General features: G+C 57.3%; 117 protein-coding genes, 2 tRNA genes and 1 pseudogene (2 of these 120 only partly in view). 56 read left to right on the forward strand and 64 right to left on the reverse strand.

Annotation, left to right across the window (positions count from 1 at the left end):
- A protein-coding gene (locus ID864_RS13635) for an amino acid ABC transporter ATP-binding protein (RefSeq protein WP_048916766.1) crosses the window boundary here: on the forward strand, positions 1–27 show its end. 699 nt of this gene lie to the left of the window's left edge; the window shows 27 of its 726 coding nt (coding positions 700–726); its start codon lies off the left edge, out of view; it ends in the stop codon at positions 25–27.
- Positions 28–86: 59 nt separating this feature from the next.
- Here ID864_RS13635 and ID864_RS13640 read toward each other — a convergent pair whose 3' ends face one another.
- Positions 87–569 (reverse strand): zinc ribbon-containing protein, encoded by a 483-nt coding sequence (locus ID864_RS13640; protein ID WP_048916767.1) that lies wholly within the window; start codon positions 567–569, stop codon positions 87–89.
- A gap of 216 nt (positions 570–785) precedes the next feature.
- Here ID864_RS13640 and leuS point away from each other — a divergent pair, with 216 nt between their 5' ends.
- The 13 genes from leuS (at position 786) to lipA (ending at position 14,526) form a co-directional block, all read left to right on the forward strand.
- Positions 786–3,368 carry a leucine--tRNA ligase gene (leuS, locus tag ID864_RS13645; RefSeq protein ID WP_191149950.1) on the forward strand — a complete coding sequence of 861 codons (2,583 nt, stop codon included), beginning with the start codon at positions 786–788 and terminating at the stop codon, positions 3,366–3,368.
- 14 nt (positions 3,369–3,382) lie between these two features.
- Positions 3,383–3,982: an LPS assembly lipoprotein LptE gene (gene lptE / locus ID864_RS13650; RefSeq protein WP_048916769.1), complete on the forward strand. Its 600-nt coding sequence runs from the start codon at positions 3,383–3,385 to the stop codon at positions 3,980–3,982.
- A complete protein-coding gene (gene holA / locus ID864_RS13655) occupies positions 3,979–5,010 on the forward strand; it encodes a DNA polymerase III subunit delta (RefSeq protein WP_191149951.1) in 1,032 nt (343 codons plus the stop codon). Before lptE ends, holA begins: the two co-directional genes overlap by 4 nt.
- Positions 5,003–5,656 carry a nicotinate-nucleotide adenylyltransferase gene (gene nadD / locus ID864_RS13660; RefSeq protein ID WP_099753572.1) on the forward strand — a complete coding sequence of 218 codons (654 nt, stop codon included), beginning with the start codon at positions 5,003–5,005 and terminating at the stop codon, positions 5,654–5,656. Before holA ends, nadD begins: the two co-directional genes overlap by 8 nt.
- Positions 5,657–5,910: 254 nt before the next feature.
- Positions 5,911–6,228 (forward strand): ribosome silencing factor, encoded by a 318-nt coding sequence (rsfS, locus tag ID864_RS13665; RefSeq protein WP_048916772.1) that lies wholly within the window; start codon positions 5,911–5,913, stop codon positions 6,226–6,228.
- 3 nt (positions 6,229–6,231) lie between these two features.
- Positions 6,232–6,702, forward strand: coding sequence for a 23S rRNA (pseudouridine(1915)-N(3))-methyltransferase RlmH (gene rlmH / locus ID864_RS13670; RefSeq protein ID WP_012442067.1), 471 nt, complete (start codon positions 6,232–6,234; stop codon positions 6,700–6,702).
- Between the two features lie 34 nt (positions 6,703–6,736).
- Positions 6,737–8,641 carry a peptidoglycan DD-transpeptidase MrdA gene (gene mrdA / locus ID864_RS13675; RefSeq protein WP_048916773.1) on the forward strand — a complete coding sequence of 635 codons (1,905 nt, stop codon included), beginning with the start codon at positions 6,737–6,739 and terminating at the stop codon, positions 8,639–8,641.
- Positions 8,642–8,647: 6 nt separating this feature from the next.
- Entirely contained in the window at positions 8,648–9,760 is a 1,113-nt protein-coding gene (mrdB, locus tag ID864_RS13680) for a peptidoglycan glycosyltransferase MrdB (protein WP_048916774.1), read from the forward strand.
- A 13-nt stretch (positions 9,761–9,773) separates the two neighbouring features.
- On the forward strand, positions 9,774–10,886 hold the full coding sequence (gene rlpA, locus ID864_RS13685) for an endolytic peptidoglycan transglycosylase RlpA (RefSeq protein WP_191149952.1): 1,113 nt from the start codon (positions 9,774–9,776) through the stop codon (positions 10,884–10,886).
- A 107-nt stretch (positions 10,887–10,993) separates the two neighbouring features.
- Positions 10,994–12,205, forward strand: a complete 1,212-nt coding sequence (gene dacA / locus ID864_RS13690; RefSeq protein ID WP_048916776.1) for a D-alanyl-D-alanine carboxypeptidase DacA — start codon at positions 10,994–10,996, stop codon at positions 12,203–12,205.
- A gap of 152 nt (positions 12,206–12,357) precedes the next feature.
- Positions 12,358–12,621 (forward strand): DUF493 family protein YbeD, encoded by a 264-nt coding sequence (gene ybeD, locus ID864_RS13695; protein WP_048916777.1) that lies wholly within the window; start codon positions 12,358–12,360, stop codon positions 12,619–12,621.
- Positions 12,622–12,705: 84 nt separating this feature from the next.
- Complete coding sequence (gene lipB / locus ID864_RS13700) at positions 12,706–13,365, forward strand: lipoyl(octanoyl) transferase LipB (protein WP_133624184.1); 660 nt, start codon at positions 12,706–12,708, stop codon at positions 13,363–13,365.
- A 195-nt stretch (positions 13,366–13,560) separates the two neighbouring features.
- Positions 13,561–14,526: a lipoyl synthase gene (gene lipA / locus ID864_RS13705; RefSeq protein ID WP_048916779.1), complete on the forward strand. Its 966-nt coding sequence runs from the start codon at positions 13,561–13,563 to the stop codon at positions 14,524–14,526.
- 120 nt (positions 14,527–14,646) lie between these two features.
- On the opposite strand, the gene tatE is transcribed toward lipA, so the two are convergent.
- The 6 genes from tatE to ID864_RS13735 all read right to left on the reverse strand — a co-directional run bounded on the left by tatE (position 14,647) and on the right by ID864_RS13735 (position 19,327).
- Positions 14,647–14,838 carry a twin-arginine translocase subunit TatE gene (tatE, locus tag ID864_RS13710; protein WP_048916781.1) on the reverse strand — a complete coding sequence of 64 codons (192 nt, stop codon included), beginning with the start codon at positions 14,836–14,838 and terminating at the stop codon, positions 14,647–14,649.
- 117 nt (positions 14,839–14,955) lie between these two features.
- Complete coding sequence (locus tag ID864_RS13715) at positions 14,956–15,726, reverse strand: amino acid ABC transporter ATP-binding protein (protein WP_224750502.1); 771 nt, start codon at positions 15,724–15,726, stop codon at positions 14,956–14,958.
- Positions 15,723–16,676, reverse strand: a complete 954-nt coding sequence (locus ID864_RS13720) for an amino acid ABC transporter permease (protein WP_062818352.1) — start codon at positions 16,674–16,676, stop codon at positions 15,723–15,725. The genes ID864_RS13715 and ID864_RS13720 overlap by 4 nt, the downstream gene beginning before the upstream one ends.
- Entirely contained in the window at positions 16,673–17,560 is an 888-nt protein-coding gene (locus ID864_RS13725) for an ABC transporter substrate-binding protein (RefSeq protein ID WP_048918784.1), read from the reverse strand. The genes ID864_RS13720 and ID864_RS13725 overlap by 4 nt, the downstream gene beginning before the upstream one ends.
- The gene (locus tag ID864_RS13730) at positions 17,553–18,365 is read right to left on the reverse strand and encodes a deaminated glutathione amidase (RefSeq protein WP_191149953.1); all 813 of its coding nucleotides are present in this window, start codon (positions 18,363–18,365) and stop codon (positions 17,553–17,555) included. Before ID864_RS13730 ends, ID864_RS13725 begins: the two co-directional genes overlap by 8 nt.
- A gap of 2 nt (positions 18,366–18,367) precedes the next feature.
- A complete protein-coding gene (locus ID864_RS13735) occupies positions 18,368–19,327 on the reverse strand; it encodes a PhnD/SsuA/transferrin family substrate-binding protein (protein WP_191149954.1) in 960 nt (319 codons plus the stop codon).
- A gap of 129 nt (positions 19,328–19,456) precedes the next feature.
- Between ID864_RS13735 and ID864_RS13740 the strand changes: the two genes are divergently transcribed.
- Positions 19,457–20,815, forward strand: a complete 1,359-nt coding sequence (locus tag ID864_RS13740; protein ID WP_191149955.1) for an aminotransferase class I/II-fold pyridoxal phosphate-dependent enzyme — start codon at positions 19,457–19,459, stop codon at positions 20,813–20,815.
- Here the strand turns inward: ID864_RS13740 and ID864_RS13745 are convergent.
- The 3 genes from ID864_RS13745 to pagP form a co-directional block, all read right to left on the reverse strand.
- Positions 20,799–21,224: a GNAT family N-acetyltransferase gene (locus tag ID864_RS13745; RefSeq protein WP_062818354.1), complete on the reverse strand. Its 426-nt coding sequence runs from the start codon at positions 21,222–21,224 to the stop codon at positions 20,799–20,801. The genes ID864_RS13740 and ID864_RS13745 overlap by 17 nt on opposite strands.
- A 370-nt stretch (positions 21,225–21,594) precedes the next feature.
- Entirely contained in the window at positions 21,595–21,804 is a 210-nt protein-coding gene (gene cspE / locus ID864_RS13750; RefSeq protein ID WP_004156612.1) for a transcription antiterminator/RNA stability regulator CspE, read from the reverse strand.
- Positions 21,805–21,956: 152 nt separating this feature from the next.
- Positions 21,957–22,526: a lipid IV(A) palmitoyltransferase PagP gene (pagP, locus tag ID864_RS13755; protein ID WP_191149956.1), complete on the reverse strand. Its 570-nt coding sequence runs from the start codon at positions 22,524–22,526 to the stop codon at positions 21,957–21,959.
- 1,053 nt (positions 22,527–23,579) lie between these two features.
- Between pagP and ID864_RS13760 the strand changes: the two genes are divergently transcribed.
- From ID864_RS13760 to ID864_RS13775, 4 genes are read left to right on the forward strand one after another with little or no spacing between them, the layout of a single operon-like run.
- Positions 23,580–24,275, forward strand: coding sequence for an MtnX-like HAD-IB family phosphatase (locus ID864_RS13760; RefSeq protein ID WP_048918652.1), 696 nt, complete (start codon positions 23,580–23,582; stop codon positions 24,273–24,275).
- Positions 24,272–25,129 carry an alpha/beta hydrolase gene (locus ID864_RS13765; RefSeq protein ID WP_224750503.1) on the forward strand — a complete coding sequence of 286 codons (858 nt, stop codon included), beginning with the start codon at positions 24,272–24,274 and terminating at the stop codon, positions 25,127–25,129. The genes ID864_RS13760 and ID864_RS13765 overlap by 4 nt, the downstream gene beginning before the upstream one ends.
- Positions 25,126–25,482 carry an EamA family transporter gene (locus ID864_RS13770; RefSeq protein WP_099753370.1) on the forward strand — a complete coding sequence of 119 codons (357 nt, stop codon included), beginning with the start codon at positions 25,126–25,128 and terminating at the stop codon, positions 25,480–25,482. The genes ID864_RS13765 and ID864_RS13770 overlap by 4 nt, the downstream gene beginning before the upstream one ends.
- Positions 25,482–25,862: a DMT family transporter gene (locus tag ID864_RS13775; RefSeq protein WP_048918649.1), complete on the forward strand. Its 381-nt coding sequence runs from the start codon at positions 25,482–25,484 to the stop codon at positions 25,860–25,862. The genes ID864_RS13770 and ID864_RS13775 overlap by 1 nt, the downstream gene beginning before the upstream one ends.
- A 44-nt stretch (positions 25,863–25,906) precedes the next feature.
- Here ID864_RS13775 and ID864_RS13780 read toward each other — a convergent pair whose 3' ends face one another.
- The 7 genes from ID864_RS13780 to ltnD form a co-directional block, all read right to left on the reverse strand.
- Positions 25,907–27,286: an aspartate aminotransferase family protein gene (locus ID864_RS13780; RefSeq protein WP_048918648.1), complete on the reverse strand. Its 1,380-nt coding sequence runs from the start codon at positions 27,284–27,286 to the stop codon at positions 25,907–25,909.
- A gap of 246 nt (positions 27,287–27,532) precedes the next feature.
- Positions 27,533–27,616: a small membrane protein YohP gene (locus tag ID864_RS24000; RefSeq protein ID WP_443112762.1), complete on the reverse strand. Its 84-nt coding sequence runs from the start codon at positions 27,614–27,616 to the stop codon at positions 27,533–27,535.
- A 96-nt stretch (positions 27,617–27,712) separates the two neighbouring features.
- Entirely contained in the window at positions 27,713–29,068 is a 1,356-nt protein-coding gene (locus tag ID864_RS13785; protein ID WP_099753373.1) for a GntP family transporter, read from the reverse strand.
- A 97-nt stretch (positions 29,069–29,165) separates the two neighbouring features.
- A complete protein-coding gene (locus tag ID864_RS13790; protein WP_048916788.1) occupies positions 29,166–29,942 on the reverse strand; it encodes an HPr family phosphocarrier protein in 777 nt (258 codons plus the stop codon).
- A 2-nt stretch (positions 29,943–29,944) separates the two neighbouring features.
- Positions 29,945–30,568 (reverse strand): 3-oxo-tetronate 4-phosphate decarboxylase, encoded by a 624-nt coding sequence (gene otnC / locus ID864_RS13795; RefSeq protein ID WP_048916789.1) that lies wholly within the window; start codon positions 30,566–30,568, stop codon positions 29,945–29,947.
- Positions 30,565–31,827, reverse strand: a complete 1,263-nt coding sequence (otnK, locus tag ID864_RS13800) for a 3-oxo-tetronate kinase (RefSeq protein ID WP_048916790.1) — start codon at positions 31,825–31,827, stop codon at positions 30,565–30,567. Before otnK ends, otnC begins: the two co-directional genes overlap by 4 nt.
- Complete coding sequence (ltnD, locus tag ID864_RS13805; RefSeq protein WP_048916791.1) at positions 31,827–32,741, reverse strand: L-threonate dehydrogenase; 915 nt, start codon at positions 32,739–32,741, stop codon at positions 31,827–31,829. Before ltnD ends, otnK begins: the two co-directional genes overlap by 1 nt.
- 306 nt (positions 32,742–33,047) lie before the next feature.
- Here ltnD and ygbI point away from each other — a divergent pair, with 306 nt between their 5' ends.
- A complete protein-coding gene (ygbI, locus tag ID864_RS13810; protein ID WP_048916792.1) occupies positions 33,048–33,809 on the forward strand; it encodes a DNA-binding transcriptional repressor YgbI in 762 nt (253 codons plus the stop codon).
- 153 nt (positions 33,810–33,962) lie between these two features.
- A complete protein-coding gene (locus ID864_RS13815; RefSeq protein ID WP_099753374.1) occupies positions 33,963–34,208 on the forward strand; it encodes a hypothetical protein in 246 nt (81 codons plus the stop codon).
- Positions 34,209–34,430: 222 nt separating this feature from the next.
- On the opposite strand, the gene ID864_RS13820 is transcribed toward ID864_RS13815, so the two are convergent.
- Positions 34,431–35,534 (reverse strand): hypothetical protein, encoded by a 1,104-nt coding sequence (locus ID864_RS13820; protein WP_048916832.1) that lies wholly within the window; start codon positions 35,532–35,534, stop codon positions 34,431–34,433.
- A gap of 1,037 nt (positions 35,535–36,571) precedes the next feature.
- Between ID864_RS13820 and ID864_RS13825 the strand changes: the two genes are divergently transcribed.
- From ID864_RS13825 to ID864_RS13845, 5 genes are all read left to right on the forward strand, one after another.
- Positions 36,572–37,996, forward strand: coding sequence for a cytochrome ubiquinol oxidase subunit I (locus ID864_RS13825; RefSeq protein ID WP_048916794.1), 1,425 nt, complete (start codon positions 36,572–36,574; stop codon positions 37,994–37,996).
- A gap of 1 nt (position 37,997) precedes the next feature.
- Complete coding sequence (gene cydB, locus ID864_RS13830) at positions 37,998–39,005, forward strand: cytochrome d ubiquinol oxidase subunit II (protein ID WP_048916795.1); 1,008 nt, start codon at positions 37,998–38,000, stop codon at positions 39,003–39,005.
- 149 nt (positions 39,006–39,154) lie between these two features.
- The gene (locus ID864_RS13835; RefSeq protein WP_048916796.1) at positions 39,155–39,409 is read left to right on the forward strand and encodes a CsbD family protein; all 255 of its coding nucleotides are present in this window, start codon (positions 39,155–39,157) and stop codon (positions 39,407–39,409) included.
- A 159-nt stretch (positions 39,410–39,568) separates the two neighbouring features.
- Positions 39,569–39,949, forward strand: coding sequence for a carbohydrate porin (locus tag ID864_RS13840; RefSeq protein ID WP_191149957.1), 381 nt, complete (start codon positions 39,569–39,571; stop codon positions 39,947–39,949).
- Positions 39,950–40,244: 295 nt separating this feature from the next.
- Positions 40,245–41,582 (forward strand): carbohydrate porin, encoded by a 1,338-nt coding sequence (locus ID864_RS13845; RefSeq protein ID WP_191149958.1) that lies wholly within the window; start codon positions 40,245–40,247, stop codon positions 41,580–41,582.
- Positions 41,583–42,088: 506 nt separating this feature from the next.
- On the opposite strand, the gene fetB is transcribed toward ID864_RS13845, so the two are convergent.
- The 14 genes from fetB to ID864_RS13915 all read right to left on the reverse strand — a co-directional run bounded on the left by fetB (position 42,089) and on the right by ID864_RS13915 (position 57,476).
- Positions 42,089–42,847 (reverse strand): iron efflux ABC transporter permease subunit FetB, encoded by a 759-nt coding sequence (gene fetB / locus ID864_RS13850; protein WP_191149959.1) that lies wholly within the window; start codon positions 42,845–42,847, stop codon positions 42,089–42,091.
- Positions 42,834–43,499, reverse strand: a complete 666-nt coding sequence (gene fetA / locus ID864_RS13855; RefSeq protein WP_191149960.1) for an iron efflux ABC transporter ATP-binding subunit FetA — start codon at positions 43,497–43,499, stop codon at positions 42,834–42,836. The genes fetB and fetA overlap by 14 nt, the downstream gene beginning before the upstream one ends.
- A 47-nt stretch (positions 43,500–43,546) precedes the next feature.
- Complete coding sequence (gene arnF / locus ID864_RS13860; protein ID WP_048916801.1) at positions 43,547–43,930, reverse strand: 4-amino-4-deoxy-L-arabinose-phosphoundecaprenol flippase subunit ArnF; 384 nt, start codon at positions 43,928–43,930, stop codon at positions 43,547–43,549.
- Positions 43,930–44,247 carry a 4-amino-4-deoxy-L-arabinose-phosphoundecaprenol flippase subunit ArnE gene (gene arnE / locus ID864_RS13865; protein ID WP_048916802.1) on the reverse strand — a complete coding sequence of 106 codons (318 nt, stop codon included), beginning with the start codon at positions 44,245–44,247 and terminating at the stop codon, positions 43,930–43,932. Before arnE ends, arnF begins: the two co-directional genes overlap by 1 nt.
- Positions 44,244–45,908 carry a lipid IV(A) 4-amino-4-deoxy-L-arabinosyltransferase gene (arnT, locus tag ID864_RS13870; RefSeq protein ID WP_191150006.1) on the reverse strand — a complete coding sequence of 555 codons (1,665 nt, stop codon included), beginning with the start codon at positions 45,906–45,908 and terminating at the stop codon, positions 44,244–44,246. The genes arnE and arnT overlap by 4 nt, the downstream gene beginning before the upstream one ends.
- Positions 45,909–45,924: 16 nt before the next feature.
- Positions 45,925–46,809, reverse strand: coding sequence for a 4-deoxy-4-formamido-L-arabinose-phosphoundecaprenol deformylase (gene arnD / locus ID864_RS13875; RefSeq protein WP_099754944.1), 885 nt, complete (start codon positions 46,807–46,809; stop codon positions 45,925–45,927).
- Positions 46,806–48,788 carry a bifunctional UDP-4-amino-4-deoxy-L-arabinose formyltransferase/UDP-glucuronic acid oxidase ArnA gene (arnA, locus tag ID864_RS13880; protein WP_048916805.1) on the reverse strand — a complete coding sequence of 661 codons (1,983 nt, stop codon included), beginning with the start codon at positions 48,786–48,788 and terminating at the stop codon, positions 46,806–46,808. Before arnA ends, arnD begins: the two co-directional genes overlap by 4 nt.
- The gene (gene arnC / locus ID864_RS13885) at positions 48,785–49,765 is read right to left on the reverse strand and encodes an undecaprenyl-phosphate 4-deoxy-4-formamido-L-arabinose transferase (RefSeq protein WP_048916806.1); all 981 of its coding nucleotides are present in this window, start codon (positions 49,763–49,765) and stop codon (positions 48,785–48,787) included. The genes arnA and arnC overlap by 4 nt, the downstream gene beginning before the upstream one ends.
- A 3-nt stretch (positions 49,766–49,768) precedes the next feature.
- The gene (gene arnB / locus ID864_RS13890) at positions 49,769–50,908 is read right to left on the reverse strand and encodes a UDP-4-amino-4-deoxy-L-arabinose aminotransferase (protein WP_048916807.1); all 1,140 of its coding nucleotides are present in this window, start codon (positions 50,906–50,908) and stop codon (positions 49,769–49,771) included.
- Positions 50,909–51,209: 301 nt separating this feature from the next.
- Positions 51,210–52,202 (reverse strand): substrate-binding domain-containing protein, encoded by a 993-nt coding sequence (locus tag ID864_RS13895; protein ID WP_396018882.1) that lies wholly within the window; start codon positions 52,200–52,202, stop codon positions 51,210–51,212.
- 49 nt (positions 52,203–52,251) lie between these two features.
- Complete coding sequence (locus tag ID864_RS13900; RefSeq protein ID WP_048916809.1) at positions 52,252–53,289, reverse strand: ABC transporter permease; 1,038 nt, start codon at positions 53,287–53,289, stop codon at positions 52,252–52,254.
- Between the two features lie 150 nt (positions 53,290–53,439).
- A complete protein-coding gene (locus ID864_RS13905; RefSeq protein WP_048916810.1) occupies positions 53,440–54,933 on the reverse strand; it encodes a sugar ABC transporter ATP-binding protein in 1,494 nt (497 codons plus the stop codon).
- On the reverse strand, positions 54,930–56,438 hold the full coding sequence (gene xylB / locus ID864_RS13910) for a xylulokinase (RefSeq protein ID WP_191149961.1): 1,509 nt from the start codon (positions 56,436–56,438) through the stop codon (positions 54,930–54,932). Before xylB ends, ID864_RS13905 begins: the two co-directional genes overlap by 4 nt.
- 3 nt (positions 56,439–56,441) lie before the next feature.
- Entirely contained in the window at positions 56,442–57,476 is a 1,035-nt protein-coding gene (locus tag ID864_RS13915) for an NAD(P)-dependent alcohol dehydrogenase (RefSeq protein WP_048916812.1), read from the reverse strand.
- A 220-nt stretch (positions 57,477–57,696) separates the two neighbouring features.
- On the opposite strand from ID864_RS13915, the gene ID864_RS13920 reads away from it, so the two are divergent.
- The 3 genes from ID864_RS13920 (at position 57,697) to ID864_RS13930 (ending at position 59,810) form a co-directional block, all read left to right on the forward strand.
- Entirely contained in the window at positions 57,697–58,227 is a 531-nt protein-coding gene (locus ID864_RS13920; RefSeq protein ID WP_099754131.1) for a D-lyxose/D-mannose family sugar isomerase, read from the forward strand.
- 94 nt (positions 58,228–58,321) lie between these two features.
- Positions 58,322–59,326, forward strand: a complete 1,005-nt coding sequence (locus ID864_RS13925) for a LacI family DNA-binding transcriptional regulator (protein WP_224750504.1) — start codon at positions 58,322–58,324, stop codon at positions 59,324–59,326.
- 19 nt (positions 59,327–59,345) lie between these two features.
- Positions 59,346–59,810, forward strand: a complete 465-nt coding sequence (locus ID864_RS13930) for a hypothetical protein (RefSeq protein WP_048916814.1) — start codon at positions 59,346–59,348, stop codon at positions 59,808–59,810.
- Between the two features lie 117 nt (positions 59,811–59,927).
- On the opposite strand, the gene ID864_RS13935 is transcribed toward ID864_RS13930, so the two are convergent.
- Both ID864_RS13935 and pqqU read right to left on the reverse strand, forming a co-directional pair.
- On the reverse strand, positions 59,928–62,309 hold the full coding sequence (locus ID864_RS13935; RefSeq protein ID WP_048916815.1) for a glucose/quinate/shikimate family membrane-bound PQQ-dependent dehydrogenase: 2,382 nt from the start codon (positions 62,307–62,309) through the stop codon (positions 59,928–59,930).
- Positions 62,310–62,568: 259 nt separating this feature from the next.
- Positions 62,569–64,668 carry a TonB-dependent receptor PqqU gene (pqqU, locus tag ID864_RS13940; protein WP_353939701.1) on the reverse strand — a complete coding sequence of 700 codons (2,100 nt, stop codon included), beginning with the start codon at positions 64,666–64,668 and terminating at the stop codon, positions 62,569–62,571.
- Positions 64,669–65,186: 518 nt separating this feature from the next.
- On the opposite strand from pqqU, the gene ID864_RS13945 reads away from it, so the two are divergent.
- The 4 genes from ID864_RS13945 to ID864_RS13960 all read left to right on the forward strand — a co-directional run bounded on the left by ID864_RS13945 (position 65,187) and on the right by ID864_RS13960 (position 68,121).
- Complete coding sequence (locus tag ID864_RS13945) at positions 65,187–65,549, forward strand: hypothetical protein (RefSeq protein WP_048916816.1); 363 nt, start codon at positions 65,187–65,189, stop codon at positions 65,547–65,549.
- 23 nt (positions 65,550–65,572) lie between these two features.
- Complete coding sequence (locus ID864_RS13950; RefSeq protein ID WP_048916817.1) at positions 65,573–66,718, forward strand: iron-containing alcohol dehydrogenase; 1,146 nt, start codon at positions 65,573–65,575, stop codon at positions 66,716–66,718.
- Positions 66,719–66,788: 70 nt separating this feature from the next.
- Positions 66,789–67,565, forward strand: coding sequence for an SDR family NAD(P)-dependent oxidoreductase (locus ID864_RS13955; RefSeq protein ID WP_048916818.1), 777 nt, complete (start codon positions 66,789–66,791; stop codon positions 67,563–67,565).
- Between the two features lie 157 nt (positions 67,566–67,722).
- On the forward strand, positions 67,723–68,121 hold the full coding sequence (locus tag ID864_RS13960; protein ID WP_099754133.1) for an RcnB family protein: 399 nt from the start codon (positions 67,723–67,725) through the stop codon (positions 68,119–68,121).
- 69 nt (positions 68,122–68,190) lie between these two features.
- Here ID864_RS13960 and ID864_RS13965 read toward each other — a convergent pair whose 3' ends face one another.
- The 9 genes from ID864_RS13965 to ID864_RS14005 form a co-directional block, all read right to left on the reverse strand.
- The gene (locus ID864_RS13965; RefSeq protein ID WP_048916819.1) at positions 68,191–69,846 is read right to left on the reverse strand and encodes a methyl-accepting chemotaxis protein; all 1,656 of its coding nucleotides are present in this window, start codon (positions 69,844–69,846) and stop codon (positions 68,191–68,193) included.
- A gap of 186 nt (positions 69,847–70,032) precedes the next feature.
- Positions 70,033–71,616, reverse strand: a complete 1,584-nt coding sequence (locus ID864_RS13970; RefSeq protein ID WP_048916820.1) for an ABC transporter ATP-binding protein — start codon at positions 71,614–71,616, stop codon at positions 70,033–70,035.
- 3 nt (positions 71,617–71,619) lie between these two features.
- Positions 71,620–72,429, reverse strand: a complete 810-nt coding sequence (locus ID864_RS13975; protein WP_048916821.1) for an ABC transporter permease — start codon at positions 72,427–72,429, stop codon at positions 71,620–71,622.
- Positions 72,430–72,433: 4 nt separating this feature from the next.
- Entirely contained in the window at positions 72,434–73,426 is a 993-nt protein-coding gene (locus ID864_RS13980; RefSeq protein ID WP_191149963.1) for an ABC transporter permease, read from the reverse strand.
- Positions 73,427–73,432: 6 nt separating this feature from the next.
- The gene (locus tag ID864_RS13985) at positions 73,433–74,977 is read right to left on the reverse strand and encodes an ABC transporter substrate-binding protein (RefSeq protein WP_048916836.1); all 1,545 of its coding nucleotides are present in this window, start codon (positions 74,975–74,977) and stop codon (positions 73,433–73,435) included.
- A gap of 62 nt (positions 74,978–75,039) precedes the next feature.
- Entirely contained in the window at positions 75,040–75,942 is a 903-nt protein-coding gene (locus ID864_RS13990) for a homocysteine S-methyltransferase family protein (protein ID WP_048916823.1), read from the reverse strand.
- A gap of 137 nt (positions 75,943–76,079) precedes the next feature.
- Positions 76,080–76,436: a hypothetical protein gene (locus ID864_RS13995; RefSeq protein ID WP_048916824.1), complete on the reverse strand. Its 357-nt coding sequence runs from the start codon at positions 76,434–76,436 to the stop codon at positions 76,080–76,082.
- Positions 76,437–76,688: 252 nt separating this feature from the next.
- Positions 76,689–77,138 carry an RcnB family protein gene (locus tag ID864_RS14000; protein WP_048916825.1) on the reverse strand — a complete coding sequence of 150 codons (450 nt, stop codon included), beginning with the start codon at positions 77,136–77,138 and terminating at the stop codon, positions 76,689–76,691.
- Positions 77,139–77,299: 161 nt separating this feature from the next.
- Positions 77,300–77,728, reverse strand: coding sequence for an OsmC family protein (locus tag ID864_RS14005; protein ID WP_048916826.1), 429 nt, complete (start codon positions 77,726–77,728; stop codon positions 77,300–77,302).
- 310 nt (positions 77,729–78,038) lie between these two features.
- On the opposite strand from ID864_RS14005, the gene ID864_RS23725 reads away from it, so the two are divergent.
- Positions 78,039–78,533 carry a DUF4225 domain-containing protein gene (locus ID864_RS23725; protein WP_191149964.1) on the forward strand — a complete coding sequence of 165 codons (495 nt, stop codon included), beginning with the start codon at positions 78,039–78,041 and terminating at the stop codon, positions 78,531–78,533.
- Positions 78,530–78,667, forward strand: a complete 138-nt coding sequence (locus tag ID864_RS23960; protein WP_191149965.1) for a DUF4225 domain-containing protein — start codon at positions 78,530–78,532, stop codon at positions 78,665–78,667. The genes ID864_RS23725 and ID864_RS23960 overlap by 4 nt, the downstream gene beginning before the upstream one ends.
- Positions 78,668–78,831: 164 nt before the next feature.
- On the opposite strand, the gene ID864_RS14020 is transcribed toward ID864_RS23960, so the two are convergent.
- The 5 genes from ID864_RS14020 to ID864_RS14040 all read right to left on the reverse strand — a co-directional run bounded on the left by ID864_RS14020 (position 78,832) and on the right by ID864_RS14040 (position 84,704).
- The gene (locus tag ID864_RS14020) at positions 78,832–79,143 is read right to left on the reverse strand and encodes a hypothetical protein (protein ID WP_048916828.1); all 312 of its coding nucleotides are present in this window, start codon (positions 79,141–79,143) and stop codon (positions 78,832–78,834) included.
- 157 nt (positions 79,144–79,300) lie between these two features.
- A complete protein-coding gene (locus ID864_RS14025; RefSeq protein ID WP_396018880.1) occupies positions 79,301–80,560 on the reverse strand; it encodes a c-type cytochrome in 1,260 nt (419 codons plus the stop codon).
- A gap of 4 nt (positions 80,561–80,564) precedes the next feature.
- Positions 80,565–82,334, reverse strand: a complete 1,770-nt coding sequence (locus ID864_RS14030; RefSeq protein WP_048916830.1) for a GMC family oxidoreductase — start codon at positions 82,332–82,334, stop codon at positions 80,565–80,567.
- 170 nt (positions 82,335–82,504) lie between these two features.
- Positions 82,505–83,230 carry a gluconate 2-dehydrogenase subunit 3 family protein gene (locus tag ID864_RS14035; protein WP_048916831.1) on the reverse strand — a complete coding sequence of 242 codons (726 nt, stop codon included), beginning with the start codon at positions 83,228–83,230 and terminating at the stop codon, positions 82,505–82,507.
- 448 nt (positions 83,231–83,678) lie between these two features.
- On the reverse strand, positions 83,679–84,704 hold the full coding sequence (locus ID864_RS14040; protein WP_062818356.1) for a LacI family DNA-binding transcriptional regulator: 1,026 nt from the start codon (positions 84,702–84,704) through the stop codon (positions 83,679–83,681).
- A gap of 161 nt (positions 84,705–84,865) precedes the next feature.
- Here ID864_RS14040 and ID864_RS14045 point away from each other — a divergent pair, with 161 nt between their 5' ends.
- The gene (locus ID864_RS14045) at positions 84,866–84,964 is read left to right on the forward strand and encodes a YoaK family small membrane protein (RefSeq protein WP_137268681.1); all 99 of its coding nucleotides are present in this window, start codon (positions 84,866–84,868) and stop codon (positions 84,962–84,964) included.
- Here ID864_RS14045 and ID864_RS14050 read toward each other — a convergent pair whose 3' ends face one another.
- From ID864_RS14050 to ID864_RS14055, 3 genes are all read right to left on the reverse strand, one after another.
- On the reverse strand, positions 84,965–85,609 hold the full coding sequence (locus ID864_RS14050) for an SMI1/KNR4 family protein (protein WP_099754138.1): 645 nt from the start codon (positions 85,607–85,609) through the stop codon (positions 84,965–84,967). It lies immediately after the preceding gene.
- A gap of 141 nt (positions 85,610–85,750) precedes the next feature.
- Complete coding sequence (ymcF, locus tag ID864_RS24005; protein WP_418758172.1) at positions 85,751–86,014, reverse strand: cold shock small protein YmcF; 264 nt, start codon at positions 86,012–86,014, stop codon at positions 85,751–85,753.
- Complete coding sequence (locus ID864_RS14055; protein ID WP_048918062.1) at positions 85,962–86,903, reverse strand: LysR substrate-binding domain-containing protein; 942 nt, start codon at positions 86,901–86,903, stop codon at positions 85,962–85,964. The genes ymcF and ID864_RS14055 overlap by 53 nt, the downstream gene beginning before the upstream one ends.
- A 145-nt stretch (positions 86,904–87,048) precedes the next feature.
- Between ID864_RS14055 and ID864_RS14060 the strand changes: the two genes are divergently transcribed.
- The 8 genes from ID864_RS14060 (at position 87,049) to ID864_RS14095 (ending at position 94,752) form a co-directional block, all read left to right on the forward strand.
- Entirely contained in the window at positions 87,049–87,666 is a 618-nt protein-coding gene (locus ID864_RS14060) for an ankyrin repeat domain-containing protein (protein WP_048918063.1), read from the forward strand.
- Positions 87,659–89,050 carry an amidohydrolase family protein gene (locus ID864_RS14065; RefSeq protein ID WP_224750505.1) on the forward strand — a complete coding sequence of 464 codons (1,392 nt, stop codon included), beginning with the start codon at positions 87,659–87,661 and terminating at the stop codon, positions 89,048–89,050. Before ID864_RS14060 ends, ID864_RS14065 begins: the two co-directional genes overlap by 8 nt.
- Before the next feature lie 87 nt (positions 89,051–89,137).
- A complete protein-coding gene (locus ID864_RS14070; protein WP_048918065.1) occupies positions 89,138–89,497 on the forward strand; it encodes a hypothetical protein in 360 nt (119 codons plus the stop codon).
- Positions 89,498–89,543: 46 nt separating this feature from the next.
- Positions 89,544–91,427, forward strand: a complete 1,884-nt coding sequence (locus ID864_RS14075; protein WP_191149967.1) for a protein-disulfide reductase DsbD family protein — start codon at positions 89,544–89,546, stop codon at positions 91,425–91,427.
- A complete protein-coding gene (locus tag ID864_RS14080; RefSeq protein WP_048918067.1) occupies positions 91,424–92,143 on the forward strand; it encodes a DsbA family protein in 720 nt (239 codons plus the stop codon). The genes ID864_RS14075 and ID864_RS14080 overlap by 4 nt, the downstream gene beginning before the upstream one ends.
- Complete coding sequence (locus ID864_RS14085; RefSeq protein ID WP_048918068.1) at positions 92,140–92,643, forward strand: protein disulfide oxidoreductase; 504 nt, start codon at positions 92,140–92,142, stop codon at positions 92,641–92,643. The genes ID864_RS14080 and ID864_RS14085 overlap by 4 nt, the downstream gene beginning before the upstream one ends.
- Positions 92,644–92,695: 52 nt before the next feature.
- Positions 92,696–93,364 carry an SDR family oxidoreductase gene (locus ID864_RS14090; protein WP_048918069.1) on the forward strand — a complete coding sequence of 223 codons (669 nt, stop codon included), beginning with the start codon at positions 92,696–92,698 and terminating at the stop codon, positions 93,362–93,364.
- A 347-nt stretch (positions 93,365–93,711) separates the two neighbouring features.
- The gene (locus ID864_RS14095; protein ID WP_048918070.1) at positions 93,712–94,752 is read left to right on the forward strand and encodes a sensor domain-containing diguanylate cyclase; all 1,041 of its coding nucleotides are present in this window, start codon (positions 93,712–93,714) and stop codon (positions 94,750–94,752) included.
- A gap of 252 nt (positions 94,753–95,004) precedes the next feature.
- Here the strand turns inward: ID864_RS14095 and ID864_RS14100 are convergent, their stop codons facing one another.
- Positions 95,005–95,427, reverse strand: a complete 423-nt coding sequence (locus ID864_RS14100; RefSeq protein ID WP_191149968.1) for a DUF4186 domain-containing protein — start codon at positions 95,425–95,427, stop codon at positions 95,005–95,007.
- A 3-nt stretch (positions 95,428–95,430) separates the two neighbouring features.
- Entirely contained in the window at positions 95,431–95,718 is a 288-nt protein-coding gene (gene bamE, locus ID864_RS14105) for an outer membrane protein assembly factor BamE domain-containing protein (protein WP_099754186.1), read from the reverse strand.
- A 169-nt stretch (positions 95,719–95,887) separates the two neighbouring features.
- On the opposite strand from bamE, the gene ID864_RS14110 reads away from it, so the two are divergent.
- Positions 95,888–95,961 (forward strand) — tRNA-Gly (locus tag ID864_RS14110).
- A gap of 20 nt (positions 95,962–95,981) precedes the next feature.
- On the opposite strand, the gene ID864_RS14115 is transcribed toward ID864_RS14110, so the two are convergent.
- Complete coding sequence (locus ID864_RS14115; RefSeq protein ID WP_048918073.1) at positions 95,982–96,203, reverse strand: DUF2767 family protein; 222 nt, start codon at positions 96,201–96,203, stop codon at positions 95,982–95,984.
- A gap of 170 nt (positions 96,204–96,373) precedes the next feature.
- Between ID864_RS14115 and ID864_RS23855 the strand changes: the two genes are divergently transcribed.
- Together ID864_RS23855 and ID864_RS14125 are read left to right on the forward strand one after the other, a co-directional pair.
- Entirely contained in the window at positions 96,374–98,284 is a 1,911-nt protein-coding gene (locus tag ID864_RS23855; protein ID WP_099754185.1) for a flagellin N-terminal helical domain-containing protein, read from the forward strand.
- Positions 98,285–98,428: 144 nt separating this feature from the next.
- Entirely contained in the window at positions 98,429–98,635 is a 207-nt protein-coding gene (locus ID864_RS14125; RefSeq protein WP_048918075.1) for a hypothetical protein, read from the forward strand.
- A gap of 154 nt (positions 98,636–98,789) precedes the next feature.
- On the opposite strand, the gene ID864_RS14130 is transcribed toward ID864_RS14125, so the two are convergent.
- The 3 genes from ID864_RS14130 to ID864_RS14140 all read right to left on the reverse strand — a co-directional run bounded on the left by ID864_RS14130 (position 98,790) and on the right by ID864_RS14140 (position 100,791).
- Positions 98,790–99,071, reverse strand: a complete 282-nt coding sequence (locus tag ID864_RS14130) for a hypothetical protein (RefSeq protein ID WP_191149969.1) — start codon at positions 99,069–99,071, stop codon at positions 98,790–98,792.
- Positions 99,037–99,264: a hypothetical protein gene (locus ID864_RS14135; protein ID WP_191149970.1), complete on the reverse strand. Its 228-nt coding sequence runs from the start codon at positions 99,262–99,264 to the stop codon at positions 99,037–99,039. Before ID864_RS14135 ends, ID864_RS14130 begins: the two co-directional genes overlap by 35 nt.
- A 129-nt stretch (positions 99,265–99,393) precedes the next feature.
- On the reverse strand, positions 99,394–100,791 hold the full coding sequence (locus ID864_RS14140; RefSeq protein WP_191149971.1) for a hypothetical protein: 1,398 nt from the start codon (positions 100,789–100,791) through the stop codon (positions 99,394–99,396).
- 181 nt (positions 100,792–100,972) lie between these two features.
- Here ID864_RS14140 and ID864_RS14145 point away from each other — a divergent pair, with 181 nt between their 5' ends.
- Complete coding sequence (locus tag ID864_RS14145; RefSeq protein WP_166643190.1) at positions 100,973–101,131, forward strand: hypothetical protein; 159 nt, start codon at positions 100,973–100,975, stop codon at positions 101,129–101,131.
- Between the two features lie 130 nt (positions 101,132–101,261).
- On the opposite strand, the gene ID864_RS14150 is transcribed toward ID864_RS14145, so the two are convergent.
- On the reverse strand, positions 101,262–102,101 hold the full coding sequence (locus ID864_RS14150; RefSeq protein WP_048916852.1) for a Cof-type HAD-IIB family hydrolase: 840 nt from the start codon (positions 102,099–102,101) through the stop codon (positions 101,262–101,264).
- Between the two features lie 149 nt (positions 102,102–102,250).
- Here ID864_RS14150 and ID864_RS14155 point away from each other — a divergent pair, with 149 nt between their 5' ends.
- Entirely contained in the window at positions 102,251–102,511 is a 261-nt protein-coding gene (locus ID864_RS14155) for a hypothetical protein (protein ID WP_191149972.1), read from the forward strand.
- Positions 102,512–102,787: 276 nt separating this feature from the next.
- Here ID864_RS14155 and ID864_RS14160 read toward each other — a convergent pair whose 3' ends face one another.
- Entirely contained in the window at positions 102,788–103,090 is a 303-nt protein-coding gene (locus ID864_RS14160) for a hypothetical protein (RefSeq protein ID WP_191150012.1), read from the reverse strand.
- A 331-nt stretch (positions 103,091–103,421) separates the two neighbouring features.
- On the opposite strand from ID864_RS14160, the pseudogene ID864_RS14165 reads away from it, so the two are divergent.
- Positions 103,422–103,817, forward strand: a pseudogene (locus tag ID864_RS14165) (type II toxin-antitoxin system HicB family antitoxin); the annotation flags it as partial.
- 124 nt (positions 103,818–103,941) lie between these two features.
- On the opposite strand, the gene ID864_RS14170 reads toward ID864_RS14165, so the two are convergent.
- The 3 genes from ID864_RS14170 to ID864_RS14180 all read right to left on the reverse strand — a co-directional run bounded on the left by ID864_RS14170 (position 103,942) and on the right by ID864_RS14180 (position 104,885).
- Positions 103,942–104,067, reverse strand: coding sequence for a DUF2256 domain-containing protein (locus ID864_RS14170; protein WP_099754181.1), 126 nt, complete (start codon positions 104,065–104,067; stop codon positions 103,942–103,944).
- 251 nt (positions 104,068–104,318) lie between these two features.
- Positions 104,319–104,395 (reverse strand) — tRNA-Arg (locus ID864_RS14175).
- A 172-nt stretch (positions 104,396–104,567) separates the two neighbouring features.
- Entirely contained in the window at positions 104,568–104,885 is a 318-nt protein-coding gene (locus ID864_RS14180; protein ID WP_048916880.1) for a hypothetical protein, read from the reverse strand.
- Between the two features lie 223 nt (positions 104,886–105,108).
- On the opposite strand from ID864_RS14180, the gene folD reads away from it, so the two are divergent.
- Together folD and ybcJ are read left to right on the forward strand one after the other, a co-directional pair.
- The gene (gene folD, locus ID864_RS14185; RefSeq protein WP_048916854.1) at positions 105,109–105,975 is read left to right on the forward strand and encodes a bifunctional methylenetetrahydrofolate dehydrogenase/methenyltetrahydrofolate cyclohydrolase FolD; all 867 of its coding nucleotides are present in this window, start codon (positions 105,109–105,111) and stop codon (positions 105,973–105,975) included.
- Entirely contained in the window at positions 105,975–106,187 is a 213-nt protein-coding gene (gene ybcJ, locus ID864_RS14190; RefSeq protein WP_048916855.1) for a ribosome-associated protein YbcJ, read from the forward strand. Before folD ends, ybcJ begins: the two co-directional genes overlap by 1 nt.
- 152 nt (positions 106,188–106,339) lie before the next feature.
- Here ybcJ and ID864_RS14195 read toward each other — a convergent pair whose 3' ends face one another.
- Together ID864_RS14195 and cysS are read right to left on the reverse strand one after the other, a co-directional pair.
- Positions 106,340–107,431 carry an AAA family ATPase gene (locus ID864_RS14195; protein WP_048916856.1) on the reverse strand — a complete coding sequence of 364 codons (1,092 nt, stop codon included), beginning with the start codon at positions 107,429–107,431 and terminating at the stop codon, positions 106,340–106,342.
- 50 nt (positions 107,432–107,481) lie between these two features.
- Entirely contained in the window at positions 107,482–108,870 is a 1,389-nt protein-coding gene (cysS, locus tag ID864_RS14200) for a cysteine--tRNA ligase (RefSeq protein ID WP_191149973.1), read from the reverse strand.
- Between the two features lie 233 nt (positions 108,871–109,103).
- Between cysS and ppiB the strand changes: the two genes are divergently transcribed.
- The 4 genes from ppiB to purK form a co-directional block, all read left to right on the forward strand.
- On the forward strand, positions 109,104–109,598 hold the full coding sequence (gene ppiB, locus ID864_RS14205) for a peptidylprolyl isomerase B (protein ID WP_048916858.1): 495 nt from the start codon (positions 109,104–109,106) through the stop codon (positions 109,596–109,598).
- The gene (gene lpxH, locus ID864_RS14210) at positions 109,598–110,314 is read left to right on the forward strand and encodes a UDP-2,3-diacylglucosamine diphosphatase (protein WP_191149974.1); all 717 of its coding nucleotides are present in this window, start codon (positions 109,598–109,600) and stop codon (positions 110,312–110,314) included. The genes ppiB and lpxH overlap by 1 nt, the downstream gene beginning before the upstream one ends.
- 150 nt (positions 110,315–110,464) lie before the next feature.
- Positions 110,465–110,974, forward strand: coding sequence for a 5-(carboxyamino)imidazole ribonucleotide mutase (purE, locus tag ID864_RS14215; RefSeq protein WP_048916860.1), 510 nt, complete (start codon positions 110,465–110,467; stop codon positions 110,972–110,974).
- Positions 110,971–111,637, forward strand: the 5' portion of a protein-coding gene (gene purK / locus ID864_RS14220) for a 5-(carboxyamino)imidazole ribonucleotide synthase (protein WP_048916861.1). Its footprint extends 401 nt past the window's final position; only the first 667 of its 1,068 coding nucleotides appear in the window; its start codon is at positions 110,971–110,973; its stop codon lies off the right edge, out of view. Before purE ends, purK begins: the two co-directional genes overlap by 4 nt.

Consider the following 111,637-nt stretch of genomic DNA (forward strand, 5'->3'; position numbering starts at 1 on the left):
GACTTCCTCGCGAAGATCCTGCATTAAGCCGTAGGGGCCAGGTATACCTGGCCCCGGAGTCAGGCATGCCCGACCCGTAGGTTTATTTACGGTTCAAACGGCTGACGCACGAAGTGATCGTGGCCGCACTCCGGGCAGCGGGTCAGCACCTCAGGGGTGTAGATCGCCCGGGTAAACTGGCAGGTCTCACACACCAGATTGCCTAACCCCACGACTTCGCCACTCTGATACACGCCATGATGGTTGAGGTCCTGGAATACTTCACGCCACTCCAGCTGACTTTTGTCGGTAATATCCGCCAGCTCCTTCCAGATGCTTTGCCGGATCACGCGCATAAACACGCTGTCGCCCAGCTCCTGCTGATTTTCGGCATAGCTGCGGGCAAACTCTTCCAGATCGCGGCGTACGGCGCGGCTCACGTCATCAATTTCACTGCGCGTTAACTCTCCACGATTATTCATCCGCTGGCGCGCACTCTCAACCAGCGCATCGATATCGCGTTCTCCGCGTTCCAGACGCGTTGTCAGTGAAGATACCAGCTCACGATAATACTGAGCGACCTTGTTCATAGACTCTCCTTATTGATAACGAAAGCGTTTCCTCTCATTCTAGCGCCTGCTGAAAATTTACCGTGTTTCAGCGATAAATTTTGCCGCCGCGCTTCCAGCTTGCAGAGAAATGCCCACCATCAGGACGCTTACTGTTGTTGCCACAGTTGCTTATCAGCTATGCTATGCGGATCTGAACGAACACAAAAAAATCGATACAAAGGACCACTGGCTACTATGCAAGAGCAATACCGCCCGGAAGAGATAGAATCCCACGTCCAGCAGCACTGGGATGAGAAGCAAACGTTCAAAGTGACCGAAGAGGAAGGTAAAGAGAAGTATTACTGCCTCTCCATGCTGCCCTATCCTTCTGGCCGCCTACACATGGGCCACGTGCGCAACTATACGATTGGTGACGTGATCTCCCGTTACCAGCGCATGCTGGGTAAAAACGTGCTGCAGCCAATCGGCTGGGATGCCTTCGGCCTGCCTGCTGAAGGCGCCGCGGTGAAAAACAAAACCGCACCGGCCCCGTGGACCTACTCCAACATCGACTACATGAAAAACCAGCTGAAACTGCTGGGCTTTGGCTATGACTGGAACCGCGAACTCGCCACCTGCCAGCCAGAGTATTACCGCTGGGAACAGTGGTTCTTCACCAAGCTGTATGAAAAAGGCCTGGTCTACAAAAAGACCTCGGCGGTGAACTGGTGCCCGCACGACATGACCGTGCTGGCTAACGAGCAGGTTATTGACGGCTGCTGCTGGCGCTGCGACACCAAGGTTGAACGCAAAGAGATCCCACAGTGGTTTGTTAAAATCACCGACTATGCCGACGAACTGCTGAATGACCTCGACAAGCTGGAAAGCTGGCCTGAGCAGGTCAAAACTATGCAGCGCAACTGGATTGGCCGCTCCGAAGGGGTGGAAATCGAGTTCAGCGTTATCGACAGCGCAGAGAAGCTGAGCGTCTACACCACGCGCCCGGACACCTTTATGGGTGTGACCTACCTGGCCGTCGCTGCGGGCCACCCGCTGGCCGCTCAGGCGTCCGCAACCAACCCGGCGCTGGCTGACTTCATCGCCGAGTGCCGGAACACCAAGGTGGCCGAAGCTGAAATGGCGACCATGGAGAAGAAAGGCATGGCGACCGGCCTGTTTGCTGAACATCCACTGACCGGTGAGAAATTGCCGGTGTGGGTAGCAAACTTTGTGCTGATGGAATACGGCACCGGTGCCGTAATGGCCGTACCTGGCCACGACCAGCGCGACTGGGAATTCGCCACCAAGTATCACCTGGCCATCAAGCCGGTGATCCTTGCCGCTGACGGCAGCGCGCCAGACCTGAGCGAAGCCGCGATGACCGAAAAAGGCACGCTGTTTAACTCCGGTGAGTTTGACGGTCTGTCCTATGAAGACGGTTTCAACGCCATTGCCAACAAACTGGCCGACAAAGGGGTTGGCGAGCGTAAGGTAAACTACCGCCTGCGCGACTGGGGTGTCTCCCGTCAGCGTTACTGGGGTGCGCCAATTCCAATGGTGACGCTGGAAGATGGCACCGTAATGCCAACGCCTGAAGACCAGCTGCCGGTGATCCTGCCGGAAGATGTGGTGATGGATGGCATTACCAGCCCAATTAAAGCCGACCCCGAGTGGGCGAAAACCACCGTCAACGGTCAGCCTGCGCTGCGCGAAACCGATACCTTTGATACCTTTATGGAGTCTTCCTGGTACTACGCACGCTACACCTGCCCGGACTATGACAAAGGCATGCTGGACCCGGCGGCCGCTAACTACTGGCTGCCGGTCGATCAGTATGTGGGGGGCATTGAGCACGCCATCATGCACCTGCTCTACTTCCGTTTCTTCCACAAGCTGCTGCGTGATGCCGGGCTGGTAAACTCTGACGAGCCGGCTAAACGCCTGCTGTGCCAGGGTATGGTGCTGGCAGATGCCTTCTACTACAGCGGTGCCAACGGCGAGCGTAACTGGGTTTCTCCGGTTGACGTCACCGTTGAGCGCGATGAAAAAGGCCGTATTACTAAAGCAACAGACGAAGCAGGCCACGAGCTGGTTTATGCCGGCATGAGCAAAATGTCGAAGTCAAAAAACAATGGCATCGACCCGCAGGTGATGGTGGAGCGCTACGGTGCTGACACCGTGCGTCTGTTCATGATGTTCGCTTCCCCGGCGGAAATGACGCTGGAGTGGCAGGAGTCCGGTGTGGAAGGGGCCAACCGCTTCCTGAAGCGCGTCTGGAAACTGGCCTTTGAGCACACCGCAAAAGGTGCAACCGTCGCGCTGGACGTTGATGCGCTGGACGACGCTCAGAAATCCCTGCGTCGCGATCTGCATAAAACCATTAAAAAAGTGTCCGATGATATCGGCCGCCGTCAGACCTTCAACACCGCGATTGCCGCGATTATGGAGCTGATGAACAAACTTGCCCGTGCCCCGCAGGAGAGCGAGCAGGATCGTGCGCTGATGCAGGAAGCGCTGCTGGCCGTGGTACGCATGCTCAACCCGTTCACTCCGCACGCCAGCTTCGTGCTGTGGCAGTCGCTGGGTGGCGAGGGCGACATCGACAACGCACCGTGGCCGCAGGCAGACGAAGCGGCAATGGTCGAAGATTCACTGCTGGTTGTGGTACAGGTTAACGGCAAGGTGCGCGGGAAGATTACCGTCGCAGCTGACGCTAACCAGGAACAGGTGCAGGCTCGCGCTGCGCAGGAGCATCTGGTGGCCAAATATCTTGATGGCGTCACCATTCGTAAAGTGATTTACGTACCGGGCAAGCTGCTTAACCTGGTCGTGGGCTGATGTCAGGAGGAATTGTGCGACATCCGATAGTCTCGTTATTACTCGGCATGGCGGTGTTGATCACCGCCGGTTGTGGCTACCATCTGCGCGGCACCACCTCGGTGCCGCCGGAGATGAAAACGCTGGTTCTTGATACCGCTGACCCGTATGGCCCGCTGACGCGTGCCGTGCGCGAACAGCTGCGTCTGAACAACGTCACCATCCTCGATAACGCGGCGGAGCGCACCGATGTGCCTTCGCTGCGTCTGCAGGGTGAGAGGAGCGGCCGCGATACCGCCTCGATCTTCCAGGACGGGAAAACCGCCGAGTACTCGATGGTGATGACCGTGAGCGCCTCGGTGCTGGTGCCAAATAAGGGCATCTATCCGATCAGCGCCACCGTCTACCGTTCATTCTTCGATAACCCGCTGGCCGCGCTGGCAAAAGACTCCGAGCAGCAGATCATTGTGAATGAGATGCGTACTCAGGCGGTTGAGCAGCTGGTGCGTAAGCTGCTGACGGTGCATGCGGCGGAAAAGAACCCGGCCATTAACACGCTCGACAGCACGCCTTCAGCGGTGGATAACCTGCCGGGTGCTGCCAACAGCGTGTCGGACAGCTCTTACACACGATGATCAGGATTTACCCTGAGCAACTGGGCGCGCAACTCCGTGAGGGGCTGCGCGCCTGTTACCTGTTAAGCGGTAATGAACCGCTGCTGCTGCAGGAAGCGCAGGACGAGATCCGCGCCGCCGCCCAGCAGCAGGGATTTACTGAACATTTCAGCGTAGTGCTGGAAGCGGGAACCGACTGGCAGGATATATTTGCCACCTGCCAGGAACTCAGCCTGTTTGCCAGCCGCCAGACGTTGCTGCTTATTTTGCCGGAAAACGGCCCAAATGCCGCCATGAGCGAACAGCTGCTCATGCTCTCCACGCTGCTGCACAGCGATATCCTGCTGGTGCTGCGCGCCAGTAAACTCACCAAAGCTCAGGAAAACAGCGCCTGGTTTAAGGCGCTGAGCGCCCACGGTGTGCTGGTTCCCTGCCAGACGCCGGAACAGGCGCAGCTACCGCGCTGGGTCGCGGCCCGCGCTAAAAAACAGCAGCTGACGCTGGATGATGCCGCCAATCAGCTGCTGTGCTACTGCTATGAAGGCAATCTGCTGGCCTTGTCTCAGGCACTGGAACGGCTGGCTCTGCTGTGGCCGGACGGGAAACTGACGCTGCCGCGCGTTGAGCAGGCGGTCAATGATGCCGCGCATTTCACGCCGTTCCACTGGGTTGATGCCCTGCTGGCCGGGAAAAGTAAGCGCGCACTGCACATCCTGCGCCAGATGCGTTCAGAAGAGAGTGAACCGGTGATCCTGCTGCGCACCCTGCAGCGCGATCTGCTGCTGCTGGTGACGCTGCAGCGCCAGATGGCCAGCACGCCGCTGCGCATGCTGTTTGACCAGCACCGGGTATGGCAGAACCGCCGCACGCTGTTTAGCGATGCGCTGCAGCGCCTGAGCAGCGCGCAGCTGGGCCAGGCCGTGCGCGCACTGACGCATATCGAACTGACGCTGAAGCAGGATTACGGCCAGTCGGTTTGGGCGGAGCTGGAGACGCTGGCGCTGGTGCTGTGCCACCCGGCTTTCCCGCCGAGTTTCTGTGATGTGTGACACCATTAAACTGCACGCGCTGCTCGGCGGCACGTTTGACCCGATCCACTACGGTCACCTGCAGCCGGCTGAAGCGCTGGCCGCACAGGTCGGGTTGCAAAAAGTCACGCTGATGCCAAACAACGTGCCGCCGCATCGCCCGCAGCCGGAGGCCACGCCCGCACAGCGCGTGGAAATGGTCAGGCTAGCGATTGCCGGGAACCCGCTGTTCGAGCTGGACCTGCGCGAAATGCAGCGCAGCACCCCCTCTTACACCCTCGAAACGCTGGAAGAGCTGCGCGCCGAGCGCGGAGCGCGCCAGCCGCTGGCCTTTATCATCGGTCAGGATTCCCTGCTAACCTTACATAAGTGGCACCGCTGGCAGGCGCTGCTGTCATTCTGTCATCTGCTGGTCTGTCAGCGTCCGGGCTATCGCAGCGAGATGGAAACGCCGGAGCTTCAACGGTGGCTGGACCAGCATCTGACGCGCGACGCGCTGCTCCTGCAACAAACGCCCGCCGGTAAGGTGTTTCTCGCCGACACTCCGCTGGTCGACATTTCGGCTACCGAAATCCGCACGCGTCGTCATCAGGGCAAGTCAGATAGCGACCTGTTACCCCCCGCCGTCAGCGATTACATCGATCGCGAGGGGTTATACACAAAATAATTCGAATTGCAGGCAGGCGGCCCACCAGCAAGTCCCGATGAGCTTACTCAAAGTGATTCGGGTGAGCGCGAGCAGCCAACCCATCTGCGGCTCGAATCAGGACGTGTATATCGCAACCTGCCACAGCGTGATATACTTCGCCGCTAATTTTTCGGGGCATTCGCCCGGCTAAAACATCATGTTACGGTTGTCGACAGCGCTTTACGCGTGAATATGCGATAACCCTTCAGACTTAAATCCCAAGGGGGAACCTTTTGCAAGGTCAAGCACTCCAAGACTTCGTCATTGATAAATGTGACGATTTAAAAGCTCAGGACATTGTCGCTATCGACGTTCAGGGCAAATCAAGCATCACCAGCTATATGGTGATTTGCACCGGCACCTCAACCCGCCATCTGGTTTCCATCGCTGAACACGTGGTTCAGGAAGCGAAGCAGATCGGTCTGGATGCTTTTCGCGTTAACAGCCGTGCGCCAAGTGACTGGGTGGTTGTTGACCTCGGTGAAGTGATCCTTCACGTCATGGAAGCAGACAGCCGTCAGCTGTACGAACTGGAAAAGCTCTGGAGTTAAGCCGTGAAGCTGCAACTGGTCGCCGTTGGCACCAAAATGCCGGACTGGGTTCAAACGGGTTTTATGGAATATCTGCGTCGGTTTCCGAAAGATATGCCATTCGAGCTGACTGAGGTCCCGGCCGGAAAGCGCGGCAAGAATGCCGATATCAAACGCATTCTGGAAAAAGAAGGCGAAATGATGCTGGCAGCCACCGGTAAGGGCAACCGCATCGTCACGCTGGATATACCCGGCCAGCCGTGGGAAACCCCACAGCTCGCCAGTCAACTGGAACGCTGGAAGCAGGATGGCCGCGATGTCAGCCTGTTGATTGGCGGACCGGAAGGCCTGTCACCCGCCTGCAAGGCCGCGGCGGAACAAAGCTGGTCACTCTCAGCGCTGACCCTGCCCCATCCGCTGGTTCGCGTGTTGGTTGCAGAGAGTTTGTATCGTGCATGGAGCATTACTGCGAATCATCCTTATCATCGTGAGTAACGGATAAGGCTAACCGGACAGACAAAAGCAGCGGATGAAATTACAACGTAACTCCTTTCGTGACTATACCGCCGAGCAGACGCTGTTTGTTCGTCGGGCGCTAATCGCATTTTTTGGCATTTTGCTGCTTTCCGGTGTGCTGGTGGCGAACCTTTACCACCTGCAAATTACCCGCTTTGACGACTACAGCACGCGCTCCAATGAGAACCGCATCAAACTGGTTCCGGTCGCGCCCAGCCGTGGCATTATCTTCGACCGTAATGGCGTCCCCCTCGCGCTTAACCGCACCATTTACCAGCTCGAGCTGGTGCCTGAAAAAGTCGATAACCTGCAGCAAGTCCTGCAGGAGCTGAAGCCTATCGTCGATCTGACCGATGAAGATATTGAAGCATTTGAAAAAGAGCGCAAACGCTCGCGTCGCTTTACCTCTATTGCGGTGAAAACCAGCCTGAATGACGTTCAGGTAGCGCGTTTTGCCGTCAATCAGTACCGTTTCCCCGGCGTTGAAGTCAAAGGCTATCAGCGCCGCTACTACCCTTACGGCTCCGCCCTGACCCACGTGCTCGGCTACGTGTCGAAAATTAACGACCGTGACGTTGAGCGCCTGGATAAAGAGGGCAAGTGGCCCAACTATGCTGCCACCCACGACATCGGCAAGCTGGGTATTGAGCGCTATTACGAAGATGTACTGCACGGCAAAACGGGGTATGAAGAGGTCGAAGTGAACAACCGCGGCCGCGTTATTCGCCAGCTGCACGAGCAGTCTCCGCAGGCCGGGCGCGATATCTACCTGACGATTGACCTTAAGCTCCAGCAGTATATTGAGACGCTGCTGGCGGGCAGTCGTGCCGCCGTAGTGGTCAGCGATCCGCGTAACGGTGAATTACTGGCGATGGTCTCCATGCCCAGCTATGACCCGAACCTGTTTGTCGACGGTATCTCCAGCAAGGACTATAACCGCCTGCTGCATGATGAAAACCGCCCGTTGATTAACCGCGCGACACAGGGCGCCTATCCTCCAGCGTCCACGGTAAAACCGTATATTGCGGTGTCAGCCCTGACCGCCGGCGTCATCACCCGCAACACCAGCCTGTTTGACCCGGGCTGGTGGCAGCTGCCTGGGTCCGAAAAACGTTTCCGCGACTGGAAACGCTGGGGCCACGGCCGCCTGAACGTCACCAAATCGCTGGAAGAGTCCGCGGATACCTTCTTCTATCAGGTTGCCTATGATATGGGCATCGACCGGCTCGGCGAGTGGATGAGTAAATTCGGCTACGGCCATCTTTCCGGTATCGATCTGATCGAAGAGACCGCCGGCAATATGCCCACCCGTGACTGGAAGATGAAGCGCTTCAAGAAACCCTGGTATCAGGGGGACACCATACCGGTGGGTATCGGCCAGGGGTACTGGACCGCCACGCCGGTACAGATGAACAAAGCGTTGATGATCCTGATTAACGATGGCGTGATTAAAACTCCGCATCTGATGATGGACGCCATGCAGGGCAGCACTAAAGTGCCATGGCGTCAGCCGCCGGAGGCCCCGGTCGCAGACGTCCACTCCGGCTACTGGGAAATTGCCAAAGACGGCATGTATGGCGTGGCGAACCGTCCAAACGGTACTGCGCGTAAGAGCTTTGCGGACGCTTCCTATAAAATCGCCGCCAAGTCAGGTACCGCACAGGTATTTGGCCTGAAAGCGAATGAAACCTATAACGCCCACAAGCTGACGGAACGCCTGCGCGACCACAAGCTGATGACGGCCTTTGCGCCTTACGATCATCCCCGCGTGGCCGTCACTATCATCCTTGAGAACGGCGGCGCAGGTCCGGCCGTCGGGACTATCATGCGCCAGATCCTCGACCACATTATTCTTGGCGATAACAATACTAACCTGCCTGACGCTGCGCCAACGCCGCCAGGCTACGAAGGTGAATAACCGGTTATGAATGATAGCCATCAGAAAAGGACAATCTGGACGCGTATCCATATTGATCCGACATTTTGCCTGATCATCGCCGCGCTGCTGATTTACAGCGCGCTGGTGATGTGGAGTGCCAGCGGCCAGGATCCGGGCATGATGGAGCGCAAGCTCGGTCAGATTGCCATGGGAGTGGTCGTGATGCTGGTGATGGCGCAAATCCCGCCGCGCGTGTATGAAGGCTGGGCGCCCTACCTCTATATAATCTGCGTGATCTTGCTGATCGCGGTGGACGCCTTCGGGCAGATCAGTAAAGGGGCACAGCGCTGGCTGGACCTCGGCGTGGTGCGCTTCCAGCCCTCGGAGATTGCCAAAATCGCCGTACCGCTGATGGTGGCACGCTTTATTAACCGCGATGTCTGCCCGCCGACCTTGAAAAACACCGCCATCGCGCTGGTGCTGATCTTTATGCCAACCCTGCTGGTAGCGGCACAGCCGGATCTCGGTACTGCAATATTGATCGCTGCCTCCGGGCTGTTCGTGCTGTTCCTCTCCGGCATGAGCTGGAAGCTGATCGCCATTGCAGTGCTGCTGGTGGCGGCATTTATTCCGGTGCTGTGGTTCTTCCTGATGCACGACTATCAGCGCGACCGCGTGATGATGCTGCTCGACCCGGAAAGCGACCCACTCGGCGCGGGCTACCATATTATCCAGTCGAAAATCGCCATCGGCTCAGGCGGGCTGCGCGGTAAGGGCTGGCTGCATGGAACCCAGTCACAGCTTGAATTCTTGCCCGAACGCCATACCGACTTTATTTTTGCGGTACTGGCCGAAGAATTAGGATTAGTCGGGGTACTGATTCTGCTGATACTCTACGTGCTGCTGATCATGCGTGGCCTGACGATGGCTGCACGTGCGCAGACCACCTTTGGTCGCGTGATGGCCGGTGGATTAATGCTGATCTTCTTTGTCTATGTTTTTGTTAACATTGGCATGGTAAGCGGTATATTGCCGGTGGTAGGCGTGCCGTTACCGTTAGTCAGCTACGGCGGCTCCGCACTGATCGTCCTGATGGCCGGGTTTGGCATCATAATGTCGATTCACACCCACCGAAAACTGTTGTCGAAGAGCGTTTAAGAGGCATAAACACATGCGTAAGGATTGGCTTTGGGTTGCCCTGGCATCAGCACTGCTGGCAGCCTGTACTACAGACAACGACCAGCAGGCGCCGGTCACGCAGCAGCAGGCCGCCTATAACGGCCCGGTGGTGGAGATTGGCGGTGCAGAGCCGCGTTATGAACCGTTTAATCCCGGCACCCTGCAGGATTACTCGGTTAACGGCAAAAGCTACACGGTAGTGAAAGACCCGTCGAATTTTAGCCAAACCGGTCTGGCTGCGTCGTATGGCGAAGAGATGGGCACCAATCGCACCGCCACGGGTGAAGAGTTTGACCCCAATGCCATGACGGCGGCACACCCGACGCTGCCGCTGCCAAGCTACGTGCGCGTCACGAATCTGGCCAACGGCCGCATGATCGTAGTACGCGTCAACGATCGTGGTCCCTACACGCCTGGCCGTATTATTGACCTGTCGCGTGCCGCCGCAGATCGCCTGAATACCTCTAACAACACCAAAGTGCGCGTTGACTTCATCAGCGTCGCGCCGGACGGTAGCCTTTCCGGCCCCGGCACCATCGGGACCACGGTCGCTAAGCAGAGCTATGCCCTGCCTTCACGCCCGGATATCGGTGGCGGCATGACCATGGGCGCAGGCGCTGCCGTTATGAGCAACTCGCAGCCGCAGCAATACAACAGCCCGCAGCCGCAGGAAGTGCAGCAGCAGCAGTCGCGCCCGGTGGATAACAGCACCCTGAATAGCGAAGACAATATGGGCGCGCCAGTGCGCAGCAGTGGCTTCCTCGGTGCCGCACAGCCATTGCAAAACGGCGTGCTGGAAGTCAGCGAACCGGTTGCCGCCCCTGCTGCAGTGGCCGCTCCGGCCGCCGCAGCGGCTGCTGCCCCAGCTGCAAGCGCCTCCGGCACCTACGTGGTGCAGGTCGGCGCGCTGAGCGACGGCACCCGCGCCCGCGCGCTCGCCAGCAGCCTCGGCAAGCAGTTCGGCGTCCCCGGCTCTGTCGATAGCCGCAACAATGTTTATCGCGTGCAGCTGGGCCAATTCAGCTCGCGTTCGCAGGCCGCCGCTTTGCAGCAGCGACTGGCGAATGAAGCCCAGCAGCAATCGTTTATTACCGTCGCACCTTAAGCAGGTAAATCCCCCCTTTCCCGCCTGAATTAGGCGGGTTGTGGCTGGATGATTTTGCTATAGTGAGTCACTTTTTTAACTTAGCCCATGGATGTTGTAGTCCTTACATGAACACTTTGAACCCATCCCGATTACTGAAACGCCTGACGACAGGCACCCTGATCGCGCTCAGCCTCAACGCTGTCGCTCTTGCCGATGACGTCAACATCAAAACCATGATCCCCGGCGTGCCGGACATTGACGCTGAAGCCTATGTTCTGATCGACTACAACTCAGGTAAGGTACTGGCAGAGAAGAATTCCGACGCGCGTCGCGACCCGGCCAGCCTGACCAAAATGATGACCAGTTACGTTATCGGTCAGGCGGTGAAAGCGGGCAAAATCCATCAGGATGATATCGTCACCGTGGGCAAAGATGCCTGGGCAACCGGTAACCCGGTATTCAAAGGCTCTTCTCTGATGTTCCTGAAGCCGGGCGACCGCGTGCCGGTTTCCCAGCTGACGCGCGGTATCGTGCTGCAGTCCGGTAATGACGCCTGCGTGGCGATGGCCGACTATGTGGCCGGCAGCCAGGACGCCTTCGTCGGGCTGATGAACAACTATGTGAAAGCGCTGGGCCTGCAGAATACTCACTTCCAGACCGTGCACGGTCTCGATGCCGAAGGCCAGTACAGCTCGGCGCGCGACATGGCGCTGATTGGCCGTGCGCTGATCCGCGACGTGCCGGATGAGTACGCGGTTTACCACGAAAAAGAGTTCACCTTTAACAATATCCGCCAGATAAACCGTAACGGCCTGCTGTGGGATACCAGCCTGAACGTTGACGGCATTAAAACCGGGCATACTGATGCGGCGGGTTACAACCTGGTGGCCTCCGCGACAGAAGGGCAGATGCGCCTGATCTCTGCGGTAATGGGCGGTCATACCTACAAAGGGCGCGAAACAGAAAGTAAAAAACTGCTGACCTGGGGCTTCCGTTTCTTTGAAACCGTTGCGCCACTGAAGGCCGGTAAAGAGTTTGCTTCTGAGCCGGTGTGGTTCGGTAACAGCGATCGCGTACAGCTGGGCGTCGAGAAAGATGTCTATCTGACGATTCCACGCGGCCGTATGAAAGACCTGAAAGCCAGCTACACCCTGAGCAATACTGAACTGCACGCGCCGCTGAAGAAAAATCAGGTGGTAGGCAGCATCAACTTCCAGCTGGATGGCAAAACCATTGAACAGCACCCGCTGGTGGTTCTGAACGATATGCCGGAAGGCGGTTTCTTCGGCCGCATCGTTGACTACATTAAGCTGATGTTCCATCACTGGTTTGGTTGATCCCCGCTGTCATTAAGGGTCGATCGCCGTGCACCAGACGGGCCGAGCGCCGATCGGCCCCTACTTGAAATCTTCCTGAAATATCCCCATATTGTTAGTATCTGTGAACTCCCGCTACGGCGGGAGTCCTTATTTGTGTCACCGGAGTCAATATGAAAACCAACCTTAAAGAACTGCTCGAATTCCCCACCTCTTTTACCTATAAAGTGATGGGGCTGGCGCAGCCAGAGCTGGTCGATCAAGTGGTTGAAGTGGTGCAGCGCCATGCGCCGGGTGACTACTCACCGGACGTGAAGCCCAGCAGTAAAGGCAACTACCATTCGGTGTCGATCACCATCACCGCAACGCATATCGAGCAGGTCGAAACCCTGTATGAAGAATTAGGCAAAATCGAAATTGTTCGCATGGTGCTGTAATTCCTGAATGCTGGTGAGGGCATGGTTCTTGCCCTGCACCAGCGTTATACTACTCCCCCTGTTTTGCCAACCGGACCCTTCGCTTTGCCTCCAGAAACTCTGATCGTTCGCCAGCTTGGCCTGCAGCCATGGGCACCCGTTTCCCTCGCTATGCATCAGTTCACTGACCAGCGCGATGATGCGACGCCGGATGAGATCTGGCTGGTCGAGCATCACCCGATATTTACCCAGGGTCAGGCGGGAAAAAGCGAGCACCTGTTAATGCCTGGCGACATTCCAGTCGTGCAGAGCGATCGCGGTGGCCAGGTGACCTATCATGGCCCCGGTCAGCAGGTGATGTACGTGATGGTGAATCTGAAGCGGCGCAAAGTTGGCGTGCGTCAGCTGGTCACCGCCATCGAACAGACGGTGGTGGAGACGCTGGCACAGCTCGGCGTTAGCGCCAGCGCGCGCGCGGATGCCCCCGGGGTCTACGTTGACGGCAAAAAAATCTGTTCGCTTGGTCTGCGCATTCGCAACGGCTGCTCTTTCCATGGCCTGGCGCTCAACGTGGCGATGGATCTCACCCCGTTCCTGCGCATCAACCCCTGCGGTTATGCCGGGCTGGAAATGACCCAGCTGTCGCAGCTTAAGCCGACGGTGCAAATGGCTGATGTAAAGCCGTTGCTGATTGAGAATTTTGCCCGCCAGCTGGCAATTACTGACATTCAGTGGAGCAATAGCGCAGAACTCCCGCTAACATAGCGGATAAAATGGCGATTGATTTACAATTCTGTAACGCTTCTCGCACTGCCAGTGCTGAATCTGCCGCGCGGAGATGATATAATTTTTTGCGCTTTATCAAAAAAAGTTGAAAGTCACCAACTCATTGAGTGTTCGCGGTAATGCAGATTCGGCAACGAATTGACTACCGTAATCCAACCTGGAACCTGCAAGATTATGAGTAAACCGATCGTGATGGAACGCGGTGTCAAATACCGCGATGCAGACAAAATGGCGTTGATCCCGGTGAAAACCGTGGTGACCGAGCGTACGGAAGTGTTACGTAAGCCGGAATGGATGAAAATCAAACTCCCCGCCGATTCCAGCCGTATTCAGGGCATCAAAGCCGCGATGCGCAAAAATGGTCTGCACTCCGTTTGCGAAGAGGCTTCCTGCCCTAACCTTGCCGAGTGTTTCAACCACGGCACCGCGACCTTTATGATCCTCGGGGCTATCTGTACCCGCCGCTGCCCATTCTGCGATGTGGCACACGGCCGCCCAACCCTGCCAGATGCTAACGAGCCGGGTAAACTGGCGCAGACTATCGCCGATATGGCGCTGCGCTACGTGGTGATCACTTCCGTTGACCGCGACGATCTGCGCGACGGCGGTGCTCAGCACTTTGCCGACTGCATTACCGCCATCCGCGAGAAAAGCCCCACGATTAAGATCGAAACGCTGGTGCCGGACTTCCGTGGCCGTATGGATCGCGCCCTGGACATTCTGGTTGCCACTCCGCCAGACGTGTTCAACCATAATCTTGAGAACGTGCCGCGCGTTTACCGTCAGGTTCGCCCGGGTGCTAACTACGACTGGTCGCTGAAGCTGCTGGAACGCTTTAAAGAAGCGCATCCGCACATTCCAACCAAGTCCGGCCTGATGGTCGGTCTGGGTGAAACCAACGCCGAAATCGTTGAAGTAATGCGCGACCTGCGTCGCCACGGTGTGACCATGCTGACGCTGGGGCAGTATCTGCAACCAAGCCGTCACCACCTGCCGGTACAGCGCTACGTTAGCCCGGCTGAGTTTGATGAAATGAAAGAAGCCGCAATGGAAATGGGCTTCACCCACGCGGCCTGCGGCCCGTTTGTGCGCTCTTCTTATCATGCCGATATGCAGGCGAAAGGATTAGAGGTCAAATAAGCCTGAAGGGGTCAGGCATGCCTGACCCGGTTTAAAACGGGAGGGGCATGCCCCTCCCCTACGATTCAGGCATAAAAAAACGGATGACCCAGTCATCCGTTTTTTTATGCCTGAACAGCATCACTCTTTAGGAGCAATCTTCTCGGCGGGCTTTGCTTCAGCCGCAGCAGCATTATCGTCATTCATGGCCTTCTTGAAGCCCTTAATCGCTGAGCCCAAATCGCCACCCAGGGTACGCAATTTCTTAGTGCCGAATAACAGTACGATTAATGCGCCGACGATCAGCAGTTTGGCGAGACTGATACCTTCCATACTTACCTTCTTCTATTTACCTGACCGTCATCACGGTCTTTAACCGACCTGTATTAACGCGCTGAACGTGCGGGAATACAACTGCAATCTGTAACAGAATATGCAGCGGCGATCTTATCAGATAAAACGGCTGAGAAAAGCCTGTGTGCGCGGATGCTGCGGGTTGACCAGCACGGCTTCCGGCGGCCCCTGCTCCACCACATGTCCACCGTCCATAAACACCACCCGGTCAGCCGCTTCGCGCGCAAAGCCAATTTCATGCGTCACCACCACCATGGTCAGCCCGCCATCGGCCAGCGTGCGCATCGTGGCCAGTACCTCTCCGACCAGCTCTGGGTCGAGTGCCGAGGTCGGCTCATCAAACAGTATCAGTTTCGGCTTAATTGCCAGCGCCCGGGCAATCGCTATGCGCTGCTGCTGCCCCCCTGAGAGATGGCGCGGCCAGGCATCGGCCTTATCGCTTAAGCCAACGGTCGCCAGCAGCTCACGCGCCTCACTCATCGCTTCTGCCCGCGGGCGCTTGTGCACACCGACCGGCGCTTCAATAATATTTTGCAGCACCGTCATATGCGGATAGAGATTGAACTGCTGAAACACCATGCCGATCTCCTGGCGCTGGCGGGCAATACGCTTTGGCGACAGGCGATGCAGCAGCCCCTTTTTCAGCTCAAAGCCAACCTGCTGTTCGCCGATCATAATCGAGCCGGCGTTAAGCTCTTCAAGATGATTAATGCAGCGCAGGAAGGTCGACTTACCGGAGCCGGAAGGGCCGAGGATCACCACCACTTCCCCCGGCAGCACGTCGAGGTCGATCCCCTTCAGCACCTGATTATCGCCGTAGCTTTTTTGTACGTTGCGCGCCCGTACCAGCGGTTCAGCTCTGCTCATCGTTCTTCCTTCTGGACCAGGGGACGTACTGCCATCGCTGGCGGGTGCTTTTTACTGCTGGCAACCACCCGACGCGTACCGCGAGCGTAGTAGCGCTCAATCGCCGACTGGCCGACGTTCAGCACCGAGGTGATCAGCAGATACCAGATCACCGCCACCATCAGCATCGGGATAATTTCAAAGGTGCGGTTGTATACCGCCTGCACCGAGTACAGCAGGTCACCCATCGCGATGACGCTAACCAGAGACGTCGCTTTAATCATGCTGATCAGCTGATTGCCGGTCGGAGGAATAATGGCGCGCATCGCCTGCGGAATAATGATGCGCCGCAGCGCCCGCGCCCGGCTCATGCCGAAGGCCTGGGTAGTCTCAACCTGGCCGTTATCCACCGACTGCAGCCCGGCACGAATGATCTCCGCCATATACGCGGCTTCGTTTAACGCCAGCCCGGCAATCGCCGCGGTCAGCGGGGTGATCACATCGTTGGTATTCCAGCTCGCCAGTATCGGCCCACCAAACGGCACCGCCAGCGAGATCTGCGGAAACAGCGTCGAGAGGTTGTACCAAAATATCAGCTGCACCAGCAGCGGCGTGCCGCGAAAGAACCAGATGTACAGACCGGCCAGGCCGCTCATCAGGCGATTATCGGACAGGCGCGCCACCGCCAGCAGCAGGCCAATCGCCACGCCAAGCAGCATGGAGACCACGGTCAGACCGAGCGTCACTTTCAGCCCGGTCAGCACCGACCCCTCCATAAACCACTGGTACACCACGTTCCACTCGAAATTAGGATTGGTGGCGATTATCCAGAGAAAATTCACCGCGACCGCCAGCACCAGCAGCCAGCCGAGCAGTCGTCCGTAGCGGGGAGCGCTGAGAGCCGAGGCCACATCGCGTCGCTGTGCGTCTGTCCGATCCCTGGTTGAAGATTGCGTGGCGGGCTGGGTCATTTTGCTGCCCCCTGCGCAAGGTTACGTCCCGGCGCGCTGATAATGTTGCCGCTCAGCTGCCATTTTTTCATGATCGCTGCATAAGTCCCGTTGGCGAACAGCACTTTATAGGCGTCGAGCACCACTTCCCCGAGCGGAGAGTCTTTCGGCACCACGGTGCCCTGGAAAATATCGCCAAAACCATTTTTCTGGCCGGTGCCGGTCAACTCCAGCTGCCCTTCCGCCTTCTGCACAAAATAGACCAGCGGCGCCTGAGAGGAGAAGAACGCATCGGAACGTTTTGAGCGCACCGCCAGAATCGACGATGGCTGGTCGGTGAACGACTGCACGGTCACCGCCGGTTTGCCTGCGGTGGTACAAACGGTCGACTGCTTGCGGATCACCTGCTCAGCTGAACCGCCCGCCATCACCGCAATGCGCTTTCCGCAGGTATCTTCCAGCCCATTGATGTGAGCCGGGTTGCCTTTCTGTACGGCAAACACCACGAACTCCTGTACAAAATCGATAAAGTCATTTTTCTGCTGACGGTCCGGATAATCGCCAACCGGGCCGATTGCCAGCTGGTAGCGGCCGGATTTTATTCCGGCCAGCAGGCCAGGCAGACCGCTGACGGTGGCGTGCTCAATTTTCACCCCCAGCAGCTGTGCCAGCGCTTCGGTGAGGTCGGCTGAAGCACCGGTCATCGACGTTGGGCCTTCCACTATTTCATACGGCGGGAAGGAGCCGTTGTTAACCGAGGTCATCTTTCCGGCGCTCTTCACCGCGTCCGGCAGGCGATCGTGCAGCGCCGGGTCCATCTTCTGCACCGGAATAGCCTCAGCCGCGTGGCTGGCCGCGCTCAGCGTGGTCAGCATTAGCGCCAGTGCAATGGCGTGTTTATTCATGGTCATTGCGCCTCCCCGGCGTCAAGTCTGGGCGGGCAAAACGGCGATTAGCCAGCACGGGCAAGGCACGGCGCACATCCTGAATACGCTGTGGATCAAGGTCAGCAAACACCAGCGCCGGGCCTTCTGCGGCCCTGGCAATCGCCACGCCGAGCGGATCAACCACCAGACTGTTGCCAATATTACGCGGACCACACTCGCCGACCGCCACAACGTAGCAGGTATTTTCCAGCGCACGGGCCGTCACCAGCACTTCCCAATGCATCTCCTTCAGCGGGCCTTTTACCCAGGCCGCTGGCAGCACCAGCAGGTCCGCACCGTCCAGCACCAGGCGGCGCGCCAGCTCCGGGAAGCGGATGTCATAACAGGTCATCAGCCCAACCTTCATGCCGTCAACTTCCACCAGCGGCGGTACCTCGTTACCGGCGGTCACATTGCGCGACTCCTGCATCGCAAAGGCGTCGTACAGGTGCAGCTTGTCGTAGCGGGCGATAATCTCGCCATTGCGCATCGCCACCAGCACGTTCAGCGCACGGCCATCTGGAGTCGGTACGTGTACCGTCATCATGGTGGTCAGGGTATTTTCCCGGCTTGCCGCCAGCATCTGAGTGAGAAACGGCCCGTCGAGCGGCTGCGCGGCTTTCAGTACCAGATCCGGATCGGTGATATCACGCGCCAGCACCCCTTCCGGCAGCACCAGCAGCCTTGCCCCCTGCTGCTGCGCCTGAGCCATTAAACCGATGCAGATATCGGCGTTTTCCTGCCACTCGCGGCTGACCGCGAACTGTCCTAATGCCACTTTCATCGTTATGCTCCTGGGGTCATTGCCGGAAACAGTGCTTGCGCAGTCAGGCATTCAGCCGTCAGCCCCTGAGCAAACAGCTCCTGGCAGAAATCGTTAATCATCTTCTTATTAGCCTGGAAGCCGTTGGCATTCCAGCCGGCAGGTAAATCCTGCGCGGTGCGCCGCAAATCGTCGAGCAGCCACGGGGTCGTGTCGGCATACTTCTCACGCTTCTGCTGCCAGACGCGGGCAGATTCATCAATCAGGGCACTGAGTTCGCTGGCGATACCCGGGTGGCGCTCTTCCAGCCCGGCTTTCAGCGCCAGCAGATGAATGCCGGGGATATAACCGCAGCGCTGAAAGTACTCCAGCTCGGCCTGGCGAAAGTCGGTTTGCAGCTGACGTAACCCGGAATCCGGCAGGAAAAAGCCCTCCGGCATAAAAGGCGTAAACACCGCATCCAGCTCACCGGCGCGCAGCAGGTCGATCAGCGGGTGCTCTCCCGGCGCGGCCTCTATCCGGCCTGGGCGACCAAAACCATTCAGGCGATCGACGATCGGATGGTCCCCCGTCAGGCGGCCGACAAACCAGTAAGCGTCATCGATTTCGACTCCGGCTTCACGCAGCAGCGTGCGCGTCCAGGTGTTGCCCGAATCCTGCCAGCCGGTGAGACCGATTTTCCTGCCTTTCAGCTGGTCCAGGGAGGTCAGCGGGCTGTCAGCGGTGGTGATAATGCAGCGCTGGCGGAAACCGCGCATCAGGAAATGGGGCACCGCCAGCAGGCTGAAATCCCCGCGCGCACGGGCCTGAGCAAAGCGACTGAAAGAGACCTCCGCCGCGTCGTACTGCTCGCTGTTTGCCAGATCGCCGACCAGCGTCGCAACGCGATGCACCTCCAGCTTAAATCCCTGAGGGCGAATATCCCCCAGCGCCAGCGGCGTAAAATAGTCCCAGTCGCGTACCGCCAGCCTGATGGTCACCATGTGCAATCTCTCCGGTTTAGCGCAGCCCTGCCGCGTTCAAAAAAACACCAATACCTGCTTGAATTTGATACTAGATCGATAATATTATCTGTACAATGCTTTCTTTGTTACTGAACAAATGGATTTCTTATGACCACGCTGCTGGATGTGAACTGGTTGAGTGCCCGCGTTGAAGAGGCTTCGGTGAAAGGGATCACCGCGACGACTGCGCGGCTGATCCGTGAAGGTGAGATCCCGATTGGCACCCAGCTGCCGGCGGTGCGCGATCTGGCAGAGAAGCTCGGCGTCAGTCCGGCGACGGTCTCCGCCGCATGGGGTGAGTTAAAGCGCCATAAGGTCATTGCCGGTAAAGGCCGCAGCGGAGTGTGGGTATGTGGCGATCAGGTCACGCCACGCCCGGTGCGCTTTGAAAAAATTGGTCACTACGGCAGCCAGATCAAAGCCGATCTGGCGATGGCTTCCCCCGACCCTGACCTGCTTCCCGATCTCAGATGCGCCATGCAGCAGGGGATCCTGGCGCCCAATCTCAACAGCTATCAGCGCGAGGCGATCGCCCCGGCCCTGCTGGCCGCCGTGCAGGGCGACTGGCCTTTTGTCGCCGAAGCCTTTCTGGCAACCGACGGGGGCTATGATGCGATGAACTGCATTATGCAGACGCTGTTTTCACCCGGCGATAAAGTGGTGATCGAAGATCCGACTGCCACGCGCCTGTTGGATATGCTGGATAATGTCGGGGCGGAAGTTCTGCCGCTGGCCTGCGATGAGCAAGGGCCGCTGCCCGGCCCGCTAAGCCTGCTGCTGCGCCAGCGCCCGGTAGCCATTATTTACCAGCCGCGCACCCACTCCGCCACCGGCCATACGCTCAGCGAAGCGCGCAGCAATGAGCTGGCAGCGGTGCTGAGCGGCACAACGCCGTGGATTGTTGAAGATGACGGTATCGGCGCACTGTCAGCGCATCCGCTGTGGAGCCTGGGGCGTTTCATCCCCGAGCGCACGCTGCACGTGCGTTCATTCTCTAAAGCGTATGGCCCCGATCTGCGGCTTGGCGTGCTTTCGGGGCCGGAAGCGCTGGTGAAGCGCATTCGGTCATGGCGCAACTTCGGTGCCAGCTGGACCAGCCGCATTCTGCAGCAGAGCCTAGCATGGATGCTGGCTGACGAGGGGGTTCAAAAGAGTATTGCGCAGGCGCGGGAAGTGTATCGTCAGCGGCGGCAGCGCCTGCTCTCCGCCCTGATCCTACGCGGCGTGGCGCTGCCGGATCGGGACGGGTTAAGTATTTATCTGCCGGTGCAGTCGGAGCAGTTTGCGATGATCACCCTGGCCGCCAGGGGCATTGCCGTGCTGCCAGGGGAGCGCTGCCGCAGCGGCAACGGGCAGTTTGTGCGCGTCAGTACCTCCATGCTGCCTGAACATCTGGTAGACGAAGTTGCCGACGCGCTGCTGATTGCCAGCGGTCGCGAGCCGGGGGCGATCAGGTCAGATCTTTGATGTGATAGCGCGGGGACTCTTCATAACCCTCGCGCGCATAAAAAGCATTGGCCTTTTCGCGGCGCTGGTGACAGTGGACTTCCATACGGTCGCAGCCGCGCTCGGCGGCCAGCCGTTCAGCGTGCTGCAACAGCTGCTGCCCGGCCCCTTTGCTACGCTCTCCTTCGGCAATACAGAAGTAGCTGATGCGCGCAAAATCTCCGGCCAGCGCCAGCTGTGGGATAAAATGCAGCGAGAGGAACCCCAGCACCGTATTACCCTGCTCGGCCATTAGCAGCCTCTCTGTATCATCCGCCATCAGTTGGGCAAGACGCCGTTCAATGAACGGCGCGGTATCGGCATATCCCAGTTCCGCTAACAGAGCGCTGAGGGCAAATGCATCTCTCGATTCAGCCAGACGAATATTCATTACTCATTCTCCGAAGTCAGCCAGCAGCAAAGGTTAGCAGTCAACATTTATAGCCTTAGCGCAGCGATCCCTGCAAGGAGACAGATCACACGGTAATGTTACAGAAGCTGATTAATGTAAGATTTAGCTTACTCATTAACGATGAGGGCGAGCGTTAATGTTTCCTTAATACTGTTTCGCCACACTGGTTATCATTCAGCCATCCGAGGGGATAATGATGAACTGGCTTCCGCGCAGTAAAAACGAACTACTTGCCTTCACTCTGGCCTGTGCCGCAACGCTCGTCTGGCTGGTACAGTATCTCAGCTAGCGATCTGCAGGCGAAAAAAAACCCGCCTTCAGGCGGGTTTTAAGAATTCTGTCTGATAACTTAAATAGCGGCAACGTTAGCAGCAGATGGGCCTTTGGCGCCGTTGGTGATTTCGAACTCTACGCGCTGACCTTCTGCCAGAGTTTTGAAACCGTTGCTCTGGATGGCAGAGAAGTGAACGAACACATCTTTGCTACCATCTTCAGGAGTAATGAAACCGAATCCCTTGGACTCATTAAACCACTTAACGCTACCTTTGATCTTAGACATCTATATTACCTTTACATGAAAAATGGACACTAAACTGTGTCGAGGGTTAGTACAGCAATTGCGAAGGCTTTTGTCCAGTAGCCGACGACGAAAAAGTGATAAATATCGACTTTTTTTTACCCTATGTCATTTTGATGACAGGCCTGGCGCCATCAAAACTGCCAGCGCAGCCAGGCGAAATAGACGTTACCGTTATTGTAAGTACCCGGAATATAAGTCATCTGGAAAGTTGCAGGCCCATATCCCACCGAGGCTAATGGCAACACTAATGGGATGGGAATATAGTTCCAGTTGTCACGCATCGTCACCCCGGCGGTATAACCAAGGCCAAGATGAAAATCGCGATCGTTCAGTGGTCGCCAGGTTTTCTCCCAGCCATAGCCACCAATCGGCTCCCACTTATTGAAGGAGTCTTTAAACGCCATCAGATAGATGCCGTTCCAGTTACCCTTTTCATCATAATGGGAGATCCCGCCCCCGGCACCCCACGGGCGTTCGTTGTACTTATCCGTTTTCTCTTTGTCATAAGTCCAGCGGTTATGCCATGTGATAGCCGGGACATAGAGATCGACCGTCTGCGGGTCGTTCCACGTTTCGCTGACGTTATCACTAAATGCCTGCCAGGTATCAGAAATGCCATCTACCAGAGTCGCGGCCTGTGCAGCCTGAAGCCCTATCCCGGCGACCAGCGCGGAAAGGGATATAATCGTTTTGATTTTCATACTAAATTTCACTGCTCCCTGGATGGCGCTATCTTACGGCATCCTGAAAAGGTCAAAAAATGTCGACCGAAAATAATCAATGCTTGTGGAAATGATTATATCAAACTCACCTAAACACTCCATTAATCACTAACTTATTAAGAGAGTGATGAAAATGAATTTTTATTCACTCAGTGAGCAAAACTATTGATATGGTTGAATAAAACAGAATCTTCCCGCAGAGTTATAACTCCAGGAATTTTCGCAATTATCAGGAAACATATTCCGATTATCACGCCAGTACTAGCTTAGCTCTGTCTTTACACTTTGTTTTAAGCATTATGTAAACAAAATTGACTGAAATCATCAAAAGGACATCATAGTTGATAACTTTTATCATTTAACAATCTATAATGTCGAGAAAAATCAGTTTAAATTATTTAATTCAATGAGTTATGCATTTAAGGGATTTTACTAAATCAATTAATTTTATTTATAGATCTCTGCGTTTTTTTTGATAAGATAATTCTTACCAACCACGGGACTGGGAACGGTGAGGTGTCAATAATGCTAAGGTGTGGCAGATGCGGGTGTCGTAAGTTTATTTTTACTACCGCCGGCGATGAATTCGATAAACCCCACGGTGCTATCTGCGCGCTTTGTCACAAGCAGCTAAACGCGCGAGATATACGTATCAATTTTAGGGGAATTTCTTCAACCTGGCCGGCCACCTACGGTGATGACACACCTGTCTACCATCATCCTGATAAAACCTGAAAATTTTCTCACCCCGTAGCGGCTTATGGTGAACGCCTTTCACCATTATTATTCTTTATCTCTTCCTGCTATTCCCTATTATCTCTCATCGCGATTTACCCCCCGTTGATATCCGCTGACTTACTCTGCCCATGCAAACCAAAGAATAACCGCTGCGGACAATTACGGCGTTAAGGATGACAAATGAAGAGGTTATTTTCCTCACCAAACCAGGCCTCCAGGCCAGATGGTCAGTTATCAGGAAACTTACTCCTGATATAGCGTAATCAGTTATCAAATTAAGTTGCGGGTAAATCAATGACGCTTCCCGAAATAATCCTTCCCGACAGCCACGTCTGCTGGACTGTTTTTTGCGATTTTGACGGCACAATTAGCGGCCAGGACGTGACTGACACGCTGATGGCGCAGTTTGGTATGCCGGGATGGCAGCAGCTTGAAGAGCGATGGGTGCAAGGGGAAATTGGCTCCCTCGCCTGTCTGAGTGGGCAAGTCGCCCTGCTGGATGCATCGCGCCAGCAGCTGGAAAGCTGTCTGGATAATATCGAGCTCGATCCTCATTTCGCAGCTTTTGCGCGCTGGTCACGCTTAAACCATGTTCCTCTCTATATTGTCAGTGACGGGTTGGATTATGCCATCGCGTATCTGCTGCGCAGGGAGCGGATTTCCGGGGTGCCCATTTTCGCCAACCGCTTGCAGCAGATTGCGCAGCGGCGCTGGCGGTTAAGCTCACCCTATTCTGACCCACTGTGCAGCCAGGCCAGCGGTACCTGCAAGTGCGCCCTTGTCAGGCGTCTGTCCAGACAGCATCTACTGACGATCGGCGATGGGCGCTCTGATTTCTGCGTCGCCGCTAAGGCCAGCCATGTGCTGGCCAAAAGCAGCCTGATCGCCGAGTGCCAACGAGCCGCTCTTCCCTTCACCCCATTCCATGATTTCAGCGAGGCTCAAACCTATCTTGAGGCTCTGCTCACTCGCCCGCAGGCATCTTCATGAAATATGACTATTGGCTACCCGGGGGCAGCCAGGGGGTATTGTTGATTCATGGCTTAACCGGAACGCCGACCGAAATGCGCGGCGCAGCGAGAGCGTTTAATCGCGCCGGTTTTACCGTCTATGCCCTCCAGCTGGCCGGGCATTGTGGCACGGTTGAAGACCTGGTCGCCACGCGCTGGCAGGACTGGTATCAGAGCGTGATCGACGGGGCGGATCGCTTGCGCCAGCAGGTCAGTACGCTGTTTGTTGCGGGGCTGTCAATGGGCGCATTGCTGGCGCTAAAGTACGCCTCTGACTATCCCAGCCGGGTTGACGGTGTGCTGGTTTATGCCGTTACCTTTCGCGGAGATGGCTGGAGCGTCCCAGCGCTAAAACGTATTGTCGGCCCCTGGCTACTGCAGTTGGCCGCACGACTGAAAATAGGCAGCTGCCGTTGCGTTGATGAACAGCCCCCCTACGGCATTCGTAATGAACGCCTGCGTAAAAAAATTGCGGCAAAGATGTTGAGCGGTAACAGCGCCGCCGCCGGGCTTCGGGGTACCCCGTGGGCATCGCTGAATGAAATGATCGTGCTGTCGCGCACGGTGCGTCTCAGGCTGCACTGCACCACTTCACCCTGCCTGATCCTGCACGCCAGCGAAGATGATATTTCCCACCGGCGCAATGCGGAACTGGTGCGCGACAGCGTGAGTGGCCCTGCAGAACTGGTGCTGCTGGCCAATAGCTACCATATGATCACTATTGATAACGATCGCCATGAGCTTTTTCAGCGTTCCATCGCTTTTATCAATCACTTCACATCTCCTGACGGCACTCCCCGACCTGCGGTAGATGACGACCGCCTGCTGCAATGAGCCGCCTGACGCTGCTGCTGTGGCTACTGACTACCCTGCTCGACTGCTGCGGGCAGCTCGCCTTTAAGACCGCAGCGCTAAGCAGCGCCCACAGTTCAGGCACGCAGCCGTGGCGTTATATGCTGGCCCGCCCCTGGGTCTGGCTGGGCTTTGTCAGTTACGCAGTCCAGTTTCTGCTGTGGCTGGCATTTCTCTCGCGGGTCGCGCTGTCGCAGGCCGTGCTGCTGGCATCGATTAACGTGGTAGCGATCATGCTGGCAGCCCGCTGGTGCTTTAACGAACGTCTTACCCGCTGGCGGCTGGCCGGCATGCTGTTGATTTCACTGGGCGTTATTATCGTAGGGCTCGGCTGATGAAAAAGTTTTACCTGGTCGGTTTTCTGACGCTACTGATGTTCGATACGCTGGCGCAGGTCAGTTTTAAGCTTGCCGCACTTCACGCGGCCCCACTGACGCTGGATGCGGCATGGCTGTTACGCATATTTAGCCAGCTATGGATTTACGCTGCGCTGCTCGGCTATGCCGGGGCATTCTTTACCTGGATGAATTTGCTGAGGTCTGCCCCACTCGGCCCGGCGTTTGCCGCCTCGCACCTTGAGATCCTCAGCGTGACGCTGGTTTCCGTCTGGCTGTTCGATGATGCGTTAACGCTGGTCAAAGCCCTTGGCGGCCTGTTGATTCTCGCCGGCGTACTCTGCCTGGCGAAAGGGGAAACGGTGGCTCAGTCAGCATAAAAAGAGGCGCCAGATGGCACCTCAACAACGGAAATAAAGCAGGATTAGCGCTGCTGTTTGGCGCGGGTCAATGCCTGGTCGAGCAGCGTTATGGCCTGGTCAATCTCCGCCCGACTGATTTCCAGTGAGGGTGCGAAGGTGATGACATTTTTATAGTAGCCGCCGACATCCAGCACCAGTCCGGTTTTCTGCCCCTGGTACTCCAGCGTGCCGGAGAGACCAATATCCACCATTTTGTCGAGCAGCGCTTTATCCGGGGTAAAGCCATCGGCCTGGCACAGCTCGGCGCGCAGGGCCAAGCCAAGACCATCGACATCACCGATCTCTTTATGCTGGCGCTGCAGGGTTTTGAGCCCCTCCAGGAAATAAGCGCCTTTTTCTGATACCTGCTTTTCATAATCCTTCTCGGCCAGCATCTGCATCACTTCCAGCCCCACCGCCGTTCCCAGCGGATTAGAGGCAAAGGTGGAGTGGGTGGAACCCACCGGGAAGATCTGCGGATTGATCATCTCTTCGCGTGCCCAAATTCCGGCGAGCGGGTTCAGTCCGTTGGTCAGCGCTTTGCCGAAGATCAGCACGTCCGGCGTTATACCAAAGTGTTCAACCGACCACAGTTTACCGGTGCGGTAAAAGCCCATCTGGATCTCATCCACCACCAGCAAAATACCGTGCTCATCCAGCACTTTTTTCAGCGCCGGGAAGAAATTGCGCGGTGGAATAACGTAACCGCCCGTGCCCTGAATCGGCTCAATATAAAAAGCCGCAAATTCCGCTTCGCGCACCCTGGGGTCCCAGACGCCGTGATACTCATTTTCAAACAGGCGGGCAAAATCGGCCACCAGCTTCTCGGCATACTCTTCCGCCGTCATCCCTCTTTGACGGCGGAAGGGATAGGGAAAGGGAATAAACTGGGCGCGTTCACCAAAGTGGCCGAAGCGGCGACGGTAACGATAGCTGGAGGTGATGGCAGAAGCGCCGAGCGTACGCCCGTGATAGCCGCCTTCAAAAGCAAACATCCGGCTTTTGCCGTGGGTAAAATTGCGCACCAGCTTCAGCGAATCATCAACGGACTGCGACCCGCCCACGTTAAAATGCACCCGGCCCGGCAGGCCAAATTTGCGCTCCATATCCTGAGCAATTACCTTCGACAGCTCAATTTTTGTCGGGTGCAGATACTGGCTCGCCAGCTGAGGCAGAACATCGATCTGTTTTTTCAGCGCGTTGTCGAGACGGGGATTGGCATAGCCGAAATTGACGGCGGAGTACCACATCTGCAGGTCCAGATAAGGGGTTCCCTGGGCATCAAACAGATAACTGCCCTGGCAGCGTTCAAAGATTTTGGGGGGATTAACATAGTGGACGGTATCACCGTGCGAACAGTACCTGGCTTCATCTGATAACAGCTGCTCTTCATTCATGCTCATAGCATTTCCCGCATTTTCATTTTGAGAAGTGCGAGTATATCTGTTGGGTTTTATATTTAATGTAGTGAAAGGGTGATATTGAAGCGGCATTGATATTATGCGCAGGAATCGTCAAACGACACCTCAGGAAATAACAAACCAATAAAATAAATAATAAATTACATTTCAAAATCGTGGTTATAATTTCAAAACATACAATTACAGGCAGCCCGAATGAGTGACTCTTCAGGCTGCCAGAACGTAATCTTAGAATATCAACTTAAACACGCCCGTCACTGTTAATAAGCCAACGATAAAGATGATCGCAATAATCCAAAGGATAATTTTCATTCCATGCCCTCTAATGTAAAAAAAAGTCACTACGTTGTAGTGACTTGAGTATAGAAGAAGATAACTGATTCGCCTGGTTTGCGATGTTACCCGCTGTTACAGCAGCGCTGACAGCAGCCACACCAGCACAAAACCGGTCAGCCCCATCGCGGTAGTCAGCACGGTCCAGGTTTTCAGACCGTCGGCCACGGACAGGCCGAGATAGCGCGTCACCACCCAGAAGCCGGCATCATTGACGTGCGACAGGCCCAGCGCACCAAAGCAGGCCGAGAGCGTGACAAGCACCAGCTGAATGTCGCTAATGCCCGCTACCGCCTGGGTCAGCAGACCGCTGGTGGTGAGGATCGCCACGGTCGCGGACCCCTGCGAAGCGCGCAGCGCCAGCGACAGAATAAACGCAGCGGGGATCAGCGGCAGATGAATGGTTTCCAGCGACAGCGCCAGCGCTTTACCCACCCCGGACTCCACCAGCACCTTACCGAATGCCCCACCGGCGCCCGCCACCAGGATCACTCCGGCAGAGCTGGGGATCGCGCGGTCCAGCATATCGCTCAGCTTGTCACGGCTCCAGCCACGGCGCAGACCGAGCAGCCAGGCCGATAGCGCCAGCGCAATCAGCAGCGCAATCGCTGGCGTACCGATCAGGGTTAACAGCTGGCGCAGCGTATTGCCTTCCGGCAGCACGGTATGCGCCAGCGTCCCGACCACGATCAGCACAATCGGCACGACAATCAGCGAAGAGATCAGCAGCGCGCCTGGCGGCTTCTCCTGGTTCTGGCGCGGGCTGTTTTCCGGTTTTGCCAGCTGCAGCTGCTCCAGCACGCTGAGCGACAGATGATACTGACGGCGGTTCATCGCTTTCGCCACGAAGTACCCCACTACGCCCACCGGGATCGATATCGCAATCCCCAGCAGCATCAGCCAGCCCATGTCGGTCCCCAGCAGTCCGGCCGCGGCCGCAGCGCCGGGGTGAGTCGGCAGCGCCACATGAACGGTCAGCATCACGCCCGCCATTGGCAGGCCATACTTCAGCGGCGAGACGCGGGCCACTTTGGTAAAACCGTAGATCAGTGGAATAACAATAATAAAGCCGACTTCAAAAAAGACCGGAATACCCAGAATAAACGCTGCCATGGTGAGCGCCGCGACGGTGCGTTTAATCCCCAGCGTATGGGTAAAGCGCTGCGCCAGCGATTCTGCTCCGCCGGAGGCTTCAATAATTGCGCCGAGCATCGCCCCCAGCACAATAATGATGGTGATGGACCCCAGCAGACCGCCCATTCCTGAGACGATCACTTTCATAATATTATCTGCCGGGATGCCGGTAGCCATCGCCACCATCAGGCTGACAACCAGCAGAGCGACAAACGGGTGGATCTTTATTTTAATCACCAGCAGCAGCAGTATCAGCACGCTGGCCACAGCAATGGTTAAGAGCAGGGCGGTGGACATCTTTCAGACCTCATTATCGTTATATTGCCGCCGGATTCAGGCCGCAAGATTTCAGCGCTGCGCGTCATAAACACGCAGCGTTTAGCTAAACGTCCGCTTATTTATAGGCTGAGAACCAGCCCAGTCCTTCCAGCGTGGTGGTTCGTGGGAAATATTCGCAGCCGATCCAGCCCTGATACCCGCTGCTGTCCAGCAGATCGAACAGCCAGGGATAATTGATCTCGCCTTCATCCGGCTCGTGACGATCCGGGGCAGAGGCGATCTGAATATGCTGATACTGCCCGGCAAACGCGGTGATCAGGTGGCTTAAATTGCCGTCCACCCGCTGCGCGTGGAACAGATCGAGCTGGCTGTACACGCCAGGCCGGTCGATGCGCTTCACCATCTCCAGCACCTGATACTGGCTTGAGTAGAGATAGCCCGGCTTGGTTTGGGGATTTAACGCTTCCAGCAGAATGCGCACGCCGTGCGGGGCAAACTTATCGGCGGCATAGCGCACGTTGTCGATAAAGGTGCGGCAGTACGCCTGGCGATCGGCCCCCTCCGGCACCACTGCCGCCATGATATGCACCTGGCGACAGTCAAGCGCCAGCGCGTACTCCAGCGCGTTATCGATATCGCGACGCGCATCTTCTTCACGCCCCGGGATGGCGGAAACGCCCCACTCCCCGGCGGCAGTGTTGCCCGGTGCGGTATTAAACAGCACCAGCTCAAGCTGATTGCGCGATAACGCCTGCTTCAGCTGCGCAGCGTCATACTCATAGGGAAACAGAAACTCCACCCCACGAAAACCGGCCTGCGCCGCGGCGTCGAAGCGCTCCATAAAGGGAACTTCGTTAAACAGGGTCGAGAGGTTAGCAGCAAACTTAGGCATGTTCAGCTCCGTAATTCAGCCACTTCGGCATCGTTGAGATATCGAATCGGGCGGTCACCCAGGGTAAAGATCAGCCGGGCAGTCTCTTCCAGCTCTTCGGTATTATCTGCCGCTTCGCGCAGGGTTTTCCCCACCACCACCGGGCCGTGGTTAGCCAGCAGGAATGCCTTATAGTGCGGAGCCAGTTTCGCGAGATCCTCTCCCAGCCGTGCATCGCCCGGACGGTAATAGGGCACCACCGGCACATCGCCGACGCGCATCACCACATACGGCGTGAACGGGCGAATGCAGTTCTGGGTATCCAACCCTTCCAGGCAGGAGAGCGCGGTCAGGTAGAGGCAGTGCAGATGCACAATCGCCCCGGCTTGCGGGTTGTTGAGGTAGATAGCCCGGTGGAAGCTGATCTCTTTCGAGGGTTTATCCCCACCTATCCACTCCCCTTCCGGCGTCACTTTTGATAAGCGATCGGCGACCAGTTCGCCAAGACAGGACCCGGTCGGCGTCGCCAGCAGGGTGCCATCTTCCAGACGCATCGATAAATTACCTGCCGAGCCGGTGGCATAACCGCGTTGGAAAAACGAGGCGCCTAATCGCACCATCTCTTCACGTGCCTGTTGCTCTGTCATACTGTGAACTCCGTCTGTGCGCGGGCAAAAAAGTTTTCATCGCCGAAATTACCGGATTTGAGCGCCAGCGAAACCGGCTGCCCGACGCCGCGCACCCAGGGAACGCCAGGAGAGATGGCCGGGCCAATATGGAAGGCATGAATGCCCAGCGTCTGTGCCACCACGCCGGAGGTCTCGCCCCCTGCGACGATAAAGCGCTGCCAGCCTCGCTGCTGCAGTTCGCGCACCACGGCAGCAAACAGCTGTTCAATCGCTTCGCTGCTGTGCTGGGCGCCGTACTGCTGCTGAATACGCTGCAGCACTTGCGGTTCGGCGGTGGCAAACAGCAGCGGGGCCAGCGCGTCAGTTTCATGCTCAGCCACCCAGTCGCATAGCGCGATGGCATACTCATCCCGCTGGTTGAGCGCACGTTCAACATCCACCGCCTGCGCCGCAGCCTGCTGGCGATAGCGCGCTACCTGGCGGTTAGTCATGGTTGAGCAGGAGCCAGAGAGCACCACGGCACGCTCGCCCTGCGGCGCACCAGCGGCCTGAGCCTGAGCGCTGTCGTGCGCTGCGTTGGCCCACTGACGCGCCAGGCCGATTGCCAGCCCGGAACCGCCGGTGACCAGCCGCATGTCGCGCAGCGCTTCGCCCTGGGTCAGCAGATGCTGTTCATTCAGCGCATCCAGCACCACGTAGCGCACACCCTGCTCTTGCAGCGCGCTCAGCGCTGCGCGCACGGCAGCGGCCCCGCGATCCAGCGTCGGGCTGGCAACCAGTCCTGCCTTACCGCGACTCTGCGCTTCCATCAGGCGCAGCAGATTACTGTCGGTCATCGGCGTTACCGGATGGTGGCGCATGCCGGAATCGGACAGCAGCTGGTCCATCACGAAAAGATGCCCCTGATACACCGTGCGGCCATTGACCGGCAGCGACGGGGAGATAATGGTTTGCGATTCACCCAGCGCATCCAGCAGCGCATCGGTCACCGGGCCAATATTGCCCTGGGCGGTGCTGTCGAAGGTGGAGCAGTATTTAAAATAGAAGCGCTCGCAGCCCTGCTGCTGTAGCCACTGCAACGCCTGGAGAGAATCTGCCACCGCTTTTTCAGGCGCACAGGAGCGCGACTTCAGGCTGACCACAATCGCATCGGCGTTCAGCTCCAGCGCCTCAGCAGGCACGCCATTCACCTGTACGGTGGACATGCCGTTCTGCACCAGGAAGCTGGCGATATCGGTCGCCCCGGTAAAATCATCTGCAATCACACCAAGACGCATTATTCCTGCTCCTTTTTACCCGGCAACGTAATGCCGCTGAAAATTTTGATCACCGCGCTGTCATCTTCACGGCCATAGCCTGCGTTGCTGGCGGAGGTGAACATATTAAAAGCGGTGGAGGCCAGCGGCAGCGGGAAGTGCAGTGCTTTGGCGGTATCGGCAACCAGGCCAAGATCTTTCACAAAGATGTCGACCGCCGATTTTGGCGAGTAGTCGCCATCAACCACGTGGCGCATGCGGTTTTCAAACATCCAGGAGTTACCCGCCGCGTTAGTCACCACGTCATACATGGTATCGAGCGGGATACCGGCCCGGGCGGCGAGCGCCATCGCTTCAGCCCCGGCAGCGATATGCACGCCTGCCAGCAGCTGATGGATAATTTTCACGGTCGAGCCGAGGCCGATTTCCGCGCCGATGCGATATACTTTGCCCGCCACCGCATCCAGCACCGGTTGCAGCAGTGTAAACGCCTGCTCGCTACCGGAGGCCATCACCGTCATCTCACCGCTAGCTGCCTTAGCCGCTCCGCCGGAAACCGGCGCATCCAGCATGATCAGCTGATGGGCCGCCAGCTGCTGTTCAATCGCCAGCGCATCCTGAGAAGAGATGGTCGAGGAGACCATGACCGCCGTTCCCGGCTTCAGCTTTGCTGCCAGCCCGCTCTCGCTAAACAGGATCTGCTTCACCTGTGCGGCATTCACCACCAGCAGCACGACGGCGTCCAGCTGCGCGGCAAAGCTATCGGCGCGGGGTTCGGCAGCCACGGCACCGCTGTCGCGCAGGGTTTGCAGCGCGGTCGGGTTGAGATCGACGCCGTAAGTTTTCAGGCCAGCTTTAATACAGGATTGCGCCGCACCCATCCCCATAGAACCGAGGCCAACGACACAGACCGACATAGATGTTGCGTTTGACATACGCTCTCCGTGTTAATTTTGGTGATTATTTGTTTTGTTGTGTGAAGTATAGGCGCTTTATGGTGATAATTTGGTGACCACGCTCACATTAATTAACAAGAGAAAGCGCATATTTCACAACGCTTAACATCTTTAACTCATCCGCTCACGCTGGCAAATAGAATTAATTTCAATGACTTATCTAAAGGGTAATGCGAATAGCATCATGCTCAGCAGGGAATAACGTGATAATTTGATAAAAATTGTGGTGCAGAGCCGCGCTGCGCTCCGTTACACTCTGATAAACCGTTAATTTCAGGAGCTGCGATGATCCCGGTTGAACGTCATCAACAAATTCTCACGCTGGTACAGGAGCGCGGTGTGGTCAGCATCGCCGAGCTGACCGAGCGCCTTGCCGTCTCGCATATGACCATCCGCCGCGACCTGCAAAAGCTGGAGGAACAGGGTGCCGTGCTGCTGGTCTCCGGCGGCGTACGTTCCACCGAGCGCCTGTCGAGCGAGCCTTCGCACCTTGATAAAACCAGCATGTTCAGCCAGGAGAAACAGGCTATCGGTGCCGCCGCTGCGCGCCATATTCCCCGCAACAGCTGCATCTACCTGGATGCCGGGACCACGACGCTGGCGCTGGCGCGGGAGCTGGGCGCGCGTGACGACCTGCTGGTGATCACCAACGATTTTGTCATCGCCAATTTCCTTATCGATACCAGCCAGTGCCGTATGATCCATACCGGCGGCACGCTGTGCCGCGATAACCGCTCCTGCGTCGGCGATGCGGCTGCGCAGTCTCTGCGCGGGCTGTCGGTTGATATCGCCTTTATCTCGGCTTCCTGCTGGGGACCGCGCGGCATCTTCACGCCTGACGAAGAGAAAATTGCCGTCAAGCGGGCGGTGAACGAGGTCAGCAGCAAACGCGTCCTGCTGGCGGACAGTTCGAAATACAACAAGATTGCCACGTTTCTCGCGCTGCCGCTGACGCGTTTTGACAGCATCATCACCGATCCACATCTTGCCAGCGCGGCCCGTCAGGAACTGAATACGCTGGACGTCGGTGTGATCATTGCGGAGTGATCCTGCCGCCCTATTTTCGCGATCGCGATCACGGCCTTTCACTTCTTTACGCTGGCGCCAGGGAGAAGTCGCAGGCGGGTGGCTAAACTTATCCAGGCTGTTTTATGGACTCACTTGCCACCCTTTTCCTTGAAAATGCGATGAGGTGACCTTATGAGCACTATCAGTACCAGTATGGGACGTTACAGTCTGACCGCGCAGAATTCTGGTGGCCATATTAAAGGCGCGATTGCGATTAATGATGAGGGCGGAGCACAGCTCACCCGGCAGGAATTTAACGAACATGATGTCGATGACGTGGTCAATAACGTGATTTATCCGGTCACTGGCGGTAACCGGGTGATCGCCAGCGCCATGCGTGAAAAGATGATTGAAGCGGGATTTGAGCAGCCGCACTGAATGGGTTAACAGAGAAAATAGCTGGGGTGCTTCGCACGATTAGCAGGTTATCCAACCAATCGGATTATTAGATCGATAATCTGCTATCGATCGGTATAAACGCTTATAATTTCTAGTTAAATAGTGCCATTATTTTAGTGCGACAACTCATCGCAAAGCCACAATCAAAGCATTATTGCCCGCATAACCTGCGGGCTTTTTTTGGCCGCAAAAGCGCAAGCGTTACGATCGAACCGAGGGAGGCACCTCCCCACTTTTGATCTCCTCATTGACGCCCTCTTCATCCTCCTCTCTGCGGCGGCTGCGTAAGCGCTGGCTGACCAGGAAAACCGGCGCGGCGAGAAACAGCAGCAGGCTGCCCGACATGCCACAAATCACCAGGCTCACCAGCCCTAACCCGCCGCTGCCGGCGGTCACGCCCGCCGCCACCAGCGACAGCAGGAAAAAGAACATCAGCGTCATGCTGACCGGCCAGATATTGACAATGTCCATATCGCTGAGCGCCATTTTCACCGGTCTGGCGGCCTGCAGCTGTGCCTGCTTCTCCGCCTCTAGCTTCTCTTGCAGCGCCTGAAGGTCGACGCAGGGGGCAACAAAATCTTCTGCAGGCTGCGGATCGTACAGGGCTTCAAACACCGAATCGGGCGCTGGAAAGGTGTGTGGCCATGTTGCGCTGTGCACCCCATAGGTGCTGAGTGCAGGCAGCGTAATACGCGGCCACTGAATCGCCTGCAGATAGCGGTCGTTGAGCACTACCCAGCTCTGACGGATTTTGCCTTTATTCATATGATAGATCTTCAGGCGGTCTGCCGGCGGGTAAGAGAGATAAGTCACTCTGGCGGCAATCAGCGGAATATGGCGCATGCGGCAGTAGTTCACCCGGCTCTGACCCTGCACGGCTAACAGTAGCGCCAGCGCCGAGATAAAGTACCAGGAGGTGCTTTCCGCAGCGGCTGGGCTGGCAAGGTGCTCACGCAGCTTCTCTTCGCTATTGCCGCTCAGATGCTCCGGCCACCAGCGCCAGCTGCGGCCAATCACCCGTTCGGTCGGCACCTGAAACACGCCCAGCGGTTCGGTTTCCGACGGCAAAATGGCAAAGGGGAAAATTTTACTGAAAAAGGTCAGCGCATCATCCGGCCCGTTCCACTCCCCGCTCGCCTCCAGGCCGTGCAGATTAGCGGTCAGCTCACCCCAGCCTTTTTTCCCCAGCATATCAATCTGATATTTGGTATCGGCCAGTCGCTTACCCAGCAGCATGATATCGCGCGGGATCGCCGCAAGATCCAGTAATGGAATGCTGCTGGGCTCTGTCTGTTCATTTTCCATACTGCTGTTTACCCCAAAGGCTGCTTCATATACCATAAAAAATTTGGCTTTAGTAAAAAAACCAATAAATATCAATGAACTAGTATATGTAGCAAGCGGCCCGGTTAGCAATACACCGCATCTGATTTGCCGCTAATTTAAACGCGTAAGAGCGCTATTTCTGTGCGGTCTTCAGGGGAAAACACCCATTAATCGTTTAAAAATAAGCAGTAACCTTCGGCTTAAAGGTGATGGCCGCCCAGGCGATGGTGGCGTATTAGCCGTAGGTTTATGGCATGCCTGGATCGGGCGGGGCATGCCCCGCCCCTGCGATATTGCCTAACGGGAAAACAGAGCAAAAGCACCCTGCACGTTCATGGGTTACCGTTTTTGATTTCCAACAAACATTTGCCAGTAAACTGCCTTAAAAGTGTTACAAAATGATTCAATATGAATATTTGTATGTATTACAACCTTAACATTTGCCGGTCAAAAGTCGCGGGAAAGTGACGTGACGATATTATTAAGCGGGAGCGATTTAAGCCTGACGGCGCAGGAATATAATAATTAGCTAACTAATAACATTTTTACAACACCAGGGTCATAATAAGTGATAAAGCAGAGGGTTATTGTGCTGAACTGATACTTAAGGGCGGTCCATCAGGCTTAATCGTTATATAAAATCCACTTGTTTATAAGCAATCTATTCGCTGCCCCGTCATAGTTTCGCGGCGAAAACATGCATCCTGCGAGGGTAAAAAGTGCTTCCCCGCCATAAAGTTACAGTTTCTTCACATATTGGGATCATCCCGCCATCTTGCCTTAACATTCCAGCGCCCTGATTTAACCTGTTAACGAAACAATTTCTCGTAATATCCATTACTGTTATACGTCAGATCAATATTACTGTTGCTACTCCTTCACCTGATTTGGTCTTACGATCAAACCTTCGATGAGAAGTCCCCAATTGGCACCGCTACATTTTTATCAAATGTAGTCTATTTGTTAATAGTGGGTAAAAAAAATAAAAGGCAGTTTATGTTAGATCGAGGTAAGCAATGTTCGGATTAGATGCGTTCCATCTGGCAAGGATACAGTTCGGTTTCACCGTAGCCTTCCACATTCTCTTCCCGGCCATCACCATCGGGCTGGCCAGCTTTCTGGCGGTGCTCGAAGGACTGTGGCTGAAAAGCAAAAATGAGGTTTATCGCGACCTCTATCACTTCTGGTCGAAAATCTTCGCCGTTAACTTCGGTATGGGCGTGGTTTCCGGTCTGGTTATGGCCTATCAGTTTGGTACTAACTGGGCAGGGTTTTCTCAGTTTGCCGGCAGCATTACCGGCCCGCTGCTGACCTACGAAGTGCTTACCGCGTTCTTCCTTGAAGCTGGCTTCCTCGGCGTGATGCTGTTCGGCTGGAACCGTGTCAGCCGTGGCCTGCACTTCTTTGCTACCTGCATGGTCGCGCTGGGTACGATTATCTCAACCTTCTGGATCCTCGCGTCCAACAGCTGGATGCAGACGCCGCAGGGTTATGCGCTGCAAAATGGCATAGTGGTGCCGGTGGACTGGTTGAAAATTGTCTTCAACCCCTCCTTCCCATACCGCCTGCTGCACATGTCCGTCGCGGCATTCCTGGTAACGGCGTTCTTCGTCGGCGCTTCTGCGGCTTACCACCTGCTGCGCAAAAACGACACGCCAGCAGTGCGCAAAATGCTGTCAATGGCTCTGTGGATGGCGCTGATTGTCTCCCCTATTCAGGCAATGATTGGTGATGCCCACGGCCTGAACACTCTGGAACATCAGCCGGCGAAAATCGCGGCGATTGAAGGGCACTGGGAAAACCCACCGGGAGAAGCGACCCCGCTGATCCTGTTCGGTATCCCGGATATGAAAGAAGAGCGCACCAAATACGCGGTGGAAATTCCGTATCTGGGCAGCCTGATCCTGACGCACAGCCTGGATAAACAGGTTCCGGCGCTGAAAAGCTTCCCGAAAGAAGACCGCCCGAACTCCACCGTGGTGTTCTGGTCATTCCGCGTGATGGTGGCGCTGGGCATGCTGATGATCCTGTTGGGCGTAGTCAGCCTGTGGATGCGTCGCGGACAGCGTCTGTATACCTCGCGTGCATTCCTGTGGTTTGTGCTGCTGATGGGGCCATCAGGTCTGATTGCGCTGGTCGCAGGCTGGATCACCACCGAAATGGGTCGTCAGCCGTGGGTCATCTACGGCCTGCTGCGCACTCGTGATGCCGTGTCGCTACACAGCACGCTACAGATGAGCATCAGCCTGATTGCTTTCCTGCTGGTCTATTTTGCCGTATTCGGCGTTGGCTACAGCTATCTGGCCAATCTGATCAAGAAAGGCCCAGAGACGGGCGAAGGCGACCATACGCCAGATGGCGGTCCGGGCACCTCCCACACCCCTTCACGCCCGCTGTCCGCCGTGAAAGAAAAACTTAATTCATCGGAAGAGGGAAAATAAGATGGGAATCGATCTCTCCATTATCTGGTTTGTGATCATCATTTTCTCCACCCTGATGTACATCATCATGGATGGTTTCGACCTTGGCATCGGTATCCTGTTCCCGTTCAATAAAGATCCGGTTGAGCGCGACATGATGGTTAACACCGTCGCGCCCGTCTGGGACGGCAACGAAACCTGGCTGATCCTCGGAGGCGCTGCTCTGTATGGCGCCTTCCCACTGGCTTACTCGGTCATCACCTCCGCTCTGGCCGCTCCGCTGACCATCATGCTGATTGGACTGATTTTCCGCGGCGTGGCGTTTGAGTTCCGCTTTAAGGCCACTGAAGAGCACCGTCCATTCTGGGATAAAGCCTTTATCGGTGGGTCATTCCTGGCGACCTTCAGCCAGGGTGTGGTACTCGGCGCGTTCATCAACGGCTTTGAAGTGACCAATCGTACTTATAGCGGCCCGGAGCTGGCGTGGCTGACGCCGTTTTCTCTGTTCTGCGGCGTGGGCCTGGTTCTGGCCTATGCGCTGCTGGGCAGCACCTGGCTGATTATGAAGACCGAGAATGAGCTGCACCGCAAGATGACCGCGCTGACCAGGCCACTGCTGCTGGGTCTGCTGGTGGTGATAGCCATTGTCAGTATCTGGACGCCGCTGCAGCATGCGGACATCATGCACCGCTGGTTCACCCTGCCAAACCTGTTCTGGTTCCTGCCGGTTCCGGTGCTGGTACTGGTGGCAAGCTGGGGCCTGTTGCGTGCGCTGAAGCGCCATGCGCACTATACGCCGTTCCTGCTGACGCTGGCGCTGGTGTTCCTCGGCTTTACCGGGCTGGGCATCAGCGTCTGGCCGAATATTATTCCGCCAACCATCACTATCTGGGATGCCGCATCGCCACCGCAGAGCCAGGGCTTTATGCTGGTCGGTGGTCTGCTGATTATCCCGGTGATTCTGGTGTACACCTTCTGGAGCTACTACGTGTTCCGCGGCAAAATCAAGCCGGATGAAGGGTATCACTGACAGTCAGGGCGGACCGCAGAGTCCGCTTTTTTTTGTCAATCTTTCGCTCATACAGTCATATTTTTACATACAACCGCAGCGGCAAACTCCGGGTGATGGTCTACGCTTAATGTTCTGATTGAGGAAATCATGCCATCAAAGGAGGCAGTATGAGTCTGTTTGATAAAGCGAACGATAAAGCACAAGAAGCTGTTGGAAAAGGCCAGGAAGAGTTTGGCAAAGCCGTAGATTCGCCTGAGCATGAATTCAAGGGCAAAGCGCGCCAGCAGGCGGCAAGAGCCTCTTACGCTATCGATGATGCGCTGGACTGTGTGAAGAGTAAAACTCAGGATTCACCGCTGGTTTCACTGGTAATTGCTGCAGGTGTCGGTTTCCTGGCTGCCAAGATCTTCGGCCGCCGTTAACCCCATCGCGTTGTGAAACAAACGCCCCTTCGCGGGCGTTTTTTTATGGGCGCTATCCTGAAAACCTCGCGCGGCGCATTAAACAGAGTAATGCGCGCAGGCTGTTGTGCTGTACTGGTGGCGGACCCTGTATTCGCTAAACACACCAAGAGGTGAATCATGGAAAGAACATCACGTCTAATAAAGGGTATTGCCATTATCGCGGTAGCCACAGCGCTGATCGGCCCCCAGGCCGCTGCAGCGCCAGAGCATGTATTACATGACGCACTGCGATATCAGGTTATGCCAACAGCACCTTATCTCATCCAGGCGCCAAATAGCGCGAGCAAACAGCCCAGCGCACCGCCGGAAGATTATCGCGCCGCCAAACCACAACCGTTAATGCGCGGCGAAGGCTTCAACTATCATCTGTATTACAACTACCGTTTAACACCGCACATCATCCTGCGCCCTAATCTGCAACAGAGCACTAAGCCCGGTGCAGTCAGTGACCATTCACAGCGTTTTGTCGGTGGTATCGGCGCTGGCATTAACTTCTGACCAGACTACCGCTCGTTCTTCCGAACGGGCGGGCTATTCCGTTACTCTACAAACTCACACCTGATACATCCCCTCACACATTAAATCATTCGCATACACAATAAGTTTTTTCACTTATGGAACTTAGCACAAATCTATAATCGGGATAATTCCCTGACATGCTGTTATATACAACGCCGCGTTACTTTGTGCGGTAATACCCTATTAAGCATTTAGCACCCAACATTCCGCACGGTTTCTCACTTTCAGGATGATTGTACGCGTAGCGGATTTGATAATTTAAAAGGCATGAATAATGAAAAGAAAAGCGTGTTGCCAGCAGCATCTAAAAAAATCCGTATTAATCAGTTCCCTGCTGATGGCGTCTGCTGCGGCCTGCGCCGATATGGCTCCGCTGAGCGTTGACTCACAATATATGTTTGGTGACTGGGACGGTTATCGCAGCCAGTTAAAAGAGGACGGGGTGGATTTCCAGGTGAATTACACCATGGAGTCGGCCGCCAATCTCGCCGGCGGCTACAATACCTCCACGACTGCACGCTACACCGACCAGTGGGCATTTGGCACCACGCTCGACCTGGAAAAGCTGCTTAACTGGGACGATACCCAGTTCCAGACCACTATCACCAGCCGTAACGGTCGCGACCTGACCCAGCATATCAACGATCCGCGCACTGGCGGCCTCTCTTCCGTAGAAGAGGTCTGGGGGCGTGGGCAGACCTGGCGTCTGACTCAGTTCTGGATCAACAAAGGCTTGTTTAATCATCTGGTGGAGGTTAAAGCGGGGCGCCTGACGGTCGGGGAAGATTTTGGCTCTTTCGACAGCAAATTTGAAAACCTGGCATTCGGCAGCGGCCAGGCCGGTAACTGGCGCGGTGACCGCTGGTTTAACTGGCCGGTTTCGCAATGGGGCGGCCGCATTAAATTAAACCTGCCGGACGATATGTTCTTCCAGGTCGGCTTCTATAATCAGAACCGTAATAACTACGATCGCGGCAACGGTTTCTATCTGGATGGCAGCCCAAGCCTGGGGAATCTGGTGCCGTTCGAATTTGGTTGGAAACCTCTGCTGGGCGCTGACAAGCTGCCGGGTAACTATCGCATCGGCGGTTACTACTCCTCGGTTAACGGGGATAAATACGCCAGCTATCACAACGGCAGCTACGGTAATCAGGCCAAAGCTTACGGCGGCTACGTGCTGTTACAGCAGCAGTTGACGGCAACGGATGGCGATGTCAATCGTGGCCTGGGCGTGACGGTTCAGGCGGTCATGAATGACCACAAAACGTCGAAAACCGACAATTATCAGGCCGTTTCATTTACCTGGAAAGGGCCGTTTGCTACGCGCGCGCAGGATGAAATTGGCCTGGGCGCTGCGCGTATTCACGTCAACAGTGACTACAGCAAAATGCAGAAAGAGAGCAACGAATTCAACGGTGAATACGACTATAACAGCCCAACCTATCTGCCGATCCAGCACGGTTCCGAATGGAACTACGAGGTGTATTACAACGTGCATGCCACTAACTGGCTAAATCTGCGCCCAAGCCTGCAGTACGTTGCCTCTCCAGGTGGCGTCAGCGGCGTGAAAGATGCATTTATTGGTGGTCTGAGCGCCAATGTGAACTTCTGATGTAGCGAAAATTCGCAGGCAGCAGGCGGACCGAAAAAGAGGGTCCGCCGTTATGACTACGTAAAGGGGGCGACCTCTGAGGTATTCCCAGAAATGACTTCCCTCGCTAAACGTCCGCTAACCGGTCTGAGCTCAGCCTGAGCACGCCGGAACGGCAAAAGACGCTCCCTGCGGGCCTCGGCACGCGGCATCCCTGCCGCGTGACGTCCGGCTTACCTCAGGCCAAGCTCATCCCCCACTCGCATCGTGCTCGCTGTAGGTTTTAAACCGCGACGCTGCGGCTTTGGGTGCAAGGAGGGAGGGCTGATTGCAGCAGGCCCACGGCCAGGGATGGCCGTGAGCCAGGCTACAGGGATGTATTCATGCCGGTGCGGAAAGCAGCCCTCCCTCCTGAAACCGGGCATCTGTCATCCCGCGATAATATTCAAATCAGTGTTTGTGGGGATACTTCAGGGGTCGACCTTGTTTCCGGTCGCCCCTCCGCATTCAGTCATCAATCCAGTGGATTATTTCAACTGCACGCGCGCGGTATAGAATCGGCGGGCGGCCAGATATCCGGCAACAATGGTCGACAGGCTGGCCGTTCCCAGCAGCATGAACGTCACCATGATCTGATATTTAATCGCCTTCACTGGATCAATCCCGGCAAAAATCAACCCGGACATCATTCCCGGCAGGCTGACCAGCCCCACCGTTTTTGCGGCGTCCACGGTGGGGATCATCGCGGCGCGAATGCTGTCACGCACGATACTCCCTGAAGCCAGTTTGGCACTTGCTCCCAGGCTGAGCATCTCCTCCACTTTCTGCCGGTTATCGCTGAAGCGCTGATTGAGATTGCTAAAGCACAGCCCCACCGCCACCATCGCGTTACCGGCAATCATCCCGCTAATCGGGATCACTTGCATCGGCATAAACTCAATCGCGCCGCTGAGCAGCAGAATCGCCAGCGTCAGCGTGGTGCCCAGCGTAATCGCAATAAATGAGATAACAAACCCGTGGTCGAGCGCCCGGCTGCGTTTCTTGGCATTAAGCGCGGCATTCACGCAGATAAACAGCACCATCAGGATGGTGAGCCAGCGGTTGTTCAGGTCGAAGATATATTTCAGCACGTAGCCGACAATCACCAGCTGGACGATGGCACGCGCCACGCTCCAGACGATATCTTTCTCCAGCCCCAGCCGCTCTTTCTTACTCACCAGCAGGGCAATCAGCACCAGTACCAGCGCCAGAGCGAGCGACTCATTGGTAATATTATGCTGGTTCATGCTGCTCTCCTTTTACTGCTGGCTCCAGCCGCAGCACCCGCCGCTCGCCGCCGATTTCATGGGGATCGTGGCTGATCCAGATCGCCGCACAGCCCTGCTCTACCTGCCGATCAATCAACTGCTGCACCCGCTGCTTATTCTCTTCATCCAGCGCGCTGGTAATCTCATCCAGCAGCAGGATATCCGGTGGAAACTGCAGATTGCGCAGCAGCGCCACGCGCTGTTTTTCACCGCCCGATAGCTGGTCAATTGGCTTGTCCAGCAGCTCTGCCTTCAGATTGACCCTGGATAGCCACTCGATCATGCGTGCACGATCGGCAGAGCGCTGACGAATCTGGTAAGGCAGCGCCAGATTGTCATAGACCGTGCTGCCAAACAGCTGCGGCGTCTGGAACACGTATGAAACACGCTGGCGGTAGCTTTCCACCTTCAGGTCCGCAAGCGGCTTACCGTTGAAGCGCACTTCCCCGGCGCTCGGTTCCAGCAGCGAGGCAATAATTTTTAACAGCGTACTTTTTCCGGCGCCCGACGGCCCGGTTAGCCAGAGAAACTCGCCGCTGTGCAGCTCAAATGAAAGCGGCGCCAGCAGCATTTTTTCCTGCAGCGCAAAAGAGACCTCCCTGACCTGCAGGAGAGGAGATGTGGTGGTCATAGATTATTGAAACTCTGAAAAAATGAATGGAGAGAATAATAGCATCGTCAGCGCGTTTTTTTCTGCGGCCAGCAGATCAATAGCAGCCCGGCGAGGATTAAACCGCCGCCCGCCAGCTTGCCCCAGACAAACTCCTCGTTTAGCCCCGGCAGCCACAGCGCGGCGGCCCACACCAGCAGATAGCTCAGGCTGAGTAGCGGATAGGCGCGGCTCAGTGCTATGCGCTGCAAAGCCAGCAGCCAGCACAGCATCGACAGTGCATAAGCCAGCAATCCGGCGAGCAGCGCCTGCACCGCCGGGACCAGACTAAACAGCACCGTGAAAAATGCCGACGGCTCGCCGATCGCCGGCAGCCGCACCATCGCCCACTTCAGCAATAGCTGCGCCGCGCTGACCAGCAGCACGCTACAATACGCCAGCAGCCAGCCCATCAGGTATAGCTCCCCATCACCGCAACCCCGGCAACAATCAGGATAATCCCCAGCGCATGACGCAGCGGAATGGCCTCATGCCACAGCCAGCGGGCGGCAAGGGTCACAAAGATAAAATTCAGGCTCAGCATCGGGTAAGCGACGCCAAGCGGCGTGGTTTGCAGCACGCGCAGCCACACCAGCATCGCCAGGCCCAGCAGCAGCACGCTTAATGCCAGCCAGCGCCAGAGTGCGGCGCGCTGCACCGTCGCCTGCTTCTGGCATAACTGCCCGCCACAGCTGAGCAGGCTGGCAAGGAGGATCAGCAGCATATTCATGGCTGCTGCAGATACAGGTAATAGAGCATTCTGCCGTGCTGAAAGCTGCGATCGGGCTGCGGGATACGATCGTCCGTCGGGCGTTTATCGTCCGACAGCTTCATCACCAGCGACACCTCGCCCTGGCGACGATGCTCACTCAGCCACTGGGCAAACTGCGCTGCGGTGACCAGGCGCTGACGACTGTCAGCATAGCTCACCCCGTACGCCAGCTCGCCCGGCTGGTCGAAGAGCAGAATATCGCTGCGCTTAAGCTGCCACGCCAGCGCCGAGGCCATGCCAACATTATTCGCCAGGATAAAGCGACTGTGCGTCAGTTCAGGCATCAGGCTGGCAATAAACGGCTGAGGCTGCTTGGAGTAGATTACCTTGTCCGGTATCGCCGCGCCGACCACCAGTGCCAGCATCAGCGGGCACAGCGCCGCCAGCTTCCAGAATTTCGCCCCGCCAAGCAGGGTGATCATCCCCATCACCGCCCAGAACAGGAACGCCAGCGTGGCCAGCTGAGCCTTGAACAGTTCGGCATAAGGATAGAGCGGATGATGCATCAACCCCCACGGCGCCAGCACCAGCAGCACCGTCAGCGTCAGCAGCGCGCCGAACGTCAGATTGATGATGCCATTGGCTTTCAGGCCGCGCCCCCCCTCGGAAACCAGCCGCACGCCGTGGTGCGCCAGCAGGATCGCCAGCGGCGCGAAGCACGGCAGAATATAGGTTGGCAGCTTCCCTTTGGCGAGACTGAAAAACAGCAGCGGCATCACCACCCAGCACAGCAGATAGAGCGATCCCTGATGGCTGTTTCTTTCGCGCCATGCCCGGGCTAAAGCCCCCGGCAGCAGCCCGAGCCACGGCAGCGTACCGGCGATCAGCACCGGAATGTAGTACCAGAACGGTGCCTTATGCTGCGCATCCTCCTCGGCAAAGCGCTGAATATGCTCCACCCAGAAGAAGTAGTGCCAGAAATCCGGCTGCTGGCGCGCAATGCTGACTGCCCAGGGTGCGGAGATCAGTGCCGCACTGACCAGCGCCAGCGGCCCGTACAGCAGCAGCTCCTTAAACCGCCGCTGCCAGATCGCCCACGGCACAATCGCCACTACCGGCACTGCCAGCGCCAGAAAGCCTTTGGTCATAAAACCCATGCCGCAGGCCAGCCCGAGCAGCAGCCAACCCAGTACCTTTTGCCGCGTGCTGCTGCCTGCTTCCGCCGCCAGCCAAAAGCTGCACATCGCTGCCGCCAGCCACAAGGTGATCATCGGGTCAAGCACCGCATAAGTGCCAATGGCATACACCAGAAAACAGGTAAGAAAAATCACCGCAGCCAGCAGCGCCGTGCCGCGCCGTTGCCCTATTCGCCGCGCCAGCCAGTAGACCAGCAGCGCGCTGAGCGTGATAGATACCACCGAACCGAAACGCACTGAGAAATTACTGCCGCCAAATACCCATTGACTGAGATTGTTGACCCAGTACCCGGCTATCGGTTTTTCGAAATAGCGCAAACCAAGGAAGTGCGGCACGCTCCAGTTACCGCTGGCCAGCATTTCACGGCTGATTTCCGCGTAGCGCAGCTCATCGGGCTGCCACAGCGCGCGCAGCTCTAATGGAATGAGATAATACAAGGCATAGCAAAACAGTAGCGGCAGCGCATAACGCAGATATTTCATGCCGGGGTCACTCTGATTATTGCTGGCATCCCAGCCAACCTTCACGACCGGGGAGACTACCCCGCACCAGATTACCCGTCGGCAGCTGCGACAAATCCGCAGGCAGCAGCTCGCTTAACGGGCAGAAACGGATCCCACGTCGCCGCGCCATCACCAGCAGTTCGGCAAACATTTCGCTCAGCACGATCCCTTCCACTTCCGCATGGATGGTGTAGACCGGCACCCCCGGCTGGCTGGCGATTAAATCGAGGATCCAGGCATTGTAACCTTCACGCGTGACCCCGCTACCGATCACCTCATCCCAGGTAGGAAGCGTGACGGGGATCTGTACCGTGCCCACGCTGCCGTCGGGCAGCAGTGGGCGAAAGGGCGCCGTGCCGCGACAGTCGCTGTTGTAGGCAAAATCAAACGGCTGCTTGGCAACCAGCACGCGCTCATCCGCGCGCCAGCCCGCCACCGCTGAGCAGCGGATCGGCTGGCCGACAATCTCGCTCAGACACTCCACGCCGCGCTGGATCTCCTGCGTCAGCTTCTGCGCAGGCCACACCCCAGCCCACGTCTGCCACGCAAAATGGTCCCAGGCGTGCAGGCCAATCTCGTGCTGACGCGCGGCGGCGCGGATCGTTTTTTCCAGCCCTCGCCCGATGCGGCGCCCCGGCCAGGCCGTCCCCGCCAGCAGGATGTCCCAGCCGTACAGCGATGCCGCATTCGAGCGCAGCATTTTCCACAGGAAGCGCGGTTTCAACAGCCGCCAGAGGTGGCGGCCCATATTATCCGGCCCGACGCTGAAGAAAAAACTGGCCTGAGTATGCTGGCGGTCGAGGATCTCAAGCAGGCGCGGCACGCCGTCGCGGGTGCCGCGCCAGGTATCAACATCGATGCGCAGCCCGACGTCGATCATGCTTCGTTTTCTCCCGGCTCCACGGTTTGCAGGAAGAAGTCCAGGGTCGCATCAATGGTCTGGGTCATTGCCACCGTTGGTTGCCAGCCCAGCAGGCGCTGCGCGTTGCGAATCGACGGCTTGCGGTGCTCCACGTCCTGATAACCCTTGCCATAGTAGCTGCTACTTTCCACTTCGCGGAAACCGGCAAACGGTGGGAACTGCTGACGCAGCGGATGGCGTTCAAAGCTCTCCAGCAGCTGCTGCGCCAGCTCTTTGATGCTGGCCTCATTCACCGGATTACCGATGTTAATGATCTGGCCATCACAGTTGTGGTGCTTGTTCTCAATAATCAGGAACAGCGCTTCGATGCCGTCGCTGATATCGGTGAAGCAGCGCTTCTGACGACCGCCGTCGATCAGCTTGATCGGTGAACCCTCCACCAGATTAAGGATCAGCTGAGTGATGGCGCGCGAACTGCCGATGCGTGCCGCATTCAGGTTATCCAGGCGCGGCCCCATCCAGTTGAACGGGCGGAACAGCGTGAAGCGCAGCCCCTCTTTCTCGCCATAAGCCCAGATAACCCGGTCCAGCAGCTGCTTGGAAACCGAATAGATCCAGCGCTGCTTGTTGATCGGCCCGACTACCAGATTGGAATTGTCTTCATCGAAGGTGGTATCGGTGCACATGCCGTACACTTCGGAGGTCGACGGGAAGATAATGCGCTTTTTGTACTTCACGCAGTCGCGGATAATCTTCAGGTTCTCTTCGAAGTCCAGCTCAAACACCCGCAGCGGATTACGGGTATATTCAATCGGCGTGGCAATGGCCACCAGCGGCAGCACCACGTCACACTTCTTAATATGATACTCAATCCACTCGGAGTGAATGCTGATATCCCCTTCGACAAAGTGGAAGCGCGGATGGCCAAGGAAACGGCTGATGGCGTCGGAACCAATATCCAGACCGAACACCTCGAAGTTATCGTCCAGCAGCAGGCGCTCGGTCAGGTGATTGCCGATAAAACCGTTCACTCCGAGGATCAGCACGCGGGTACGGCGCTTCACCGCCGCCACCGGCTGGCTGTGTAGCAGTGCGCCCTCGACCAGGCCCAGCGTCTGCGCCAGCTGGCTGCCCTGCATGTAGACGCCGTTTTCGCTCTGCCCGGTGACAATCTCCAGCGCCCCGCTACCGCAGGCGACAACAAACGGCGCCACGGAGAGCACGGTTCCCGCTTTGGCGCCAGGCAGATCGCTGCGCACCTTTGACTGCCAGACGATAAATCTCCCCGCGCCAACATAGCTGAATGCACCAGGCCACGGATCGGTTACCGCCCGCACCAGATTGTGGGCGGTCTGCGCCGGCTGCTGCCAGTCAATACGCCCATCTTCCGGCGTGCGGCGGCCAACATAAGTGGCCTGAGTCTCGTCCTGCGCCTGCTCGACAAAATCATTGCGCTGGATCCCCGGCAGCGCGCTTTCCAGCAGCTGTTTCGCCGCCTCGCACACCTTGTGATGCAGCGTCAGCGCATTGTCTTCCGCGGCAATAACCACTTTTTGCTGGGCAATAATCGCACCGGCATCGGCGCGTTTCACCATGCGGTGCAGCGTCACGCCGGTTTCCTGTTCGCCGTTGACCAGCACCCAGTTTAACGGTGCGCGCCCGCGATATTTCGGCAGCAGTGAAGCATGCAGATTAAACGCCCCCTTCTCAGCACAGTGAAGAATTTCATCATTCAGCATGTGGCGATAGTGGAATGAGAAAATAGCCTGCGGCTTCATGCCCTTAATGCGGTCCACCCACAGCGGGTGATTCACATCTTCCGGCGCATACACCGGAATACCCAGCTGAGCCGCCGTGCGCGCAACCGAGCCAAAAAAATGATTCTCTGCGGCGTTGTCCGCGTGAGTGAAAATCGCTTCAATTGCGAATCCGGCTTCAGCCAGCGCACGGATCCCCGTGCAGCCAATGTCATGGTAGGCAAATACGACGGCTTTCATGATTTCTCATCCTGTGAAGAGTTGGCGTCATCATGGCTGACAACGCGCTGAATAAAGTAGCGGGGACGGGCACGTACATCGTTATAAATACGCCCGATGTATTCACCCAGCAGTCCCATGCCAACAAACTGCGCGCCGATAAAGATAAACAGCACGGCAAACAGCATAAATACCCCCTCTGCCGCCCACTGCGGCCCGAGGAACAGGCGCAGCAGGATCAGCAGCAGGGAGAGAGCAAAACCTGACAGCGCAATCACGCTACCGAAGACGCTCAGCAGGCGCAGCGGCGTGGTGGTCAGGCAGGTGATCAGGTCGTACATCAGGTTAATCAGCCGCATCAGGCTGTATTTGGAATCACCAAATTCGCGTTCAGCGTGCAGCACCGGGATCTCGGTGGCACGGCGGGCAAAGGTATTCGCCAGAATGGGGATAAAGGTGCTGCGTTCGTGGCAGTGCAGCATGGCATCGACAATGTGGCGGCGATAGGCGCGCAGCATACAGCCGTAATCGCCCATCGCTTTGCCGGTGGTGCGCTGGATCAGATGGTTAATCAGGCGCGAGGCGCGCTTGCGGAACCAGCTATCCTGCCGGTTCTGGCGCACCGTTCCCACCACGTCATAGCCCTGCTGTGCCGTCGCCACAAGGCGCGGGATCTCCTCCGGCGGGTTCTGCAAATCGGCATCCAGCGTGATGACCAGGTCGCCGCTGACGTGGCTGAAGCCCGCCATAATTGCCGAATGCTGGCCGTAATTACGATTGAGCAGCACCGCCACAATATGGCTGCCCGGCGCCTGCGCCGCCGCGCTGAGCATCTCCGCCGAGCTATCGCTGCTACCATCATCCACCAGCAAAATTTCATACTGCAGCCCCAGCTGGGCGCAGGCGGCATCGGTGCGGCGGATAAGCTCGGGCAGGCTATCCTGTTCGTTATAGACCGGGATCACTATCGAGACTTTGTTAATTTCTTGTTCTTTCACGGATTATTTACCTGCCAGCTTACGCAGCGCCGCAATCACGCGGCCGCAGTCGTCATCAGTCATGCCGGGAAACAGCGGGATAGAGCAGATACGATCGGAGTTCCACTCGGTGTGCGGCAGCGACAGCTGCGGAAAACGCTCGCGGTAATATTTCTGCGTGTGCGCGGCGCGGAAATGCAGCCCGCTACCGATGCCCTGCTGTTTCAGCGCCTGCATCAGCGAGTCACGATCGATGCCGCAGCGCGCAGGGTCGACACGCAGAATGAACAGGTGCCAGGCGTGCTGATGCGGCCATACAGGCCGGCTCAGCGGCAGGAAAGGCGTGTCCGCCAGCTCTGCCAGATAACGCGCCGCAATCTGCCCGCGGCGCGCATTGTTCGCCGCCAGCTTGTCGAGCTGCACCAGCGCAATCGCCGCATTGATATCCGCCAGGTTGTATTTAAAGCCCGGCATAATCACCTCAGCCTGCGGCGCGCGCCCGTGGGTCTGACGGTCAAAAGCATCCACGCCCAGCCCGTGAAACTTCAGGCTGCGCACGCGCTCAGCCAGCGCATCATCATCGGTGACCACCAGCCCCCCCTCGGCGCAGCTGATGTTTTTGATGGCATGGAAGGAGAAGATGGCGGTACCGCTGTGGCCGACGTGGCGTTGGTGATAGTAAGTGCCCGCAGCGTGCGCGGCGTCGTCGATCACCGCGATGCCGTGGCGTTTGCCCAGCGCGTGAATAGCGGCAATATCAGCGGGTGCGCCAGCATAATGCACCGGCACAATCGCTTTGGTACGCGGCGTGATAGCGGCTTCGATCAGCGCTGGGGTCACCATCAGCGTATCGCGATCGACATCAATCATCACCGGGGTCGCCCCCAGCAGCACAATCATATTCAGCGTGGAAACCCAGGTCAGCGACGGCGTGATCACCTCATCCCCCGGCCCGATGCCCAGCGCCATCAGCGTAACGTGCATACCGGCGGTGGCCGAACTCACGGCAATCGCATGGCGGTTGCCGGTTAGCTGGCAAAAAGCCTGCTCAAGCTGCTGATTTTTCGGCCCGGTGGTGATCCAGCCCGATCGCAGCACCTCTTCAACGGCGCTCAGCTCTTCATTGCCCATAGACGGGCGCGAGAAAGGGAGAAATTCGGACATTATTTCAATCCATTCAAAGAATCATTACGCAAAATTAGCGCTACCGAGAGTAGCAACGCCTGGGTATATAAAGCGTAAATGAAATTCCTTAGGGGAAGATTAAGAGCCGGCTAATCGGGGAATTAAATCAGTTTGGTTGATGGCGGGTTTAACTAGAAAATGCAGCGGCGCTCATTTCGCCAGGAAAAACTCAAACTTAATTAAAAGTTATTATTATTGTCACAGTTTATGTGCAGAAAAATCGGGTAGCCTGAATAAGCATTCAGGCCATGCCGGTTGGGACATGGCCTTTATTGAAAACTTACTGACGCGCTTTCAGCAGCTGCGCAGCATTGTCCACCGTCACTTCGGTCCACGGCACCGAGTAGCGCTTCGCTTTGCCATCATCCCACGCCATTTTGCCTTCGTACTGCTTCCAGATATCTGACTGGGGTTGATAGCTGTCCCCCTTCACGGCCCGCAGGGCGACGTCAATCGAGCCCTGCATCTGCGCGTGTGCGTCCTGCAGGATCGACACCATTTCACCCGCCTGCACGGCGCGAATGGCGTCTGAAACTCCGTCCACCCCGGCGATGGCAAAATCTTTGACGTTCAGGTTGGCGCCTTTAATTGCCTCAATCGCCCCCAGCGCCATTTCATCATTTTGCGCAATCACGCCATTGATCTGCCCGCGATGCTTCTGCAGCCAGTTTTCCATCAGCGGCAGCGCTTCGGCGCGAGACCAGTTAGCGGTTTTACGCTCCAGCACGTTAATGTTGCCTGCGCCGCACTCGGCAATCGCTTTATCATTGCCCTGCCCACGCTGTATTTCGCCGCTGCCTCCCTTTGGCCCCTCAATAATGACCACGTTGCCCTTGCAGTTCATTTTCTTCAGCACCGACTTCGCTTCCAGATAGCCGCCCAGCACGTCATCGGAGACCACTTCAGCGGTCATTTTGTCGGTATTTAACCGCGCATTGGTGACGATAACCGGGATTTTTGCCTCATTGGCCATGGTCACCACATCAATATTGGCTTCATAGTCCATCGGGTTAATAATAATGGCATCAGCATGAGTCTGAATGGCGGTCTCCGCCTGGTTGTTCTGCACCATTGGGTCATAGCGCCCGTCATAGACGGTCAGCTGCACATCGCCACTCTTCACAGCAGGGTGTTCTTTACCGGCTTTTTCCATCAGCTGCACAAATTCCGCTTTCATCCCATACATCAGCACGGCGATTTTTACCGGCGCAGCCTGGGCGGCCATGCTGCCCGCCATTAACATGCCCGAGGTTAATAAGGCAATTTTGGTCATCTTATTCATGGTGACTCCTGGTTTGTAGAGTGAGGTTTTATTATTTAATTTAATCGCGCTGTTGCTTACGCGATGGGTCAAGCAGTACTGCCACGACAATTAATGCCCCTTTTATGATCTGCTGGTAATAGGACTGCACGCCCAGCAGGTCGAGGCCGTTATTCATTACGCCAATAATCAGTACACCAAACAGGGTGCCGACCAGCGTGCCCACGCCTCCGGCCATGCTGGTGCCGCCGATCACCACCGCAGCAATCGCGTCCAGTTCGTAGGCGGCCCCGGCACTGGTCTGGGCCGAGCCGGTTCGGGCGGTGAGGATCAGCCCGGCAATCCCGGCCAGCGCACCGCACAGGGTGTAGACCAGCACTTTAATTTTCACCACGCTGATGCCCGAGGTGCGCGCGCTCTTCTGGTTGCCGCCCACCGCATAGACGTAGCGGCCAAACAGGGTGCGGTTAAGCAGCACCCAGGCCAGCGCAAACAGCAGCACAAAAATCAGCACCGGTACCGGAATGCCCAGCACATAGCCATTCCCCAGCCAGCGGAAGTCCGGGTTGAGCTGCGACACCGGGTTACCGTCGGTGGTCAGCAGCGCTAGGCCGCGCGCGGCGGAGAGCATTCCCATGGTGACAATAAACGGCTGCAGGCGATAGCGCGCCAGAATGGTGCCGTTGAGCAGCCCGCAGACGATGCCAATACCGAGCGCAATAATCATCGGCACGATCAGCGCATGGGCGGTATCACCTATCGCCAGCCCGCTGTTGGTGGTGGCAAAACGCGCCGCGACAATCCCGCTGAGCGCCAGCACCGAACCGACCGAGAGATCGACCCCGGCGGTAATAATGACAAAGGTCATACCGACGGCAAGAATGCCGTTAATCGAGATCTGGCGTAACACAATCAGCATATTTTCGTTACTGAGAAAATAGTTGCTGCTCCACGCCCCGTTTGCCACCTGCACTTCACCAATCACAGTGACGATCAGGCACAGCACGAAGAAGGCGATAATAATGCCGTATTTATGCAGACGGCTTTTATTACGCGTAAGGAAAGACGGCCCTGGTTTCAGAGAAGGAATTGCACTCATAAATTTATCTCTCTACTCGTCATACTTCAAACCGCAGGTGCGTTGGCTTCATCCCTTCACCGCAGTCACATAGTTAACTATGCTCCTGCGGACTCATGGATTTGCCGCCTTCCTGCGATTAGAATTATTTAGAGTCAATATTGTTGAAGATTACACCGCCAGCTTCATTAATTCTGCCTGGGTGACATTTTCAGCCGATAATTCACCGGCCAGCGCGCCATCTTTAAACACTAATATCCGGTCGCTCATACCAATAATTTCCGACAGCTCAGAGGAGACCATAATGATGCCGCGATCTTTCAATGCAAATTCCGACATAAAGCGGTAGATCTCTTTTTTTGCTCCGACGTCGATACCGCGCGTTGGCTCATCCAGCAGCATCACCTGCGGGTCCAGCAGCGCCCAGCGGCCGAGTACCACCTTCTGCTGATTGCCGCCGCTGAGATTGCCCACCAGCTGCTCGCCATCCGGCGTTTTAACGTTAAAGCGCTGGATCATCGCGCGGGTGCGCTCCTGCTCCATCCGGTCGCTGATAAAGCCCGCACGGCTAATGGCCGGGAAAGAGGCGATGTTGATGTTCTCATTGACCGAGCGGCACAGCACCAGCCCGGTCTCTTTACGATCTTCCGTCACATAGGCAATGCCGCTGTCGATCGCCTGGCGCGGCGAGTGGCGTGCCAGCGTCCTGTCGCCCATCCGAATAGTGCCGCTCTGCGCATGTTCAATGCCAAAAATCAGGTCGAGAAACTCGCTGCGCCCGGAACCGACCAGGCCATAAATGCCGAGGATCTCACCGCGCCGCAGCGTCAGGCTGATATTGCGCACCTTTCTGCCCCAGCACAGGCTGTCCACTTCCATCATCACTTCCGTGCCCGGCTGGTTAAACTTGGCGAACTCGCTGTCGAACTCGCCGCCGATGATATGTTCGATCAGCTGCTCGCGGGTGATATCGGCCAGCAGCCCTTCGTGGATATAGCTGCCGTCGCGGAAAATGGTGTAGCTGTCGGCGATCTGGAAAATCTCCGCCAGGCGGTGCGAGACGTAAATAATGCCTTTGCCCTTTTCCGCCAGCCGCTTGATCGCCTGGAAGATTTTCTGCACGTCCTCCTCGCCGATCGCCGAGGTGGGTTCATCCATAATGATGATGTCGGCGTTGGCGTGCGACAGCGCTTTGGCAATCTCCACCAGCTGCTGCTCGGCCACGCTGAGGTTGCGCATAATCGCCGTCGGCGACAGCGTAAAGTGCAGGTCGGCCAGCAGGTCGGCGGTCTGCTGATTCATCCGTTTAAAATCGACGAAGCCAAAGTGACGCGGCTCGCGTCCCAGCCAGATATTCTCTGCCACGCTCAGGTCGGCAATGGTGCTCAGCTCCTGCTGCACGATGGCAATCCCGGCCGCCAGCGCCTCTTTAGGGTGGGAGAACTCGCAGCGCTGGCCGTTGATAAAAATGTCTCCGCTGTCGGGCTGGATAAAGCCCATCAGAATGCTGAGAAAGGTGGATTTTCCGGCGCCGTTGCCGCCGCACAGCGCGTGGATTGAGCCGCGACGCAGGCAGAACTCGGCATTCTTTAAGGCCACCACCGGGCCGAAACTCTTCTTCAGGCCGCTGACTTCCAGCAGATAAGCCGCTGCTGTGTCGCTCATAGCGTTACCCCATATTCTTTTTGCAGCAGATGCAAATAGCGTTGATAAAGGTCGGCGTAGCGGCGCTGACGAGCCTCATCCGGCAGCGCGCGGCTGCGCTCATCCAGCAGCACAAAACGCTGACACAGCAAATCCAGGCTGTCGGCCGCTTGCGGGCTGTCTACCTGCTGATGGCACCACGCGGCCTGGATTGCGGCTCCGAGCGCCGCCGACTCCTTCTCCTGCGGGCAGACCACCGGGCAGCCCATCACATCGGCGACGATTTGCCGCCAGCGCAGGCTGTTGGCGCCGCCGCCGGTCAGGCGGATCTCATCCAGCCTGATGCCCTGCTGGCGGAACAGATCCAGCCCGTAGCGCAGCCCGTAGGTTGCCCCCTCGACCACCGCCAGGCAGAGATTGGCGGCGGTGAAATTATCGCTGTTGAGGTTATGCAGGCTGGCACGCGCATTCGGCAGCGGCGGTACGCGCTCACCGTTGAAAAATGGCAGCAGCAGCATGCCGCCCGCGCCCGGCTCGGCTTGCTCCAGCGCCTGATTAAACCCGGCAACATCCTGCTGCAGCAGTCCCTGGACCGCGCTACTGGCCGAGGTGACATTCATGGTACAGACCAGCGGCAGCCAGCCGTTGCTGCTGGAACAGAATCCAGCGATGGCCGCGGAATCGGCCACCACCGGGCTGTCGGCGCAGGCAAACAGCGTGCCGGAGGTGCCGAGGCTCATGGTCAGCACCCCTGGGCGGATATTGCCGCTGCCAATTGCCGCCATCATATTGTCGCCGCCGCCGCTGGCGACCAGCGTATCGGGGCGCAGGCCCAGCGCATCGATAGCCCGCTGGCACACTGTACCGACCGGTTTTTCCGCCGCAATCAGCGGCGGCAGTGCATTCCACAGGCGGCCACTGTCGTCGATCAGCGCCACGGTATGACGGTCCCAGCAGCGCTGGCGAATATCGAACAGGCCGCTGCCGGAAGCGTCACCGTACTCCGCCACGCGCTCGCCGGTCAGCCAGAAATTGAGATAGTCATGCGGCAGCAGCACGCAGGCAAGGCGCTGCCAAAGCTGCGGATGCTGACGCTTAAACCAGATGATTTTCGAGGCGGTGTAGCCCGTCGCCGGCACCAGACCAAGACGTTGCAGCGCCGCCGCTTCACCGCCGAGCTGTTCCAGCAGCCAGCTATTCTCGGCAGAAGTGGAGGTATCGCACCACAGCTTGACCGGGTGCAGCACGTCACCCGCCGCATCCAGCGCGACAAAGCCGTGCTGCTGGCCGGAAACCGCCAGCGCCGCGATCTGCTGCGGTGCAACGCCAGCGTCTGCCGTTGCCGCAGCAAAGGCGGCGATCAGCGCAGTGATCCACCATTCGGCGTGCTGCTCGCGTTTGCCCTGCCCGTCGCTAAGCATGGCGTGGGGCGCGCTGCCGCTGCCGAGAATAGTGCCCTGCTGGGCATCAATAATCACCACCTTGGTGCCCTGCGTTCCGCAGTCAATGCCCGCATACAGCGCCATGACCTACTCCATTTCCAGCATGATTTTGATGTCGGTCGGGTTGCCCGCCGCCGCGCGTTCAAAGGCGGTCACGCTGTCGCTGAATTTGTAGGTATGGGAGATCAGCGGCTGCACGCGCAGCTTGCCGGCGCTCAGCAGGCGCAGGGTGCGCGGGTACATGTTGGCGTAGCGGAAAATGGTTTTAAAGGTGACTTCTTTAGCCTGGGCCGCCACGATATCCACCGGCGCGGCATCAATCGGCATTCCCACCAGCACCGCCGTGCCGCCGGGGGCGATATGGTCGCAGATGCTAAGGATTGCGGCTTTGGCACCGCTGCACTCGAACACCACGTCAACGCCGTTACCGCTGGTGAGCTGGGCGACTTTCTGCGCCACGCCTTCCCCGCAGCTGTTCACCGCGTGCAGGCCTTCATAGTTGGCCGCCACCCTCAGCTTGTCATCGAACAGATCGCAGATGATCACGTCGGAACAGCCCCCGGCCAGCGCCGCCAGCGCGGTGACGACCCCAATTGGACCGGCACCGATCACCAGCGCGATATCCCCTGGCTTGATGCCGGCTTTGGTCGAAGCATGCATGCCAATCGCCAGCGGTTCCACCATTGCACCTTCGGCAAAACTGACGTTGTCCGGCAGTTTGAAGGTAAACGCGCCGGGATGGATCACCGTCTCGCGCAGGCAGCCATGCACCGGCGGCGTGGCCCAGAACTGCACCGCCGGGTCAAGGTTGTAGATCCCGGCGCGCGACTGGGGTGACTGCATATCCGGAATGCCCGGCTCCATGCAGACGCGGTCACCGATGCTCAGGTGCTTCACGTTTTTGCCCAGCGCCAGCACCACGCCGGAGGCTTCGTGCCCCAGCACCATCGGCGCTTTCACCACAAACGGTCCGATGCGGCCGTGCTGGTAGTAGTGAACGTCGCTGCCGCAAATCCCGACGGAGTGGATCTTAATCTGCACATCGTCATCGCCCAGCGTCTCGCTGAACTCACGATCCTCAATGGCAATCTTACCGGCTTGTTCAAGCACCAGAGCTTTCATAATCCTCTCCCCTGTGATGTTTTAGATGGTATCGATATCATTTCAATAGCAGCAAGAGTAAAAGAGTCGGCGTTAAAAATATGTGAACCTGGTTAAATTTTTAGCAAAAAGCACATTCACGGCAGAAAAAACGCGGCAATAATGGCTAACGGCACAATAAATAGTGCGCTAACGCGGTTATTAACGATGATATCGATAACATCAGATAAGGAGAATTACCATGCCCAGTCTCCACCAGGCCTGCGAGCAGACGCGCCATTTCCTCGCAACAGCGGCGATTGAACTGACCCCGGATGAGCAGCAGCAGATTGAGATTGCCACCTTCGGCCTGCCGGATTATCCGCTCTCCGGGCTGCAGCTGCTGACGTACGTCAATACCCCGCGCTACTGTGCGAAGGAGCTGGTGCTGTTCCCGCGCCAGACCTGCCCTGAGCACCTGCATCCGCCGTTTAACGGCACCCCGGGCAAACAGGAGACCTTTCGCTGCCGCTGGGGGGAGGTCTACCTGTTTGTCGACGATGACAGCCTGACCCCGAATAATGGCGCGTGTCAGCCGCCGGAGGGCGCAGAGCAGTGGTACAGCGCCACACGCTATATCCTGCTGCGCCCCGGCGAGCAGTACACCATTGCCCCGAATACCCGCCACTGGTTCCAGGCAGGCGATTACGGTGCGGTGGTGTCGGAGTTCTCGTCAGAGAGCCGTGACGATCTGGATATTTTCACCGATCCCCGGGTGAAAAGAGCGGGATAGCCGCGACAACATTCGCAACCTGTCAGGCAATCTGTCATGATGCGCAAATGGTACAAAATGATGACTTTTTAACGTCGCGAATCGGGAGCATAAATTGACGCCAGGCAGGAAAGTGAAGGCCACGCTGGAGAGTGTGGCCATGCAGTCAAACGTCAGTAAAATCACCGTATCCCGCGCATTTTCACACCCGGATAAGGTGCATCCTGAAACGCTGAAGCGCGTGCTGGAGACCGCCGCCGAAATGGGCTATGTGGTGAACACCGCCGCGCGCAATCTTCGCGCGCGCGACAGCAAAACCATCGGTATCGTCAACCCGGATATGAATAATCCGTTTTTTGGCGGGCTGACGCGCCTGATGACCGAGGAAGCCGAGAAAGCCGGCTACGATACGCTGGTATTTGACTCCAGAGAGTCGGTGGAGCTGGAGAACCGCATCATTGATAAGCTGATCGGTTATAACGTCGATGCCATTGTGCTGTCGGTGCTCTCCTCCGACTGCAACTATCATCCAGCCTATCTGCAACGCCTTGAGGCGCTAAACATTCCGGTGATCCTCGTTGACCGTGAGCTGGATATCAGCTCGTGCAGCGGCGTCTATATCGACAACCTCGACTGCGGCCTGCAGGCCGGGCGCTATCTGCTGGAGCAGCAGGCGCAGCGCGTGGTAGTGGTCTCCGGGCCAGAGGACTCCAACGTCGCGCGCGAGCGGGTCACCGGGCTGAGCGCCGCGCTGCAGGGGAAAGTTGCCAGCCTTGAGGTCCTTTACGCCGATTTCTATATGGATGTTGCGGCGCAGGTGACGGGTCACTACCTCGATAATCATGCCCCGCCGGACGTGTTTGTCGGCTGCAATAACCAGATCTCACTCGGGATTATCAAATCGTGCATCGACCGCCAGCTGGTGCCGATGCGCGACGTCAGCCTGTTTAGCATTGATGAGATCTCGCACGCGGCAATCTACGGCTTCCACTTTCCGTGCATCGCGCACGATCTGCATGAAATTGCCTGGCAGGCGATCAATCTGGCGATCCGCCGCGCCACCGAGAGTGCGATCAAGCCGGGCAAAGTGATTGTTCGTGGTAAAATAGTCCTCCCTTAATCGCCAGAAGGAACGAACGGTGAACAGTATTACTCTGCCCCCTGCGCTGCTGACGCTGCTTGACGGTTCGCTGCCCGCCAGCCATCGCTTTCAGGCGATCCGCCTGTCGAGCGTCGGTGAAAACGGCTGGCCGTATGCCGCGCAGCTTAGCCTCGGTGAAATCATTGCCACCTCCCCCACGGAGCTGCTGTTCGCCATCTGGCCGCACTCCACCACCACGCAGAACCTGAGGCGCGATGGCAAGATCACCCTGGCGCTGGTGCTGAACGATGCGGTGATCGAGATCCAGGCGCTGGCAGTCGCGCGCCCGGAAACGCTGACGGATTTGGCGCTGGCGGTGTTTCGCGCTGAGGTGAAGCAGGTGATCGCCCACCGCGCACCGTATGCCACCGTGGTCAGCGGCCTGACGTTCAGCCTGAAGGATGAAGCCGCCGCGCTGGCGCGCTGGCGCGAGCAAATCGCCGGGCTGAAAGCGCTGGCATAAAAAAAGGCGACCTGTGAAGGTCGCCTTTTTGAAAACTGGGATAAAGCGGGTCGGGCATGCCCGACCCCTACCGATTTTAGTAGGGGCGAGGCATGCCTCGCCCGTTATTCGATCCCGTTATTTGCTGTCCGGCAGTGCATAGGCTTTCACGTAGTCGCCCAGCTTGGTGCCGAACGAACCGTGACCACCGGCAACAATCAGTACGTACTGTTTGCCGTTCACTTCATAGGTCATTGGCGTAGCCTGACCGCCCGCTGGCAGACGCGCTTCCCACAGCTGTTTGCCGTTAGAAACGTTGAAGGCACGCAGGTAGTTATCGGCGGTTGCCGCGATGAAGAACACGTTACCGGCCGTGGTGACCGGTGCGCCCAGCATCGGCATACCCATTTTAAACGGCAGCGGAACCGGTGAGCTGTCGCGCACGGTACCGATACGTTTTTTCCACACGATATCGTTAGTCTTCAGATCAACCGCAGAGATGTAGCCCCATGAAGGCTGCTTGCATGGGAAGCCCAGCGGAGAGAGGAACGGGTTCAGCGTCACGCCGTACGGCAGGCCGTACTGTGGCTGCACGCCAGACTCGGTACCGGTACCGCCTTTGTCATTCTCATCCGGCTCGATGGGATTGCCCGGGCCGCGTGGGATCAGGCGGGACACAAACGGCAGCGCCATTGGGTTAGTCACCGCGACCTGACGATCGGTATCGACGGCAATACCGCCCCACTCGAACATCCCCAGGTTACCCGGGAACACCAGGGTGCCCTGCTCGGATGGCGGGGTGAACGGACCTTCGTAACGCAGCTGATGGAACATCACACGACAGATCAGCTGATCGTAGATGGTCGCGCCCCACATATCCTTACCGGCCAGCTGGGCCTTAGGACGGAAGCTCAGTTCAGAGTAAGGCTGGGTTGGGGAGACATGGTCGCCCTTCGCCGCACCACCCGGTACTTTCATTTCCGGTGCCGGAACCACGGGCTTACCGTTGGTCCGGTTCAGCACAAAGATGTCGCCGGTTTTGGTCGGAATGTAGATAACCGGAACTTTGTTGCCATCTTTATCGTTGATGTCAGCCAGCGTCGGCTGTGCCGGAACGTCCATATCCCACAGGTCGTGGTGCACGGTCTGGTAGAACCAGGCCAGCTTACCGGTGGTGGCGTTCAGTGCCAGCATACCGGTGGCGAAGCGCTCCATTTCCGGGGTACGGTGACCGCCCCAGATATCCGGCGTCGAGACACCAATCGGCAGGTAAACCAGGTCCAGCTTGGCATCGTAAGCAGCAGGTGCCCACGAGTTCGGCGAGTTCGGCGTGTAGTGCTGAGCGCCTTCTGCAATCAGATTCGGATCTTTCGCGCCGGTATCAAACGCCCACAGCAGCTTACCGCTGTTAACATCAAAGCCACGGATTACTCCGGATGGCTCTTTGGTCGAGTAGTTATCGGTGACTGCCCCGGCCATCACGATAGTTTTATCGGTCACGATCGGCGGTGAAGTTGGCTCGTAAGAACCGACTTTGTTATACGGCAGGTTGCTCTGCAGATTCAGTTTGCCGTTTTCGCCAAACTCCGGGCACAGCGCACCGGTTTCCGCGTCCAGCGCGTACATGCTGCCATCGTTCACCGGCAGCAGGATACGGCGTGAGCACAGCGCAGGCTTGCTGCCCGCAGGCGTGGCCGCCGCTTCCGGCGTCTGCACGTAAGACACACCGCGACAGGTCACATGCTGGAACGTCGGGTCGGTCTTCATTTTCGGATCGAACATCCACTTCTGCTTACCGGTCGCGGCATCCAGAGCAAACAGCTTCTGGTGCGCAGTACACAGGTAGAGAGCGTCGCCGATCTTAATCGGGGTCACTTCGTTAGTGATTTCACCCGGATCGCTGGCGGTTTTCAGGTCGCCCGTCTGGAAGGTCCAGGCTTCCTGCAGCTTATCAACGTTGCCGTCGTTGATCTGCTTCAGAGGCGAGTAGCGCGTACCGCCCTGGGTACGGCCATAGGCAGGCCAGTCACCGGCAGGAATACCATCGTCAGCCGGCGCGGCAGCAGCCTGATCGTGGCTAAGCGTGCCGTTGATCTCCTGCGGGTCGTTAAACACCGAGTAAGCCAGCACCGCCACCACGAACACCAGCACGGCAGAGAGCGCCACGCGCGGGAACGCGCCTTTAGAGCCCAGGCCACGCCAGATGAACGGCAGCACCAGCCACAGGCCAAGGAAGAAGGTGACGTCGAGGCGCGGAGTCAGCGCCCAGAAGTCAGAGCCCACTTCCCACAGCGACCAGATTGTGGTGGCCAGCAGGAACAGTGCGTACAGCAGCAGGGCTGCACCCCGGCGTCGATACAGCAGGAAAGCGGTAATCAGCAGAACCACACCCGCGATGATGTAGTAGAGCGAACCGCCCAATTTAGCCAACCAGATACCACCGATTAACAGGTATAAACCACTCAGCGTGGCGAAAATAGCCGTTAACAGGATCAGTATTCTTGATGCTTTACTTTGCATAGTTTGAACCTTACCAAAATTTAAAGTCGTCGATTGAGCATAAGCCCAATCTTTTAAAACACCCTTTTACCCGTCATATTTCAAGCTGCCTCTGCGTTGGCTGCTCTCACTCACCCGAATCACTGACTCATGTAAGCTCATCGGGATTCGTTCTCTTGCCGACTTGATGCAACTCGAACTATTTAAGGTAAGTACTGCCCTATCCATCGGGTGTTTTTTACCCGCGAACGTTCGCAGGCTGTTGCTGGATTCTTTGCTATCAGAACTGATAAGCGAGCGTCGCGCCGCCACCCCAGTTGCGCCCCGGCGCCGGTTCGAAGTAGCGCCCGTTGCCTTCATTAACAATCACTGAGCCAACGTACTGGCGGTCGAACAGGTTGTCGACGCGGCCAAACAGATCAAGGGACCACTGGCTCCAGTTGAAGCGATAGCCGCTGTTGAGGCTGGCGACGGTATAGGTCGCTGCCTGCGCGTCATTGGCGTCATTGGCCTGAATGCTGCTCATAAAGCGAATATCGGCCCCGGCATGCCAGCCGCTTTCCGGTGCATACTCCAGCGAAGCGTAGCCCATATTGCGCGCGATGCCCGGCAGGCGATTGCCCGCAGGGGTGCAGCTGCCGCTGGCAGAGCAGGTTTCGTTACGGTAGGTGGCATCCAGCAGCGTCCACGCCATTTTCAGGCGCCAGTCCATCGCAAACTGCTGATCAAAGCCCAGCTCGACGCCGCGACGGCGGGTCTCACCGGCGTTTTTATATACCGCACGTCCGCCGGAACTGCTGTCGACCACCAGCTCGTTATCGGTGTTGGTCTGGAACACGGCGGCAGTCAGCAGGCCATAGCCGATACGGGTTTTGCTGCCCAGCTCAAAAGTATCGCTGGTGGCCGGCTTCAGCCCGAGGTTCAGCCCGGTCTGCGTGCCGGAAGTGGAGCGATATGAAAGCTCATTGATGGTCGGGGTTTCAAAACCGCGCCCGGCGGAGAAGTAGACATTCCACGCGTCGCTGACGGCATAGTTGATCGAGCCCATCGGCAGCAGCTTGTGGTAGCGCGCGCTGCCGCTGTCGTCACCGTTGCCGGTGGTAATGTAGTAGTCGGTGGAGTCAAAGCTGACGGTGCTGTAGCGCAGGCCGGCATCCAGCGTCCACTTTGGCGTTAGCTGCCAGCTGGTTTGCAGATAAGGGTCGAGGTTCCACATGGTGTTCTTCTCGTTGCGCCGCTGCGCCCCTTTCTCGCCAAACTCCGGCACGCCACCCACCAGATTAAAGTTCTGGAAGCCCTGGCGGCGCTCGGTCATGGTTTCATAGTCGATGCCGCCGGTCAGCGTTACCGGCATTGCCCCGAGCAGGCCATCGTGCTTCCAGCGGGTATCGACGCCCTGATATTTACGCTCCAGCACGATTACGCCACCCGGATAGGCCGGATTGTTCTGCGGTCCCTGGGGGATCGACTGGTACTGAGTGGTATGGCGCTCGCCGTGCCAGGTGGTGAGCGTCAGCAGGTCGTTGTCGCTCATCTCGCGCTGATAGCGCAGGCCGAGCTGGGTCTGGTCGAGGCTCTTACGGGTGTTAAAGTTATCGCCACGCGGCGACTGGCGCGGGTTGGCTTTGTATTCGTCTTCGGTCAGGCCACCAGGATCGTTGGCATCCACCGATACGCTGTTGAACATCAGCGTCAGGGTACTGACGTCATCGAGGCGCACGCCAAACTTGCCGTTGCCGAGGCTTTTCTGCGTGCCGCTATGGTCACGAAAGCCGTGGGTGGTGAAGCGCGAGCCGGACAGAGTGTAATTCACATCCCCGGCGTGAGTGCCGTCACCGGTGGCGCCGCTGGCTTTGACGCTGTTACGCCAGCTGCCAAAACTGCCGAAGTAAGTACCCGCTTCGAGCGTGGTGGGCTGAGTCCCGGTGGTGGTATCGATATTCACCACGCCGCCGGAGGCGTTACCGTACAGCGCAGAGTACGGGCCGCGCAGCACTTCAACTTTGCCAATCGAATTAATGTCGATGTTTGAGGTCTGGCCCTGACCGTCCGGCATGGTGGCCGGAATACCGTCAACGTACATGCGCACGCCGCGCACGCCGTACATCGAACGGCTGCCGAAACCGCGCACCGACAGCTGTAAATCCTGGGCGTAGTTCTGACGGTTCTGGATCTGTAACCCCGGCACGCTGCCAAGGCTTTCGGAAAGATTGACCTGAGCGCTGGCGTGGCGCATATCATCGCCATCAATCACGCTGACGGCGGCAGGCGTATCCAGCTCGGAGAGGCCGGTACGCTGTTTAATCACCATCAGGGAAGGTTCCTGCTCCTGAGTGGCGGCGGCAGAGGATTGCGCATAGCTGATGGCGACCGGCGTCATCAGAAATAGCGGCGTCAAAAAGAGAGCAGAGGTTTTTTTATTCACTGGAATTATTCGATAAGTAAAATTACCAAAAGGCCTGCCCGGCTCCGCCGGATAGGCGCCCGTCACTCCCTGACGTCCAACTGTTATGTATCAGCGAGGCAACCTGCCAAAAGTATATAACCCCTTGACCAGTTTGCCTGGAAATTACACAAGTCAGTGATTCCTGCGATAGGTTGTATCGCCTGTTGTGCCCGCCGCAATCGGGTTGCTTCGCCGCACTAATGTGATCCAAGTCTCAAAACGGAGGCGATTGTAGCACTCATTAATTTGCTTGCGAACTATTGTTAACGATTTAGCTGAATTGATTCAGTTTAATGTTACAAAACGCAGGGTTATTGCCGCAGGCACAGCACAATGAAAGTGAATGCTAACTATTTCTCAGAGCATTCTGCCGCAATGACTGCGCCGCTTCGCCGGGCTATACTAAGCCGATTCTCATAAACTGAGTGGCCCTTCAACCAACAGGATGTGCTATGCAGTCTTCAGGAACCCGGCAAATATCCTCATTACTCTTCCCACTGCCTGTTGCGCTGGCTCTGCTGCTTAGCGCCTGCTCCTCCGACTATCAGGGGGAAACGTGCGCTGCGACAGTCTCGACGCTCAGCGGCCAGTCGCTGGGTACGACTCAGGGCAAAGTTATTGACCGCTTTAGTTCTTTCTCAGTCACTCTGCCGGATTTACAGGTGGAGAGCGGCGCACTGCTCTCTTCCGATCGCCAGCTCTACGTCCCTTCGGCCACCACGCCGGACGGCTGGCTGGCCCAGCGTATTTCTGAGCACCGGTTCAGTATTATCAACGCGCCAAAAGATCGGAACATCACTTTTACCTGCCCTTAACTTTGCGAAGAGATGCCCTGCCGATGAACACCAGCCTACTGATTAGCAACCGACAGACCTTTTTTGGCGCTGGCAGCCTGCAACAGCTGCTGCCGCTGCTCAACGCCGAGCCGCTGGCGACCGTGCTGTTCTGCGGCCGCTCGTTTCTTAATGGCCCCGCCTGGCAACGGCTACAGGCCGGGGTGGAACCGCTGCTGTGCGGCATCGAAGTGGTCAGCCACGAGGCTTCGCCCGCGGAAATAGACGGCTGGGTAGCACGCTGGCGCGGCAAGGCGCAGCGCGTGGTCGCCATTGGTGGCGGCAGCGTGATAGACGCCGCGAAAGCGGTCGCCGCCCTCAGCCAGCACCCGCTCAACACCCTGCGCTACCTGGAAAAGGTTGGCGATACGCCGGTCAGCGGCGCGACCCTGCCGCTGATCGCCATTCCGACCACCGCCGGAACCGGCAGCGAAGTGACGCAGAATGCAGTGATCACCGATAAAGCGGCGATCAAAGTCAAAGCCTCGCTGCGCCACGCTAACTTTGTGCCGCAGATAGCGATCCTCGACCCGCACCTGCTGCGCGGCGCGTCCGACCACGTGCTGGCGTGCTGCGGTATTGATGCCTTTACCCACCTGTTCGAGGCGTATCTCTCTGCAAAAGGCAACGCCTTTAGCCGCCAGACGGCCATCGCCGGGATGCAGGCGTTTATTCGCGGCTGGTCGGCGCTTAATCGTGACGATGCCAGCGGGGATGAAGCCCGCGAACAGATGATGCTGGCCTCCTGGCTGGGCGGACAGAGCCTGAGCATGGCCGGGCTGGGGGTGATCCACGGCATTGCCGGGGAGCTTGGCGCCATCAAAGATTATCATCACGGCGAAGTGTGTGGCCGCCTGCTGCTGCCGTTCCTCAGCCTGCTGGAGCAGAGCGAAAATGCGCAGCAGGTCAGACTGATGCAGCAGCTGGCCGCGCTGCTTTTCCCGCAGGCCTCACCCGATGCCCCGGCCCGTCAGCTGAGTGAGTGGTTACGCACTAACGCCATTACCCCGTTCTGGCACTCCCCGCCCGCGCTGAGCGCCGCGGAAGTTGACTGGATCCTGGCGCGTTCCAACAGCAAAAATTCGCTGGTCAGCTACAGCCGTGAGCAGCAGAACCGGCTGCTGAGCGAGGCGTATTCCATTAGCGATTAATGCCGCGGGCGGCAAAAGCGGCTTAATCGTGTCTACACTTACCCCCTGGCTCTATAAACGGGAGAACGTGATGAAGATTGATTTAAGCGGCAAAACCGCCATTGTCACCGGGTCCACTAAAGGTATTGGTAAAGGTATCGCTCAGGGTCTGGCTGCAGCAGGTGCCACGGTGGTCGTCACCGGGCGCACCCAGCCGCAGGTTGATGCGCTGGTCAAAGCGCTGGGCCACGGCGCACGCGGACATGCGGTTGACCTCGGTACGGCGGAAGGCTGCAAAGCCCTGCTGAAAGCCGAACCGCGCTGCGATGTGCTGGTGAATAATGTCGGCATCTTCCCCGGCGGTGACTTCTTTGAAACCGACGACGAACTGTGGCAGAGCATCTGGGACATTAATGTCATGTCGGCCGTGCGCCTCAGCCGCGCCTATATGCCGCAGATGATCGACTCCGGCTGGGGGCGAGTGGTGTTCCTCTCGTCCGAGTCCGCCATCAATATTCCTGCTGATATGATCCACTACGGCGTGAGTAAAACCGCGCTGCTGGCGCTGTCACGCGGGCTGGCAAAAGCCGCAGCCGGGACCGGCGTGACGGTCAACGCCGTACTGCCCGGGCCTACGCTGTCCGACGGCTTTGCCGACTTCTTTAAACAGGAGCTGGCTGACGGTGCGGATCTGGAAGAGCTGGGCGTGAAATTCGTCAAGGCCAATCGTCCGACCTCGGTGATCCAGCGCGCCGCCAGCGTTGAAGAGGTCAGCAATATGGTGGTGTACGTCTGCTCCCCGCTGTCGTCCGCAACATCCGGCGCGGCGCTGCGCGTCGATGGGGGCGTGGTCGAAACCCCGTTCTGAACAGCAGGCACCGCGCCGTGCGGTGCCTGTTTTTCGTTAGTGAAGATTAAAGATTTCGTTAAACCCTGCCGTCTCAGACTTTTACCCTTGTTCGCCCCGCCGCCAGACGCCACATTCCTTCTGTCTGAACATTGATTCAACCGCAAGGAATAACAAGATGAAAAAAAGCCGCACTATTGCCCTGTCAGCAATGATATTCAGCAGCCTGAGCCTGAGCGCGTTTGCTCAGGGTCCTGACGAGGGGCCCGGCCAGCAGCCGGTTAAGCACCCGCAGCAAAATCAGCCCCATCAGCCCCATCAGCAGAATCAGGGTGGAATACCGCAGCGCGGCGCTGAGCACCAGGCCAACAACCACCCACAGCAGCGCCAGCCCGATTTTCGTCGCGGTCGCCCGCTGCCGCAGCAGTATCGTGGTGAGGGATATCAGGTTAACGACTGGCACAAACGCGGCCTGAAAGCACCGCCGTCCGGCCACCGCTGGGTGAATGTGAAGGGTAATTACGTGTTAATTGCCGTCGCCACCGGGGTGATTGCCTCGGTGATTGCGCATCATTAAATTCGCCCTTTGCCGTCGCAACATACCGGCTACTGTAGGGGTCGGGCACGCCCGACCCGAAATGTTAAATCAGAATGAACTCCAGTTATCGTCCACCGATGCCAGCGCGGGTTTCGCCAGGCGTGGTGCCGGGGCGATCGCCGGAACTTTGCCCGCGCTGGCCGCAGCCACCACCGGGCGGCCAGACTGCAGGCGGAAGGCCGCCACCAGCTGGTTCATATTCACCGCCTGCTCCTGCAGCGACTGCGAAGCTGCGGAAGCCTCCTCCACCAGCGCGGCGTTCTGCTGGGTCACGGTATCCATCTGTCCAATCGCCAGGTGCACCTGCTCAATCCCCTGGCTCTGCTCCGAGGTTGCTGCCGCCATTTCGCCCACGATATCAGCCACCTGACGAATCGATCCCTGCACCTTCGCCATATTGTCACCGACGTCAGCGGCCTGAACAGAACCGCTTTCGACCAGCTGTGCTGAAGTCACAATCAGATCTTTGATCTCTTTTGCTGCAGTGGAGGAGCGCTGCGCCAGGCTGCGCACTTCGCTTGCCACTACCGCAAATCCGCGCCCCTGCTCACCGGCACGCGCCGCTTCCACCGCCGCGTTCAGCGCCAGAATATTGGTCTGGAAGGCGATGCCCTCAATCAGCCCGGTAATATCAGAGATCTTGCTGGAGCTGGTTTTAATTTTTTCCATGGTGCCGACCATCGCCGCCACGGCGTTGCCGCTGTGGACCGACAGATCGTTGGCGGTGCTGGCCAGCGTGCTGGCCTGGCGGGCGTTTTCGGCGTTCTGTTTCACCGTGTCGTTCAGGGTGCTGATGCTGGCCGAAGTCTGCTCCAGCGAAGCCGCCTGCTCTTCGGTGCGCGCCGAGAGATCTTCGTTACCGGCGGCGATCTGGGTGGACGCCGAGCTGACCGACTGCGCCGACGAGGTCACGGAGGTCAGCACCCCGGAAACGCGCGCCATCAGGCTGTTAAACGCCAGAGCGGTTTTACCGATCTCATCGTTGCGCGACGCATCAACCTGCTGGGTCAGGTCAAGGGATTCACTGACCGATTCCATCACGCTCTGCATGCCGTTCAGGCTGTTGCGCACGCTAAGAATAGTTTTCACCGCCAGCAGCCCCATCACAATAATGATGACGCTGGCGAAAATCAGCGTACCCCAGAACACTTTGCTATAGATTTCAGCATTCTGACGGCGCAGGTCGTTACCAATATCGATGTTAACCTGAATCTGGGCCTGCAGACCGGCAACCAGTTTACGCACAATTGCACCCACACCGTTTTCGCCCTGAATCATTGGCAAGGACTGTGCATCATCATGCGCACGGGATGCGGTAATAAATGCCGGCATCGCCCCCTGAATAGCGGTGATGGTGTTCAGCGCGTCATTCGTCATCTCGCGATCCTGATCGCTGGAGATATCATTCGCCATGTAGTAGTCGGTCAGCGTTTTCAGCCGTGCGACAATTTGCTCAATTTTGTTTTCAATCCCGGGTTGCTTGCTGTTGTCGTTTTCACTCTGATGCTCATACAGCGCAACCAGTAATCCGTTGCTGGCACTGATGGCTTTATCCAGGTCTTTAATACTGGGGATGGCATTCACCTGCACATATTCAAAGCGCGACTGGAAGCCGCTGATGGCGTACAGGGAGTAAGCGGAAAGCGCAATCAGAGAAAGCGCCAGGAGGGAAAAGATTAAAAACAGCCTTTTGGTGATGGTCATACTAAATCCCCTGCGTGTGGTGTGCCAGTAATCAGGCAATTAAGCTGGCTGTTATTGGTCAGCCATCATTATTGCCCCCGGTGGTTCCGGGGGCTTCAACACAGGGTTATCGGAAGTTTAGCGGGGTAACTTTACCCGCGGGGAACAACATTCAGGAATATATTTTCCATTTGCCTTACGGCAGCATCAGCACGCTGCCGTCACCTCTGCCAGCCAGCCGGGGCGCATTTCCGGCACCGCGCGCAGCAGCTCGGCAGTGTAGTCATCCAGCGGGGCGCTGAATACTTCACCGAGCGCCCCCTGGCGTACCACTTTTCCGTAGCGCAGTACCATCACCTCATCCGCCACCGCGCGCACCACGTGCAGGTCATGGGTGATAAACAGCAGCGAGACGCCGGTTTCCTGCTGCAGGGTTTTCAGCAGCGCCAGCACCTCACGCCCGACCAGCGGATCGAGCGCTGAGGTGGGCTCATCGCAGACGATCAGCTCCGGCTCTACCGCCAGCGCGCGGGCGATGCAGACGCGCTGCTTCTGGCCACCGGACAGCGCATGGGGATAACGCTCTGCCAGCTGCGGCGACAGGCCAACTTTCTCCAGCAGTTCATTCACCCGTGCCTTACGCTGCAGTGCGGTCCGCTCACTCAGGCAGACCATCGTCCGCTCAATCTGCAGGCCGATCGTTAGCCGTGGATTCAGGGCAGTGTCAGGGTGCTGATGAATGAGCTGCACGCGCTGCAGCTGCTGGCGCGTGCGCTGGCGCAGCGTGGCAGGCAGCAGCTGGCCGTTGAAACGGATTTCGCCCCGGGACGGCGCGACCAGACCACACACCGCGCGGCCCAGCGTCGATTTACCCGCGCCGGATTCACCGATCAGCGCCAGCGTGCGGCCGCGGCCGATTGCCAGCGACACCGCATGCAGCACCGCCTCCCCGTGGTAATCCACGCTGACTTCCGTCGCGGTCAGCAGCGGCAGCGTGCTGCTGCGCGGCGGGTGCGGCTCGCCGTGGCTGTGCAGCAGCTGGCGAGTATAGGCCTGCTGCGGATGGCTCAGCAGCGCCGCCGTCTCGCCACTTTCCACTTCGCGACCGTGACGCAGAACCATAATTCGCTGGCTGAGCTGCGCCACCACCGCCAGGTCGTGGCTGATATAGAGCGCTGCCACGCCGGTCAGTCGGATAATTTGCTGGATCGATTTCAGCACTTCCAGCTGGGTGGTCACGTCCAGCGCGGTAGTCGGCTCATCAAAGACAATCAGCTGCGGTCCGGCACAGATCGCCATGGCAATCATCGCACGCTGCAGCTGACCGCCAGAAACCTGATGCGGATAGCGATGGAAGAACTGTTCCGGCTGCGGCAACTGTAGCTGACTGAAGATCTCAAGCGCACGACGGATCGCCGCCTGGCGATCCAGTACGCGGTGGCGAATCGCGCTTTCAATTACCTGCTCGCCGATCTTCTGCGCCGGGTTAAACGCCGCGCTGGCCGACTGGGCAACGTAGGCGATTTTCGCGCCGCGCACCTTGCGCCACTGGCGTTCCGATAGCGCAGTCAGATCGCTACCGTCGAAGAGGATCTGCCCGCCGCTAAGCCGCATGCCGTGACGGAAGTGGCCGAGGATAGCCTGGCCGATGGTCGACTTGCCCGCGCCGGACTCGCCGATCAGCCCCAGCACTTCCCCCTTGCGCAGGGTAAAGGAGATCTCTTCCACCAGGGTAGCCGCGCCTGCGGTCACCCGCAGCTGTTTAACCTGTAATAACGCCTGTTCGCTCATGCTCTACTCCTGCCAGCTGCGGGTGTGCTGGCTTAACAGCCAGTCGGCCACGCTGTTTAATGCCAGTGCCAGTAGCGCAATCGCCGCGCCGGGGATCAGCGCCGCCCAAACGCCAAACAGAATGCCATCTTTATTATCGCGCGCCAGTCCGCCCCAGTCGGCGGTCGGCGGCTGAATGCCCAGCCCTAAGAACGACAGCGCTGAAAGAAATAGCAGGATAAAGATAAAGCGCAGGGCAAATTCGGCCACCAGCGTGGTAAAGGCATTCGGCAGAATTTCGCGCCACAGCACCCAGCCAAGGCGCTCACCGCGCAGCCGCGCTACCTCAATAAACTCCTGCGCGGCAATCTCCAGCGCCAGCGCACGCGCCACGCGCAGCACGCGGGTCGACTCCAGAATGCCGAGCACCAGCACGATCACCGGGATGGTCTTCGGCAGCATGGCTAACACCACCAGTGCCAGAATCAGCGTCGGGATGGCCATCAGAATATCGTTGAGGCGCGAGATCAGCTGGTCCACCCAACCGCCGAAGTAACCGGCCAGAAAGCCGAGGAAGGTGCCAATGGCAAAAGCCAGCAGCGTGGCCACCGCGCTGACGCTGAGCGAGGTGCGCGTGCCCCAGATCAGGCGGGACAGCAGGTCGCGCCCGAGGTTATCAGTGCCCAGCCAGCTGTCCGGCGACACGCCCGCCCAGGCGCTGCCGACCACCTGGTCCGGCGCAAACGGCGCCAGCCACGGCGCCAGCAGCGCCACCAGCACAAACAGGCTCAGCCCGATAACGCCGGGCAGTACGGAAAGTTTCAGCCTGAACATCAGATCAATTCCTTGTAAAACGCAGACGCGGGTTAGCCAGCAGCGTGATGATATCCGCCAGCAGATTAAGCAGAATGTAGATCCCCGCCAGCAGCAGCGCGCAGTCCTGGATCACCGGGATATCGCGCTTGCTGATGCTGTCGACCATATATTGTCCGAGGCCCGGATAGACAAACACGTTCTCGACGATCACCACGCCGACCATCAGCCACGCCAGGTTAATCACGATCACGTTAACGATCGGCCCCCAGGCGTTGGGCAGCACGTGACGAAACAGGATAGCCGAGGGTGACAGCCCCTTCATTAGCGCAGTATCAACATACGCCGCGTTTTGCGCGCTGACTAACGCTGCCCGGGTCATATTGCTCATATGGCCGAGGATAGCGAAGATCAACGTCATGCACGGCAGCGCGACGGCCAGCAGGCGATCCCCCAGCGGCATGCCGTCGGAGATGCTGCTATTGCTCGGCAGCCAGAACAGAGTGATCGAGAAGATCAGGATCAGCAGATAGCCGGAGAAGAACTCCGGCAGCGAGACGGCGGCGCGGGTGAAGAAGTTGAGCAGGCGATCGATCCAGCTGCCCTGAAAGCGCGCCGAGACAAAGCCAATCACCAGCGCCAGCGGCACGGCAACGATGGCGGTGAAAAACGCCAGCGACAGCGTATTTGCCAGCCTGTCGAGCAGCACCGGGCCGATAGCTTCGCGGCTGGTAAAGCTGTGGCCAAAATCACCCTGCAGCACGCCGCCCAGCCAGGCAAGATAGCGCCCGGCAGCGGGCTGATCCAGCCCCAGCTGTTGATTAAGCACCGCCACCGCCTGCGGCGTGGCGGTCTGGCCGAGGATAGCCGTCGCAGCATTGCCCGGCAGCAGCTGGATACCGACGAAAATCAGCACAGAGACCACCACCAGCATCGCTACACCCGCCAGCAGGCGCTGGCCAATCAGTTTTAACAGAGGAAGGTGGCCCTTCCCCCGGCGTTCAGATAAATGACTCATTAGCTGTTATGCAAACCACACTTTTTCCGCTGCACGGTTACCGCTCATGGTGAAGCCCGGGATCGCCACGAAGCCGTTAATTTTGCTGCTGGCGGCGTCCAGCGCATCGGCATACAGCGGAATAATTTCGCTGCCTTTTTCCACCAGCATCAGCTGGATATCGTGGTAAATCTGGCGGCGTTTCTGCTCGTCCTGCTCCCCGCGCGCGGCGGTCACCAGTTGGTCAAACGCTGGCTCTTTCCACTGCGACTCATTCCACGGCGCACTGCTGGTGAACACCAGCGACAGCAGCGCATCCGCCGTCGGGCGCAGCGACCAGTTAGAGGAGACAAACGGCTTTTTCATCCAGACGTTGTCCCAGAAGGCATCATCCGGTACGCGCTCTACCTTCAGCGGGATACCGGCCTTTTCTGCCGAGTTCTGATACAGCTGCCCGGCATCCACCGCGCCAGGGAATCCGGCCTCTGCCACCGACAGCACCAGCGGGCCGCTGAAGCCGCTTTTCTGCCAGTGATATTTGGCTTTTTCCGGGTCATACGGGCGCTGCGGGATATCTTTGGCGAAATAGGGGCTGGACGGGAAGATTGGGTTGTCATTCGCCACGGTGCCGAAGCCGCCGAGCACGGTTTTGATAATCTGCTCGCGATCGATGGCGTATTTCAGCGCCAGGCGACCGTCCAGGGTATTAAACGGCGCGGCCGTCGCCAGGCCGGGGAACGTGAAGATCTGGCTGTCGCGCGAACGCAGCAGCTGGATATTCGGCATGTGCTTAAGGCGCTCAACAATGCGCGGATTAACGCGGTTGATCAAATGTGCTGAGCCGCTGGCCAGCGCCGCGACGCGGGCAGTAGAGTCATTCATCGCCAGCGTTTCTACCGAGTCGACGTGGCCGCGCGCCGGGTTCCAGTGGTTCGGATTACGCTTCACCAGCGTGCGCACGCCCGGCTTGAAGCTTTCAAGAATGAACGCCCCGGTGCCAATACCTTTGTCGAAGTTTTCATTTTCGGCAGTGATGGCAAAGTGAACATCGCTCAGCAGCGCGATAAACTCGACGTTCGGCTCCTTCAGCTTGATGGTCACCTGATTGGGTGCCGTCGCCTCCAGCGACACCACCGGATCGAGGTAGCCTTTCACCGAAGAACTGGATTTCTCAGCGCGGTGATGGTTCAGCGAGTAAACCACGTCTTTTGCCGTCAGGGTGCGGCCGTCGTGGAACTGCACCCCTTTGCGGATGTTCAGCACCCAGGTTTTGCTACCGTCGCGGGTTTCCCAGCTCTCCGCCAGCGACGGTGTGATCTTACCGTGCTCATCCACTTCCGCCAGGCAGTTAAACAGCTGCGAGCCGACGAAGTACATATAGGATTCAAACCAGAACGCCGGATCAAGGCGGTCAGTGCTTGAGGCATTGTCCATGCCGACCTTCAGATGGCCGCCCTTTTTCGGCGTGGCCGCAGCGGTATCCGCTGCCCACACCGACTGGAATGGCAGGCCGGAACAGGCTGCCGCCACGGAGAGCGCGCCGGTAGTTTTGATAAAATCGCGACGATTCATCATGGTGTATTCCCTGTTTTTTTATCGTTGTTATGGCGCATGGCGCGGTGAAAATAAGGCGTTTACTTCAGCGCGGCGGCCAGCCGCGCAATATGCTGCGGCCCGATACCGCAGCAGCCGCCGACCAGCGTGGCCCCGGCAGCAACCCACTCCTGCGCCCAGCGCAGATACCCTTCCGGATGCGTGTCTTTACGCAGGCCGCTCAGCCCTTCGTTGGCCCCGCCGCCGTTGCTGCCGTGCTCGAATGCGTTGGCATAAACGCCAATCCCGGCAGCCGACCCGAGACGCTGCAGCGTGGCCTGCGCCTGCTGAACCGCAGAGAGCATCACTTCAGGATGGCTACAGTTGAACAGAATATTTTCTGCCCCCAGCTCAAGCGCTTTCTCCACAGCGGCCGTCACGCTCTCGCCCGAGCGCAGCGTGCTGGCAGCTTTCGGCTGGTCCGGGTCATCGTGCAGGCTGAACGACAGCCACAGCGGCTGCGGCTGATTGGCAACCGCCTGATGGATCGCCACGGCTTCAGCAATGGAGCTGATGGTTTCACCCAGCCAGACGTCAACGTAAGGTGCCTGAGCAGCCACCAGCACCCGGTGGATTGCGATGGCCTGCTCAGCGACAAACAGATCGGGGCGATAGGAACCGGCGGCGGGCGGCAAGCTGCCCGCGACTCTTACCGGATGTGCGGCAGCATCGGCTGCCTGGCGCGCCAGCTGACCGGCCAGCGCAGCAAGGCGCTCACCGTCTGCGGCAAAACGCGCTGCGCCGATATGGAAGGGAACCACGGCATAGCTGTTGGTGGTCAGGGTACCTGCGCCAGCCTCGACAAAGCTGTCGTGGACCGCACGCACCTGTTTAGGTGCCTCATACAGCGCCAGTGCCGACCACTCCGGCTGGCGGAAGGGCGCCCCCACCCTCGCCAGCTCACGCCCCATCCCACCGTCCAGAATCTCGATATGCTGCGTCATTGGCCTGTTCCCATTGAGAAATTTCTAATGGTGGCCATGCTACCGAAATTGATGGCTACATGTCCAGACGTCTATATGGGAAAGTTCGGGATAGTTTACTCACCCAGGGTTTAAAGAGGGTAAAGCGCCCGCAGGCGCTAGAAGATCAGTTTGGCAATGGCAAGACCAAAGCCTAAGACCGCGAACTGTGAAGTGACGATCCAGCGGGTTTGCGCAGCCAGGCACTGATGCAGTTCGACACGTAAACCGTTCACATCGCTTTGGGTGGCATAATTCGATTTGATAATCCCGACATCAATTTTCAGGGTGCTGACGTCCTCCTTTAATTCCTTAACATCACTCTTAAGCACGCCGACGTCATCTTTCAACCTGTCGACATCGACTTTCAAGATGCCAACATCCTTTTGCAGAACGCCCACATCTATTTTTAAGATACTGACGTCACCCTGCAAAATACCCACGTGCCCTTCCAGCCTGTCCATGCGATTGTCCATTTTCTCGTCCTTTGTATGTGCGCGTCTGATTAAACCTTGCTCAAACCGGAGACGATCTTATAACCGTTTCTTAGCCTGCAGCAAGTGCTGAGGGCACGGTTTTTTGCGGCGCAGGCCGAAAAATCACCCTGTAATGCAGTGCAACTAAGGAAAATAAAGTACTGATAAGTTAACGAGTTAGGTGTTCAGGTAAGAGGATTTTCTGCGCGGAGACGAAGATGCCGGTGGCGAGTGCCACCGGCAGAGAAGCGGTTAATGGTTGCCGACAATATTGCCGAGAATGATCGAAGTGATTATCCCGGTGGCCGCAGCAATCAGCACATAATTGCCGTCAACATAGGCCCAGTGCTCACCGCGCGGTGGCTCATCCAGGCCGCGATCGCGCCAGTCGTCAACCCGATAATCGTCGCCACGGAAGCGGTCCGGTGCCGGGTGGCCGCGACGGAAGTCATGGCCCTGCCACGCAAAATGGTCACGCTCGCCTGGACCACCGCGACCGCGATGGTCGTCGCCGCGCTCATTGTGCCCACGATCGTCATGGCGATCGTCGTGACGCTCATCGCCACCGTGATTATCGTGACCGCCCTGCTGATGCCACTCGCGGTCCGGGCCATTACCCGGACCGTCTGCGTAAGAGAGGGTGGTGAAAAGGCTGCTTGCTGTGAAAACGCTAATAATCAGTGCCAGTGTTGTTTTTTTCATGGGTGTATCCTCGATTTGCTCACGGCCTGCTGACTGCCGTGGCTTAAATATCGGGGATAACGCAACACTTCCCTATCTCACGAACTCCTAAAACCGAATGATTAGCGTCTTATTTTCACCTTCTTAACGCAATCCTTACTTAACCGTATGACAAGCCGCCGTTAATTCAGCTGGTAGTCAAGGGTGATCTCAGCGTTAAGCACCTGCGAGACCGGGCAGCCCGCTTTGGCCTTCTGGATGATGCTGTCGAACTTATCTTTATCAATGCCCGGCAGTACTACCTTGCTCTGCAGCTCAATTTTAGTGATGGCGAACCCATCCCCTTTTTTATCCAGTGACACATCGGCAACGGTATCGATGCTTTCAGGGGTGTAGCCTTCGTTGCCCAGCATCAGCGACAGCGCCATGGAGAAGCAGGCGGAGTGTGCCGCGCCAATCAGCTCTTCCGGATTGGTGCCTGGTTTGCCTTCAAAGCGGGTATTGAAACCGTAGGGCTGCTGGCTTAGCGCACCACTTTCGGTAGTGATGGTGCCTTTACCTTTTTTGATGTCGCCTTCCCAGTGTGCCTGTCCTTTCTTATGAATGGTCATTGTTTTCCTCCGGTTGTTTAGTCAGCTACCAGTATAGACACTGTCGGCGACAGCGCAGGTTGTTTACTGAGCAGACGAAAAAAAACCCGCCGGGCGGCGCCTGCCCGTGATGCGTTCGGCGGACCTCCGCTTCTCCGCGAACTTAACAATGAAAATAATAAGCTTCGTCAATGCATAATTGTCATATCGTTGTTTAACGATTAACTTTTTTGCACCCTGTCCATAAACCCTCTCAGGTCTTTTTTTCTGGAGCTGACAGGCTATAGACTGCTTAAGCCCAATCCGGGCGGAGCAGACTTAAGGACGAGAAATGGATAATTACCTGGATAAAAACCGCTTTATAAGCCTTTACTACGCTAACGCTCAGAAAGATGCTGTCATCCTGAGGAAAACCGCTGACCACGCAGGCTTTAGGTATTTAAGAAGTCCTGTAGTCCGCGACGGCTTCATGAAGAACATTGATACATTCATACAATCTCAACTGAATGGCATCAGTAAAAGCAAAAATGAGAGTGAGTGCAGAGAATGCATATTCAACCTCAGAAAGCAAAAAGAGCATATCGATAACCAGACATTTAGCCTTATGAACGGACGAGCTAAAATAATAGCATCAGGTCAGGTTGTTAAAGAGCTGGACACCTGGGGTTATATTATTAATGGCGTTGGGGTGGTTATTGGTGGAATTCAGTTTGTAGCTGGAGTGGGAATAGCAATTTCATCTGCCTTAACAGGAAACATTATAGGTGTGGGAGCAGGGGCCTTTTTGGTAGTACATGGGTTGAACTCTTTGCAAGAAGGGGGGTGAATTTATGGAAAGGTAAGGATGATACAGTCGGATTCATGAGAGAAAGATACATTGAAACGGCAATATTTCTTGGATTCGATAAACGAACAGGAAGCATTGCGTATAGTTCCGTAGATCTCTTACTATCCGGCTAGGGATTAGGTCGTTTAGTGTTAAAGCCAGACGAATTTTGCTTATTTAGGCATATCCCTACTGATTTTGTCAGGGGTTATAAAGTTGCCAGCGCCCCCTCATTAACGATAGAGGCCACAGGCGACACCCTTTCAATTTATAACGCGGTCACAGCCAAAAAACAACCCTACCCCTTATATTTAAAGTATATCTTCGCCCCTAATTTCATAGGGGCCATAACAAAAACAACAATGACTCCAAAAATGCAGCCAGACAGCATAATATAAAACCCCACATCATTACCCAATCTAAAAAACTCACTCACTGATAACAAAGCCAACATTATCAACATCATTATCGCAACAACAAAAACGCGTTTTATTCTCTTAATCACTTCACTGTGTGTGACACCATCTCTTTCCGACCAAAACTTGATAGAAGCAATTTCCTTAGACGTAAAGCCATATTTAATCAGCTTCTGTTCAGTATCATCAATCATCTTCATCCCTTAATTTTAACGTCATCCTATTGATAATAACTTTTTTACTTATCGTAATGTGCCGATTTTCAATATTATCGCGTTATTAGATTAAAAAACAGATTCGGGGTGATGTAGAGCAATAAAAAACCCGCCGGGCGGCGGGTTTGACAGGGGACTATTTTTTCAGGTTTGCCCTGACCTCTTGCACCTGGTCGGCGCTCACCGCAGCGGCTTTATTACTCCAGCCTTGGCGGATAAAGGTCGCCAGCTGCGCCACCTCGTCGTCGCTCAGGCGGTTGGCAAAGCCCGGCATCGCCAGCGTCGACGGTGCTTTAGCGGTGGAGGGCTGCTGCGCACCGGCCAGAATGGTATGGATAAGCCCGGTCGGATCGCCGGCATTAACAATCGTCGCCTGGTCCAGCTGCGGGAAGATGCGCGGCGCGCCCTTACCGGTAACGAAGTGGCAGGCACCACAGTTATCGAGGTACAGGCGCTCGCCGGTGGTCAGATTTTTCGCCGCCGTCAGTTTAGCTTCGGTCGGGCTCACGCTGTGGGTTGCCGCCGCCGGAGCAGGCGGGTTGCCGCCGATAAACTTCAGGTAGGCAGTGATTGCCTTGAGGTCCGCTTCCGTCATCCACGAGGTACTGTGCTCGATAACCGAGGTCATCTCCCCCCCCACCGCCGCTTTATCGTTACGCCCGGTCGCCAGGTAATCCACGGTTTCCTGCCCGGTCCAGCTCGGCAGGCCGCGCAGCGAGGGGACTTCCCAGCCGTTTAGTGACCCGCCGGAGAGGAACTTGCTGTCGCTGCTGTCGAGGGCTTTCTCGTTCATACCTATGCCGCGTGGCGTATGGCAGCTGCCGCAGTGGCCGAGGCTCTCCACCAGGTAGGCACCGCGATTGACTTCCGCCGTTGCCCCGCCAATGGGCTGGAACGGTTTATCGCTGGTAAAGGCCCAGTTCCAAAAACGCATGCCCCAGCGCTGGCTGAACGGGAAGCTGAGATCGGTTTCCGGCGGCTGCTCGGTGCTCGGCTTCACGCCCTGCATAAAGTAAGCGTAGAGCGCGTGCATATCGGCATCGCTGATTTTGGCGTAATCCGGATACGGCATCGCCGGGTAGAGGCGCGTGCCGTCAGGCAGCACGCCTTTGCGCACCGCGTCCGAGAACTGCTGCTCGCTGTACTTGCCAATGCCGTGCTGTTTATCCGGCGTGATATTGGTCGAGTAAATGGTGCCGAGATTAGACTCGATCGCCAGCCCGCCGGAGAATGCCGGTTTGCCCGGAAGAGTGTGGCACGCGCCGCAGTCGCCAAGGCGGGAAATGTACTCCCCCTGCTTTACCAGGCTGTCATCGGCCTGAGCCGAAGCCGCAAAAGTCGCCGCCAGCAGCACGGCATTGGCAAGCAGTAAACGTTTGAAGTTCATCATCGTCATCTCCTTATGCCTGAACCATCGGGCCGGGGTTTTTCAGGTAAATATCTTTAATCGCCTGGGCCGCCATCAGGGTGATAGCACCGATGGTGTCAGTCGGGTTCGCCTGGAAGTTCTGCGGGAAGGCGTTACCGCCCGGCACAAAGACGTTATGCACATCCCAGCTCTGCAGATACTTGTTCAGCGCGGAGGTCTGCGGGTTGTCGCCCATCACCGCGCCGCCGACGTTGTGCGTCGAGACGTATTTGGTCAGGTCGAAGTGCGCGTCCATTGGCAGGAAGCTTTCGCTGAAGCTGTCCGGGTTCAGCTCTTTAGTGATGTTGCTGACGATACCCTTCAGGTGCTGCTGCAGTTTCAGTTCGTTCTGCTTCCAGTCGAAGGTCATGCGCAGCAGCGGGTAGCCGTAATCATCGGTGTAGTTCGGATCGAGATCGAGATAGATATCGCGATACGACATGCAGGTGGTGGTGATGCTGATCTTCATCGAATGGCCGTACCACTCTTCCATCCCCTCTTTCCAGCCGGCGCCCCAGCTCGGAGTGCCTTTCGGCAGTGCGGTGCTGATGGGCGTACCGGTAGCCTGCGAGCTGTGGATCTTCGCGCCGCCGATAAAACCGAGGCCAGGACCGTCGAAGTTACCCGGAGAGATATCGTTAAACATCTGCCCGGTCGCACCGGCGGTGGCAAACGGGTTGAAGTTCTGATCTTTAAAGAACAGCGTCGCGCCGCCGTTACTGAGGAAAGCGTAGTTGCGCCCGACCACACCGTCTTCAGTGATCGGGTTATACGGCTTGCCGATGCCGGACAGCAGCATCAGGCGCACGTTGCAGAACTGGAAGCTGCTCAGCACCACGATTTTCGCCGGCTGGAAGCATTCGTTGCCGTCTTTATCAATATAGATCACGCCTTTGGCGGTCTTCTTATCGTCGTGCAGCACCACTTTCATCACGTTGGCATGCACTTCATAGGAGAAGTTATCCATGCGCTTCAGCGCGTCCATCACGGCGGTCTGCGGTGAGGCTTTTGAATAGTTAAGGCACGGATACTTACTGCAGTAGCCACAGTAGTTACAGGGGGCGATCTGGTTGCCGTACGGGTTGGTCCAGGCGCGAGATACGCAGGCCGACGGGTTCGGGAACGGATGGTAGCCGAGCTTCTTTGCCGCTTTCACAAACAGGGTGTTGTTCAGCGTGTCTTCCAGCGCCGGTAGCGGCATGGGGTTAGCACGCGGGCCTTCAAAAGGGTCGCCGCCTTCCAGTATCTGGCCGCGCAGGTTGCCGGTAGTGCCGGACTGGCCGCAGATCATCTCAAATTTTTCGTAATAGGGTTCGATCTCTTCCCAACTGAACGGGAAGTCCATAATACGCATATCGTCCTGCAGCACCCCCGGGCCGTAAGCCTGGTCAGCATAGGTTTTCAGCTTCAGGTCGGTTGGCGTTGGGCGGATCAGCACCGCCGTCCAGTGCAGGCCGGAACCCCCGACGCCGTTACCCGGGCAGAATGCGCCCCATTTGCGCGTCGGCAGCGCGGTCTGGCTCATGTTGTAACGTACGGTGACGGCCGCTTCGGCGGTGGTCGCCATCACTTTGTTACGCACCGCGTAGGCGTACTCATCCGCCGGTTTCGGGTAAGCGAACTCTTCATAGCCGCGATCGGCACCGCGCTCCAGCGCCCGCACCTTCAGGCCAGCCATCGCCAGCTCAATGCTCATCAGCGAGCCAGCCCATCCCAGGCCGACGACAACGACGTCGACTTCTTCTTTATTGATTTGAGACATAATTAACCCTATCAACCCTTCATCTATCGCGTTGCAGCCGTGTGGGCTGCCTTTATTCACCCTGTTCACTGACTTCTGTAAGCTTCAGGGGGTTGGTTAAGTTGCCGCCTTGCCGCAACGCGAAATCTTTTGGCTGTCATTGACAAAAAACGAAAAAAGTAACAGCGGACTCAGGCGCGCTCGCCCTTGATGCTGATCGGGCCGAGTGGATACGGGACGTTATGCTGCTTCACCCATTCCAGATAGCTGGCGCGCGCGCCGGGGAAGCCGATGGCGATCCACGCCTTCATCCCTTTATTACCCCCGTACATCGGATCGGAGAGATAACCGTGCTTGGTATCGGCCAGCAGCCCGCTGAAGAACTGTGACGCCTTCAGGTCCGGCTCACCAAGGTCGGCAAACTTAATATCGTTTTTTTGCAGTTGGGTCAGGACGCTGTCTTTATCCTGCGCAGACAGCTGATGGAAGGGTTTCTGGTGGTTCTGCTGGCACCACTGATTTGCCAGTTTGATGCCGGTTTTGTAGATCTGCTGAGGACGAAACGGGATCTGATACCCCATGGTGGCCGGGGCGTGCGCATCAAACGGCCCTTTCATATAGATTTCATCGCCAGAATCGCCGTGGATCTGCTGATCGATAAAGATCGGGACGTTGGTTTCCAGCGCGCCGGGTGCTTTGCCCTTGCCGCCGGCGGGGATCAGGCTGTCGCAGGCGGCGAGAATAAACTGCCACTCGTCGCTGCTGAAGAAGATCGGCTGGTACTCCGTCAGTTCTGGCGCGGCCATTTCTGCCGCCTGGGCTGCGGTCAGCCCTTTAAACACCATCTCCCCTAACGGTAATGCCAACAGCGACCCGATTAAAAACTTACGGCGGGTGGTTTCTTTTTGAAGAAGCATAGCGTTACGACTCTCACTTGCATGAAAAGTACACCCCCGTAAAGCAGGTGTAATTAAGGTTAAATAACTGTTTTTATCTGTTTACATTGGGGCAATGTTAACCATACAGATATTTCTAAATGTAAAAATAAAATACATTTTGTTTTAAAGTTAACATTAATAATGGCTCTAACATTTCATAACAATGTCACCATTAATTACGGGGATTAAAGCGTGGGACTTAGCGGAAATTTATGCACGCCTGCCGTAAAAACGGGCAAGAAATGCGCGCATTTGATTAACTACCGAGATAATAACCCACAGTAATAAAGTCAAAGAATTCTTCATTCCCCCTGATGTCACTATGCCATTAGCCTGCACCATGGCATGCCAGAGATTTTTCCAGGCGATAAGCACAACAACAGGGAAAACATTGTGGCTGCGGAGAAGTTGCTAAGGCTGCTTCCCCTCAGCCGGAGTCGCGCTCAACCAGCTGAAATCCAAGGTCAACCACCGCATCCTGCGGGCTGCGGCCTTCAATTTTGTCGGCCAGCCGCGTTGCCGCATCCTCACCCATTTTCACCCGGTCGATCGCCACCGTGGTAATGGCGGGCTGGTTAAAGGCAGCAAAGCTGAGGTCGCCAAAGCCAATCACCGCCAGCTGCTGCGGCACGGACAGCCCGCGTGCGCAGGCCTCCATAATGACGCCCTGCGCCAGGGTATCCGAGCTGCAGATAATCGCGTCGAAGCGCTCTCCCTGCGCCAGCAGCTGTTTCAGCCCCTGCCGCCCGGCCGCGAGCGAGGTCGGTACCGGGGCATTAACGCCGCGAATTCGGCTGCCAGCCTGGCCCTGCATTGCATCAACCAGCCCTTTGCGCCGCTGCTGAGCGCGGCGGTCGCCTGCCCACACCAGCCCGAGATTCAGGTAGCCGCGCTGCAGGCAGTATTGACCAATGCAGGTGCCGATTTTTTCGTGCGAAAAACCGACCAGCATATCGAGCGGCGTCGGCGTCATATCCCAGATTTCCACCACCGGTAGCCCGGCGTTGAGGATGGTCTTGCGCAGCTCAGGGCTGTGATGAATGCCGGTCAGCACCATGCCATCAGGACGGCGTGAGAGGATGGTCGCGACGATCTCCGCTTCCCGGTCATACGAATAGCCCGTTACGCACAGCAGCATATGGTAGCCGCGCTGCGCCAGCCGATCGCTGATGGCCTGAACGGTATCAACAAACATGCTGTTGTTGATCTGCGGCACCACCACGGCGATCAGACGGCTGCGCTTTGAAGCCAGCCCACCCGCCAGCATATTGGGAATATAGCCGGTCGCCTGGATCGCCTCCATCACCCTTGCCACCGTCGCCGGGCGCACCACCTGCGGCTTATTAATTGCCCGGCTGACGGTCATCGGTGACAGCCCCGCCACGCGCGCGACATCTTCCAGCGTGGGGGTTTTACTGACGGCGGGTGCGAACGCATCGTTACGGTTTTTCATCGGCTTCCTGTCGGCTAAATGATTGCGCAATCATTTTTTCATAAATTGTCCAGGTGTAACAGGGTTTAACGGCATGTCGGGACAAGGGGGATTATGCTAAACTCGCCGCCGCCGGGGAGCGGGCGCTCCCCAACCGTTAAACAACCGAAAGGTGTAAAGCCGTGAATAAAAGAGCGATTGCCCCCACCCTGATCTTTATTGCCGCGATGGCATTTCTGGTGTGGTTTATTGCTTCCGGCGCCGCAATGCCGGGCAGCTGATTATCCGGCGGGCTGGTCCGCGCCGATCTCTACCTGCTGGCCGTCGGGCATATGGCGAATTTGCAGCGCAAACTGCGCACGGTGGCGCATCGCCTGGATACTGCGTACCGCCTGAAGATTCTCAGGGACAAATTCGCCCCCGGCAACAAACGGCAGCTTTGGCATCAGGCGGCAGCCTGAGGGTAATGCGCCATGCTGTTCCTGCCAGTCCTGCGCCAGCGGGTAGCCGGTCAGCACCGAATACTCTTCAAGGATCAGCGCGCACCAGTGCTCAAGGCTGGCGGCCAGCCAGCTGAATTCACCGGTTTCCGGCTCAAAGCTGCACACCGCATCCCCGCGCAGGCAGAACTGTACGCCGAAAATGTCTTCCGCAAAGAACAGCGCATCGCGCGCCATATCTTCATAGGCATCAATCCACAGCTCCGGCTGGTTCCACTGCTGAATACCCATCTCTTCGCCACTGCTCTGCCACGGAAAGATATGCAGCGCAGAGACAAACCCATAGCAGCCGTTTTTGCTGCTCAGCAGCTGGCGCAACTCATCCACCAGCGCGGGATGAGCGGAAGTGTCGAACTGCATTTCTTCCGGCGCGGGCGCCAGACTGTCGCTGCAGAGTGAGAGGAGTTTTGCCATTGAGGGGGTCATGTTCGGGTCCTGAAACGTGGAATTCGATAAATAGCCGTTAAGGGTAACACTGATTGGGTCAGTGAAAACAGCCTTGGGGTTATCTCAGGACATCGCAGAACAGGACGGGAAAGCGAGGGCGTTAACGGTCAGCGGGAACGATTAGCTAGCGTAGATTTTGTAGCTCACCTGCATCTGCGCTTTGCAGAAGATGCAGTTTGCACCGTGCGGATTTTTTGCGCTGATACTGAACGGGGAAAAACGATACTGACAACCGTGACATGACGGGCACTGATATTTGATATTTTGAATAGGTAACTGCCTTTTTTGATTTACGATTCTTATTGTAAGAAACGCTACCTTAACACGTTCGTTACATAATGTCTGTATTTTTATCCAGGTGTAGTAAATCCTGGTACAGCCCACTTAGCACGCCGCCTGCGGCAAACTGCTCTCTGATCCACTGTGTCACCTGCCCGCTGGCCGCATGCTGCGTCGCCAGCAGCATCGGAGAGTCCTGGCGCGGGTTCTGTACTGCCAGCGTCACCAGCCGCTGACCCGCCTCGCGCACCAGATAATCCGGCAGAAAACCAATCCCCTGCCCCAGCATCTGGCAGTGGTACTTGGTGGCAAAGTCCGGTACAACCAGCGATTGCTGACCGTGCAGTAACCAGCCCACTTTTTTATTCAGCGTTTCAGCGGTGTCCTCCACCATGATGGTGGTCCACTGGCGCAGCTGACTTTCGCCCAGCGGCTGCGCCAGGCGAGCCAGCGGATGATCGGGAGCGATAGCGAACTGCCAGCGCACGCTGCCAATCGCCAGATAATCAATGCCGCCGCCATCCGGCAGCGTATCCGGGGCACCTATCGCCACGTTAACCTGCTGATTGACCAACGCATCCCACACGCCGTTATAGACCGCCGTGGTGATCACCACCTGGCAGCCTGGAAACTGTTTATCCAACAGCTGGAGTAAGCGCGCGGTGTGATGCGGCGTGTACAGCAGCTGGTTGATGCAGATGCGTACGCGCGGCTCAATACCCTGAGCAATGGTGTCCACCCCGCGTTTAATGCGCTGAATGTCGTTGAGCAATTCGCCACACTTGCGCCAGAAATAGTGCCCGGCCTCGGTCAGCTCCACGCTGCGGGTGCTGCGGGTAAATAGCGCCACGCCCAGCCCGGTCTCGATGCGTTTTATCGCATAGCTGACGGCCGAAGTGGTGATGCCAAGCTCCTGCGCGGCTCTGCTGAAGCTACCGCAGCGCACCACGCTGATCAGTACCTGGAGATTTTCTTCATTAAAGATCGAGTTCATTGTCGCCCGCGCCCGCTAGCCAATAATATTGAACAGTATTCAACAATCTCAGCGTAAACGGTGAATTAATTTCAAGCGTATTCTCCTGATTATCAGTCGCTGTTATTGTCGATGAATTGCTCACCTTCGGTTTAAAGGGAATCTTATGTCATCAGCTAGCGATCAGACTACCCGCTTCCTCAGCGCCGCGCAGGCGGGAGAGCTGGCAACGTTACAACAGTGCCTGGCGGCGGGCGTTGACCTGAACAGCGTTAATCGTCAGGGCACCAGCGCCATCACCCTCGCAGCACAACATCAGCACTATGCCTGCGTTGAGTGGCTGATCGAGGCCGGCGCCGACATCAATCAGCAGGACAATACCTGCCTGAATCCGTTTCTGCTTAGCTGCCTCGGCGGCGATCTGACTCTGCTGCGCCTGCTGTTACCCGCCACGCCTGACCTGACGCGCCTGACGCGCTTTGGCGGGGTCGGCCTGACGCCCGCCTGTGAAAAAGGCCATGTGGAGATCGTGCGTGAGCTGCTGACCTCAACCGCGATCAACGTCAACCACACCAACTTTTTAGGCTGGACACCGCTGCTGGAAGCCATCGTGCTTAACGACGGCGGCGCGCGCCAGCAGGAGATCGTGCGGCTGCTGCTGGCGCACGGTGCCAGCCCGCATATGACCGATAAATACGGTAAAACGCCGCTGCAGCTGGCGCGCTCGCTCGGCTTCACGGCCATTGCGACTCTGTTAATGGATGCAGGAGCAGACGATGAATAATACCGACCCTAACCGCCGCGAATTTCTCAGCCACGGCGGAAAAATGCTTGCCGCCTGCGCGATGATCGGCGCGGGCAGCGCCCCCGCCTTTGCAGCGGGCAATTCCGCCCGCTGCGCCCAACCGGAGAGCAGGATGACCACCATTAACAGCAACCACTATTATCTGGATAACGTGCTGCTGGAGACCGGCTTCCGCTATCAGGATGAGGTGGTGGTTGCCACCGAAACGGCGCTGCATAGCCTTGAGATCAATAACGGCAAGATCGTTGCCATCGCGGCTAATCACTCGTTTGCCGATGCCAGCCTGCCGCGCTTTAACGCCGGGGGGAAACTGCTGCTGCCCGCCATGCGCGACATGCACATTCACCTCGACAAGACCTTTTACGGCGGCCCGTGGCGCGTTCAGTCGCGCCCGGAAGGCACCACCATTAAAGATATGATCGCCCTTGAGCATCGCCTGCTGCCGGAGCTGCAACCCTATACTCAGGAGCGCGCGGGCAAGCTGATTGACCTGCTGCAGTCGAAAGGCTCTACCGTGGCACGCAGCCACTGCAATATCGAGCCGGTCTCCGGGCTGAAGAATCTGGAGAATCTGCAGGCGGTGCTGGAACGCCGCAAGTCGGGCTTTAGCTGCGAGATCGTCGCGTTTCCGCAGCACGGCCTGCTGCTGTCAAAAAGTGAACCTCTGATGCGCGAAGCGATGCAGGCCGGGGCGCACTACGTCGGCGGGCTGGACCCGACCAACGTCGACGGCGATATGCAGCGCTCGCTGAATACGATGTTCCAGATCGCGCTCGACTACGACAAAGGTGTGGATATCCACCTGCACGAAACCAGCCCGGCGGGCGTGGCCGCCATCGACTACATGTTGACCACCGTCGAGAAAACCCCGCAGCTGAAGGGGAAACTGACCATCAGCCACGCGTTCGCCCTCGCCACGCTGACCCCGCAGCAGGTAGCGGAAACCGCAGCGCGCATGGCCGCGCAGCAGGTCACCATCGCCTCCACCGTGCCGATTGGTACACTGCATATGCCGCTGAAGCAGCTGCAGGAGAGCGGCGTATTTGTCATGACCGGGACCGACAGCGTGATTGATCACTGGTCCCCGTTTGGCCTTGGCGACATGCTGGAAAAAGCCAATCTGTATGCCCAGCTGTACACTCGCCCCGGCGAGTTTGCGCTGTCGCGCTCGCTGGCGATTGCTACCGGAAACCGCCTGCCGCTGGATGACATAGGCCAGCGCGCCTGGCCGCAGGTGCAGGATGAAGCCAGCTTCGTGCTGGTTGACGCCTCCTGCTCCGCGGAAGCGGTGGCGCGCATCTCTCCTCGCACCGCCACCTTCCATCAGGGGCGCATGGTGTGGGGCGCGGTCAGCGCCGCATAACCGACGGGTGACAAAAGTTTACAAGAGTGACTATTGCCAAACGGTGTACTGCCGTTAAGATAGTCGCTCTTTCTACTTGGGCAGATTATGCAAAAACGTCAGCGCATCGCGACAGGATTTCTCTTCCTGACATGCCTGGTCATACTGGTTTGTATGGCTCAGCGCGTGGCGAACCTGCACGCCCTGCAAATTTTGCCGCAGACGGTCAGCGCCCAGGGTGCCGACAGCTCCCGCAGCGCAAAAGAGAGCCCGGTAACCCCGTGTGAACTGAGTGCGAAAGCGCTGTGCGCCACCCCACTCCTGTTCGACAGTGCCTTACCGCTGCTCGGTCTGCTGCTGATAGTGCTGGCCCTGCTGCGCCCGCGCCCGCTGTTTTACCCTCCGGCACATGAGTTCCGTGCCCCGCTGCTGCGAATACACCTCCTGCACTGCAACTTCCGCGAATGATCGACCGCTCACCCCGGTTCTGAAACATCATTCACGGAGAAAAACTATGTTTACCCTATTCAGGAGCGCTGTGCTCCTGCTGCTGTGCTGGCTGCCTGTCGTTCAGGCGGCCGATATCAGCCTGCAAAACCCGCAAAACACCCATGCTGAAGTGCGCCTGCGCGCTGACTCCAGCGGCAAAGAAGGCACGCGCCTGCTGCTGGATGTGCAGCTGCAAAACGGCTGGAAAACCTACTGGCGCTCGCCGGGTGAAGGTGGCATTGCGCCGCAGATCCGCTGGCAGGATCCGGCGCTAAAAGCCCGCTGGTTCTGGCCAACGCCGCAGCGCTTTGAGGTAGCCGGTATCAGCACTCAGGGCTATCACCAACACGTCAGCCTGCCGATCGTCATTGACGGCAAGGCCCCACGCACGCTGGCCGGTACGCTGACGCTGTCAACCTGTAGCAACGTCTGCATTCTGACCGATTACCCGTTCAGCCTCGACCTGAGCGAGTCCAACGCACAGAGCTTTAACTTCGATTTCGCCAACGCGATGGGCAAAGTGCCGATTGCCAGCGGCCTGAGCGAGACGCTAAGCGCCGGATATCAGCCGGGGGAACTGCAGATTGTCGCCGAACGCGCCGCCGGCTGGCAGCAGCCTGAGCTGTTCTTCGATACCCTAAGCGGCGCCAGCATCGGCAAGCCGGTGGTGAAAATTGACGGCTCGCGCCTGGAGGCGCGCGTGACGGTCAGCGATGAATGGGGCGACAGCGCGCCCGATCTGCGCGGAAAAATCCTCTCGCTGGTGATTGCCGATAGCGGTCTGGCACAGCAGAGCAGCGTCACCCTCGGCAGCGCACAGCCGCTCAGCAGCGACTCATCGCTGCCGCTGTGGCAGATGCTGCTGATGGCGCTGGCGGGCGGTTTTATCCTTAATCTGATGCCGTGCGTACTGCCAGTGCTGGGCATGAAGCTCGGCAGCATTATCAGCGTGGAGCAGCGCGACCGCCGCAGCGTGCGCCTGCAGTTTATCGCCTCCAGCGCCGGGATTATCACCTCGTTTATGGCGCTGGCGCTGCTGATGACGGTGCTGCGCCTTGGTAATCATGCGCTGGGCTGGGGCATTCAGTTCCAGAACCCGTGGTTTATTGGCGTGATGGCGCTGGTGACGCTGCTGTTCAGCGCCAACCTGTTTGGCCTGTTCCACCTGCGGCTGCCTTCCGCGCTGAACACGCGGCTGGCAACCAGCGGCGGACACGGGCTGGGCGGCCACTTCTGTCAGGGGGCCTTTGCCACCCTGCTGGCCACGCCGTGCTCCGCGCCCTTCCTCGGCACCGCCGTGGCCTTTGCGCTGGCGGCCTCCCTGCCGCTGCTGTGGGTAATGTTTATTGCACTCGGCATTGGCATGAGCCTGCCGTGGCTGCTGATCGCTGCCTGGCCCGCGCTGGCGTTGAAGCTACCGCGACCCGGCCGCTGGATGAACGCCGTACGCATCGCGCTGGGCCTGCTTATGCTGGCTTCCTGCCTGTGGCTGCTCAGCCTGCTGGCCAGCCGCGTCGGGCTGGTCAACAACAGCCTGAAATTGCCGGATGAGATCCACTGGCAGCCGCTGAGCGAGCAGGCTATTCAGCAGGCGCTGCACGATAAAAAACGCGTATTTATCGACGTGACCGCCGACTGGTGCGTGACCTGCAAAGCAAACAAAATCAACGTGATGCTGCGCGATGACGTGCAGCAAGCGTTACAGGCTGATGATGTTGTTGCCCTGCGCGGCGACTGGAGCCAGCCTTCTGCCGCCATCACCGACTTTTTAAAGCAGCGCGGCAGCGTGGCTATCCCCTTCAATCAAATCTACGGGCCAGGCCTGCCGCAGGGTGAAGTCCTCTCCCCCCTGCTTGACCGTGCCACCCTGTTAAAAACCCTGGCCGAAGCCAAAGGAACTGAACAATGAAAAAACTGACTCTCGCACTGCTGTTTGTCGCCACGCCACTCTGGGCCGCGGCCCCGTTTACCCCGGAGCAGGAAGTGCGCATTAAAGAACTGATCAAAGAGACGCTGGTGCAGAATCCGCAGATCCTCGCGGAAGCGGCGGATGCTTATGACAAGCAGGCGCAAAAACAGCAGGCTGACGTGGTAGGCCAGGTGATTGAGCAGAACAAAGATGCGCTGTTCAACGATGCCGGTTCACCGCGCATCGGGGCGAAAACGGCGAAGTTGACCCTGGTGTCATTCACCGACTACAACTGCCCGTACTGTAAGCAGTTCGATCCGCTGCTGGAGAAACTCGTTAAGCAGTACCCGGACGTGGCGGTGGTGATTAAGCCGCTGCCTTATCGCTCGGAAAGCTCGCTGACCTCGGCGCGCGCCGTGCTGACCACCTGGCAGCAGCACCCGGACCAGTGGCTGGCGCTGCACCAGCGTATGATGGCGAAGAAGGGCTACCACGATGACGCCAGCATTCTCAGCGCCGAGCAGAAGAGCGGCGTCACGCTGAAAGAGCCGAACAAGCAGAGCCTCGATACCATCAACAACAATCTGAAGCTGGCGCAGCATCTCGGTATTGAAGGCACCCCTGCGACGCTGATTGGCACCACGCTGCTGCCGGGCGCGGTGAGCTATGAGCAGCTGGAAGCGATGGTCAAGCAGCAGCTGGCCGCGGTTAAATGACGCGGCTGAAACGCTGGGGGCGCGAGCTACTGCTGTTTGTCGTCCTGCTGGCCGGCGTGCTGTGGGCGATGGATCTGTGGCGTGCGCCCCACGCTCCCCTCGCCTTCGCCGACCAGCCGTTGCAGACCCTTGATGGCCGCGACGTCACGCTGGCCGCGCTGAGTGCAGAGCGCCCGCTGCTGGTCTATTTCTGGGCCAGCTGGTGCGGCGTATGCCGCTTCGTCACCCCGCAGGTGGCGGAATTAGCCAGCAGCGGCCAGAATGTGATCTCGGTGGCGCTGCGTTCCGGCGAAGATGAAAAAGTGCAGCGCTATTTGCAGGCAAAGCGCTATCCGCTGGCCACCATCAATGACCCGCAGGGTAGCCTGTCGGGCAGCTGGCAGATTGGCGTGACGCCAACGCTGGTGGTGATCGACAAAGGCGCTATCGTCAGTACCACTACCGGCTGGACCAGCAGTTGGGGCATCAAGTTACGACTGTGGTGGGCCGGACGCCGTTAACAACAGGGGCGGGACGCCGCCCCTGAACATTCACAACAAGGCAGGTAAGGCAATGACAACCCCTCAGGCTCTGATTATTGGTGCTTCACGCGGTATTGGCCTTGGGCTGGCGAACACGCTGGCCGAGCGTGGCTGGCAGGTCACCGCCACCGCGCGCGGCGACGCGCCGCAGGCACAAGCCTCTATCCGCTGGCTGACGCTGGATATCAATCTGGCGCCGCAGCGTGAGGCGCTGGCCACCCAGCTGGCCGACAGCCAGTTTGACGTCATCTTTATCAATGCCGGCATTTACGGGCCGGATCACCAGCAGCTGGCGCGCACCAGCGACGACCAGCTGATGGCGCTGTTTATGACGAATACCTTCTCCCCGGTGCGCTGCGCCGAGCTGCTGCTGCCGCGGGTGAAGCCCGGCGGAATTATGGCGCTGATGACCTCACAGCTCGCCAGCCTGAACGAAAACCCGGACGCCACTTACCCGCTCTACTCCGCCAGTAAAGGTGCGTTGAATATGCTGGTGCGCGGGCTGCTGCCGCAGGCTGATAAAGCGCAGCAGACCCTGCTGTGCGTGCATCCCGGCTGGGTGCAGACTGATATGGGCGGAGCCAGTGCGCCACTGACGGTGGCACAAAGCGCCGGGGGCATTGCCGATCGGCTGATCGCCTGGCGCGGCAAAGGCGGCCATCACTTTATTGACTACGCGGGTAAAGAGCTGACGTGGTAGCAGGATTGACAGCAAACCTGGCCGCGACTCAGTCTCTGTCGCGGTCTGGCCTGTGAAGCCCGATCCCCCCCTGGATGCTGAAGGAGTACCCGCGCCAGCCATACTGAACTGAGCAGGCGAAACCTGTCACAACGATTCACTGTCAGCCCTCATCATCCCTCGCCAATTTGCCCTGTTTCCTCAATTTTTTTCGTCCTTGTCCGATGATAAAGTGAAACGCCCGCGACTAAAGTGTCGTTATCACTGCAGGATATCTAAATAAAATTTCCATTATTTTAAGCAGTTATTTTAATCGGGCGCTGCGATTGCCCGCATTCGCTGTACACCAACACCAGGAAATCGGACCTATGCAGGACAACGTAATTGAGCGCATCTCAACGGCGCTGGCTTCAGAAAAAACGCTTGAGGGCTTTGTGCGCCAGCTACTGGAGATGCTGGAGCTGGTGACCGGGATGGAGTCCACCTATCTGACGCATCTCGACCCGGAGGGCATCCGCCAGCATATTCTCTATGCGCGCAACAGCCAGCAGATGCAGATCCCTGAAGGGCTGTCGGTGCCGTGGCAGGACACGCTGTGCAAACGTGCTCTGGATGAGGGCCGCCCCTATACCTGCGATGTACCCGAGGTCTGGGGTGATTCGGCGGCGGCCAAAGAGCTGGGCATCATGACCTACGTCAGCACCCCGGTGATGACCGGCAGCGGCGAACTGTACGGCACGCTATGTGCCACCAGCGCCCAGAGCCGTGAGATGAGCGAGCACGCCACGCAGATCCTCTCGCTGTTTGCCGAGCTGATTGCCCAGTACATCCGTAAAGAGCAGCTGCTGCAGGAGTTGCAGGAGGCTAATGCGGCGCTGACGGCGGTGAGCTATACCGATGAACTGACTCGCCTGCCCAACCGTCGCGCCGTCTTCGAACGCCTGCCCGCGCTGTTCAGCCGCGCGCGCGGCGCTGAGCAGCAGCTGCTGATGGCTTTTATTGACCTCGACGGTTTTAAGCAGATTAATGACCAGTACGGTCATGAAACCGGAGATGAGTTTCTGAAGCTGGTCGGCCAGCGCCTGCTCGGCGGCACTCGCCAGGGCGAGGTATTCGGCCGCCTGGGCGGGGACGAATTTATGGTTGCCGCCCTCCTGCCCGACGCGGCTGCGCCGAACGCGGCGGCAGCTTTCAGGCAGCGCCTGAGCCAGCTGCTGGCCGGGCGCTACGCGATGCCAGCCTGCGCGCTGGATTATCAGGGCGCCAGCGTGGGGGTGATCGCGGTGAATCCGCTGTTCAGCACCCCGGAAAGCGCGGTGCGCGATGCGGATAGCGCGATGTATGAAGAGAAGAAACGCCGTAAGCAGGCATCGGCTGAGGCCGCCAGCCCACTGGCGCGGGTCAGGTAAAAGACTAAAGTTTCCGGAAAAGTGACCGATGGTATTAGCACTCATCCTGAACAGACCGGAAACATCATGTACCTGATTAAGCCTGCAGAGCTAATTCTGCTATCAGTGACCATCGCTTACTGCCTGGCAACCTATATGTGGTTTTAGTCCTCAAGGGATGAGGCGTGAACAAGCTGATTGACTCATGAAAAGTTAGCCGACAAACCTGTCGGCTTTTTTATTGCGCCAGGGCGGGATGCCCCTCACGGCTTTTTACCACAGTTCCAGCTGACCGCCACTGCCGGCACCGGTCTTGTTAACGCGCTTTTCCGGCGGTTGCGGGCGCAGCATTTCGCTTTTCAGCCATCTGATTATCACCGCGTTGACCCACTCCTGCTGCTGCACGCTCATGGGCTGATGCGCCGCAATATTGTGCCATTTGCTGAGACATCCGCGACAGCAGGTGGCGGTGGCGTGCTGGGCAATAAACACCGGATGGCCGCGCATCGGGGTCTGTTTACCGTCATTAACCGGTTCTGCCGGCGCCAGGCGGGCGCGGATAAACGCCTCCGCATGCTGGCCGATCACCTCTTCACCTTTCCCGAGGAAATAGCGATATTCCTCGCTGCCCAGATGAAAACGCTGGCGGAACGGAGATTGTGAGAGTCGCTGAAAGAGATCGTCGAGAGAAGGCATAGGTCAGGTTTTACTCACCGTATAGCTTTTCACTTTGCCGTTCATCAGGCGGATTGTCAGGGTTCTGCCTTCGGTAGTACTCATCGCTTTCGCCTGGCTGTAGGTCCACATCAGGATGCTTTGCCCTTCCGGGAACGGTGTTTCCGTTGAGGGCTGACCAAACAGTGCAATCAGCTGCTGCCGGGTAGTTTGGTCAGTTTTGATCTGCGCCAGCTTGCTGTCATCAAAGTTGTTCCCCACCGAAGCGGTACACCCCACCAGCATCAGACACAGCAGAATTGTTTTAAGCATGTTTAACCGTACCGTCAGAATTTTGGCTATTCTGGCACAGTTCATGGCGGGCGCATAAAAATGCGCAGGGTCTCCGCGCCACGTTCATTCAGGACAGGTCAGCATTCAGGGCAAGATTTATGAAATATATCAACTTTATCAAGGCCTCTGTGTTAACATCCTGCATCAGGCGGCCATCGTATAATGGTATTACCTCAGCTTCCCAAGCTGATGACACGGGTTCGATTCCCGTTGGCCGCTCCACTGTTTCTCGCATCACGGACTTATCCCTTTTTCTCCTCGGGCTTCACCAGCCGGATTGCGTGCTCCAGCACCTTCTGCTCTTCCCGATCCGCATCCATACGGTCATGGCGGGTCCTTTTCAGCAGCTCCGCTAACGTTTCGCGCCGCGTATCCATGCCAGCCTCCACCAGGACGATCGCCGCATCCCCTATCACCCGGCACACTTCGTCGTAATACTCTTCGCTCAGTACATCGCGCTTCATCTGCTTATTTCTCCTTTATTCTACTGACCATCACCTTTAAGCGTAGAATGCTGACCAGCAGTTTCCAGTTTGTTGCCCGGAGCAAAGGCAACCTAAGCGAAATTTTTGGTAAAATTTTGCTTACGCTTGCCGATAACCTTCAGCAGTGAAATTGATTGGTATGCAGAATAATGCTCACTCTTAAAACCAATGTTCCGGCCCTGATGGTTCAGCAGCAGTCGTTGAAAAACAGCTCGGCACTCGACGAGTCTATTCGCCGCCTCTCCTCCGGGATGAGGATCAACAGCGCCAGTGATGACTCTGCCGGGCAAGCGATCGCTAACCGTTTTACCAGCCAGCAGAAAGGACTGGCACAGGCGCAGCGTAATGCAGCCGATGGCCTGTCGCTGGCCAATACGGCAGAGGGAGCGCTGAGCGAAATCAACGACCGCCTGCAGCGCATCCGCGAACTGGCAGTTCAGGGGCTGAGCGAAACCTATTCACAGACCGACAGCGACGCCATTCAGGCCGAGATCAACCTCAACCTGAAAGAGATCGACCGGCTGAACAGTACCGCCAGCTTTAATGGCATCAGCCTGCTGAGCGGTAGTGCAGGTAGAGTGGGCCTGCAGGTCGGCGCGAACGATAATCAAAAAATTGACCTCGATTTATCGCGCGGTTTCAGTGTGGAACAGCTGGGTTTAAAAGATCTGATTATTCGCGGCATCAGCGGCTCCGTCACACCGGTTAACACGATTATCGGCAGCGCCAGCAATATCTCACTCAGCAGCGCCTCGGTGGCGGTGAGCTACAGCACGCCGACTAATCTGACCTCCGCGCAGCTGGTCAGAAGCAGCAATGGCAATATGCTCTACATCCAGGGAAACGACGCCAACGGCAACCCGGCCTACTACCCTGCTTCTTACGACGCCACCTGGTATACCGCGACGGCGAGCGGCACGGTAGATATCGGCGCTCTCGGCAGCAGCACGCTCTATAGCGATGTCAGTCGCGTTCCGGCCCGCACGATTCCCTCTGTAAGCTATCTGGATGACAGTGGTAACGCGCTCAACAACAGCCCGCCGCCGACGCTAACTGAAAGCAATGGTCAGTATTACATTGCACAAAATGATATCTATTACGCTGCCGATATCCGCTTTGGCACCTCCGGCGCGGTCACGGCGCAGATATCCAATGCCAGCGGCCAGCCCGACACCGATTTCAACCCGCTGCCCACCCAGTTAACGACCACGCCGGTGATTGATCCGGGTACTGCCACCGTCACATTTACCGATGCCAACGGCAATGCCGTGGCCAACAGCGATGCGCGGCTGGTAAAAAATGGCAGCCAGTACATGATGGAAGTCGCCGATGGCAGCGGTTACTTTCACTATTACAATGCCACCCTCAGCGCCAGCAGCGACGGCAGCACGACCTCGCTCAATGTCAGCGCCAACAGCATCAGTAGCCAGAACAGCTTTACGGCGGTGACTACTGTTAACGGCACCTCAGTGGTCACGCTCGACCCGGGAAATGTAGAAACCCGCTACGTTGATGCTAACGGTGCAAGCTACAGCGACGTACTGCGGCTGGATGCAGACGGCAACTATTATATGGATGTGCATAATGGCAACGGCACAGTCGATAAGACGGCCACGCTGGTCGAGCAGAAGGACGGCACCATCCTGCTAAAAACTCTGCAGGGGATTGGCGATGTGCAGATCTACTTTGCCACCACCCTGGGCGCCAGTACCGATGCCGCAACCAACTATACCCAGATGAGCATTGCGGAAGTCGGCTCAGAGATCCGCCTGCGCAATCCTGATGATCCGCTGGCCACCCTCGACAGGGCGATCGGCCGCGTTGACAGCCAGCGCTCACAGCTGGGTGCTACGGCCAACCGCCTGACCTCTGTTCAGAGTGTACAAAGCGCCACCGCCACTAACCTCGCGATGGCGCGCTCGCGCATAGAGGATGCCGATTATGCGCTGGAGGTTTCGGCGTTGACGCGTGCACAGATCCTGCAACAATCGGGCAGCACGCTATTATCGAAGGTGATGACGATGACGCCGCAAATGGTGCTTTCTCTACTTGAGGGGTGATTCAAAGGTTCTGTGTTGATTGTTTTTTACGCTGAATCATTGCCAGATGAACGCACAAAAATGTCAAGATTTGTGCCCGCAATTAAGCTTTGGCGAGATATATGCTATAAAGATGGGCTACTTTGAGACCGAAAAGGAATAATTATGGATGATGCAGATTTAGCTCAGGAACGCGAACAGGCTATTATCACGGCGGCGCTGTCAGCCCGTGAAACGTCGCTGAAAAGCCCGGATGGCCTGTGCCTGTGGTGCCGCGATGAGCCAATTGTCGCCAACTCTGCGTTCTGCTCCGCCGACTGCGGTGAGGATTACTCCAAGCACAAGCGCGAGATGAAACAACGCATTGAGTGAGGATCTTCGCGACGCGATTATCCGAAACGAAAAGGGCCCTGCACGGTATCCGGCAGCGGCCCTGATTTTATGACCTGAAACGTTTTATCTTTTATTTTACTTCATAGAAGTATGAAGATCCTGGCCTTTTATTCACCCAGCGTTTTGGCCTTAACTATCGCGCTTCAGGCGGTGTTAATGATAGAGGAATATGTTCCTGCCCGGCTAATGTTATCGGCTCAATGGCAGTATTTTCAGGTTGCTGGGTTTTACGATAATCCTGAAGTTTTGTGAGCAAGGGGCCTTTATTACTCATCAGATATTGTAAGCAGCGCTCGCGACTGAGAATAAGTCTCACTGGTGTTGGTAATATTTCATAAACTTTATTGAACAGGTTATTAATAAACTCATCGTCATTAAGTTTATCTTCTGCAATTCCAAGCAGCCCATTGAACACGACGTTTTCTACAATCGCACGGTACTTTTCCGGTACTAAATTTTTTTTTAGCGACAGTGAGCTGCTCAGCCTCCTGCAACTCACTGGAAAATTCAGCATCGGCTGGAATTAACTTGTCTTCCTGTGTCTGATGACCGCTAAGAGGCAATTTTTCTTTCAGACGCGCAAGGCGCCCGGTTAGCAGTGGCGACATGTATACTCCTGTAATGACATAACGTTTGCCGGGTGCAAGCTTACAATAAGGTTATAGCGGCTTGCCGATATCAATACTTATCGGCTTACTCGCAACAAACTTTACCCTTCCAGCCTGGGGTTCTCCTGCTCAATACTTCACCACCACATCCTCAAACGTAAAGCGTCTCTTCTGCCGCTGCTCCTGATAGCCGATGCGGATAAAGATGCGCAGCCGCTCCAGGTAGGCATAATCACTGCTCGCGCTCTTACCGTCACCGCGATCGTCAATGCAGTTAAACTCCAGATAACGGCCGGGGAAGGCCGGATTAATGGTGCTGGCCTGCTTCCAGTCGGCGGCGGTGCGGCACTGCTGGCCGAGCGATTTTCCGTCGCTTTGCTGGCTACTCCAGGCATATTTCATCCCCGCTCTCGGCGGCAGGCGGAACTCATTCTCCAGCGTGCGGGCGATAGACGGTTGTTTCGCAAGAGAGTCCCATTTTTTCAGGCTCACCAGATTAAACAGGCGCACCGACTGGGTGTTAAACGTCACCTGCCCCAGCGTCAGCTTCTCCAGCGTTAAGGTGGTGCCATCCGGCATTTTGTCGATAGTGACGCTGTACGCCCCGCCGATCTCTTTATCCTGCTTCTGGCTGAAGCTCAGGTGACGAAAGCCCGGCTGCTGCTGCGGAGAATTAAGCGCGATAGCCATATGCTCCTTAACCTCGTCAGGTAACGGATAGGGCTGCAGTATCGCCGCATCGTTGCGGGAAAAATCCGGCAGGGTTAACTGATGGTCTGCCGGGGCTTTCTGCTGCCAGAGCAGAGTCTGGCCGCTGCCCTGATAGTCACGTAATGTTTTTATCGCGCAGAGCTGCTGCTTCAGCGGCGCGGCGAGCTCTGTGCTGCTGTTCGCGGCAAGGCGGTAATCGGTCAGGTTACCTGCACTGTCGAGGGAGTATTCCGCGCGGGCAGTGGCCTGCTGTGTATCGCAGTGCAGCGTCCAGTCCGTGACTTTCACCGCGTAAGGGGCGGCATAGGTGCTGTCGCGATACTCGAGGGCAAAATCTTTCGCCAGCCGCAGGTGCAGAACGTCCGCACTGCGCTCGCTGCGGCTGACGTCGAGATACATCTGATTGCCCTGCTCATCAGCAGGCGCCAGCGCACGCCACTGCGGCACGGCGACCTGCTGCCGGCAGACATTCAGGTCTGGCTGGGTCGCTAACAGACTGTCGGCATCCGGCTCGATCACCACGCCCGGAGCGTAGCGGGAAATCGCATCGCTGCCGTAAACGCGCACCGCTTTGCCCGCCGGAGAGCTGACCTCGGCAAACAGCTGCGTTTTGACGCCGCTCTGGCAATCAACCTTCAGCCACAGATCGGTGGTTTGCCCGGTGGTGGTCCAGATGCGGTAGAGGGAATTAATGCTGTTGCCGACGCGCAAAGCGCTGGCTGGCTGCCACTCCATTTTTTCAATCCCGGCAGCAGGCTGGGCAAAAGCAGGAAAAGTAAAAATGCAGCTCAGTGCAAGCAGCGATAACCCTTTCATGAATAGTCCTTTAATTAAACGATATGGCCTTTGGGCGTCAGAATATTGCATAATAGCACGCGGTTTTTCCTGCTCGGGATCTCAATTATCCCCGTACGCTATTCATTCAGAGCCTGAATTGAGTTTCTGGTTTATCATTGACCAGACACTTAACGGAATAAATTTCAGATAAGGATGCCGTATGTCAACATTCACCCTCATCGCATTTCCCTTTATAGCGACAGGCCTGGCACTGATAGCGCTGTTCTATAAAAAGAAAGAGAAGAATTACCTTATTCCCGGCTTTGTTCTGCTTATCGCAGGTTTTGTCAATGCGGTAATCGGCATCAGCCTGGGCTGAAACGCTTATCCGGCTGCGGGCGAAATAATTTCGTCACGAAGTCAATCGCAGCGGAATAATAACGCGGGGTCAGTAAACAGAGAGCTTTTGCTCTCTGCCAGTTATGGGTGCGATGGGCCTGACGGCTCTGTTATTGCCCGCCTGCTTTATCAAACGGCGGTTTACCTGCCAGCATCTGCTCAATCACCTGCAGCACCCCCTCTTCGTTATTATTTGGCGCCTGATAGCGCGCGACATCCTTGACCTTTTGCGGCGCATTGGCCATCGCGAAGCTGAAGCCCGACTGTTGCAGCATCTCGATATCGTTACCGCCATCGCCAAACACCAGGATCTCGCTGCGATCGATACCCCAGCGCTTGCCGAGCAGATCCAGCCCGTGGCCTTTATGGTTGCCGGGCACGATTAAATCCACCGAGCCGTGGCCGCTGGAGGTGGCGGCAGCGGCATCCTTGTGCAGGCGGGCGATATCCGCCATTAGCGGCTCGACGTAATCATCCGACAGGTTGAGCGCGAACTTGAACAGCTTATCGTCACCCACGTCGTCGAGGCTGCGGATCGCCTTCAGGCGGTGGCAGTAGTGGCGCATTTTCACCAGCCAGCTCTCGGGGATGCCCTCAAAGTAGTACGCACTTTCACGCCCGCACAGGATGTAGCGCAGGTCGGGATAGTTGCCGTTATGCAGGGTGTCGAGCACCGCATCAATATCGGCACGCGAGAACGAGCCGCAGAACAGCTCTTCGTCACGGTCGATGATCCACGCGCCGTTCTCTGCCACAAAGGCGATCTCGCTGGCGATGTCGGGGAAGAAGGATTTCAGCTGGTAATACTGGTTGCCGCTGGCGACGACGAACTTAATGTCGCGCTGCTTCATTTGCTGATAGCAGGCCTGGAAACGCGCCCGGTTGTACTGTTTATTGTCGTCGAGGAAGGTGCCGTCTTTATCTACCGCCACCATTTTTACCACGGTCATCATGACTCCTTAACGTTTTGCAGGGGAAAAGGGTTACAGAGAGGATAACCTGGTGGGTGGAGAAAGCGCAGAGAAAGTCAGCAGCGGCGCAGAGACAACAAAACGGCAGCCTGTTATAATTTGACCATAAATCTGAGAGGGGATTGACGATGAGAACAAGCGAAATCAGCGTTGCTAACCGGGTTCGCAGGCTGGCTCAGTCGCACAACGTGGCCACTGAACCAGACGATATCAGCCGCATGGCCGTGGCGATTACGCGCCTTGCCGGTGACGAAGTACAGTTGGACAACATCCAGCAGCTGTTGGTTAATCTCAAAAGAAAAGGCGTGCTGAGCAAGTCTGAAGCCCTGACCATCCAGGGTGAATATCTTCAGGAGAAAAGGCACCTTAACAAAGAATTCTCCGTATGAGCTTTGATCCTTTCGGGGATTTCGATACTGCCGGATATCTTCATATATCCACAAAAACTCAAAACCTTCTTCAAACGATAATGTCACCCCAACGAATTAATAATTAAGTGCCACTCAAATAAGCGGCACCCTTTACTACGCGACTTTCAGGCCACGGCACAGATCTTTTCGGATCGTTAACGGGGAATCGCGTGCTGAGTAAAGCCGCAGGCAGTTCAGCCTGATCGACCTTACCCCGGGCGTTATTCCCCCACCGCCTTTGCCGCCAGCCCCTGGTTACGCATCCGCAACCTCCCGCATAATCTCCAGCCGTTCCATTAACAGCCAGGTGAGACAGTCGCGGGCGGTGGAGTTGGTCAGCTCGGTGATGGCGTACACCAGCGCACGACACTGGTCGAGCAATTCCGGTTCAGTCACGGCGGTGGCGGTAAACATACCGTCCATTTCGTGGGCAGAAAGCACGGCGTAGGAGGTGTCTTCAGTGGTCATATTGATGTTCTCGCTTTGAGGTAATCCATACCTCACCACTCCGCTGTCAAACGGGGTGGCGAGACGTAGCAGGATTGACAGACCGGTCAAAGCGGAACCCGGCGAGCGCAAGCGCTCCCCCACTACGCCTCACCATTATTTTGGCGTGCGTGTTCTTAACGGAAATTAAAAACCGCTGAAGTATAGCGGTTTATTGCCGCGCTTCGAAACAGGCTGTCAAACCCGGCTGCCCATTGTGGGGCAGCGCAGGGATCATATTGTCTGATGCTGACCCGCGACAAGGATTTATTTGGCTGAATTTTGAGCTTTAGCATTTTTGGTTGTGTGGGAACTCTGACAGAACGAAGGACATTGCAAGCCTCTTTATCCTTGGGTGGAACGATAAAAACACTTATTTTAAACTCGGAGTCAGGAGGTAAATATGTTTTTCTCTGTCGGGGTTGAGACAACCAAAGGTGAAAATACCGCGTATGGCATGATTGTTCCGGCTTTTTCAGCTTACGATTATGGCTGCTTTTCAGCCGCTGATACGCAGGGCGAGATTGCTGAAATGGTGCGGGATGCAGTACTGCTCACTGTGGAAGATATGATATTGAGTGGGAAATTTTCAGTCGAGCAAATTACTGATGCCGGATACCTCACCTATTCACGCGATCGTGAATATGCTGATTATGATTCCTGGTTTGTCATTGACGTGGATTTGTCGCGCTTTGAAGGTAAGCCAGCGGATTAATATCGATCTACCCGATATGCTGATAAACCGCATTGATATCCGGATAAAGACCGGCAAGGAATATATCGCGATCGTAGCTATTTTTGGCTAAAGCAGCAACGCGGTCGGTTTGTGCCATCTGAACTCATGCTCGCGGTCATGTGCTTTGGAAATGGCTCGATGATGGTGGGGCTTGCTCCCCTGTCGGCCTTTTATGAGGACTAAACCCTTACTTTCGACGGCAACGCTCTGAGCATTTGCGCACCTCATCCCAGCACTTTTCCCACTTTTTGCGCCATGTAAAAGGGCGCCCGCACACGCTGCAGATTTTCGTAGGGAGTTCTGACTTCTTCATCAACAGCAGCCTCCGGTAGGTGTTATCACATTATTTTAGCCTGATTCAGAACAGCCTGTCAGTGGATGAGGGATCGTGGATTGGCAAACAACCGCCATGCCGTTCTCTCCGGAAAGCAAACTGAACAGCCAAATGCTGGAAATGCCGTGGAGCAATCGTGGTGTGATATTCCGTAGCAGCCAGGCAAGCTACTCTACATGCATGGAGACATTCGGGAGGGATTAAGAATTGCGTAACTTATTGAAAAGTATTGGTACGCCCTACAGGATTCGAACCTGTGACCTACGGCTTAGAAGGCCGGTGCTCTATCCAACTGAGCTAAGGGCGCATGGTGATTGGGTCGGATTATACGGTGCGATCCCGCTGAGTCAACGATTTTACTGCCGCCGGGCATCTAATGCTGAACTAATGAACAGTCGTGAGGCAACCCGCTGGCCGTCAGCCATAAAAAAACCCACCGGGTGCGGTGGGTTGATCTTTGGCGCGGTGAACAGAGTGCCTTAGTTGGTCACTTTGTTTTTCAGCTCTTCGGCGCCCTGCTTGGTTTTATCCCAGCCTTTCTCGGTGCCTTCTTTGGTTTTGTCCCAGCCCTTTTGGGTGCCTTCGGAGATTTTGCTGCTGGTAGAGTTGCTCTCACCTTCCGCGGCGTGCTTCGCCTTCAGCTTCATCTCAGAACCCTCGTGCTGGGTTTTGTGCAGCTTCTCTTTGGCGGTATCGGCGCCTTTGTGCGCTTCCGCAACGGTGTTATCAGTCACGGTTGCCGCGAAAACCGGGGAAGCCAACAGTAAAGCAGACAGTGCAATAATGGTATTTTTCATCATTCCCTCTTTATCTTTTCGATGAGTTGCTGTGTTACGAATCAATCCTGGCACAGCCTGAGAGGAAATGAATTAGGAATTAACCGGGAATTGTAAGCACGGATTAATCCGATGCTGCACGATTGCACGCCAACTGGCGAATCTGTGCCTGACAGCAGCGTCCGCTTCTGACAAAATAGGCGTAATCCCCGATTTAACTCAACACAGATGGATCCCCTCTCTGATGGTAGCAAAAATTATTGACGGTAAAACGATTGCGCAGCAGGTGCGACAAGAGGTTGCAGAGCTGGTACAGCAGCGTCTGGCGGCCGGTAAGCGCGCCCCTGGCCTGGCGGTTGTGCTGGTCGGTGAGAACCCGGCCTCGCAGATTTATGTCGGCAGCAAGCGTCGTGCCTGCGAAGAGGTCGGTTTCCTCTCGCGCTCTTACGATATGCCCGCCACCACCAGCGAAGCAGAGCTGCTTGACCTGATCACCACCTTAAACAACGATCCGGAGATCGACGGTATCCTGGTGCAGCTGCCGCTGCCTGCGGGCATCGACAACGTGAAGGTGCTGGAACATATTGCCCCGCATAAAGATGTGGATGGCTTCCACCCTTACAACGTCGGTCGCCTGTGCCAGCGTGCGCCAAAGCTGCGCCCGTGTACGCCGCGCGGCATCGTCACGCTGCTGGAGCGCTACAATATTGACACTTACGGCCTGAACGCCGTGGTCGTGGGCGCCTCCAATATCGTCGGCCGCCCGATGAGCATGGAGCTGCTGCTGGCCGGCTGTACCACCACCGTCACTCACCGCTTTACCAAAGATCTGCGTCATCACGTTGAGCACGCCGATCTGCTGGTGGTCGCGGTGGGCAAGCCGGGCTTTATTCCCGGCGAGTGGATTAAGCCCGGCGCGATCGTGATCGATGTCGGGATTAACCGTCTGGAGAGCGGCAAAGTGGTCGGCGATGTGGAGTTTGATGCGGCCTCCGAGCGCGCGGCTTACATCACTCCGGTGCCGGGCGGCGTCGGTCCGATGACCGTGGCAACCCTGATCCAGAATACCCTGCAGGCCTGTGAAAATAACGACGATGGAGCATCAGCATAATGGCAACTTTCTCTCTGGGCGATCATCCCCATGTCGATCTCTGTGACCTGCTGAAGCTGGAAGGCTGGGTTGAGAGCGGCGCGATGGCAAAAATAATGATCTCTGGCGGTCACGTCACGGTGAATGGCGTGAAAGAGACCCGCAAGCGCTGCAAAATTGTCGCGGGTCAGACGGTTGAGTTTGACGGCGAAAGCGTCACGGTCACCGACTGATTAAACGCGCAACCTGAAAGGCTGCCTGCGGGCGGCCTTTTTTGATCGTGGTCCCGGCGGGAAAGCAAAACACGGGCCGACCGAAAAAGAGGGTCGGCCCCTACATGTGAGGGTGCGCGGGACACGGGCCGACCGAATAAGAAGGTCGGCCCCTACGAGGTGACGACCTGCGTGGCGCCGTCGACCTGGTGCAGCTGGTAGTGGCGGATCTCGCTATGTTCGGCGATCAGCTGCGCCAGCAGCGGAGAGTGGCTGGTGACCCACAGCTGGCTGTAGCGGCTGGCTTCGGCAATCAGCTGGGCCAGCGCCGGGAGCAGGTCCGGGTGCAGGCTGTTTTCCGGCTCGTTGAGCGCCATAAATGCCGGCGGGCGCGGGCTGAGCAGCGCCACCACCAGGCAGAGAAAACGCAGCGTGCCGTCGGACAGCTCAACCGCGTCCAGCGGGCGCAGGATCCCCTGGCGATGCATCCGCATCTGGAAGCGTCCGCTGGCGGCTTCTACCTCGAAGTGACTGTCGGGGAAGGCCTGCTCCAGAATGGAGAACAGTAATTCGCTGTGTCCGCGCTCGCGGATCGTCTCAAACGCGGCGGCGAGGTTGCTGCCGTCATGCGCCAGGATCGGCGAACGGATGCCGACCTGCGGCATGCGTATCGCGCTGCCTGGCCACACCGCAAACTCGTGGTAAAAGCGCCAGCCGCGCAGGTTCTCACGCACCTGCGACACCTCCGGATAGAGATGCGGGTCGGCCAGCTGACCAAACACCGACTCCTCCACATGCAGCGATGCCGGATAGGCCACGCGCTCGCCGTTGATGTTTTGCAGGAAGGCGGTCTGATTGCTGCGGTCCAGCAGCAGCGCAGCGCGGCGGCGCTGATGTCCGCTGAGCCAGATCTGCTCTTTCTTCACCACCGGGTCGAGATTGAACAGGCTCAGCAGCGGCTCCGGAAAGCCAATCTCCAGCTGATAGTCAAAGTCGTCCAGCTCCGCCGACAGCACCATGCGCTTCAGCTCGCTGTTGCGCTCGCCGCGCCGCGCGCCCCCTGCCCACATCGCTTTCTGGATGCCGCCATCCTGCGCCAGCGCCGGCGACAGCCGTTCGCAGGCCGCTTCATGCAGCAGGCGCACCGCTTTATACAGGTTGGATTTGCCGCAGCCGTTGGGGCCGGTGATAACGTTGAGCTGCCCGAGTTCCATTTCGAGGAAACGGATGGAGCGGTAGTTGGTGAGGGAGAGTTGTTTGATCATGTTGGCAGGGTCCAAAAAGCAGGGGGCGCGTTATCACGCGCCCCCTGGGGTTACTTACGGCGCCAGCTAGTGCCGCCCGCGCCGTCTTCCAGCACGATGCCCATCTCGTTGAGTTTGTCGCGCGCCACGTCGGCCTGCGCCCAGTCTTTCGCTTTACGCGCATCAATACGCATCTGGATCAGCGCTTCAATCTGCGCCACCTCTTCGTCATTGATATTGGCGCCATTTTGCAGGAACTGTTCCGGGTCCTGCTCCAGCAGGCCGAGCACGCCCGCCAGGACGCGCAGGCGCGCCGCCAGCCCGTTCGCGGCCGCTTTGTCGGTATCCTTCAGGCGGTTGACTTCACGCGCCAGGTCGAACAGCGCCGAGTAGGCTTCAGGGGTGTTGAAGTCGTCGTCCATCGCTTCGCGGAAGCGGGTTTCAAACTCTTCGCCACCGGCCACTTCAGCATGGGCGTCGGTGTTACGGATAGCGATATACAAGCGCTCCAGCGCGGAGCGTGCCTGATTGAGATTATCTTCGCCGTAGTTCAGCTGGCTGCGATAGTGGCCGGACATCAGGAAGTAGCGCACGGTCTCGGCGTCGTAGTGCTCCAGCACGTCGCGCACGGTAAAGAAGTTGTTCAGCGATTTCGACATCTTTTCGCGGTCCACCATCACCATGCCGGAATGCATCCAGTAGTTCACATACGGGCCGTCGTGGGCGCAGGTGGACTGGGCAATCTCGTTTTCATGGTGCGGGAACATCAGGTCAGAGCCGCCGCCGTGGATATCAAAGTGCTCACCCAGCTGCTTGCAGTTCATCGCCGAGCACTCAATGTGCCAGCCAGGGCGGCCCATGCCCCATGGAGATTCCCAGCCCGGCTCATCAGCTTTCGACATCTTCCACAGTACGAAGTCCATCGGGTTACGCTTAACGTTCTCGGCCACTTCAACGCGAGCGCCGGCCTGCAGCTGCTCCAGATCCTGGCGCGACAGGGAGCCGTAGTTCGGGTCGCTGTCGACGGAGAACATCACGTCGCCGTTGCTGGCAACGTAGGCGTGTTCGCGGGCGATCAGCTTTTCTACCAGCTCGATAATCTCGCCGATATGGCGCGTGGCGCGTGGCTCCAGGTCCGGCGGCAGAATGTTCAGCGCGGCGAAGTCCTTGTGCATCTCGGCGATCATACGGTTGGTCAGCTGTTCGATGGTCACACCGTTTTCGTGAGCGCGTTTGATGATCTTGTCATCTATATCGGTGATATTACGCACATAGTTCAGCTGATAACCGCTGTAGCGCAGGTAGCGGGCCACCACGTCGAACGCGGCAAAAGTTCTGCCGTGGCCGATGTGGCAGAGGTCGTAAACGGTAATGCCGCACACGTACATGCCAATCTTTCCGGCATGAATAGGTTTGAATTCCTCTTTTTGACGACTCAGGGTGTTGAAGATCTTTAGCATTGAGACATTCCGTTTAAGCGTGTGCGGGATTACGATAAAAAGTGAATCGAACATTCTGACGTATTTTTACCCCCAGCGCTATGTAAAGCAAGGGTATTGCCGCTTCCTTTATGCAGCGGGGCTGACGAGCCATCACTTTTTGTGATATAAGAGCCGTCTGTCGCACGGGGAAGACTTACGTCTCCGCCCCCGGCGCTCAATGTTAAATACTCCAACCCTGACAGGATGAGAAAATGGTTACTTTCCAGACTAATCATGGCGATATCGTCATCAAAACTTTCGACGATAAAGCACCGGCTACCGTTGCGAACTTCCTGGAGTACTGCCGCGAAGGTTTCTACGACAACACCATCTTCCACCGCGTGATCAACGGCTTTATGATCCAGGGCGGCGGCTTTGAGCCGGGCATGAAGCAGAAAGAGACCAAAGCTGAGATCCAGAACGAAGCCAGCAACGGTCTGAAAAACACCAAAGGCACGCTGGCAATGGCGCGTACTCAGGCTCCTCACTCGGCTACCGCGCAGTTCTTTATTAACGTGGCAGACAACGACTTCCTGAACTTCCGTGACGAAAGCCTGCAGGGCTGGGGTTACTGCGTGTTTGCTGAAGTGGTTGAAGGTATGGACGTAGTTGAGAAAATCAAAGCCGTGTCTACCGGCCGCAGCGGCATGCACCAGGATGTACCAAAAGACGACGTGATTATCCAGAAAGTCACCGTCAGCGAATAATGTCGCACACGCTGTTTATCGCAGATCTGCATCTGTGTACTGAAGAACCGGCAATCACTGCCGGTTTTCTGCATTTTTTACGCCGTGAAGCGCAGCACGCCGACGCGCTGTATATTCTCGGCGATCTGTTTGAAGCCTGGATCGGTGACGACGACCCGAACCCGCTGCACGCCGAAGTGGCGACCGCGCTGCGCCAGCTCAACATCCCCTGCTATTTTATCCACGGCAACCGCGATTTCCTGGTCGGGAAACGCTTCGCGCGCGCGGCGGGGATGACGCTGCTGCCGCAAGAGCAGGTGCTGGAGCTGTACGGCAGGCGCGTGCTGATTATGCACGGCGACACGCTGTGTACCGACGACGAGGGCTATCAGCGCTATCGCCAGAAGGTGCAACAGCGCTGGCTGCAACGCGTTTTCCTTGCCCTGCCGCTGTTCGTGCGCCAGCGCATCGCGCGCAAGATGCGCAACGGCAGCAAGCAGGCCAACCGCAATAAAGATCTCGCGATTATGGATGTCAATCCGCAGGCGGTGGTCGACGCCATGAGCCGCCATCAGGTGCCCTGTCTGATCCACGGGCATACTCATCGCCCGGCCGTGCATGCGCTGAGCATTAACGGTCTGCCCGCCGAACGCCTGGTGCTCGGCGCCTGGCACGAAGAGGGTTCGATGATCAAAGTCGACCCTGATGAGATTGCGCTGATTTCCTTCCCGTTCTGAATCAAAATTTTGGCGCCATCCTGCGCCAGTTGACGCCACGCAACCGTTTTCCTCGCCGCGCAGTCGTGATATTCTCTCTGCCCTTCCCACCCCGCAGCCCGTATCCGTGCTGCTGCGGTGACGTTTTACAATCACAGGAGTCAGACCCGCATGTCATCCAACGCCGCCCCGGCCCGCATTGCTATTGTTATGGGTTCCAAAAGTGACTGGGCAACCATGCAGTTTGCAGCGGAAATCCTCACCAGCCTCGACGTTCCGTTCCACTGTGAAGTGGTGTCTGCGCACCGTACCCCGGACAAACTGTTCAGCTTTGCCGAACAGGCCGCCGATAACGGCTTCCAGGTGATTATTGCGGGTGCAGGCGGCGCGGCGCATCTGCCGGGCATGCTGGCTGCGAAAACCCTGGTGCCGGTGCTGGGCGTGCCGGTGCAGAGCGCGGCGCTGAGCGGGGTCGACAGCCTGTACTCTATCGTGCAGATGCCGCGCGGCATCCCGGTCGGTACGCTGGCGATTGGCAAAGCCGGTGCGGCGAACGCCGCCCTGCTGGCTGCGCAGATCCTTGCACTGCACGATGCTGCGCTGGCGGGCCGCCTGGCAAACTGGCGCCAGACGCAGACCGATGACGTGCTGAACAACCCGGATCCGCAGGTGGAAGCATGAAGCCGGTCTGCGTATTAGGTAACGGCCAGCTGGGCCGCATGCTGCGCCAGGCCGGAGAGCCGCTGGGTATTGCGGTTTATCCGGTCGGGCTGGATGCCGAGCCGCAAGCGCTGCCGATTGCGCAGAGCGTGATCACCGCCGAGATTGAACGCTGGCCGGAAACCGCCCTGACGCGCGAGCTGGCAAGCCACAACGCGTTCGTTAACCGTGACATTTTCCCGCTGCTGGCGGACCGCTTAACCCAGAAGCAGCTGCTGGACCGCCTCGGTCTGGCGACGGCCCCCTGGCAACTGCTGTCCGCTGCCGACGAGTGGGCGCAGGTGTTCACCACCCTCGGCGAGTTGGCCATCGTTAAGCGCCGCACCGGGGGGTATGACGGCCGCGGCCAGTGGCGCCTGCGTGCGGATGAGACCGGAACGCTGCCCGCTGACTGCTACGGTGAATGCATTGTTGAGCAGGGGATTAACTTCTCCGGCGAGATGTCGCTGGTCGGTGCGCGCGGGCACGACGGTCACACCGTGTTCTACCCGCTGACGCACAACCTGCATCAGGACGGCATTCTGCGTACCAGCGTGGTGCTGCCGGACGTGGATGCAGAGCATCAGCAGCAGGCGGAGCGCATGCTGTCGGCGATCATGAATGAGCTGAACTACGTTGGCGTGA

It is taken from the genome of Erwinia aphidicola (assembly GCF_014773485.1).
GTDB lineage: Bacteria > Pseudomonadota > Gammaproteobacteria > Enterobacterales > Enterobacteriaceae > Erwinia > Erwinia aphidicola.

What these genes read in the sequence shown, in the direction of transcription:
- ID864_RS13640 (WP_048916767.1), bottom strand. Translation starts at nt 569, where the DNA reads ATGAACAAGGTCGCTCAGTATTATCGTGAGCTGGTATCTTCACTGACA.
- leuS (WP_191149950.1), top strand. Translation starts at nt 786, where the DNA reads ATGCAAGAGCAATACCGCCCGGAAGAGATAGAATCCCACGTCCAGCAG.
- holA (WP_191149951.1), top strand. Translation starts at nt 3,979, where the DNA reads ATGATCAGGATTTACCCTGAGCAACTGGGCGCGCAACTCCGTGAGGGG.
- nadD (WP_099753572.1), top strand. Translation starts at nt 5,003, where the DNA reads ATGTGTGACACCATTAAACTGCACGCGCTGCTCGGCGGCACGTTTGAC.
- mrdA (WP_048916773.1), top strand. Translation starts at nt 6,737, where the DNA reads ATGAAATTACAACGTAACTCCTTTCGTGACTATACCGCCGAGCAGACG.
- mrdB (WP_048916774.1), top strand. Translation starts at nt 8,648, where the DNA reads ATGAATGATAGCCATCAGAAAAGGACAATCTGGACGCGTATCCATATT.
- rlpA (WP_191149952.1), top strand. Translation starts at nt 9,774, where the DNA reads ATGCGTAAGGATTGGCTTTGGGTTGCCCTGGCATCAGCACTGCTGGCA.
- dacA (WP_048916776.1), top strand. Translation starts at nt 10,994, where the DNA reads ATGAACACTTTGAACCCATCCCGATTACTGAAACGCCTGACGACAGGC.
- ybeD (WP_048916777.1), top strand. Translation starts at nt 12,358, where the DNA reads ATGAAAACCAACCTTAAAGAACTGCTCGAATTCCCCACCTCTTTTACC.
- lipA (WP_048916779.1), top strand. Translation starts at nt 13,561, where the DNA reads ATGAGTAAACCGATCGTGATGGAACGCGGTGTCAAATACCGCGATGCA.
- tatE (WP_048916781.1), bottom strand. Translation starts at nt 14,838, where the DNA reads ATGGAAGGTATCAGTCTCGCCAAACTGCTGATCGTCGGCGCATTAATC.
- ID864_RS13715 (WP_224750502.1), bottom strand. Translation starts at nt 15,726, where the DNA reads ATGAGCAGAGCTGAACCGCTGGTACGGGCGCGCAACGTACAAAAAAGC.
- ID864_RS13720 (WP_062818352.1), bottom strand. Translation starts at nt 16,676, where the DNA reads ATGACCCAGCCCGCCACGCAATCTTCAACCAGGGATCGGACAGACGCA.
- ID864_RS13725 (WP_048918784.1), bottom strand. Translation starts at nt 17,560, where the DNA reads ATGAATAAACACGCCATTGCACTGGCGCTAATGCTGACCACGCTGAGC.
- ID864_RS13730 (WP_191149953.1), bottom strand. Translation starts at nt 18,365, where the DNA reads ATGAAAGTGGCATTAGGACAGTTCGCGGTCAGCCGCGAGTGGCAGGAA.
- ID864_RS13735 (WP_191149954.1), bottom strand. Translation starts at nt 19,327, where the DNA reads ATGGTGACCATCAGGCTGGCGGTACGCGACTGGGACTATTTTACGCCG.
- ID864_RS13740 (WP_191149955.1), top strand. Translation starts at nt 19,457, where the DNA reads ATGACCACGCTGCTGGATGTGAACTGGTTGAGTGCCCGCGTTGAAGAG.
- ID864_RS13745 (WP_062818354.1), bottom strand. Translation starts at nt 21,224, where the DNA reads ATGAATATTCGTCTGGCTGAATCGAGAGATGCATTTGCCCTCAGCGCT.
- cspE (WP_004156612.1), bottom strand. Translation starts at nt 21,804, where the DNA reads ATGTCTAAGATCAAAGGTAGCGTTAAGTGGTTTAATGAGTCCAAGGGA.
- pagP (WP_191149956.1), bottom strand. Translation starts at nt 22,526, where the DNA reads ATGAAAATCAAAACGATTATATCCCTTTCCGCGCTGGTCGCCGGGATA.
- ID864_RS13760 (WP_048918652.1), top strand. Translation starts at nt 23,580, where the DNA reads ATGACGCTTCCCGAAATAATCCTTCCCGACAGCCACGTCTGCTGGACT.
- ID864_RS13765 (WP_224750503.1), top strand. Translation starts at nt 24,272, where the DNA reads ATGAAATATGACTATTGGCTACCCGGGGGCAGCCAGGGGGTATTGTTG.
- ID864_RS13770 (WP_099753370.1), top strand. Translation starts at nt 25,126, where the DNA reads ATGAGCCGCCTGACGCTGCTGCTGTGGCTACTGACTACCCTGCTCGAC.
- ID864_RS13775 (WP_048918649.1), top strand. Translation starts at nt 25,482, where the DNA reads ATGAAAAAGTTTTACCTGGTCGGTTTTCTGACGCTACTGATGTTCGAT.
- ID864_RS13780 (WP_048918648.1), bottom strand. Translation starts at nt 27,286, where the DNA reads ATGAGCATGAATGAAGAGCAGCTGTTATCAGATGAAGCCAGGTACTGT.
- ID864_RS24000 (WP_443112762.1), bottom strand. Translation starts at nt 27,616, where the DNA reads ATGAAAATTATCCTTTGGATTATTGCGATCATCTTTATCGTTGGCTTA.
- ID864_RS13785 (WP_099753373.1), bottom strand. Translation starts at nt 29,068, where the DNA reads ATGTCCACCGCCCTGCTCTTAACCATTGCTGTGGCCAGCGTGCTGATA.
- ID864_RS13790 (WP_048916788.1), bottom strand. Translation starts at nt 29,942, where the DNA reads ATGCCTAAGTTTGCTGCTAACCTCTCGACCCTGTTTAACGAAGTTCCC.
- otnC (WP_048916789.1), bottom strand. Translation starts at nt 30,568, where the DNA reads ATGACAGAGCAACAGGCACGTGAAGAGATGGTGCGATTAGGCGCCTCG.
- otnK (WP_048916790.1), bottom strand. Translation starts at nt 31,827, where the DNA reads ATGCGTCTTGGTGTGATTGCAGATGATTTTACCGGGGCGACCGATATC.
- ltnD (WP_048916791.1), bottom strand. Translation starts at nt 32,741, where the DNA reads ATGTCAAACGCAACATCTATGTCGGTCTGTGTCGTTGGCCTCGGTTCT.
- ygbI (WP_048916792.1), top strand. Translation starts at nt 33,048, where the DNA reads ATGATCCCGGTTGAACGTCATCAACAAATTCTCACGCTGGTACAGGAG.
- ID864_RS13815 (WP_099753374.1), top strand. Translation starts at nt 33,963, where the DNA reads ATGAGCACTATCAGTACCAGTATGGGACGTTACAGTCTGACCGCGCAG.
- ID864_RS13820 (WP_048916832.1), bottom strand. Translation starts at nt 35,534, where the DNA reads ATGGAAAATGAACAGACAGAGCCCAGCAGCATTCCATTACTGGATCTT.
- ID864_RS13825 (WP_048916794.1), top strand. Translation starts at nt 36,572, where the DNA reads ATGTTCGGATTAGATGCGTTCCATCTGGCAAGGATACAGTTCGGTTTC.
- cydB (WP_048916795.1), top strand. Translation starts at nt 37,998, where the DNA reads ATGGGAATCGATCTCTCCATTATCTGGTTTGTGATCATCATTTTCTCC.
- ID864_RS13835 (WP_048916796.1), top strand. Translation starts at nt 39,155, where the DNA reads ATGAGTCTGTTTGATAAAGCGAACGATAAAGCACAAGAAGCTGTTGGA.
- ID864_RS13840 (WP_191149957.1), top strand. Translation starts at nt 39,569, where the DNA reads ATGGAAAGAACATCACGTCTAATAAAGGGTATTGCCATTATCGCGGTA.
- ID864_RS13845 (WP_191149958.1), top strand. Translation starts at nt 40,245, where the DNA reads ATGAAAAGAAAAGCGTGTTGCCAGCAGCATCTAAAAAAATCCGTATTA.
- fetB (WP_191149959.1), bottom strand. Translation starts at nt 42,847, where the DNA reads ATGAACCAGCATAATATTACCAATGAGTCGCTCGCTCTGGCGCTGGTA.
- fetA (WP_191149960.1), bottom strand. Translation starts at nt 43,499, where the DNA reads ATGACCACCACATCTCCTCTCCTGCAGGTCAGGGAGGTCTCTTTTGCG.
- arnF (WP_048916801.1), bottom strand. Translation starts at nt 43,930, where the DNA reads ATGGGCTGGCTGCTGGCGTATTGTAGCGTGCTGCTGGTCAGCGCGGCG.
- arnE (WP_048916802.1), bottom strand. Translation starts at nt 44,247, where the DNA reads ATGAATATGCTGCTGATCCTCCTTGCCAGCCTGCTCAGCTGTGGCGGG.
- arnT (WP_191150006.1), bottom strand. Translation starts at nt 45,908, where the DNA reads ATGAAATATCTGCGTTATGCGCTGCCGCTACTGTTTTGCTATGCCTTG.
- arnD (WP_099754944.1), bottom strand. Translation starts at nt 46,809, where the DNA reads ATGATCGACGTCGGGCTGCGCATCGATGTTGATACCTGGCGCGGCACC.
- arnA (WP_048916805.1), bottom strand. Translation starts at nt 48,788, where the DNA reads ATGAAAGCCGTCGTATTTGCCTACCATGACATTGGCTGCACGGGGATC.
- arnB (WP_048916807.1), bottom strand. Translation starts at nt 50,908, where the DNA reads ATGTCCGAATTTCTCCCTTTCTCGCGCCCGTCTATGGGCAATGAAGAG.
- ID864_RS13895 (WP_396018882.1), bottom strand. Translation starts at nt 52,202, where the DNA reads ATGACCAAAATTGCCTTATTAACCTCGGGCATGTTAATGGCGGGCAGC.
- ID864_RS13900 (WP_048916809.1), bottom strand. Translation starts at nt 53,289, where the DNA reads ATGAGTGCAATTCCTTCTCTGAAACCAGGGCCGTCTTTCCTTACGCGT.
- ID864_RS13905 (WP_048916810.1), bottom strand. Translation starts at nt 54,933, where the DNA reads ATGAGCGACACAGCAGCGGCTTATCTGCTGGAAGTCAGCGGCCTGAAG.
- xylB (WP_191149961.1), bottom strand. Translation starts at nt 56,438, where the DNA reads ATGGCGCTGTATGCGGGCATTGACTGCGGAACGCAGGGCACCAAGGTG.
- ID864_RS13915 (WP_048916812.1), bottom strand. Translation starts at nt 57,476, where the DNA reads ATGAAAGCTCTGGTGCTTGAACAAGCCGGTAAGATTGCCATTGAGGAT.
- ID864_RS13920 (WP_099754131.1), top strand. Translation starts at nt 57,697, where the DNA reads ATGCCCAGTCTCCACCAGGCCTGCGAGCAGACGCGCCATTTCCTCGCA.
- ID864_RS13935 (WP_048916815.1), bottom strand. Translation starts at nt 62,309, where the DNA reads ATGCAAAGTAAAGCATCAAGAATACTGATCCTGTTAACGGCTATTTTC.
- pqqU (WP_353939701.1), bottom strand. Translation starts at nt 64,668, where the DNA reads ATGACGCCGGTCGCCATCAGCTATGCGCAATCCTCTGCCGCCGCCACT.
- ID864_RS13945 (WP_048916816.1), top strand. Translation starts at nt 65,187, where the DNA reads ATGCAGTCTTCAGGAACCCGGCAAATATCCTCATTACTCTTCCCACTG.
- ID864_RS13950 (WP_048916817.1), top strand. Translation starts at nt 65,573, where the DNA reads ATGAACACCAGCCTACTGATTAGCAACCGACAGACCTTTTTTGGCGCT.
- ID864_RS13955 (WP_048916818.1), top strand. Translation starts at nt 66,789, where the DNA reads ATGAAGATTGATTTAAGCGGCAAAACCGCCATTGTCACCGGGTCCACT.
- ID864_RS13960 (WP_099754133.1), top strand. Translation starts at nt 67,723, where the DNA reads ATGAAAAAAAGCCGCACTATTGCCCTGTCAGCAATGATATTCAGCAGC.
- ID864_RS13965 (WP_048916819.1), bottom strand. Translation starts at nt 69,846, where the DNA reads ATGACCATCACCAAAAGGCTGTTTTTAATCTTTTCCCTCCTGGCGCTT.
- ID864_RS13970 (WP_048916820.1), bottom strand. Translation starts at nt 71,616, where the DNA reads ATGAGCGAACAGGCGTTATTACAGGTTAAACAGCTGCGGGTGACCGCA.
- ID864_RS13975 (WP_048916821.1), bottom strand. Translation starts at nt 72,429, where the DNA reads ATGTTCAGGCTGAAACTTTCCGTACTGCCCGGCGTTATCGGGCTGAGC.
- ID864_RS13980 (WP_191149963.1), bottom strand. Translation starts at nt 73,426, where the DNA reads ATGAGTCATTTATCTGAACGCCGGGGGAAGGGCCACCTTCCTCTGTTA.
- ID864_RS13985 (WP_048916836.1), bottom strand. Translation starts at nt 74,977, where the DNA reads ATGAATCGTCGCGATTTTATCAAAACTACCGGCGCGCTCTCCGTGGCG.
- ID864_RS13990 (WP_048916823.1), bottom strand. Translation starts at nt 75,942, where the DNA reads ATGACGCAGCATATCGAGATTCTGGACGGTGGGATGGGGCGTGAGCTG.
- ID864_RS13995 (WP_048916824.1), bottom strand. Translation starts at nt 76,436, where the DNA reads ATGGACAATCGCATGGACAGGCTGGAAGGGCACGTGGGTATTTTGCAG.
- ID864_RS14000 (WP_048916825.1), bottom strand. Translation starts at nt 77,138, where the DNA reads ATGAAAAAAACAACACTGGCACTGATTATTAGCGTTTTCACAGCAAGC.
- ID864_RS14005 (WP_048916826.1), bottom strand. Translation starts at nt 77,728, where the DNA reads ATGACCATTCATAAGAAAGGACAGGCACACTGGGAAGGCGACATCAAA.
- ID864_RS23725 (WP_191149964.1), top strand. Translation starts at nt 78,039, where the DNA reads ATGGATAATTACCTGGATAAAAACCGCTTTATAAGCCTTTACTACGCT.
- ID864_RS14020 (WP_048916828.1), bottom strand. Translation starts at nt 79,143, where the DNA reads ATGATTGATGATACTGAACAGAAGCTGATTAAATATGGCTTTACGTCT.
- ID864_RS14025 (WP_396018880.1), bottom strand. Translation starts at nt 80,560, where the DNA reads ATGACGATGATGAACTTCAAACGTTTACTGCTTGCCAATGCCGTGCTG.
- ID864_RS14030 (WP_048916830.1), bottom strand. Translation starts at nt 82,334, where the DNA reads ATGTCTCAAATCAATAAAGAAGAAGTCGACGTCGTTGTCGTCGGCCTG.
- ID864_RS14035 (WP_048916831.1), bottom strand. Translation starts at nt 83,230, where the DNA reads ATGCTTCTTCAAAAAGAAACCACCCGCCGTAAGTTTTTAATCGGGTCG.
- ID864_RS14040 (WP_062818356.1), bottom strand. Translation starts at nt 84,704, where the DNA reads ATGAAAAACCGTAACGATGCGTTCGCACCCGCCGTCAGTAAAACCCCC.
- ID864_RS14050 (WP_099754138.1), bottom strand. Translation starts at nt 85,609, where the DNA reads ATGACCCCCTCAATGGCAAAACTCCTCTCACTCTGCAGCGACAGTCTG.
- ID864_RS14055 (WP_048918062.1), bottom strand. Translation starts at nt 86,903, where the DNA reads ATGAACTCGATCTTTAATGAAGAAAATCTCCAGGTACTGATCAGCGTG.
- ID864_RS14060 (WP_048918063.1), top strand. Translation starts at nt 87,049, where the DNA reads ATGTCATCAGCTAGCGATCAGACTACCCGCTTCCTCAGCGCCGCGCAG.
- ID864_RS14065 (WP_224750505.1), top strand. Translation starts at nt 87,659, where the DNA reads ATGAATAATACCGACCCTAACCGCCGCGAATTTCTCAGCCACGGCGGA.
- ID864_RS14070 (WP_048918065.1), top strand. Translation starts at nt 89,138, where the DNA reads ATGCAAAAACGTCAGCGCATCGCGACAGGATTTCTCTTCCTGACATGC.
- ID864_RS14075 (WP_191149967.1), top strand. Translation starts at nt 89,544, where the DNA reads ATGTTTACCCTATTCAGGAGCGCTGTGCTCCTGCTGCTGTGCTGGCTG.
- ID864_RS14080 (WP_048918067.1), top strand. Translation starts at nt 91,424, where the DNA reads ATGAAAAAACTGACTCTCGCACTGCTGTTTGTCGCCACGCCACTCTGG.
- ID864_RS14085 (WP_048918068.1), top strand. Translation starts at nt 92,140, where the DNA reads ATGACGCGGCTGAAACGCTGGGGGCGCGAGCTACTGCTGTTTGTCGTC.
- ID864_RS14090 (WP_048918069.1), top strand. Translation starts at nt 92,696, where the DNA reads ATGACAACCCCTCAGGCTCTGATTATTGGTGCTTCACGCGGTATTGGC.
- ID864_RS14095 (WP_048918070.1), top strand. Translation starts at nt 93,712, where the DNA reads ATGCAGGACAACGTAATTGAGCGCATCTCAACGGCGCTGGCTTCAGAA.
- ID864_RS14100 (WP_191149968.1), bottom strand. Translation starts at nt 95,427, where the DNA reads ATGCCTTCTCTCGACGATCTCTTTCAGCGACTCTCACAATCTCCGTTC.
- bamE (WP_099754186.1), bottom strand. Translation starts at nt 95,718, where the DNA reads ATGCTTAAAACAATTCTGCTGTGTCTGATGCTGGTGGGGTGTACCGCT.
- ID864_RS14115 (WP_048918073.1), bottom strand. Translation starts at nt 96,203, where the DNA reads ATGAAGCGCGATGTACTGAGCGAAGAGTATTACGACGAAGTGTGCCGG.
- ID864_RS23855 (WP_099754185.1), top strand. Translation starts at nt 96,374, where the DNA reads ATGCTCACTCTTAAAACCAATGTTCCGGCCCTGATGGTTCAGCAGCAG.
- ID864_RS14125 (WP_048918075.1), top strand. Translation starts at nt 98,429, where the DNA reads ATGGATGATGCAGATTTAGCTCAGGAACGCGAACAGGCTATTATCACG.
- ID864_RS14135 (WP_191149970.1), bottom strand. Translation starts at nt 99,264, where the DNA reads ATGTCGCCACTGCTAACCGGGCGCCTTGCGCGTCTGAAAGAAAAATTG.
- ID864_RS14140 (WP_191149971.1), bottom strand. Translation starts at nt 100,791, where the DNA reads ATGAAAGGGTTATCGCTGCTTGCACTGAGCTGCATTTTTACTTTTCCT.
- ID864_RS14145 (WP_166643190.1), top strand. Translation starts at nt 100,973, where the DNA reads ATGTCAACATTCACCCTCATCGCATTTCCCTTTATAGCGACAGGCCTG.
- ID864_RS14150 (WP_048916852.1), bottom strand. Translation starts at nt 102,101, where the DNA reads ATGACCGTGGTAAAAATGGTGGCGGTAGATAAAGACGGCACCTTCCTC.
- ID864_RS14155 (WP_191149972.1), top strand. Translation starts at nt 102,251, where the DNA reads ATGAGAACAAGCGAAATCAGCGTTGCTAACCGGGTTCGCAGGCTGGCT.
- ID864_RS14170 (WP_099754181.1), bottom strand. Translation starts at nt 104,067, where the DNA reads ATGAAGAAGTCAGAACTCCCTACGAAAATCTGCAGCGTGTGCGGGCGC.
- ID864_RS14180 (WP_048916880.1), bottom strand. Translation starts at nt 104,885, where the DNA reads ATGAAAAATACCATTATTGCACTGTCTGCTTTACTGTTGGCTTCCCCG.
- folD (WP_048916854.1), top strand. Translation starts at nt 105,109, where the DNA reads ATGGTAGCAAAAATTATTGACGGTAAAACGATTGCGCAGCAGGTGCGA.
- ybcJ (WP_048916855.1), top strand. Translation starts at nt 105,975, where the DNA reads ATGGCAACTTTCTCTCTGGGCGATCATCCCCATGTCGATCTCTGTGAC.
- ID864_RS14195 (WP_048916856.1), bottom strand. Translation starts at nt 107,431, where the DNA reads ATGATCAAACAACTCTCCCTCACCAACTACCGCTCCATCCGTTTCCTC.
- cysS (WP_191149973.1), bottom strand. Translation starts at nt 108,870, where the DNA reads ATGCTAAAGATCTTCAACACCCTGAGTCGTCAAAAAGAGGAATTCAAA.
- ppiB (WP_048916858.1), top strand. Translation starts at nt 109,104, where the DNA reads ATGGTTACTTTCCAGACTAATCATGGCGATATCGTCATCAAAACTTTC.
- lpxH (WP_191149974.1), top strand. Translation starts at nt 109,598, where the DNA reads ATGTCGCACACGCTGTTTATCGCAGATCTGCATCTGTGTACTGAAGAA.
- purE (WP_048916860.1), top strand. Translation starts at nt 110,465, where the DNA reads ATGTCATCCAACGCCGCCCCGGCCCGCATTGCTATTGTTATGGGTTCC.